Source organism: Collinsella sp. TF08-11AT (assembly GCF_003437035.1).
In the GTDB taxonomy this organism is placed as follows: domain Bacteria; phylum Actinomycetota; class Coriobacteriia; order Coriobacteriales; family Coriobacteriaceae; genus Collinsella.
Genome location: NZ_QSRL01000001.1, coordinates 57,672 through 173,014 on the forward strand (window position 1 = coordinate 57,672; position 115,343 = coordinate 173,014).

General features: G+C 60.5%; 99 protein-coding genes and 8 tRNA genes (2 of these 107 cut by a window edge). 15 read left to right on the top strand and 92 right to left on the bottom strand.

Translation table 11 applies throughout. The features are described 5' to 3' along the window. Positions 1-738 carry the 3' portion of a D-alanyl-D-alanine carboxypeptidase family protein gene (locus DXC79_RS00225; protein ID WP_158550929.1) on the top strand. The gene continues 603 nt to the left of window position 1, outside the view, so 738 of the gene's 1,341 nt are visible here — the last part of the coding sequence; its start codon lies beyond the left edge, outside the window; the stop codon is at positions 736-738. A gap of 131 nt (positions 739-869) precedes the next feature. On the opposite strand, the gene DXC79_RS00230 is transcribed toward DXC79_RS00225, so the two are convergent. The 7 genes from DXC79_RS00230 to serS all read right to left on the bottom strand — a co-directional run bounded on the left by DXC79_RS00230 (position 870) and on the right by serS (position 6,337). Next, positions 870-960, bottom strand: a tRNA-Ser gene (locus DXC79_RS00230). 94 nt (positions 961-1,054) lie between these two features. Next, on the bottom strand, positions 1,055-3,496 hold the full coding sequence (locus DXC79_RS00235; RefSeq protein WP_117634267.1) for a lipopolysaccharide assembly protein LapB: 2,442 nt from the start codon (positions 3,494-3,496) through the stop codon (positions 1,055-1,057). Between the two features lie 185 nt (positions 3,497-3,681). Beyond that, positions 3,682-3,758, bottom strand: a tRNA-Arg gene (locus tag DXC79_RS00240). A gap of 159 nt (positions 3,759-3,917) precedes the next feature. Then, positions 3,918-3,994: transfer RNA gene (locus DXC79_RS00245), tRNA-Arg, on the bottom strand. 354 nt (positions 3,995-4,348) lie between these two features. Next, positions 4,349-4,425, bottom strand: a tRNA-Arg gene (locus DXC79_RS00250). Between the two features lie 77 nt (positions 4,426-4,502). Next, positions 4,503-4,880 carry a hypothetical protein gene (locus DXC79_RS00255; RefSeq protein WP_117583806.1) on the bottom strand — a complete coding sequence of 126 codons (378 nt, stop codon included), beginning with the start codon at positions 4,878-4,880 and terminating at the stop codon, positions 4,503-4,505. Between the two features lie 173 nt (positions 4,881-5,053). Next, entirely contained in the window at positions 5,054-6,337 is a 1,284-nt protein-coding gene (serS, locus tag DXC79_RS00260) for a serine--tRNA ligase (RefSeq protein WP_117634269.1), read from the bottom strand. A gap of 111 nt (positions 6,338-6,448) precedes the next feature. Between serS and DXC79_RS10090 the strand changes: the two genes are divergently transcribed. Then, entirely contained in the window at positions 6,449-6,622 is a 174-nt protein-coding gene (locus tag DXC79_RS10090; RefSeq protein ID WP_171025133.1) for a DUF6724 family protein, read from the top strand. Positions 6,623-6,778: 156 nt separating this feature from the next. On the opposite strand, the gene proC is transcribed toward DXC79_RS10090, so the two are convergent. The 26 genes from proC to DXC79_RS00385 form a co-directional block, all read right to left on the bottom strand. After that, on the bottom strand, positions 6,779-7,549 hold the full coding sequence (gene proC / locus DXC79_RS00265; RefSeq protein ID WP_117634270.1) for a pyrroline-5-carboxylate reductase: 771 nt from the start codon (positions 7,547-7,549) through the stop codon (positions 6,779-6,781). 73 nt (positions 7,550-7,622) lie between these two features. Then, positions 7,623-8,093, bottom strand: a complete 471-nt coding sequence (gene rlmH / locus DXC79_RS00270) for a 23S rRNA (pseudouridine(1915)-N(3))-methyltransferase RlmH (RefSeq protein WP_117634272.1) — start codon at positions 8,091-8,093, stop codon at positions 7,623-7,625. A 6-nt stretch (positions 8,094-8,099) separates the two neighbouring features. Then, positions 8,100-9,038: an SPFH domain-containing protein gene (locus DXC79_RS00275; protein WP_117634274.1), complete on the bottom strand. Its 939-nt coding sequence runs from the start codon at positions 9,036-9,038 to the stop codon at positions 8,100-8,102. Positions 9,039-9,426: 388 nt separating this feature from the next. Beyond that, positions 9,427-9,513: transfer RNA gene (locus tag DXC79_RS00280), tRNA-Leu, on the bottom strand. A 43-nt stretch (positions 9,514-9,556) separates the two neighbouring features. Continuing rightward, entirely contained in the window at positions 9,557-10,474 is a 918-nt protein-coding gene (locus tag DXC79_RS00285; RefSeq protein ID WP_117634277.1) for a TatD family hydrolase, read from the bottom strand. After that, entirely contained in the window at positions 10,464-11,324 is an 861-nt protein-coding gene (gene rsmA / locus DXC79_RS00290; RefSeq protein ID WP_117634279.1) for a 16S rRNA (adenine(1518)-N(6)/adenine(1519)-N(6))-dimethyltransferase RsmA, read from the bottom strand. The genes DXC79_RS00285 and rsmA overlap by 11 nt, the downstream gene beginning before the upstream one ends. A gap of 107 nt (positions 11,325-11,431) precedes the next feature. After that, a complete protein-coding gene (gene metG, locus DXC79_RS00295; protein ID WP_117634281.1) occupies positions 11,432-13,033 on the bottom strand; it encodes a methionine--tRNA ligase in 1,602 nt (533 codons plus the stop codon). Between the two features lie 69 nt (positions 13,034-13,102). Beyond that, positions 13,103-13,981: a 16S rRNA (cytidine(1402)-2'-O)-methyltransferase gene (gene rsmI / locus DXC79_RS00300; RefSeq protein WP_117634283.1), complete on the bottom strand. Its 879-nt coding sequence runs from the start codon at positions 13,979-13,981 to the stop codon at positions 13,103-13,105. 6 nt (positions 13,982-13,987) lie between these two features. After that, complete coding sequence (locus DXC79_RS00305; protein WP_117634285.1) at positions 13,988-15,049, bottom strand: glycoside hydrolase family 5 protein; 1,062 nt, start codon at positions 15,047-15,049, stop codon at positions 13,988-13,990. A gap of 391 nt (positions 15,050-15,440) precedes the next feature. Then, positions 15,441-15,513 (bottom strand) — tRNA-Phe (locus DXC79_RS00310). A 123-nt stretch (positions 15,514-15,636) separates the two neighbouring features. Then, positions 15,637-15,921 (bottom strand): ribbon-helix-helix domain-containing protein, encoded by a 285-nt coding sequence (locus DXC79_RS00315; RefSeq protein WP_117634287.1) that lies wholly within the window; start codon positions 15,919-15,921, stop codon positions 15,637-15,639. Further along, positions 15,921-16,187 (bottom strand): hypothetical protein, encoded by a 267-nt coding sequence (locus DXC79_RS00320; RefSeq protein ID WP_117634289.1) that lies wholly within the window; start codon positions 16,185-16,187, stop codon positions 15,921-15,923. The genes DXC79_RS00315 and DXC79_RS00320 overlap by 1 nt, the downstream gene beginning before the upstream one ends. 58 nt (positions 16,188-16,245) lie before the next feature. Beyond that, a complete protein-coding gene (locus tag DXC79_RS00325) occupies positions 16,246-16,605 on the bottom strand; it encodes a DUF192 domain-containing protein (RefSeq protein WP_233502120.1) in 360 nt (119 codons plus the stop codon). Beyond that, complete coding sequence (locus DXC79_RS00330; RefSeq protein WP_117634293.1) at positions 16,602-17,078, bottom strand: TadE/TadG family type IV pilus assembly protein; 477 nt, start codon at positions 17,076-17,078, stop codon at positions 16,602-16,604. Before DXC79_RS00330 ends, DXC79_RS00325 begins: the two co-directional genes overlap by 4 nt. After that, a complete protein-coding gene (locus DXC79_RS00335) occupies positions 17,078-19,138 on the bottom strand; it encodes a hypothetical protein (protein ID WP_117634295.1) in 2,061 nt (686 codons plus the stop codon). Before DXC79_RS00335 ends, DXC79_RS00330 begins: the two co-directional genes overlap by 1 nt. A 64-nt stretch (positions 19,139-19,202) precedes the next feature. Further along, positions 19,203-19,739, bottom strand: a complete 537-nt coding sequence (locus tag DXC79_RS10120; RefSeq protein WP_118098040.1) for a TadE/TadG family type IV pilus assembly protein — start codon at positions 19,737-19,739, stop codon at positions 19,203-19,205. Beyond that, positions 19,675-19,893 (bottom strand): hypothetical protein, encoded by a 219-nt coding sequence (locus tag DXC79_RS10125; RefSeq protein ID WP_233502900.1) that lies wholly within the window; start codon positions 19,891-19,893, stop codon positions 19,675-19,677. Before DXC79_RS10125 ends, DXC79_RS10120 begins: the two co-directional genes overlap by 65 nt. Position 19,894: 1 nt before the next feature. Then, a complete protein-coding gene (locus DXC79_RS09970) occupies positions 19,895-20,458 on the bottom strand; it encodes a hypothetical protein (protein ID WP_147327459.1) in 564 nt (187 codons plus the stop codon). Next, a complete protein-coding gene (locus DXC79_RS00350; protein ID WP_117634299.1) occupies positions 20,422-20,655 on the bottom strand; it encodes a hypothetical protein in 234 nt (77 codons plus the stop codon). The genes DXC79_RS09970 and DXC79_RS00350 overlap by 37 nt, the downstream gene beginning before the upstream one ends. Positions 20,656-20,665: 10 nt before the next feature. Further along, a complete protein-coding gene (locus DXC79_RS00355) occupies positions 20,666-21,307 on the bottom strand; it encodes a type II secretion system F family protein (RefSeq protein ID WP_117634301.1) in 642 nt (213 codons plus the stop codon). After that, positions 21,304-22,230, bottom strand: coding sequence for a type II secretion system F family protein (locus DXC79_RS00360; RefSeq protein WP_117634303.1), 927 nt, complete (start codon positions 22,228-22,230; stop codon positions 21,304-21,306). The genes DXC79_RS00355 and DXC79_RS00360 overlap by 4 nt, the downstream gene beginning before the upstream one ends. Further along, positions 22,203-23,531, bottom strand: coding sequence for a CpaF family protein (locus DXC79_RS00365; protein ID WP_117634305.1), 1,329 nt, complete (start codon positions 23,529-23,531; stop codon positions 22,203-22,205). Before DXC79_RS00365 ends, DXC79_RS00360 begins: the two co-directional genes overlap by 28 nt. Continuing rightward, positions 23,528-25,177 (bottom strand): P-loop NTPase, encoded by a 1,650-nt coding sequence (locus DXC79_RS00370; protein WP_117628993.1) that lies wholly within the window; start codon positions 25,175-25,177, stop codon positions 23,528-23,530. Before DXC79_RS00370 ends, DXC79_RS00365 begins: the two co-directional genes overlap by 4 nt. Beyond that, positions 25,177-25,836: a Flp pilus assembly protein CpaB gene (gene cpaB / locus DXC79_RS00375; protein WP_233502901.1), complete on the bottom strand. Its 660-nt coding sequence runs from the start codon at positions 25,834-25,836 to the stop codon at positions 25,177-25,179. The genes DXC79_RS00370 and cpaB overlap by 1 nt, the downstream gene beginning before the upstream one ends. A gap of 252 nt (positions 25,837-26,088) precedes the next feature. Next, on the bottom strand, positions 26,089-27,042 hold the full coding sequence (gene rsgA, locus DXC79_RS00380) for a ribosome small subunit-dependent GTPase A (RefSeq protein ID WP_197032776.1): 954 nt from the start codon (positions 27,040-27,042) through the stop codon (positions 26,089-26,091). Positions 27,043-27,514: 472 nt separating this feature from the next. Further along, positions 27,515-30,196 (bottom strand): cation-translocating P-type ATPase, encoded by a 2,682-nt coding sequence (locus tag DXC79_RS00385; protein WP_117634309.1) that lies wholly within the window; start codon positions 30,194-30,196, stop codon positions 27,515-27,517. Positions 30,197-30,638: 442 nt separating this feature from the next. On the opposite strand from DXC79_RS00385, the gene pyk reads away from it, so the two are divergent. Together pyk and DXC79_RS00395 are read left to right on the top strand one after the other, a co-directional pair. After that, positions 30,639-32,099, top strand: a complete 1,461-nt coding sequence (gene pyk, locus DXC79_RS00390; RefSeq protein WP_117634311.1) for a pyruvate kinase — start codon at positions 30,639-30,641, stop codon at positions 32,097-32,099. A gap of 421 nt (positions 32,100-32,520) precedes the next feature. Then, positions 32,521-33,594, top strand: a complete 1,074-nt coding sequence (locus tag DXC79_RS00395) for a hypothetical protein (RefSeq protein ID WP_147325191.1) — start codon at positions 32,521-32,523, stop codon at positions 33,592-33,594. On the opposite strand, the gene DXC79_RS00400 is transcribed toward DXC79_RS00395, so the two are convergent. From DXC79_RS00400 to pheS, 6 genes are all read right to left on the bottom strand, one after another. Then, positions 33,591-34,439: a hypothetical protein gene (locus DXC79_RS00400; RefSeq protein ID WP_055250557.1), complete on the bottom strand. Its 849-nt coding sequence runs from the start codon at positions 34,437-34,439 to the stop codon at positions 33,591-33,593. The genes DXC79_RS00395 and DXC79_RS00400 overlap by 4 nt on opposite strands. Positions 34,440-34,519: 80 nt before the next feature. Beyond that, positions 34,520-35,290: an energy-coupling factor ABC transporter ATP-binding protein gene (locus tag DXC79_RS00405; protein ID WP_147327460.1), complete on the bottom strand. Its 771-nt coding sequence runs from the start codon at positions 35,288-35,290 to the stop codon at positions 34,520-34,522. 44 nt (positions 35,291-35,334) lie between these two features. Next, positions 35,335-36,171 (bottom strand): energy-coupling factor transporter transmembrane protein EcfT, encoded by an 837-nt coding sequence (locus DXC79_RS00410; RefSeq protein WP_117634317.1) that lies wholly within the window; start codon positions 36,169-36,171, stop codon positions 35,335-35,337. Continuing rightward, positions 36,149-37,234, bottom strand: coding sequence for a cobalt transporter CbiM (gene cbiM / locus DXC79_RS00415; protein WP_117634320.1), 1,086 nt, complete (start codon positions 37,232-37,234; stop codon positions 36,149-36,151). The genes DXC79_RS00410 and cbiM overlap by 23 nt, the downstream gene beginning before the upstream one ends. Before the next feature lie 326 nt (positions 37,235-37,560). Beyond that, positions 37,561-40,014 (bottom strand): phenylalanine--tRNA ligase subunit beta, encoded by a 2,454-nt coding sequence (gene pheT, locus DXC79_RS00420; protein ID WP_117634322.1) that lies wholly within the window; start codon positions 40,012-40,014, stop codon positions 37,561-37,563. A gap of 162 nt (positions 40,015-40,176) precedes the next feature. Then, positions 40,177-41,253, bottom strand: a complete 1,077-nt coding sequence (gene pheS / locus DXC79_RS00425) for a phenylalanine--tRNA ligase subunit alpha (protein WP_089572718.1) — start codon at positions 41,251-41,253, stop codon at positions 40,177-40,179. 506 nt (positions 41,254-41,759) lie between these two features. On the opposite strand from pheS, the gene DXC79_RS00430 reads away from it, so the two are divergent. Further along, positions 41,760-43,334, top strand: coding sequence for a carboxypeptidase M32 (locus tag DXC79_RS00430; protein WP_233502902.1), 1,575 nt, complete (start codon positions 41,760-41,762; stop codon positions 43,332-43,334). 213 nt (positions 43,335-43,547) lie between these two features. On the opposite strand, the gene glmM is transcribed toward DXC79_RS00430, so the two are convergent. The 11 genes from glmM to DXC79_RS00485 form a co-directional block, all read right to left on the bottom strand. Beyond that, entirely contained in the window at positions 43,548-44,879 is a 1,332-nt protein-coding gene (glmM, locus tag DXC79_RS00435; RefSeq protein WP_117634324.1) for a phosphoglucosamine mutase, read from the bottom strand. Positions 44,880-44,882: 3 nt separating this feature from the next. Continuing rightward, a complete protein-coding gene (locus tag DXC79_RS00440) occupies positions 44,883-47,213 on the bottom strand; it encodes a DUF4012 domain-containing protein (RefSeq protein WP_117634326.1) in 2,331 nt (776 codons plus the stop codon). A gap of 143 nt (positions 47,214-47,356) precedes the next feature. Then, on the bottom strand, positions 47,357-48,379 hold the full coding sequence (locus DXC79_RS00445; RefSeq protein ID WP_199408606.1) for a DMT family transporter: 1,023 nt from the start codon (positions 48,377-48,379) through the stop codon (positions 47,357-47,359). 125 nt (positions 48,380-48,504) lie between these two features. Next, positions 48,505-49,215 carry a signal peptidase I gene (locus DXC79_RS00450; RefSeq protein WP_117634330.1) on the bottom strand — a complete coding sequence of 237 codons (711 nt, stop codon included), beginning with the start codon at positions 49,213-49,215 and terminating at the stop codon, positions 48,505-48,507. After that, on the bottom strand, positions 49,215-51,461 hold the full coding sequence (locus DXC79_RS00455) for a DUF2357 domain-containing protein (protein WP_117634333.1): 2,247 nt from the start codon (positions 51,459-51,461) through the stop codon (positions 49,215-49,217). Before DXC79_RS00455 ends, DXC79_RS00450 begins: the two co-directional genes overlap by 1 nt. 69 nt (positions 51,462-51,530) lie before the next feature. Next, entirely contained in the window at positions 51,531-53,231 is a 1,701-nt protein-coding gene (locus DXC79_RS00460) for a hypothetical protein (protein WP_117634335.1), read from the bottom strand. Then, positions 53,224-53,973: a signal peptidase I gene (locus tag DXC79_RS00465; protein WP_117634337.1), complete on the bottom strand. Its 750-nt coding sequence runs from the start codon at positions 53,971-53,973 to the stop codon at positions 53,224-53,226. The genes DXC79_RS00460 and DXC79_RS00465 overlap by 8 nt, the downstream gene beginning before the upstream one ends. Before the next feature lie 60 nt (positions 53,974-54,033). Beyond that, entirely contained in the window at positions 54,034-54,840 is an 807-nt protein-coding gene (locus tag DXC79_RS00470; protein WP_117634339.1) for a hypothetical protein, read from the bottom strand. Between the two features lie 2 nt (positions 54,841-54,842). After that, on the bottom strand, positions 54,843-55,829 hold the full coding sequence (locus DXC79_RS00475; protein ID WP_117634341.1) for a hypothetical protein: 987 nt from the start codon (positions 55,827-55,829) through the stop codon (positions 54,843-54,845). Between the two features lie 14 nt (positions 55,830-55,843). Further along, positions 55,844-56,680, bottom strand: a complete 837-nt coding sequence (locus DXC79_RS00480) for a hypothetical protein (protein ID WP_117634343.1) — start codon at positions 56,678-56,680, stop codon at positions 55,844-55,846. Between the two features lie 11 nt (positions 56,681-56,691). After that, positions 56,692-57,576 carry a hypothetical protein gene (locus DXC79_RS00485; RefSeq protein WP_117629013.1) on the bottom strand — a complete coding sequence of 295 codons (885 nt, stop codon included), beginning with the start codon at positions 57,574-57,576 and terminating at the stop codon, positions 56,692-56,694. 231 nt (positions 57,577-57,807) lie between these two features. On the opposite strand from DXC79_RS00485, the gene DXC79_RS00490 reads away from it, so the two are divergent. Beyond that, a tRNA-Val gene (locus DXC79_RS00490) sits at positions 57,808-57,882 on the top strand. A 379-nt stretch (positions 57,883-58,261) separates the two neighbouring features. On the opposite strand, the gene DXC79_RS00495 is transcribed toward DXC79_RS00490, so the two are convergent. Beyond that, on the bottom strand, positions 58,262-59,275 hold the full coding sequence (locus DXC79_RS00495) for a hypothetical protein (RefSeq protein ID WP_117634345.1): 1,014 nt from the start codon (positions 59,273-59,275) through the stop codon (positions 58,262-58,264). A gap of 407 nt (positions 59,276-59,682) precedes the next feature. On the opposite strand from DXC79_RS00495, the gene DXC79_RS00500 reads away from it, so the two are divergent. Continuing rightward, positions 59,683-60,393, top strand: coding sequence for a DUF5710 domain-containing protein (locus DXC79_RS00500; protein WP_117634347.1), 711 nt, complete (start codon positions 59,683-59,685; stop codon positions 60,391-60,393). Positions 60,394-60,911: 518 nt separating this feature from the next. On the opposite strand, the gene DXC79_RS10095 is transcribed toward DXC79_RS00500, so the two are convergent. The 3 genes from DXC79_RS10095 to DXC79_RS00515 all read right to left on the bottom strand — a co-directional run bounded on the left by DXC79_RS10095 (position 60,912) and on the right by DXC79_RS00515 (position 63,930). Further along, positions 60,912-61,994: an HNH endonuclease gene (locus tag DXC79_RS10095; RefSeq protein WP_199408607.1), complete on the bottom strand. Its 1,083-nt coding sequence runs from the start codon at positions 61,992-61,994 to the stop codon at positions 60,912-60,914. Positions 61,995-62,138: 144 nt separating this feature from the next. Beyond that, positions 62,139-63,083 (bottom strand): hypothetical protein, encoded by a 945-nt coding sequence (locus DXC79_RS00510; protein ID WP_117634349.1) that lies wholly within the window; start codon positions 63,081-63,083, stop codon positions 62,139-62,141. Between the two features lie 70 nt (positions 63,084-63,153). Then, positions 63,154-63,930: a hypothetical protein gene (locus DXC79_RS00515; protein WP_117634351.1), complete on the bottom strand. Its 777-nt coding sequence runs from the start codon at positions 63,928-63,930 to the stop codon at positions 63,154-63,156. A gap of 399 nt (positions 63,931-64,329) precedes the next feature. On the opposite strand from DXC79_RS00515, the gene DXC79_RS00520 reads away from it, so the two are divergent. Then, positions 64,330-64,842 carry a hypothetical protein gene (locus DXC79_RS00520; protein ID WP_117634353.1) on the top strand — a complete coding sequence of 171 codons (513 nt, stop codon included), beginning with the start codon at positions 64,330-64,332 and terminating at the stop codon, positions 64,840-64,842. 48 nt (positions 64,843-64,890) lie between these two features. On the opposite strand, the gene DXC79_RS00525 is transcribed toward DXC79_RS00520, so the two are convergent. From DXC79_RS00525 to DXC79_RS00560, 8 genes are all read right to left on the bottom strand, one after another. Then, positions 64,891-66,096 carry a hypothetical protein gene (locus tag DXC79_RS00525; protein WP_117634355.1) on the bottom strand — a complete coding sequence of 402 codons (1,206 nt, stop codon included), beginning with the start codon at positions 66,094-66,096 and terminating at the stop codon, positions 64,891-64,893. Positions 66,097-66,101: 5 nt separating this feature from the next. After that, complete coding sequence (locus DXC79_RS00530; protein WP_158550930.1) at positions 66,102-66,767, bottom strand: PilZ domain-containing protein; 666 nt, start codon at positions 66,765-66,767, stop codon at positions 66,102-66,104. A 550-nt stretch (positions 66,768-67,317) separates the two neighbouring features. Next, entirely contained in the window at positions 67,318-68,166 is an 849-nt protein-coding gene (locus tag DXC79_RS00535) for a PTS system mannose/fructose/sorbose family transporter subunit IID (protein ID WP_192924133.1), read from the bottom strand. After that, complete coding sequence (locus DXC79_RS00540) at positions 68,166-68,939, bottom strand: PTS sugar transporter subunit IIC (RefSeq protein WP_117634359.1); 774 nt, start codon at positions 68,937-68,939, stop codon at positions 68,166-68,168. The genes DXC79_RS00535 and DXC79_RS00540 overlap by 1 nt, the downstream gene beginning before the upstream one ends. Positions 68,940-69,020: 81 nt before the next feature. Continuing rightward, positions 69,021-70,061, bottom strand: coding sequence for an SIS domain-containing protein (locus DXC79_RS00545; RefSeq protein ID WP_117634361.1), 1,041 nt, complete (start codon positions 70,059-70,061; stop codon positions 69,021-69,023). A gap of 36 nt (positions 70,062-70,097) precedes the next feature. Continuing rightward, on the bottom strand, positions 70,098-70,571 hold the full coding sequence (locus tag DXC79_RS00550) for a PTS sugar transporter subunit IIB (RefSeq protein ID WP_117634363.1): 474 nt from the start codon (positions 70,569-70,571) through the stop codon (positions 70,098-70,100). A 71-nt stretch (positions 70,572-70,642) separates the two neighbouring features. Next, positions 70,643-71,062, bottom strand: a complete 420-nt coding sequence (locus tag DXC79_RS00555; RefSeq protein WP_117634365.1) for a PTS sugar transporter subunit IIA — start codon at positions 71,060-71,062, stop codon at positions 70,643-70,645. A gap of 135 nt (positions 71,063-71,197) precedes the next feature. Continuing rightward, a complete protein-coding gene (locus tag DXC79_RS00560) occupies positions 71,198-71,902 on the bottom strand; it encodes a GntR family transcriptional regulator (RefSeq protein WP_117563729.1) in 705 nt (234 codons plus the stop codon). A 482-nt stretch (positions 71,903-72,384) separates the two neighbouring features. Between DXC79_RS00560 and DXC79_RS00565 the strand changes: the two genes are divergently transcribed. From DXC79_RS00565 to DXC79_RS00580, 4 genes are all read left to right on the top strand, one after another. Then, the gene (locus DXC79_RS00565) at positions 72,385-75,423 is read left to right on the top strand and encodes an insulinase family protein (RefSeq protein ID WP_117634367.1); all 3,039 of its coding nucleotides are present in this window, start codon (positions 72,385-72,387) and stop codon (positions 75,421-75,423) included. Between the two features lie 398 nt (positions 75,424-75,821). Then, positions 75,822-76,085: a type II toxin-antitoxin system HicA family toxin gene (locus DXC79_RS10295; RefSeq protein WP_117634369.1), complete on the top strand. Its 264-nt coding sequence runs from the start codon at positions 75,822-75,824 to the stop codon at positions 76,083-76,085. Further along, a complete protein-coding gene (locus DXC79_RS00575) occupies positions 76,078-76,407 on the top strand; it encodes a type II toxin-antitoxin system HicB family antitoxin (protein ID WP_117634371.1) in 330 nt (109 codons plus the stop codon). The genes DXC79_RS10295 and DXC79_RS00575 overlap by 8 nt, the downstream gene beginning before the upstream one ends. A gap of 134 nt (positions 76,408-76,541) precedes the next feature. Beyond that, the gene (locus tag DXC79_RS00580) at positions 76,542-77,138 is read left to right on the top strand and encodes a 5-formyltetrahydrofolate cyclo-ligase (RefSeq protein ID WP_117634373.1); all 597 of its coding nucleotides are present in this window, start codon (positions 76,542-76,544) and stop codon (positions 77,136-77,138) included. A 31-nt stretch (positions 77,139-77,169) separates the two neighbouring features. On the opposite strand, the gene metA is transcribed toward DXC79_RS00580, so the two are convergent. Further along, complete coding sequence (gene metA, locus DXC79_RS00585; RefSeq protein ID WP_117634375.1) at positions 77,170-78,096, bottom strand: homoserine O-succinyltransferase; 927 nt, start codon at positions 78,094-78,096, stop codon at positions 77,170-77,172. Between the two features lie 211 nt (positions 78,097-78,307). Between metA and DXC79_RS00590 the strand changes: the two genes are divergently transcribed. Next, positions 78,308-79,285 (top strand): L-lactate dehydrogenase, encoded by a 978-nt coding sequence (locus DXC79_RS00590; protein WP_117634377.1) that lies wholly within the window; start codon positions 78,308-78,310, stop codon positions 79,283-79,285. A gap of 380 nt (positions 79,286-79,665) precedes the next feature. On the opposite strand, the gene DXC79_RS00595 is transcribed toward DXC79_RS00590, so the two are convergent. The 12 genes from DXC79_RS00595 to DXC79_RS00650 form a co-directional block, all read right to left on the bottom strand. Further along, a complete protein-coding gene (locus tag DXC79_RS00595) occupies positions 79,666-80,634 on the bottom strand; it encodes an SIS domain-containing protein (RefSeq protein WP_117634380.1) in 969 nt (322 codons plus the stop codon). Positions 80,635-80,778: 144 nt separating this feature from the next. Then, positions 80,779-81,534 carry a GntR family transcriptional regulator gene (locus DXC79_RS00600; RefSeq protein WP_117634382.1) on the bottom strand — a complete coding sequence of 252 codons (756 nt, stop codon included), beginning with the start codon at positions 81,532-81,534 and terminating at the stop codon, positions 80,779-80,781. A gap of 2 nt (positions 81,535-81,536) precedes the next feature. Next, entirely contained in the window at positions 81,537-83,519 is a 1,983-nt protein-coding gene (locus DXC79_RS00605) for an ATP-dependent DNA helicase RecQ (protein WP_117634385.1), read from the bottom strand. A gap of 372 nt (positions 83,520-83,891) precedes the next feature. Beyond that, the gene (locus DXC79_RS00610) at positions 83,892-84,611 is read right to left on the bottom strand and encodes a GntR family transcriptional regulator (RefSeq protein ID WP_117634387.1); all 720 of its coding nucleotides are present in this window, start codon (positions 84,609-84,611) and stop codon (positions 83,892-83,894) included. 104 nt (positions 84,612-84,715) lie between these two features. Continuing rightward, a complete protein-coding gene (locus DXC79_RS00615) occupies positions 84,716-85,723 on the bottom strand; it encodes a YitT family protein (RefSeq protein ID WP_117634389.1) in 1,008 nt (335 codons plus the stop codon). A 353-nt stretch (positions 85,724-86,076) separates the two neighbouring features. Beyond that, on the bottom strand, positions 86,077-86,706 hold the full coding sequence (locus DXC79_RS00620; RefSeq protein WP_158550931.1) for an HAD family phosphatase: 630 nt from the start codon (positions 86,704-86,706) through the stop codon (positions 86,077-86,079). Positions 86,707-86,865: 159 nt separating this feature from the next. Further along, positions 86,866-87,849, bottom strand: a complete 984-nt coding sequence (locus DXC79_RS00625; RefSeq protein ID WP_233502903.1) for an SIS domain-containing protein — start codon at positions 87,847-87,849, stop codon at positions 86,866-86,868. A 199-nt stretch (positions 87,850-88,048) separates the two neighbouring features. Then, positions 88,049-88,882: a PTS system mannose/fructose/sorbose family transporter subunit IID gene (locus DXC79_RS00630; protein WP_117629034.1), complete on the bottom strand. Its 834-nt coding sequence runs from the start codon at positions 88,880-88,882 to the stop codon at positions 88,049-88,051. Positions 88,883-88,895: 13 nt separating this feature from the next. Continuing rightward, a complete protein-coding gene (locus tag DXC79_RS00635; protein WP_117634395.1) occupies positions 88,896-89,690 on the bottom strand; it encodes a PTS sugar transporter subunit IIC in 795 nt (264 codons plus the stop codon). Between the two features lie 36 nt (positions 89,691-89,726). Continuing rightward, positions 89,727-90,650 (bottom strand): PTS mannose/fructose/sorbose transporter subunit IIAB, encoded by a 924-nt coding sequence (locus tag DXC79_RS00640; protein WP_117634397.1) that lies wholly within the window; start codon positions 90,648-90,650, stop codon positions 89,727-89,729. A gap of 183 nt (positions 90,651-90,833) precedes the next feature. Further along, positions 90,834-91,916 carry a DMT family transporter gene (locus tag DXC79_RS00645; protein WP_117634399.1) on the bottom strand — a complete coding sequence of 361 codons (1,083 nt, stop codon included), beginning with the start codon at positions 91,914-91,916 and terminating at the stop codon, positions 90,834-90,836. 293 nt (positions 91,917-92,209) lie between these two features. Next, positions 92,210-93,202, bottom strand: a complete 993-nt coding sequence (locus DXC79_RS00650; RefSeq protein WP_117634401.1) for an SIS domain-containing protein — start codon at positions 93,200-93,202, stop codon at positions 92,210-92,212. Between the two features lie 205 nt (positions 93,203-93,407). On the opposite strand from DXC79_RS00650, the gene DXC79_RS00655 reads away from it, so the two are divergent. Further along, a complete protein-coding gene (locus tag DXC79_RS00655; RefSeq protein ID WP_117634403.1) occupies positions 93,408-94,130 on the top strand; it encodes a GntR family transcriptional regulator in 723 nt (240 codons plus the stop codon). A 543-nt stretch (positions 94,131-94,673) separates the two neighbouring features. Here the strand turns inward: DXC79_RS00655 and DXC79_RS00660 are convergent. From DXC79_RS00660 to mfd, 4 genes are all read right to left on the bottom strand, one after another. Continuing rightward, positions 94,674-95,264 carry a GNAT family N-acetyltransferase gene (locus tag DXC79_RS00660; protein WP_117634406.1) on the bottom strand — a complete coding sequence of 197 codons (591 nt, stop codon included), beginning with the start codon at positions 95,262-95,264 and terminating at the stop codon, positions 94,674-94,676. Between the two features lie 77 nt (positions 95,265-95,341). After that, complete coding sequence (locus tag DXC79_RS00665) at positions 95,342-96,367, bottom strand: low specificity L-threonine aldolase (RefSeq protein ID WP_117634408.1); 1,026 nt, start codon at positions 96,365-96,367, stop codon at positions 95,342-95,344. Between the two features lie 45 nt (positions 96,368-96,412). Then, positions 96,413-97,276 carry a phosphatase PAP2 family protein gene (locus DXC79_RS00670; protein WP_117634410.1) on the bottom strand — a complete coding sequence of 288 codons (864 nt, stop codon included), beginning with the start codon at positions 97,274-97,276 and terminating at the stop codon, positions 96,413-96,415. Between the two features lie 56 nt (positions 97,277-97,332). Beyond that, entirely contained in the window at positions 97,333-100,965 is a 3,633-nt protein-coding gene (mfd, locus tag DXC79_RS00675; protein WP_117634412.1) for a transcription-repair coupling factor, read from the bottom strand. Between the two features lie 416 nt (positions 100,966-101,381). Between mfd and DXC79_RS00680 the strand changes: the two genes are divergently transcribed. After that, on the top strand, positions 101,382-102,524 hold the full coding sequence (locus DXC79_RS00680; RefSeq protein WP_233502904.1) for an ATP-binding protein: 1,143 nt from the start codon (positions 101,382-101,384) through the stop codon (positions 102,522-102,524). 77 nt (positions 102,525-102,601) lie between these two features. Here DXC79_RS00680 and nth read toward each other — a convergent pair whose 3' ends face one another. The 13 genes from nth to DXC79_RS00745 all read right to left on the bottom strand — a co-directional run. Beyond that, on the bottom strand, positions 102,602-103,264 hold the full coding sequence (gene nth, locus DXC79_RS00685; RefSeq protein ID WP_117634416.1) for an endonuclease III: 663 nt from the start codon (positions 103,262-103,264) through the stop codon (positions 102,602-102,604). A gap of 63 nt (positions 103,265-103,327) precedes the next feature. Continuing rightward, positions 103,328-105,130 (bottom strand): ABC transporter ATP-binding protein, encoded by a 1,803-nt coding sequence (locus DXC79_RS00690; RefSeq protein ID WP_117634418.1) that lies wholly within the window; start codon positions 105,128-105,130, stop codon positions 103,328-103,330. A gap of 125 nt (positions 105,131-105,255) precedes the next feature. Next, positions 105,256-106,611 (bottom strand): DNA recombination protein RmuC, encoded by a 1,356-nt coding sequence (locus DXC79_RS00695; RefSeq protein ID WP_117634420.1) that lies wholly within the window; start codon positions 106,609-106,611, stop codon positions 105,256-105,258. A 123-nt stretch (positions 106,612-106,734) separates the two neighbouring features. After that, positions 106,735-107,169 (bottom strand): hypothetical protein, encoded by a 435-nt coding sequence (locus DXC79_RS00700; RefSeq protein ID WP_117634422.1) that lies wholly within the window; start codon positions 107,167-107,169, stop codon positions 106,735-106,737. Between the two features lie 451 nt (positions 107,170-107,620). Further along, a complete protein-coding gene (gene rbr / locus DXC79_RS00705; RefSeq protein ID WP_117634424.1) occupies positions 107,621-108,160 on the bottom strand; it encodes a rubrerythrin in 540 nt (179 codons plus the stop codon). 114 nt (positions 108,161-108,274) lie between these two features. Further along, positions 108,275-109,180: an adenine glycosylase gene (locus DXC79_RS00710; protein WP_117634426.1), complete on the bottom strand. Its 906-nt coding sequence runs from the start codon at positions 109,178-109,180 to the stop codon at positions 108,275-108,277. 21 nt (positions 109,181-109,201) lie between these two features. Continuing rightward, complete coding sequence (locus DXC79_RS00715; RefSeq protein WP_117564951.1) at positions 109,202-109,687, bottom strand: Rrf2 family transcriptional regulator; 486 nt, start codon at positions 109,685-109,687, stop codon at positions 109,202-109,204. Between the two features lie 359 nt (positions 109,688-110,046). Beyond that, positions 110,047-110,124, bottom strand: a tRNA-Asp gene (locus DXC79_RS00720). A gap of 409 nt (positions 110,125-110,533) precedes the next feature. After that, on the bottom strand, positions 110,534-111,001 hold the full coding sequence (locus DXC79_RS00725; protein WP_117629725.1) for a YfcE family phosphodiesterase: 468 nt from the start codon (positions 110,999-111,001) through the stop codon (positions 110,534-110,536). Positions 111,002-111,098: 97 nt separating this feature from the next. After that, positions 111,099-111,815, bottom strand: coding sequence for a LytTR family DNA-binding domain-containing protein (locus DXC79_RS00730; protein WP_006235156.1), 717 nt, complete (start codon positions 111,813-111,815; stop codon positions 111,099-111,101). A 72-nt stretch (positions 111,816-111,887) separates the two neighbouring features. Continuing rightward, the gene (locus tag DXC79_RS00735) at positions 111,888-113,231 is read right to left on the bottom strand and encodes a histidine kinase (RefSeq protein ID WP_117584171.1); all 1,344 of its coding nucleotides are present in this window, start codon (positions 113,229-113,231) and stop codon (positions 111,888-111,890) included. After that, positions 113,228-114,415, bottom strand: a complete 1,188-nt coding sequence (locus tag DXC79_RS00740) for a glycosyltransferase (RefSeq protein WP_117634428.1) — start codon at positions 114,413-114,415, stop codon at positions 113,228-113,230. The genes DXC79_RS00735 and DXC79_RS00740 overlap by 4 nt, the downstream gene beginning before the upstream one ends. A 171-nt stretch (positions 114,416-114,586) precedes the next feature. After that, positions 114,587-115,343, bottom strand: the 3' portion of a protein-coding gene (locus DXC79_RS00745) for an MFS transporter (RefSeq protein WP_055252086.1). 503 nt of this gene lie beyond the right edge of the window; the window shows 757 of its 1,260 coding nt (coding positions 504-1,260); its start codon lies beyond the right edge, outside the window; its stop codon occupies positions 114,587-114,589.

Below are 115,343 nucleotides of genomic sequence, written 5' to 3' on the forward strand. Positions count from 1 at the left end.
GATATGCACTCAACCGCACACGACGTAGCGCTGATGATGCAGGAGGCCATGAAAAACGACACGATCCGCGAGGTCGTAGCGAGCGAGGATTCCTGGATCGAGGTCACGGGCGCCGACGGCACCGACCATTCGCATTCCATGGACACGCATAACTATTTGCTGGGCCAAGATGGCAACATCGGTGGCAAGACCGGCACCACCGACGATGCAGGCTATTGCTTTACGGGTGCCTACAACCGCGATGGCGACGAGATCTACACCGTCGTTTTGAACTCCACCACCACCGACCAGCGCTTTACCGATACCGCAACCCTTGCCAATTGGTACTACGGTCACAAGGTGACGGTCGCAATCGCCAACACGCAGGAAAAGACCGCCAACGGCAACCCGCTTATGGCGCGCATTGGTCAAACCGACTGGACGGATAAGACGATCGACGCCACGCTCGCCGACCCCACGGCGCAAGCGACCGTGTTTTCCCTTGCCGGCGAGGTGACCGAAAAGGTTAGCTACGACGATCTTTCGGGCACGGTGCATGTGGGCGACAAGGTGGGCAGCATTACACTCAAGCAGGACGGCACCAAGATCGCCGTCATGGATTTGGTTGCCGACGAGGAAGGCTCGGGGCCGAATCCCATTGAGTGGCTACTCGTGAAACTCGATCGCTTGGGCCGTCGTATCGACAACCGCCCACTCACAGCCGAGAGCGAGACCGTCGCCAAGGCGCCCGAGGTGTAAGGTCGAAGAACAATACACTCGCTGAAAGGAGGCGTCCGAAAGGATGCCTCCTTTTTTGAGGGTTCGAATCCCCAGTTAACGTGGTTCAACTAAAAAAGGGCCCCTTTCGGAACCCTTCTTTCAAGTCATACTGGCGGAGAGCTGGGGATTCGAACCCCAGATGCCCTTTTGGGGCATACTCGCTTAGCAGGCGAGCACCTTCGGCCTCTCGGTCAGCTCTCCGTAACAGCCGTTCTATAGTAACCAAACAGTCGAAGTTGGGCAAGAGGGAATTTTCTAATTGCCCGGCGGCCTTTCCTCCTTGCAGTTTTCGCCCCTACCCCAGCGAGCGGTTGAGGGAGCCGAGCTCGTCGTTGCCCATGGTACGCCACATTTGGAAGATGCAACCGCGCGCCAGGAAAAAGAAGCCGTTATCGACCAGCTGCACGGCGGCATCCGCAAGCTGGTTGGCCACCGCGGGCACGGGCGGCAATTCGAGTCCAGCCCTGCGGATGGTCTCGACCGCTTCCTCGAACGTCGGAGGCTCGCTGACACCCATCTCGTTCATAAGGCCCTGCATTTCTTCCAGCGCGCTGCTGCCCGACTCCTCGCCGCGCGGCACCAGACGGTAACAAGCCAGCGCCAGGTCGAGCTGATCGCAATTCCAATAGGCAAACGCCAAGCGATAGAACAGGTAGCCGATTGCAGAACGATCGCTGGCAATACGTAGGCCGTGGCGCGCCACCTCGATAATCTCGTCAAAGCGCTCCAGACGCGCGAGCACGTTGATGAGCGCAAAGTGCGACTGCATGGACGAGCGCGCCAGATCGTAAAGATGGCGCACCTCGGGCAGTGCTCGTTCAAAGTCCTCTTGCTCGGCGTAAAAGCTGCAGATCTCGTGCTGGGCAAAGTACAGCGCATCGGGCGCACGAAGGATTCGCACAGAGCGGTCTTCTTCCAACACCGGTAGCACCATGCGCACCAGCTGGTTATCGCAAAACTGCGTTTGAACCGGACCTGTCGCCAAAAGCTCGGCGACGGCGCACTTGGCCTCCAACTCCTCGACAAGACGGGAAAAGCCTTCAAAAGCACCTGTACGGTCGACTTTTGCCTGCTCGCGCAATTCAACAACACGGGCCACGTATGGGTCGTCGTCCTCTTCCATGACCTCCAGCTCGTCAGCCGTATCGGCAAGCAGCAGATCGCGCAGCGCCGGCGGCAGCATGCGATGGTCATCACGCGGACGAGCATGAACCTCCGCAGGTTCAATCGTCTCCGGAGCGGTTGACTCATATGCCTCAAGCACACGCTTGCACGGCATATCGTCCATGTCTATGCTCTCAAGATCCTTGGCGACAGGCACGCAATCGGCCAGATAGGCCGCGCGCCCAAAGAAATACGTTGCGACAACGCACTCGCCCTGCTCACTGTCGGGAGCAGCAATCTGCACATAGCAGCGCGTGATGCAGGTGCCCGCGGCAAAACACGCTGCCGCAAGCGTAAGCGCCACGCGCGCATCGTGCTCCGCGGCCCAGATCGTGCGCGTGTCCTCGTCCAGCTCGTGCCAGGCGTCATCTTGAGCGTCGTATTCACGTTGCGGCATGGCATCAACGACAGACTGCCCAAACCGAACGAGCATAATCCCCTCGGCAACGTTTGCCCGATAGGTATAGTCGAGCCGCGTGACCACGTTAAGCGCCTCGACAATACGCGCGAAGCGGGTACGCACATCCCACTCACCGCCCGGCTGGCACGAAACCGTTCCCGGTTTGGACCACGGGTTGTCGCTCGAGGTTGTATCGAGCAGTCGGGGAACATCGTTGGTCGTCTTGGCGATATGCCACGCATCAAAGAGCGCGCAGCCCTCAAGGCTCGGCGAGGATGCCGCAGGGACCAATCCGGCCCCGATGTGCTCAAGGATGCCGGAGAGACGGTTAAGACGGCACTCGATGGCAAGCAGCATGTCAATCTCGTCCTGGTCCAGCAGGCTGCGATCAAAATTGAGATAGAAAAGCTTTGAGCGATCGATGCGAGCCAGGCTCATCTCGGACTTAGCGGCGATGGTGCGCAAGCGGGGCAAGTCAATTTCACTCATAAGGGCGGCGGCATAGCGCTCGATACCGCTCGGATTCTCGGCATGGTCAACGCGGTAAAGCAGCGTCTCGATAGCATCAGGGAGCGGTGCCGTGTTAAAGCCCAAAAACACCTCGACCGGCTCGGGCAACTTTACGAGCTTGATCTTGTCGATAACATTTTGCATACCCTCGTCGAGTCCGCCGGCGTCCGCCGTGCTCGCAATGGCATTTTCGGAGTCAGCGAATATCACGTAGCGCAGGAACATCGATGCCATGAACTCGCCGTAAGGAAGGGAGCGGGTCGAATTCCATGTCTCGTGGTCGGACTGCTCGCGCATGGGGCCTTCGGGAGAGCCGACGGTTCGCGCGCACGCGCGCATTGTGCCGTTGGCTCCCCGAACCACAATCTCACCAATACCGGAGTCCGACTCGTCAAGGACCAGTTCCATGTCGGGATCGTTGGGCAGCGGAGTCTCGCTAACGGGGCGGTCCACCTTGTACACCTCGCCCGAAACGCTTACGTAGCCCAAAAGCGACACATGGCTTTTGCCAACGAATTCGACGACATAGCAAGATTCATGCTGATCCTCGCCAAAGAGTTTCCAGACCACGCCATATGAACGCCCCGCAGGCTGCTCGGGCATCGCCGGAAAGCGCTTTTTGGGATCGAGAAACCTGAGCTTGTATGTCGGACGCTCTGCCACGAAGTATCACCCTGATCGGTCGCTTGAAGAAGGAGTGGTCGCGAATTAGTCGCGACATCTACTCGGAATCTTACACGAGTCGACAGGAAATCGTCCGCTTTACGCCCGCGCCTCGACCGAGGTTCGAATCCATGCGGTGTTTACGTAAAAGAAAAGCCCCCGTTGCCGGGAGCTTTAATCTCAAATGGTGCGGCGTATAGGATTCGAACCTATGACGTTCTGATTCGTAGTCAGACCCTCTATCCAGCTGAGGTAACGCCGCAACTTGTTGATTATTATGCACAGGGACTGAATAATGGTCAAGCATTTTTTCAAAAAAAGTTATCGAATTTGATTTTTAATCATTTGGAGGGCTTGGCGCGATCTTCGACGCATCGCGATATAAGAAAAGCCTCCGTTACCGGAGGCTTTAAAGTTCAGTTGGTGCGGCGTATAGGATTCGAACCTATGACGTTCTGATTCGTAGTCAGACCCTCTATCCAGCTGAGGTAACGCCGCAACGCACGGATTATTATGCACGCGAGCCCCCGATGGGTCAAGCGACAATTAGAAAAAATTTTACGGAGTGATAATTAAGTTGTTCGTGCCTCGACCGAGGTTCGAATCCCTGTCTGGTCTCCAAAAAAGAAAAGCCCCCGTTGCCGGAGGCTTCAAGTTCAATTGGTGCGGCGTATAGGATTCCGCGCATCCGCTTCGCGGATCCGCACCGGCTTCGCCCGCCTGCCGGCGGACTCGCCCGCGGGCTAAAAACGCTCCGCGTTTTCTTGACGCCCGCGCCTCGACCGAGGTTCGAATCCATGCGGCGTCCGCCTAAAAGAAAAGCCCCCGTTGCCGGAGGCTTTCAATTTCAATTGGTGCGGCGTATAGGATTCGAACCTATGACGTTCTGATTCGTAGTCAGACCCTCTATCCAGCTGAGGTAACGCCGCAGCGCAAAACATATAAAACCACTTTAGCTTATTGGAGTCAAGCACAATCTCAAACTTTTTTTTGGAACGCAGTTTTGTCATGCTGCTCCGCATATACCGTCGTTCCCCGTACGATCGATTGGCTTTTCGATCACGTCAAACTTAGCATCAAGTTCCCTCAGGAGCGATCTCACCCGCTGGGCACAATCATAATCGGCAAACGAGATACTCAACATGCGAGCAACCTGGTTAGATGTCCGGACCCCATAGAAATGCTCCAGGGCCACAAGCCCCTCGTGCGCCACAAACGTCTCAACCACATGCGGCGACTCCTCGTAGCACCATTGGGTCAACGGACCCTCGCTCGTCTGTCGAACCACCAGGCCACCCATGCCAGACGGCTCACACGTCACAAGCAGGTACTCCCCGCCCTCGTCGCTCTCAAACAAAACCACCCGATCATCAAACAGCTCCATCGCGTCCCCTTTCTCTCGCTCTTATTTGGCAAAAGCATAGCAGGTAGATGGCTGTATACAGAACAGTTGTTCGTGTGTTTTCTATTGAGCTGTCCGCACGGCATGGTATGGACCTGCGCACGAAATAGGGCGCCCCCGAAGGAGCGCCCTTGCATATCCCCTATGCAGCCAAGTTACGCGACCGGCTCGATCTTCTCGAGACCGCCCATGTAAGGACGCAGAACCTCGGGGATCGTAATGGTGCCGTCGGCGTTCTGGTAGTTCTCCAGAATGGCGGCCATGGTGCGGCCGGCCGGCAGGCCGGAACCGTTGAGAGTGTGCAGGTAGCGCGAACCCTTGAAGTTCTCGGGGTCACGATACTTGATGTTGGCGCGGCGAGCCTGGAAGTCACCGCAGTTGGAGCAGGAGCTGATCTCCTTGTAGGCGTTGTAGCTCGGCAGCCAGACCTCGACGTCGTAGGTCTGACGGGCAGAGAAGCCCAAGTCGCCGGTGCACAGGCCAATCACGCGATACGGAAGGCCCAGCTGCTGCAGCAGGTACTCGGCCTCGGCGGTCATGCTCTCGAGCTCCTCGTCGGACTCCTCCGGCTTAGCGAACTTGACCATCTCGACCTTGTCGAACTCGTGCTGACGGATGATGCCGCGGGTGTCGCGACCGGCGGAACCGGCCTCCTCGCGGAAGCAGGGGGTGAAGGCGGTGTAGCGGCGCGGCAGGGTGTCGGCGTCGAGAACCTCGCCGGCGTGCAGGTTGGTGAGCACAACCTCGGCGGTAGGGATCAGGAAGTTGTCGCCCGAGACGTGATAAGCGTCGTCCTCGAACTTGGGCAGCTGCCCCGTACCGAACATGGTCTGACGCTTGACGACGATGGGCGGCCACCACTCCTTGAAGCCACGACTCGTGTGCGTGTCCAAGAAGAAGTTGATGAGGGCGCGCTCAAGACGGGCGCCGGCGCCACCGAGAACGGTAAAACGGCTGCCGGAGAGCTTGTTGCCGCGCTCGAAGTCGAGGATGTCCAGATCGGTGCCCAGATCCCAGTGCGGCTTAAAGTCGAAGTCGAACTCGCGCGGGGTGCCCCAACGACGGCGCTCAATGTTCTCGTCCTCGTCCTTGCCGTACGGCGTGGCCTCGCAAGGGATGTTGGGCAGGTGAGCCATGAAGTCATACTGCTCCTGCTCGAGAGCGCCTCGGCGCTCGGCCAGACCGTCAATCTTCTCGTTGACGGCGCGCACGGCCTCCTTGGCGGCCTCTGCCTCGTCCTTCTTGCCCTCCTTCATCAGGGCGCCGATCTTCTTGGACTCGGCGTTGCGCGTAGCCTGGAGCTCCTCGACCTCGGTGATGACGGCACGGCGCTCGTCGTCGAGCTCAAAGAACTTCTCGCGATCCCAAGATGTCTGGCGGTTAGCCATGGCGACATCGATGGCATCGGGGTTTTCGCGAACAAACTTGATATCAAGCATTAGATCCTCCGGCGATATACATTCCATTTAGGTTGCAACCTTGTACATGTATGGGCAAGTATATACTTATGAGCGTTTACGACCCAACTCAACTACGCAAGAAGGCACCCAATGGACGCAGTTTTTTCCTTTTTGTTTGGCACCCGCACCGGTTTTGCCATCCTTTTCGCCGGCGGCATCCTGCTGTTTGCGATTCTTGCCTTTGTAATGGAGAAGCGCACCCATAAGATGTATGTCGACCGCGGCCCCAAATCCGAGGACGAAGAAGACGGCTTCTGGGACTAACCGACCAAAAAGGGACAGGTTTATTTTGGTCGGTTTTATCTGGACAAACGCAAGCGCCCCGCAACTGGAATTGAGCCAGTTGCGGGGCGCTTTTTCCACACAAGACAAAACCGCAGGAAAAACCTGCCAAAATAAACCTGTCCCTAAATGGCAGGTTTACTGGAGGGTGGCGTCGATGGCCTTGACCAGGGCGCTGCGCATGCCGGCGTCCTCGAGCGCGACGACGCCCTTGATGGTGGCGCCGCCGGGCGAGCATACGGCATCCTTCATCGCCGCAGGATGCTGGCCGCCTACAAGCTGCAGTTTTGCCGTACCCAGCACCATCTGGCTCACAATGCGATAGGCATCGGCGCGCGGGATACCGTGCTTGACGGCCGCGTCGCCCAAGGCCTCAATCGCCATGGCGACAAATGCCGGTGCGCAACCGCCCACGGTACCGCCCACAAACAGCAGGCTCGTGTCGAGCTCGACGACGGCGCCAAGCTTACCGAGCAGGTCGAGCACAACAGCACGTTGCTCGTCGTTGAGCGTAGAGGACTTCTCGCAGGCGATAACGCCCTCGCCCACTGAAACCGGCGTGTTGGGCACCGTCGAGATGTGCGCGACACCCGGCAGGACCTGTTCCCACTTGGCGCTGTCCCAAGTCCAGGCGACCGAAAGGACAACCTTGTCGGCAAGAATGTCCTTGAGCGGAGCGAAGACCTTCTCGATCATGTACGGCTTGACCGCAGCAACCACGATATCAGATGCGGCGACAACCTCCGCCGCATCATGGCAGGCGACCATCCCACGCGCCTCGCAGCGCTCAACCAAGGCGTCGTAGCGGCCCGCGCAGGCGCACATGTCGCTCGCAGTCACACCGGCGGCAATCCAGCCATCGGCCATGGCGCTCGCCATATTGCCAAAACCGACAAATCCGATCTTCATATCACATAGTCCTCTCAGACACATTCCTCAAAACGAAAGGTATTGTCCCACGTCACTGTTTCGTATTGCCGACCTATTTGTGATACGGCTCGCCACGGCTAATCTTGCAGGCACGGTAAATCTGCTCTAGCAGCACTACACGCGCCAGGTTATGCGGCAAGGTAATGCGTCCAAAGCTGAGCATCTCGTCGGCTCGTGCGCGCACGTCATCGCTCACGCCGTCCGAACCGCCGATTACAAAGGCAATGTCGCTGCTGCCTCGCAGCATAAGATCGTCGAGCCTCGCCGAGAGCTCCTCACTCGAACGCTCCTTGCCCTCGATAGCCAGCAGGATCATATGCGCTCGAGACGGCAAGGCGGCAAGAATCGCCGCCCCCTCCTTGTCATGCGCGGCATCCACGCCGCCCGCCTTGGCCGGGTCGATATCGGCCACCTCGCGGATGTCCACCTTGGCATAGGCGCCCAGGCGCTTGGTGTACTCGGCACACGCGTCCTTCCAAAAGCGCTCTTTGAGCTTGCCAACACAAACGACGGTGTATTTCACGCGTGCCTACTCCTTCGAACCGTTTTGAACTTTGCCGGCGGTCAGCATCTGCTCGAACATAGAGGCCGACTGCGAGAAGTCGCTCGGCAACACGACCGTCGAGTTTTTGCCCGTACGTGCGAACTCCGTCATCATCTCGGTCCACTGCGTAAACATGAACAGCTGGTTGGCCTCGTCGTTACCGACGCCCGTCTCCTGGATGATCTCGAGCGAATCCTTGATGCCCAGCGCGATGGCCTTGCGCTGGTTGGCGATGCCCTCGCCCGCCTTTTCCATCGCCTCGGCCTCGGCGGTCGCCTCGGTGACGCGCTTGATGCGGTCGGCCTCGGCGAGCTCCTGCGCCGCAGCGCGCTTGCGCTGGGCGGCGTTGATGTCGTTCATGGAGTTCTCAACCTCGGTCGGCAGAGCGATCTTGGTAATGAGCGTCGACACGAGGGTGAAGCCGTAGGCGGCCATCTGCTCGGAAACGGTAGCGTTGACATCCTTGGCGATGTCATCCTTCTTGGCAAAGACCTCATCGAGTGTGTAGACGGGAATCGAAGAGCGCAGGGCATCGGTGATGAAGTCACGCATCTGGTCGACGGGCTCCTGCAGCATATAGTAGCTCTTGTAGATGCCCGAATCCGCCGGGCCAGCACCCATGTCATAGCTCACGTGATATTGAGCGGAGATCTCAAGGCCGATGGTCACGTTGTCCTGGGTCTTAACGTCGATGCCAAATCCGTTTTTCATGGTGCGTAGACTCACCGTGGCGGCCTTGCGGTCGATCACGGGTATCTTCATGTGAAAGCCCGCGTTGACGATGCGGTTGAACTTGCCCAGGCGCTCGATGATCACAGCATGCTGCTGTTCAACGACATAGCAGGCGTTGGGAAGCAGGAGCAGCAAGATGATGATGGGAAGTAGAAGGCTCGTAAGGGCAGCGGTGATACCGGATAACAGCATGGTCTCTCCTCTGATAGGCACACGTTGGGACTAGGATACCCGCACGAAGCAGCTGTGTAACACCAACAAGAGGACCCGTGGTCAAAAAAGACCAAATATGAGTACTGTTACCAGTTTAGTAACAGCGTATTTGGGTCAAAATCGCCTCTTTGAACCCGAAGTCTATCGAAATTACTTCATTTCGTCTCATGATTGAGTCAAATTAGCGTACATCTGTTGCGTAAAATGAGCAAAAATGGCTTCGTGAAATGTCTCTATTTTCGTGCCAGTACTCATATTTGCCACTTTTTGACCGCAGGGGCATCTACCGCGCGAAATCGATAGGTCAAATCTGCCAAAAACGGCCCGTAACAAAAAAGCTCCCATTGCTGGGAGCTCTTTCATTCAATGGTGCGGGCGAAAGGACTTGAACCTTCATGGGGTTGCCCCCATACGGACCTGAACCGTACGCGTCTGCCAATTCCGCCACGCCCGCGTGCAGGAATTAGAATAACGGAGCGCCACCGTGAACGCAAGAACTATTTTTGAAAAAGTTTGCAAGCATTTTCCCAAGCGGCTTGCGCGATTGTTTCGGCGTCCTCACCAGTGCGATCGACACGGTCGTTGACCAGCGTGTTTGCCGTGATTGAAATCATTGCCGGCTCGCACTCAAGACCTCGAATGGGCTCCGGCGCCATATACGGGCAATCCGTCTCGAACAAAATGCGATCGAGCGGGGTCGCCGCAAATGCCTCGCGCACGTCATCGTTGCGCTTAAAGGTGGCCGCGCCGCCATAGGCGATATAGCAGCCCAAACCCACAAAGCGCTCCATCGTGGCGCGGTCCTCGCCAAAGCAGTGCAGCACACAACCGGCCTGGGGCACGCCCACCTCACGAAGCACGTTGTAGGCGTCCACGTGCGAGGTACGCTCCTGGTCCGTGTCCTCGTGACGCAGATGCAGCTCCACCGGCACGTTACGGCACACGGCAAGCTCGAGCTGGCGCGCCATGCAGTCAATCTGCACGTTATGGGGCGCCGGCGCGATATCGTCGTCATAGTCCATGTGGTAGTCCAGGCCGATTTCGCCAATACCTGCGCATAAGGGGTCATCGAGTGCGGCAACGACCTGTGCGTGAACATCGTCGGTATAGTCCGGCGCGCCATACGGATGCACGCCGGCAAGATATTTAATCTGCGGAATATTCTGCATTGGCAGAATCTCGTGCGTTAGCCAGTCGCTATAGTCCGCCACACTGCGCTTATCGGCAATGGGGTCGAAGATCGTCACCAACAGGTCGACGCCCGCGGCTTTAGCGCGCGCGAGCGTCTCGGGCACTTCCTTGCCCCAAAACGAAAGCAGGTGCGCATGAGTGTCAGCAAGCGGCGCCAGCGGCTCCGGACAGGCGACCGTTTTCTTTTTCTTGGTAAACGTCACACGTTCGGCATTAGGCATCATGGATGAGCTCCTGGGCCAGACGGACAAAGTCGGCAACATCGAGTGTCTCGGCTCGCGTGGTCGGCGCGATACCGCAAACCTCAAAGGCGGCATCGAGCACGTCCTTGGCAAAGCCGTTAGCACTCATGGAATTGCGGATAGTCTTGCGACGCTGAGCAAATGCGGCGTCAATCACACGGGCTACAAACTCGCGATCGAGTCCTTCGGGCACCACGCCTTCAACGCGGTCGATGCGCACGACGGCTGAGTCCACATGCGGCGCCGGCATAAAGCAGCGCGGCGGCACCTCAAAGCGACCCGTCACCTGCGTATACAGGCCGAGCTTTGCCGTATAGCCGCCATAGGTCTTGTTGCCCGGCGTCGCGGCAATGCGATCGGCAACCTCCTTTTGCACCATGACGACGGCACGCTTGAGCGCGGGCATCGTCTGGAAGAACTGCAGAATGATCGTCGCTGCCACGTTATAGGGCAAGTTCGCGACAAATACCGTGGGCTCGCCGCCAGCAGCCTGCTCAATCTGCTCCGGGTCCACCTTGAGCGCATCGCCCATAATAAAGCGGAAGTTGGCATAGTCGGCGGCATGGGCATCGAGCACCGGTTCGAGCTCAGGATCGGCCTCAATGGACGTAACGCACGCCGCTTCCTGCAGCAACGCAAGCGTGAGCGTGCCAACACCCGGGCCAACCTCGAGCACGCGCTCATCGCCCGCAAGCTCGGAAAGTTCGCAAATGCGCTCAATCACATGGTTGTCGATCAGGAAGTTCTGGCCCAGGCGATGCTTGGTCGCAAGGCCAAACTCCTCCAGCAGCTCCCTTGTTGCCGTGGGGTTTGCCAAAGGCGAAGTTGTCATAGTTGCCTCCTTAGCATGGTGGCGGCGTCTCGAAGCAAAAGGGCATGGACCGTTGCGGCCATGCCCTTACACCTAAACTGCGAATTGCCGATATGGCGCGCGGCGTCTTAACCCAGACGCGGGAACAGCGGCTCGCCCTTCTCGACGGGAGCGCCGCCGGCAAGCAGACCCCAAGCGCAAATGCCCTTGAGATCGTCGCTTGCGGCCTCGTCCTCGCAGGACAGACGGCGCAGGGCCTCGGCAGAAGTCTGAGGCATGAGCGGCATCAGCAGGTGGGCGGCGATGCGGATAGCTTCGAGCAGGTTGTAGATCACAAACGCGAGCTCGTCAGCCTTGGCCTCGTCCTTGGCAAGCGCCCAAGGCTCGGAGTCCTCGATGTAATGGTTGGCGGCGTGGATGAGCTCCATGACCTCGTCCTTGGCTCCACCGTAATCGAGCACGTCCATCTTGGCCATATAGCGCTCAACCAGGCCATCGGCAATCTTTGCCAGCGGGTTGTCGAACGCATCGAACGATGCGGGCTTGGCGGGCGCGCAGCCGTCAAAGTACTTGCCGCTCATGTTGAGCGAACGCGAGATAAGGTTGCCCCAGCTGTTGGCCAGGTCGGCGTTGTAGACCTGCTCCATGCGATCGAAGCTGATGGCGCCGTCGGTGCCGGGCACCACGTCGGTCATGAAGTAATAGCGATAGCCCTCGACACCCAGCATGTCGATGACGTCCTGCGGAGCGATGGCGTTGCCGCGGCTCTTGGACATCTTCTCGGCCTTGCCGGTCTCGGCGTTGCGCACGGTCAGGAAGCCGTGGGCAAAGACATGCTCGGGCAGGGCCTCGCCGATGGCCATGAGCATGGCGGGCCAAATGACGCAGTGGAAGCGGATGATGTCCTTGCCCACGATGTGGAACTGCGCGGGCCAGCGATAGGCCAGCTCGGCACGGGCCTCGTCGGTGTCGACACCGTAGCCGACAGCCGTCATATAGTTGAGCAGGGCGTCGAACCACACGTAGGTCACGTGGCCCTCATCAAACGGAACCTGAATGCCCCAGTCAAAGCTCGTGCGGCTCACGGAAAGATCGTTGAGGCCGCCCTCGACAAAGCTGCGCACCTCGTTCATGCGGAACGCAGGCTCAACAAAGTCGGGGTGCTCGTCATAGAGCTTGAGCAGCTTGTCCTGGAAGGCGGAAAGTTTAAAGAAGTAAGACTCCTCCTGCACGCGCTCAAGCGGACGGTGGCAATCGGGGCACAGGTGCTGACCGACGCTGCCGTACTCCTCGTCACCCTTCTGGACCTGCGTATCGGTGAAGTAGGTCTCGTCGGGCACGCAATACCAACCATCGTAGCTGCCCTTATACAGGTAGCCGGACTCCTTCATGCGCTCCCACAGGTACTGTACGGCATGATGCTGGCGCGGCTCGGTGGTGCGGATGAAGTCATCGTTGGAGATCTCGAGCTTGTTCCACAACTCCTTGAAGTGCGGAGCCTGGCTGTCGGTCCACTCCTGCGGCGTCATGTTGTGCTTGGCTGCAGCCTCGGCGACCTTCTCGCCATGCTCGTCCATACCGGTCAGGAACTTGACGTTGTAGCCGGCAGAGCGGCGATAACGAGCCTGGACGTCGGCGATGATGGTGGAATAAGCCGTGCCCAGGTGCGGATCGGCGTTGACGTAGTAGATGGGCGTCGTGATAAAGAACGAAGGCTTGCTTTGATCCATGGGGTTAGTCCTCCAGAAAAACGTTGCATACAGGGGATGATTCTAGCGCAAGGGCTGGATATCCTCCATCTATTGCATATCGAGCACCATGGCATAGACATCGCGCTTGCGGCGCGAATACTTCTGAGACAGGCGCTTGGCCACCGCAGAGGCGGGCTCCCCCTCCTCAAGCGCGGCGCGGATATCCTCGCGCAGGGCCTCGTCGGGATCTGCCGCCGCAGCGCCAGCCGGCACGATGCCGGCCTCCTCGTCCTCACTCGGCGGCGCGATGACCAGCGCAATCTCGCCCTTTACCTCGCCACGAGCACGCAACTCCTCGGCAAGCTGGGCGGCGGGCCCACGCAAGACCTCCTCGTGTAGCTTGGTGAGTTCGCGGCAGACGGCAACCTCACGCTGGGGAAAGACCTCGGCCACAGCCTCGAGCGTCGCCACGATGCGATGTGGAGACTCGTAGAAGATGAGCGCGCCGGGCACCACGGCAAGGCGCTGCAGACGGCGCACGCGGTCACCGTGCTTGCGGCCCAAAAAGCCCTCAAAGAAAAATTGCTCGCAGGGAATGCCGGACGAAACGAGCGCCGTGACGCAAGCAGAGGGCCCGGGGATAACTTCGACGGGTACATCGGCCTCACGCGCTGCCTCGACCAGCGCCTGGCCGGGATCGGACACGCTCGGCATGCCGGCGTCCGAGGCAAAGGCGAGGGTTTCCCCCGCCAGCAGACGGTCGACCAGGCCGGCGGCGCGGCTGGCGATCACATTCTCGTCGCAACGGACAAGCGGCTTGGAGATACCCAGGTGCATTAGCAGCTTTGACGTCACACGCGTGTCTTCGCAGCAGATGGCATCGGCGGCGGCAAACGCCTCGCCAACGCGCGGGGACAGGTCTCCCAAGTTGCCGATGGGTGTGCCGACCACATAGAGTTTGCCCGTATGGGCGCTGTTTTGCGTCATATCAACCTATTCAATCATGCCGCGCTCGAGCGTACCGAGCGCCGCGCGGGCATCCCATGCCGCAATACGCTTCTCGGTCTTCCACGTTTGGAAGAACCAACCAGCAGCCGGCGCAAACGATGCCAGCTGATTGGCGATGAACACGCGCTCGTAGGCATTGCGGCCCTCGGGCGTAACCGACGAGTTGGCAAAGATCGCCGCACCCGACCATTCGCCCACCAGCACGGGGAACCCCGTCGAAATCGCTTCTTTAAGCTCGCGCTTGTTACGCGAAATCGCCGTCGTCAGCCCGCGGGGGCTCGTGATGTCGAGTGCATACTCGTCACGGTAATGGTACAGGTGAAGGTCCATGTAGACGTTCTTGTACTTGGTGCCGCGCATAAAATGCTTCCACTCGCTGGGATACCCCGAAGACGAGAAGACGACGATTTTATCCTCGGGCATATACGAACGGACGAGCTCGTAAGCATCGCGATAGAAGTTGCGCAGGTAGTGAGCAGGAATGCCATCCGTCATGGTAAAGAGGCTCTTGCGGACGCTCATCTGCGGCGTGTCAAGCAGCTCAATGCCCAGCAGGCTCTCGGCCTCACCGTAGCGATCGGCCAAACGCTCGAGCACGTCGAGTGCGACATGGCGGCCGTTAGTGGACGAATGCCACTCGGCAACAGCCTCCGGCGTGGTGGGCGAATCGTTGGAATCGCCCTGACCACCGGGCACAGTTGCCAGGTCAAGCAGCACGCGAATGTTGTACTTGGCAGCCCACTCAATCGCGCGGTCGATGTAGTCGACAACCGAGATGTAGGAGGCATCGGACTCCTGTGAGCCAAAGGCATACCAAGGCACCGGCAGGCGCACGGCGTTGAGGCCGATCTGCGCCATACGGCGAAAATCGTCCTCGCTCACAAACGTCTCGTAATGACGGCGCATGCGCTCGTTATAGGCGGCGGTGCCCATGGCCTCCTGTAGCTCAGCCGCGTTGGATGCGCCGGTCGCCGCATACAGCGACGGGGTCACCCAAGGCTCGGGAATAAACCAGCCAGAGAGATTAACGCCGAGTATCCTCTCCATCACTGCCCCCTTCGGATCGTGCAGGTCGAGCCCGCATCGTATTGCATAGGAAAAGTATCGTTTTGAGTATACCCGCGCGTGCGGACAGGCGACCGAATGGTCTGAAAAGTGACGCAAAAGCGGGAGGAATGTCTGGGATGCGCTTTCCGCAGGGGACTACATAAAAGAAAAGGATCCCTTTGCAGAGGTCCTAGTCAATTCAAGGTGGCGGGGAAGGGAATCGCGTCCGCGCGCTGCGCGGACGGACCGCTGCGGCGCTTGCGCGCCTTGCGAGCTGCGCTGGCAAACGCTTACGCGTTTACTCAGCTCCGCGCCCTCACGGGGTTCGATTCCATGTGGGGTCTGCATAAAAGAAAAGGACCCCTTTGCAGAGGTCCTGGTCAATTCAAGGTGGCGGGGAAGGGAATCGAACCCCTGACACGAGGATTTTCAGTCCTCTGCTCTACCAACTGAGCTACCCAGCCATTTGAGGTGTGCCTTGTTTCAAGGCTTGATTAGTATAACCAAGGACGCGTTCCGGTCAACCGAGAATTTTAAAAAAGTTTTTGAGCACAGCCTCAGTTCTATAAATCGGCACGTCAGAGGCATCAGCCGGCAGCAAGAAGTTTTTCACTCAGAGCCGCACGGGCAAACTCACTTGGCGTCATCCCCTCGGCAGCCGCCCGTCGACGAATGGCCTCCTTCATTCCCAGAGGAATCTTGACCGACAGCGTTGCCGTCCCCTCACCTGAGAGTGGGGGCCGTCCATGCACAATCCCGCCAACGGTGTGTTCGCCATCCGGAAACTCTCCGCGCTCGTACGACTTGCACCACGCGTCAATCATTTCATCCGTTACAACCTGACCATTAGCGGCCGTATACGTCTTGCCCATCATCGACCCCTTTGCCGAGTCTGTTCAATCTCCTGCCAAAATTTCTTCTGGACTGGAGACAAGGCATGAATGATAAGCCACCCACGGACAAGCTCGACCGCGACAAGCTCCACGCTTCGTCCGTCTGGGAGCCATCCAATCGCAAGCCATCTCGGCGGCTCGTCCTTCGACTCGCGACGAATGCACTCAGTAACCGCAAGCCAGGCGCTAAGCACCTGCTTTTCCGTCAGGTGCTTTTCAGCGTTGGGATGGATCTCAACATCCATGCATCTTCTCCTCCATCTTACCCAATTTCGTATGACGAAAGTCCGCTGTCGCCAATTCTTACGCCGGCACTTGTTGGAGGGCAGGGAGCGAGGCGAGGATTGAGGGACGTTCCAGTACGGCCCAGGCGCACGGGTGAGAGCACATGCGCCACGGACGGACGTTTTCATAGCGTGCGAGGATGTTGCCGTTGCGGTCGATAAAGGCGATATCGATGGGATAGGCCATAAAACACGTGTGGACCGAGGAACAGTGCGGAAACGCCATGACGAGCGGCAGGCCGTTGGCGGCAACCGGACGCCGTCCCAGCATGCCGAGCAGGCGCACGACGAACGACTCCGCCACCGCAAACTCGGCCGGCGTCCAACCCAGCCTGTTGAGTGCCCGCGCGTAAGCGATGTAGGACGAGACCGCGGTCACATGACCACCCCCGGACGCCATGGATCGACCGTCACCGCGCGCTCGTGCGACAACGTTGTCGGCGCCCCCAGCGGAACGCCAGCGATGCTGAGAGAAGTCGGCCACGGCTCATAGTGCATGGTGCAGGTGTAGGTCCTAAACGTACCGGATAGGGAGAGCAGGCCACCATCCGATTCCTCCGCGCCTTGCTCGCTCGACACTTCGATCTGCAAGTCATAGCCTTCCATGGCATTCAGAATTTGTGTCTGAACCGTCGCCGAGGCATCGGCAGAGCTTTCGTCGCCCTCCCCCTCCGACGCCACGGCGTGCGCCAACACGATGTCGGGCACCACGCGGTCGAAGCGCGCGACAGCGCTGGCAAAGATCATGACGTTGTACACGATGAGTGCCAGCACCAGCAAAACGGGCGTAACCACTGCCATCTCCACCGTCGCTTGGGCGCGCTCCTCACGCAGACGCATGCGGATACTCATTACGACCCACCGCCCAGAGCACCAACCAGCGTGGCGACATCGACGGTGAGTGGGATGGAGCCGCCGCCGGGCAGAGGAATCTCCGCAAGCGTGAACACCGTACCGCTAATGGTGCGTTCGACTTGATATTCCAACGCCTCGCAAAGCGCCTTGGGATCGGTCACGCCCAACGGAATACCTCGCAGCTTGTCTTGCGCTTGAGAGAGACCAGCAATGTCAGACCCCGGACTCTTAATGACGTTGGCGGAATCGGTCAGCACCGGCTTTCGCAGGCGCAAGTCGCACGGTTCCAAACCCAGCGCCGCCACGGACGCCGAAACGGTATCGCCGAGCCACGATGCGATGGAGCCCAACGCGCCGCCGCCCCCTCCTAGGTCTTTAATCATCTCGTCCATAAGTTCGTCGGCCGAACCTTGGATATCACCGTATCCTACGAGCAGCCGTCCCCAAACATCCATGACGCCGTCGAGCACGCCGGCAACGCCGCCCGAGCGTTCCTTCAATGTCGAGAAAAATCGCGAAAGCACGTTGTTTTGCGCCGTCGCCTCATCGGGCGCCAGCACCGCGGCAGAGATGGCACCGCGACTGCCAAGCTCAACCGCCGTGTTAAACGAGGAGTTAAGTTGATCGGGGCTGGTCATATCGCCCGAAACCGCAAGGGCGACCACGCCGTTGCGACCGGGCGGCGCGATACGCGGACGCTCACCCGAAAGCGCTTGAATGGCCTGATCGAATGCGCTTCCCGCGCGATCGGCCTCGCCTTCGGTCTGTCGCTCGAGCTCAAGCTCTTTGTTGCGGCATTCGGCGTAGTCTTCCATGGCGTCTTTGAACTTGTCAAAGTGATACTCGAAGCCGTTTTCGATCGATGTAGAAGGAGCGGCGACGGCACCCAGTGTCTTGACTCCAAAATGGCAGCGGTCGCATGCTTCTCTCCCGTCAAAGTCAGCAACCGATGACAGTCCTCCCGGCGCTCCCTTTTTATAGTTTGGGCAGCCAGTTCCATAATGGATGTACGTCTTGCCGTCATTGCTGCTCGTCGGCCACGCGGCATCGGTATAAAGATCGCTCGCCCTGACCTCGTCCGCATTGCGCGGCAGCAGCGGCAGGTCCGCGACGACGCTCGTGCCGTCGTCCACGATGGAGGCACGCCCGAGCTCTTCACCGGCATACCGATAGAACGCCTTTCGAGCGGCAGACTCCGCCTGCATCTCAACACTGATGCCGAGCGGTTTCTCATTTGCCAGGCGCTGACGGTAATATGTTCTCGCTCGGTCAAGCGCCACCTGGGGCTCCCACGTGACGCTCGATGCGTAATGTGGGTTGAGCTCGCCCGGCAGCGACGCCAGCTTCTTCGCGCGCTCCCACATGCACGAACGGCTACCAATCGTGCCCTTGTCCGACCCGCCGCAGTCCGCAAGCCAGGCGCGCTCTTTTGCTTTCGCCGTATCTTCAGAAGCCTCCTTCAACTTTTTGGCTGCGAGCTCTAAATCATCTGACGTGTCTTTAATAGCATCGGTCGAGATCTCGGACCCCTCGAGCGCAACGAAATCGGACTCGGATGTCCTGGGCACGGCAAGCGCCGTACCGGTATAGCTCACGCTATCGGTATCCTGCGCCGACACCGCCTGTGTAGCTCGCGCGGCAACCAGATACGGCAGAGCCGTCTCGATTTTCTGTAAGCCTTCCGATGCGCTTTTGGCAAACTTGTTGCGCGTTTTAATGATCCCAATCCCGGTGTCGACCATATTGCCAGCAACCGGCTCGGCACCCGGGATGAGGATGGCGACCAGGCCCGTCCCGATCGTGGCAAACCCCGCCAGCCCCAGACTCAAGATACTCGCATCAACCACCGTGGCAGCCGTGTGATAGGACGACACTACGTTGGCACCCGCCAGCGCGCCGCTATCGGCCGCCATCTGGGTATCCCCGGCACGCGACATGCTCCATATCGCCGCGGTTGACGAAAACAACAACGTGAGCACCACTAGGATGACCACGGCAGAGGAAAGCGTGGTGTAGGCACCGTCTTCGATAAACAGGTCGACACCGGCTCGACCCATAAAGCCGCCTCGTTTGCGATGGCAGCTCGGACGGCGCGTCAAAACGCGTCTAGACCAGAAACGCTTAATCCCATGCAGCAATCCACGAATCATAATCTCCCTCCAGCCATTCGGGACGCGATTGATACGAGACATTGACCTTGAGCTCAACGTAGCCGCCCTCGGCTGTACCACCCATAGCCTGCGCAAACGCACCGATCACAGGCAACGGCTTGACCTCGCCGGAAACGGACACGGACGAGACGCCACCCGCACCGGCCCGGCCAAGCTCGATATCCCACGACAACGGCCCGCCGGCATGAAAGATCGAAACGTTGGGCACTGCGGCAAGCCGGCGGCGGGTGAACTCCTTAAGATCATCGTCCTCCGCCGTCGTCGTGGTCATGAGCCGCGCGGTCTCGGCGGCGGCAGACTCCATGACCGCGCGCGTATAGAGCAGGCACACCGGTTGCAGCGCGAGAAGGATGAGCGTCAGAAACGTCGGCAGCAAAAAAGCGGCCTCGACCGTAGACTGCGCCCGGTCCTCACGCGCGATATCAATACAACGCGATGTCCTTAGCGCCCGCAGCGGCGTCGATAACCGACGTCGAGGCAACGCCACGGGATGCCGCCCGCTCGACCAGCGCCGCCAAGCGCCCTTCGGTGCCAGCACGCCAAAGTCCCGCGATCGCCAGCACGATGGAAAGCAGCGCCACCGTGACGATAGCGTATTCGACCGTCGCCTGGGCAGATTCCTCGCGCAGGACGTCATGCATTTCACGACCCCTCCTTTGAGTTCGATGCCTGCGGGCTCAGGCGGATCACGCGCAGGCGGCACGAGGCATCGCCGACATCCGCAGCAACCGTCACCATATCGACCCAGCCGCGTCCATCGCGCACGATGGCGCCCCATACGTTGCCCTTAATATCGAGATAGCCGCTCAGGGTGAGCTGGGCCGTTGGCACCTCGCGGTAGGCGCGTAACATATCCGCCGCTGCCTCGGTCATCGGTCGGTCCTCGGACCATGCAAGCCGGACCGCAATCGCGTTGCCCTCAGGCGAATCCGTCGCAGTGGCAGACCGCTTGTCGAGCGTCCGCAGAAAGGTTTGCGCCGTGACAGCGACATCCGAATCGTCCGCATCTCGCGTCTCATCTTTTTGAGACGCCACCGCCGAATCTGAGCCCGAGTCGAAGGCGGCCCCAGGACGCTGCTGCCGCGCGGCGTTAAGCCCCCAAAGCACCGCCGCTATTGCCACGATCAGGCAAGCAAACACCAGCAGCACCCCGACGGGGCGCTCGCCCTCTACAGGCTGTTGATGCCCTCGCTGATCGCATCCCATAGCTCTTTAACCTTGCCTTTAAATGCAACGATGGCAATAATCGCGATCACCACAAGCACGCCCACCAAAATGGCGTACTCGGTGGTACCCTGCGCGCTCTCCTCCTGCAACAGTTCCCTGGCATGCTGGCGAGCGCGGATCGCCCGGCAAAAAGCCCAGTTCCAAGCCTTGTCAGCAACTTCGACCATCGTGTTCATGTATTCCTCCCTACATCATCCCGCCTGCTCCCAGCAGCGGGCCCAATATGGACAGAAGCAACGCCGGCAAGATGAGCGTGCCGGTGGGAATCAGCAGCTTGACGGGCGCACGCTCGATCTCGCGCTCAACCGCGGCGCGATGAGCTGCACGGATCTCGCGACTTTGAGCGGCCAGCGTCTCGGCAAGTGGGGCACCCAGGGCGAGCGCCTGCCCCACCGTGATGGCAAAGGTCTCGAGCGCTCGCACGTCCAGGTCGCGCGCGGCGGCCAACAACTCGTCCTCACGCGTGCCCACGCCCACCTGCCACGCCATGCGGGCCCGCTCAAGGCGAAGAGCCAGCACTGACCGGCAGTTGGCGCAGAAAATCTCAAGCGCCGCATCAAACGAAAGACCGGCCGAAAGACCCAAGCGAACAACATCGATCATCTCGGACACTTCGCCGAGCGACACTCGCGCCGGGCCGCCCGCCCCAACCGCGCCCTTCACTCGCGCGGTCAGGGCATCGGCCACCGAGCGACCCGCAGCAGCGACCAGCACTGCCTCGCGCTTGCAGGTACCTGCGATCTTGCGTGCATCCGCCCGATCCAAACCCGTCGCGACAAATACACTCAGGGCGCACAGGCAAGCCGCAACTGCAACCGGGGCGCTCATAGCTCCACCCGCATAATGCGCCGGATAACCACCAGGGCAACGGCGTTGAGGGCAAGACCCAGCACCACAGCGCCCGCGCCGGCAGGCGTCGCAAGACCGCGACGAAAATCTGCCGAAAGCAGCGCCAACACCGCGCACATGCCCGCCGGCATCGCCGCGACCATATGCGCAGACATGCGAGCCTGCGACGTCTTAACATCCAGGCGGCGCTTGAGCTCAATGCGCTCCCCCACCATGCTCGACGCCTCGGACAGTAAGTCGGCAAGCGGAGCGCCGGTGCGCTGAGACACCTTAAGCGCCAAGGTCACAAGCGAAAGACCGGGGGCGTCGATACGCACGAGCAAGTCATCGAGCGCGTCGGTCGCCGAGATGCCGCAATCGATCGCCGCCGCCACCCGCAAAAACTCGGTATGCACTGGCTCTTGCGCATGAGCGCCCACAAAGCGCATGCCCTGGGCCAGCGAATGTCCCGAGGCAAGCGACATGGAAAGTGCGGTAAACGCCTCGGGCATTGCCTCTTCTGCATCGTGTTGCTCGCGCCGGCTCTCAAAGCCATCCCAAGCGGCACCAACGGCAAACGGAGCAACAAGTCCCGAGGCAAATCCGAGGGGCGATAACGACACCATCGTTAGTAAAACGCAGCAGACACCGCTCGATAGCAGCAGAAACGCCAAACGTCCCGAAGCATCTTCGATCACGAGGCCAAGGCGATGCGCCGGAGCCAGCGATGCCCACGAACGGGCGATCTTTTTCAGCAGATCGTTTTCCACCAGCTCACGCGGCAGCTTCTCTGCCACCGTCTCGAGCGCCTGACGTGCCAGCTCCGCCGGCGGTACCTGCGGCACACGAGGTTCCACTCCGCACGCCGTCGCGACAGAAAGCCCTGCCAAGCCCCCTACGACGAGGGGCACAGTGATCTCCATTCGTCCACCTCCTCTTGTGTGAGCGTCCCCGACCGCAGGCCTTCTGCGATAAACGGCGGCTCGCGGTCAAGCGTCCAGGTGCGCTCGGCGGCATCGAACGTCACATAGCGCTCGAGCTCTACGCCACCCGATGCGGCGCGTCGCACCCCCGAATACGAGGAGACGAAACGCCTGCCATCGGCGTGGCGCTCGGACATCACGATGCCGTCGAGCGCCATGGCAATCTGCTCCTCGATGAGCTCGCTCGGCAGATCGATGCCATAACGTGCAAGCAACGTCAGACGCACCACGGTCTCCTGTTCTGAACCCGCATGAAGTGTGGTGAGCGACCCGTCGTGGCCCGTGTTCATGGCCTGCAACATGTCGCAGCACTCGGCACCGCGCACCTCGCCCACCACGATGCGGTCGGGGCGCATGCGTAGGGCATTAGTTACCAGGTCGCGGATCGTCACCGCGCCCTCGCCCTCAATTGAAGCCTCGCGCGCCTCTAGGCGCACCACGTGCGGATGATGCGCAAACTTGAGCTCGGCAGAGTCCTCGATCGTCACGATGCGCTCGCCGGTGGAAATCTCACATGACAACGCGTTGAGCAGGGTGGTCTTACCAGATCCCGTGCCTCCCGCAACCGCCAGGTCCTGTCGCAGCGACACCGCACACGACAGCAGCTGCGCATACCAAAGCGGCAGCGATCCCAACCCCACGAGCTCGTCCAGCGAGCAGATACGGTCCGAGAACTTTCGGATGGTGAGAATCGGTCCGTCAATCGCCACAGGCGGAATCACCGCGTTGACGCGATAGCCCGTTTTGAGGCGGGCGTTGACGATGGGGCTGCGCTCGTCGATACGGCGGCCAAGTGGCGAGATAATGCGGTCGATAAGCACACGGATCTGCTCATCATCCTCAAACGCATGCTCGATGGGGTACAAGACGCCGCCGCGTTCAAAGAAAGCCGAGCGGCAGCCGTTGATCATGATCTCGGTAACGGTGTCGTCCTCGATGAGCGGCTGCAACGGCCCCAAGCCCACCACGTCATCCAAAATCTCGTCGATGATGGTCTCGCGCTCGGGCGTCGCGAGATCGGTCGGCTCCTCAACATTGAGCGCCGCCTCCACCGCAGGACGCAATTCCGAGCGGGCAAGTGCCGGGTCGATATAGGCGCTGATACGCGCCACTTCGTCGTAACCCATGCGGTCCATCACGGCGCGCTTGGTGCGTCGTTTCACGGCGCGGCGACGCCCCACATCTACAGGCGCTGCCGCCGCCGCAGCGCCGGCAGCCTTAATCCTCGTTTGCAGGCTCATCGCTGATCACCCTCGCGCGACCAGGGAAGGCGGATACGTGGGCGTTCGGTGCGCGTTGCACGGTCGGCGACCATATCGCTCCAAGGGCCGACGGCGCACCCCAGTTCCACGAGCATCTCGCGCGTGGCCTCGCGCACGCTAGTCGCAAAAGCGCTGGTCTGCCCCACTGCCTCGTCAGCGCGCCCAAACGCCATGAGCGCGGCGAGATCCTGCCCGCCATCGGCGATACGAATCTTGGAGCTTAACGCACAGGCAATCTCAAAGCGCATGGCGACGTCCTCGTCTGCCCCGCGCGCACCGAACCGGTTGAACACGGCGCTCATGCGCGTGCGCGGCACACCTACTCGACCTGCCAGTTCAATGACGCGCGATGCCGATGCCGCGGACGACACCGCCGCATCGCCAACGACCAGGCAACGGTCGCTCGCCGCCACCGCAGCCGCCACGGCGTCGCCCCAAAAGACCGAGGTATCGATAAAGACCACGTCGGATTCGCGACGCAGAACATCAAGCAGTAGCTCCACCGGACGTGCCATGAGCTCGGCTTGCTCGGGCGCCGCGACGGGACCCCAGAGCGTAACGCCCGGCGCCACGCGCATCGAAGCGGCTACGATATCCGGCTCGGTGAGCATGCCCGCCGCCGACGGCTCGATAAGTGCCGCCATATCGCGCGGAGCATCGACGCCTAACAAGTCGTAAAGGTTTCCAAACATCAGGTCCAGGTCGAGCACGGCGGCACGCAAGCCCAACAGCGACGATGTGTGTGCCATGGTGGCAACGATCGTCGACTTGCCGCAACCGCCCGAACCCGAAATAGCGCAGATGACTGGAGCTCGATGCGGCGGAGCGGTAGCGTCTGCCGGAGGCATCGGAGGCGGCGGGGCGGGCGTCGGTGACAGCGTCCCCGTCTCCCCCGCCGCAACCACGTGCTGCGTCCAAGCCGGCATGGCTGCTTGTTCGGTCTGCGAGGCAGGCTCGTTCTGCGCAATCTGCTCATGCTGCATCAGCGACAACTCGCCGCACCCGGCAAGGCCCTCAACTTCGTCGAGTTCATCCGCCAGATTCACGCCGTGCACGTATCCCATATCTACTGCCGGGGAGTCGCCAGCATGCTGCGCCGGCCCTCCAGCGTCATCGTATACAAGGGGGTTCCGGGGGCGCCGACCATGCTCGGCTTCCGCTTTTCCATAATCATCAACACGCGGGCCTCTTGTAGCGCGAGGCGCCCCGGGTTCCCTATCAACAAAAGCATCGGGCTCAATCGTCATGCGCCGATCGGAATCAACCGCTCCCTCGCCCGCGCGCCCGTTGCCGCATATACTGTGTGCAGCGATGACCTCGGTCGCCCCCGCGCGAAACAGCCCCTCGATATCCGACGGATCGAGCGCTTCTATCAACACGACCACGCGACTCACGCGGCCTTCGGCCGTCAGGCGCGCAACAGTCTTGCGCACATCTTCGGTATCAAACAGAGACGCCGCGATGATGGCAGCCCCGCGGCGCGACGGAAACGCCCGCGCCATGGAAACCAGCCCGTCCAGGTCACCCACGCGAAGCACCTGTGCACCCGCATCACGGCCCTCGACTTCCCGCTGCAACAGCCCGTAATCGCCGCACGCGCAGCACGCAAGCCAGATCGCCTTCATCACTCGTCGCCTCCGCTCTTTTTGCCGCGCGCCGTGGCGGGAATCGTCAAGCTGACCGTTCCCTTGCCCGAGGCTCCCAGCAGTTCCTTGACGTCTTCGGGGTCAGCCGCCAGCGTCACCCATTCGATCTTGCCCTCGCGCGTGGCACCGGAATCCTCACTGGTATCGATCACGTACGCGCCGCACAGCCGATCGGTCACGCTGTCTTTTTGCACATACACATCCACGTAGCTGCCCACGCCCGTAGCACCGCCGACCGAGTGCTCGGCATCGACCGCCACCGAAACGGCGACCTTGCCCTTAGGCACCTCGAGCTTGCGGCTCTCGGCCTTGGTGTAGACATTGCAGATCACGGCGTTTTTGGGAATACGCGAAGTCGTCACGTCGCCGCGCACCTGGCGCAGCTCGGTCGCCGCGTCACGCGGCAGCAGGCTCGTCAGCCATTCCTGGGTTATGACATTGGTCTCATCGAGGGTCTCGCCCACATCGATATCGCGCGCCGCGACGCATACCTCGACGTGATCGCCACCGTACTTGGCCAAGGTCTCAGCCTGGACCTGTTCGGCTTGCGAGCGGATCGACGAGCCGTAAACCATGCAGAGCAGAGCAGCGAGCACGCCCGCGACCAGACTGATGGCGATGCGCTTGCTCTTGTTCACGGCCGCTCCTCTCATGGCAGTGCCGGGCGAATGCCCGTACCACCATTGTCTGAGCGGTCAGAGTGCAAAGCGGCGCAATCGCAATCTTGGTTTTCGATGTCAAACCAATCGCTGACCAAAAGCTGACCAGCCCGTCAAGCTCGTGGCAAGGTTTTGGTCAGCACGTCAGCAAACTGCATGTTTCGAGGCTTTTCCGCAGCAAAAAAGCCGTCTCCCGAACAGTTGGGAGACGGCTGTCATAGGAAAAATCAATTACAGATGGACATCGGGATCGAGCATTTGAGCGCTCACGCGCATGGATGACGCCAGGTTTTGGAACGTTTCCAGACGCAGGCTATCGATCTGCCCGGCGTCCTCGGCCTCGCGAACGGCGCAGCCCGGCTCATGGACATGCGTGCAATCGCCAAACCGGCACGCGCGCGATGCCTCGACAATCTCGGGGAAAGCGCGCGCCAGACCCCGCTCGTGACCCACGAGCGGCAGGCTGCGCAGGCCCGGGGCATCGGCGATCACGCCGGCGTCGCCCGGCAGTGCCACCATCACGCGCGCGACGGTAGTGTGACGGCCCTGATCGTCGCGTTCGCGCACACCGCCGGTCGCCAACGTATCGTGGCCCAGCAGCGCATTGAGCAGCGTCGACTTGCCGGCACCCGACTCGCCCAGAATCATGGCGCAGCTCCCGGCGGGCACGCAGGCACGGACCTCGTCCAGGCCGCGGCCCTCGGCAGAGGACGTCACGATCACGCGCACGTCCGGACCCACCAGGCGGCGCACGCGGTCCAGATCGCGCTCGAGTTCCTCGGCATCGCAGCGGTCAGCTTTGGTGAGTACCACCACCGGTTCGGCATCGCAGTCGAGCGCCAACACCAGCGAGCGCGCCACGCGGTCGAGCAGCACCTCGCCGGCACCGAGCGCCTGCACGATTAGCACGCTATCCACGTTGGAGCAGAGCACCTGACGCTCCCCGCGGGCACGGCCGCGCCAACGCTCAAAGCTCGTACGGCGCGGCAGTACGCATTCAATCACGCCCATATCGTGCCCGGGAGCGCGGCGCACCGCCACACGGTCGCCCACGGCAGGCAGCAGGACCTCGTCCTCGCCGCGCGACTTGGCAAACCCCACGGCATGCTCGGCGCGGAAGGTATCGTCGGCAGTCGCCACCAGCGGAAACCCGCGATCCAAGCGCACCACGGCGCCAAGCTGCATCTGCTCGGGCTCCTCGGCATGTGCACAAAAATCATCAAAGGCAGTCTGCTGGGCTTCATCGACCGGCAGGTCATCAAACGCCGGAACGTCCTGCAGCGCGTCGAGTCCCGGCACGCTCGCCAGCAGCTCCTCGGCAGACGCGGGAGCCTCGGTCGCGAGCTTCCGACGACGATCGCGCTTAGCCCGCGCTCCCGTCGTCTTTTTCTTCGCCTTAGCCTTCGCCTTGCCCACAGATGCCTCCCAGCACAAAACCACACAACTGAGCAGGTATTTTACCCACAAAAAAGAGTCGGTCGAGCAAGTGCTCGACCGACTCACATACTTTCCCTCAGCTAATGGTCCCGAGAGGTTATCCGAAGGCCCGCCCGCCGGGAGGGGTTTCTTCCGAGCGATCCCACAGCGCGAAGCGCGAGGACCAGCGAAGAAGAAACCCCGCAGGCGGTCGGGCCGGTGGGAAGGACGGCCTTTCGACCTACTCCTTTTCGACCGCGCGCATGATCGCCTTGTAGATCTCCATCAGCGGGATGATCAGGAAGGCCAGGCCCAGGGCAGCGACAACGCCCTTGAGCTCAAGCGTCACGGGGCCAAAGAACATCTCGGCAAGCGTCGGCTGCACGGTCACGATCACCGTCAGCACCAGTGCCAGCGCGGCGGAAGCCCACAGCCACTTGTTCTGCTTCTTCATGGTGAACAGCGACGCACGACGGCTGCGCATATTGAAGCAGTGGAAAATCTCGACCATGTTGAGCGTGATGAACGCCATCATCACGCCTTCCTCGTCGGCATTGCCGGCGATCATATCGGCGATGTGGATGTAGCCCATGTCAAAGTACACGCCCACAAAGAAGCTCGCCAGCACCAGCGCGGTGATGATTAGGCCCTGGACCACGCAGTCCAGACCCATATGTCCGGCAAAGACACCGTCCTTGGCGTTGCGCGGCTTGCGCTTCATGATGTCGCCCTCGGCATCCTCCATGCCCAGCGCAAGCGCGGGGAAGCAGTCGGTGACCAGGTTCACCCACAGCAGCTGCACCGGCTGGAAGATGGTAAAGCCGATGAGCGTGGCGATAAACACCGAGAACACCTCGGCAAGGTTGGCCGAAAGCAGGAACTGGATGACCTTGCGGATGTTGTCGTAGATGCGACGACCCTCTTCGCAGGCGCCGATGATGGTAGCGAAGTTGTCATCGGCAAGTACCATGTCGGCGACGTTCTTGGTGACGTCGGTACCGGTGATGCCCATACCAACGCCAATGTCGGCGCGCTTGATGGACGGGGCGTCGTTGACGCCATCGCCCGTCATGGCCACGATCTGGTCGCGCGACTTCCAAGCCTCGACGATGCGTGTCTTGTGCTCGGGCTGGACGCGGGCGTACACGCCGTAGTCCTCGATGTGCGCGTCGAGTTCCTCGTCGCTCATGCGATCGAGGTCGGCACCGGTGATGGCCTGGCTGCGATCGGCGACGATGCCCAGCTGCTTGGCGATGGCCACGGCGGTGTCGATGTGGTCGCCCGTGATCATGACGGTGCGGATACCGGCGTCGTGCGCCTCGTGGATAGCGTCGGCCACCTCGGGACGGACCGGGTCGATCATGCCGGACAGGCCACAGAAGACCAGGTCATGCTCGAGCGCAGCGGGGCTGCAGTCGTCGGGAACCTCGGTGTAGGTGCGGCTTGCCAGCGCCAGTACGCGCAGGGCCTCGTCGGCCATGGCCTTGTTGGCCGCCACGAGCTCGGCGCGGCGCTCCTCGGTCAGGGGGACGACCTTATCGCCCTCGTAGATATGGGTGCACAGGCCGATCACCACGTCGGGCGCACCCTTGGTGTACTGCTCGTACTCGCCATCCAGGGTCTCGACGACCACGGACATCATCTTGCGGCCCGAGTCAAACGGGGCCTCGCCCACGCGCGGATGCTCGGCAGTCAGGCCAGTGAGGCCCGCCTTGCCGGCGTCGTTGACGAGCGCGCACTCAGTCGGCTCGCCCACGGCCTCGCCCAGCTCCTCGTCCCACTGAGCATCGGAGCACAGCGCCATGCCGGCCAGGAACTTCTCCTTGGGCGCAGCGAGCTCGTGCTTGACGACGGTCATCTTGTTCTGGGTAAGGGTACCGGTCTTGTCGGAGCAGATGGTCTGCGTGCAGCCAAGGGTCTCGACGGCAGAGAGCTTGCGGATAATCGCCTGGCGCTTGGCCATCTTGGTCACGCCGAGCGAAAGGACGATGGTCACGACGGCGACCAGGCCCTCGGGAATGGCGGCGACGGCAAGCGAGACGGCAACCATAAAGGTGTCGAGCAGGGCAGTCGGGTCGGTGAGGACATTGCCCACGCCGTGGCGGAGGATGTCAACGCCAAAGATCACGACGCAGATGACGATCACCATAATGGTAAGGATGCGGCTGAGCTCGGCGAGCTTCACCTGCAACGGCGTGAGCTCCTCCTTGGCCTCGGCCAGGGCGCCGGCGATCTTACCCATCTCGGTGTTCATGCCGGTGCCGACCACGACGGCGCGGCCACGGCCGTATACCACGGTGGAACCCATGTAGCACATGTTCTTGCGGTCGCCGAGCGGCACGTCATCGGTGCCCGCGGCAAGCTCGATCACGTTGGCGTGCTTCTCTACGGGCACGGACTCGCCGGTGAGCGCGGCCTCTTCGATCTTCATCGTGGCGCTCTCGAGCACGCGGCAGTCGGCCGGGACGGAGTCGCCCGCCTCGAGCATGATCACGTCGCCGGGCACGAGCTCGGCGCTCGGCAGGTGCACGAGCTTGCCGTCGCGCAGCACCTTGGACTGCGCCGCACTCATCTCCTGCAGGGCCTCGAGGGCCTCCTCGCTCTTGGCTTCCTGGACCACGCCCAGCACCGAGTTGACGATAACGACGAACATGATGATGGCAACATCGGCAAAGTCGGGCTCGCCCTTGACCATGCCCGTGAGCGCACTGATGACGGCGGCAACGATCAGCATGATGACCATGGGGTCGGCCATCTGCTCAAAGAAACGCTTCCACAGCGGCGTCTTCTCGGCTTCCTCGAGCTTGTTAGGGCCTGTCTTGGCAAGGCGCGAAGACGCCTCGTCGTTGCTCAGGCCGAGGTTCTCATCGACACCTTGGTCGCTGAGCACCTCCGCCGCGGCGGACAGGTATTCCTTTTGCATATAGAGTCCCCTCCTGGGATTCGGGCCACTCAGCAGATTGATGCCCGATCATAATTCCCAGGAGAAGGGCAAGGGCTCATCAAGGCTGCCGTGCTGAGCGGCAGTTGATAGTGGAGCTATGGTACCCCAAAGCGACGCGTCTAGCCAAAACAATCGGTTTGGAAATATGGTCCGCACGCAACGGTGCAGACCGTGTGATGCTCAACATTGGTAAAACGTTTTTTCTTCGGCACATCGCCAAACTGACATATCGCCCAGATAGCAGCGGTTGGAGTGGTTGGTAAAGATTTTCCATATACCGTTTTTCCCGCAAAAAATGAACTTCCATTTCGGCATACGGTCGATTTTTTGGGGTATTCGGTCGGCATTTCGTTATAATCATCTCGGTTTTATTTCTTATGGTTTATCTATCAGCGCAAGACGATGTCAGATGGAGGTCTGAATGTACAAGCGCACTAAGATTGTATGCACCATGGGTCCCGCCTGCGATAGCGACGAGACCATCCGCGAGATGATCAAGGCGGGCATGAACGTCGCCCGTTTTAACTTCTCGCACGGCTCCTACGACGAGCACCACGGTCGCATCGAGCGCGTCCGCCGTATTTCCAAGGAGCTCGGTCTGCCTGTCGGCATCCTGCTCGACACCAAGGGCCCCGAGGTCCGCACCGGCCTTCTGGTCGACGGCAAGAAGGTTGCCGTCAAGACCGGCGATAAGATCGTCGTCACCGCTCAGCCCACGTCCGAGGATTTCCACGGCACCGCTGAGCACATCTCCCTCGACTACCTGGCTCTGCCCTCCGAGGTCGAGAAGGGCTCCCTCATCCTGATCGATGACGGCCTGGTTGCCCTCGAGGTCGAGTCCGTCAGTGGCCAGGACATGACCTGCGTCGTTAAGAACGACGGCCTGATCGGCGAGCGCAAGGGCGTCAACATGCCCAACGTCAACATCTCGCTGCCCGCCATCACCGAGCGCGATCGTCAGGACATCCTCTTTGGCCTGACCGAGAACATCGACTACATCGCCGCTTCCTTCATCCGTGACGGCGAGTCCGTCCGCGGCATCCGCGAGCTTTGCCGCGAGAACGGCGGCGAGCACGTGACGATCTTCCCGAAGATCGAGTGCGCCTTGGGCGTCGAGAACTTCGACGAGATTCTCGAGGCTTCTGACGGCATCATGGTCGCCCGTGGCGACCTGGGCATCGAGATCAAGCCCGAGCTCGTTCCGCACATCCAGAAGGAGATCATCGCCAAGTGCAACGCGGCCTACAAGCCCGTCATCACCGCTACGCAGATGCTCGACTCCATGCAGCAGAACCCGCGCCCGACGCGCGCCGAGGTTGCCGACGTTGCTAACGCCATTTATGACGGCACCGACGCCGTCATGCTGTCCGGCGAGTCCGCTGCCGGTAAGTACCCGGTCGAGGCCGTCAAGATGCAGGCCAGCATTGCTCTCGAGACCGAGAAGTACCTCCCGGCCCACGCTCCGCTCGAGGTTCCGGCCGATGCTCACGGCACCCGCGTCGTCAACAACGTTGTGGGTATGTCCGCTGTGAACATGGCCACCACCGTTGGCGCCAAGTGCATCACCGTGCCGACGACCACCGGTCGTACCGCTCGCCTGATCTCGCACTTCCGCCCCAACATGCCGATCTGCGCGTTCTCCCGCCACGAGTGGGCCGTCCAGCAGATGATCATGTACTGGGGCGTTATCCCGCACCAGGCCGAGATTACCCAGGGCACCGTCAACGGCACGATCGTCAAGGCGATCGAGACCGCTAAGGAGCTCGGCTACGTCGAGGCTGGCGATTTGACCGTCGCTACCGCCGGCGATCCCCGCATGAGCGTCCAGCTCGAGGACAAGGTCTCCTCGACCAACGTCGCTTACGTCGCTCAGGTGCGTTAAGTCGTACTTGCAAGCATGTTTGCATTGCAAAGGGCCCGGAAGGCTTCGCCTTCCGGGCCCTTTTTCTGTGTCAATGCCGGCACACGGCAAAACACGCACCCATTTCTTTACCAAAAGCGCGAAATCCACCTTTCGAGGCCCAAAAATAAAGTCCCAAGCGCTAAAAGTGTTCGCCCGATGGCGAAACCACACCTTACCCGACGCTGCTAAATCGTTTTAGCAAGAGCCAGATCGACCGCGTTTTCGGAAGTATGCGGCAAATTCTGAGACCTCCGAGCACACCCCGTTTTTTCGCAACAAAATGCCTGATAAACTGGCCTCAAAAGCCAGGTCTGCTCACAGGGTTCAGATTTTGCCGCATACTTCCGAATTGACGCTGGCATCGCACGGTCCAAAAGCACATTTCGACCAGGAGGATATCATGGACCTGACGCTATGCGGTCAATCCGCTTTTTACTATCACTGTATCCCGCCGCAGGTATTAGGGCTTTACCCCGCCATTAGCCTTGGCAATATGGATCGCAGATGTTGCGGCCTCGGAAGTCATGCAGTTGTAAAAGACCTACTTCACGCACCGCTTCACAGGTTTGTATTCACTCGAGCACAATCCGGGTCGCGAAGCCTGTTTAAATCGCACCTCCTGACCCAAGAGCCGCCTCCCGGATCGTTTAGGCAAACTGAACATGGATTTGATGTCACGTCGCCCGAGTTTACGCTGCTCAGCCTTGCTACGCAGGTCTCACGCAACCAGCTACTCATGGCTTGCTACGAGATGTGCGGCTCCTTTGCAGTGTTTAAGCCCTGCGAGCGAACGCAACAACATCTTGATGAAGCTATTTCGCTTAAGCTCATTCCACCCAACTGCTGCTGGGAGCGTGTTGTCGACACCAAGGGCAATGACACCAATTTGTGGAAGCGCCCGCCGCTCCTCAGCGCGGCGGATATCGCCGCGTTCGCCAAGCAGGCTGCAGGCCTGCGCGGCGTTAAACAACTGCGCTGGGCGGCCGAGCACATGACGGGGCAGACCGCCTCGCCCTTCGAAGTACAGGCCTCTATGCTTGTCTCGCTCCCCCGCAACGAGGGCGGCATGGGCATCAACATCGCAAACAACGTGCGCATCCCACTCAGCGACGCCGCGCGCTCACTGTATGACAAAACCTGCTGCTACGCCGATATCCTCATAGAGAGCAACACCGACAGCATGGGCGTCATCTTGGAATGCCAAGGCCGCTCCGCCCACGATGGCGAAGCCGCAAGTCTCTCCGATGCCGAGCGCACCACCGCCCTCACAAGCATGGGCTATGACGTTATCCAGATAACCTATGAGCAAATCAAAGACACGAAGAGCTTTAACAACATCGCCGAACTCATCCATAAAAAGGCAGGGCTCCCCTACATCCCAAAGACCGATCAGAAACGCACCACCGAAGATGCCCTGCGGCGGGAGCTATTGGTCGATTGGGATGAGCTGTTCGCCGTCAAGCCGGCCGGCTAGCAGCTAGCGATCAGGGGGACTGCGGGAACGTCAGAAGCAGCAACGCGAGCCGCAAATCCCGCCTCGGTCAGCTCGATGACCTCGGTAAACGTTGCATCGAAAAACTCCTCGGTTAGCAGGCGATACGGCGGATGATCGGGCTCGCCGGGGTTTTCGCGTACAATCTCGTGCATGACGCCGATAGTCTTGAGCACATATTCTTTATGGATGGGATACTGCCCAAAACGCGTCGCAGCGGTATAGAGGCGATCGGTCGCACGCGGAATGGAAACGATGCCCAGCGTCTTGCCAAACCAGTCAAAATCGCCCTGCTTTTTAATGCGGAATTCCTCGCACGGCTTGCCGCCGTGTGCTTCCAGATACTGGTTCACACGCGTGTTCCATACCGTGTCGGCCACCAGATGCGACCAGACGCCCAGCGTTAAATCGAGCAGCGACTGCGCCACATCTTCGGACGCAAGCGAGAACTCACAGGCGCCGGGACCGACAACCGGCTCGGCATCCCTGTAGCGCTGAGGATAGTGCACGCGGTTCAGTCGCTCGCGCTCCTCGACAATCGAGGTAGCCTCAGCAGGTTCGCCCGCGGGTGCGCCTTTAAGCAGCGGCGTCACATAGGTATCCCAGAACTCGTGCTCGCGTGGTTTGGGGATAGGCTCGGGCTTAGCAAAGTGCGTGATGCGGTACGGGATGGGATCGGCAATGCCGGGAACCATGTAGCCCACAAAGATGTCCGGAACCACGCAGCCAAACAAAAAGGCATTGCGGTCGCGCACGCTATCGGCAAGCACGCTAGCACGTGTCAGCAAGCGCTCCGTTTGAGCGATATGAATGTTCCAGCTTGGCATAGCAACCCCCATAAAAAACCTGGATAACTATACCATCACGGCAAAGCCGCGCGGGCGGCTACGCATCCTCTACGCAGCAACTATTCCGCAGCACCGCTCTCGGTTCCATACGACGGCGAAGGCGCCTCGACCACATGGTGATATCGATCGATATAGATGGCACGGGCCCCCAAGCGGCGCACCAAATCTTGATGGTGCGTACTCATCAAAACCGTCTTACCGGCAGCAACGTAGGCCAGCAAAAAGTTGACTACGATGTCGCACGAGTCCTCATCGAGCCCGTTGGTGGGCTCATCGAGCACTAGGATATCGGGGTTCATCGATACGACTGCCGCCAGCGCAACGCGCTTCTTTTGCCCGCCCGAAAGCTGATAGGGCGAGGCATCGACCAGATCGGCAACCTGGAACAGCTCCATGGCATCGCGGACGCGGCGCTCGAGCTCGTCTGTCGGCAGCCCCATCTGCGCGGGGCCAAAAGCAACTTCCTCGCCCACCGTAGCGCAGAACAGCTGGGCGTCGGCATTCTGGAACACAAAGCCCACGCGCTGATGGAACCGCTGAGCGGCTGCGGAATCCTTGAGATATGCCGCATCGATCACGTGCCCGTCAAACAGGCACGCACCCGCGTCCGCTAGTTCAAGACCGTTGATAAGGCGCATAATCGTCGTCTTACCGCAGCCGTTAGGACCAAGCAGAGCAACGAGCTCCCCACGGTTCACCCGCAATGAAACGCCGTCGACCACCGTATGGCCCGCATAGGAGAACATCACGTCGCGAAACTCGATGAGCGGCGTGACCTCGGCGCCGGCAGCACCGCTCGCACCCATCGCGTTATTCGTATCGTTTGCCAAAACGCCGCCCTTCCCTACTCACATCGACAGTTCGACCGTCCGCGCTACAACACCGCGCACAACACGACGAGCAACGCCACAACGGCCGCGTAAACGGCATCGCGCCAGCCAAACCCGGCGCTCGCGGGCGCCGGATACACGCCGGCAAAGCCGCGGCACAGCATAGCCTCGTCCATCGCGCGGCTGCATTCCATCGCCTTGATAAACGTCATGCCCATGATACCCGCCAGCGAGTCGGTGCGCGAAAAACCCGCAGGCGCACGACCCACGCTGCGCAGCATGACCGATTCGCACAGATCGTGCGCCGTGCGTCCCAGCACCTCGATGTGTTTGAGCGCCATATCAAACGTAAAGATAACTTCGTCGGGTAGATGCAGCATCTTGAGCGCCGCCGACATGCGGCTCCAGGTGAGCGTCCATGAAACGCCCAGCACCAGCGACACGTTTATGAACGTCTTGAGCGCGATCTTGAGCATGGCGCCCGTGGCAGACGCGCCCAGCAGCAGGGCGGGCAGTGCCAGAACCACGGCAAGCCCCGCGGCTGCAAGTGCCGGCACAAAGGTCGCACGCAGTCCGCGCGCGGGGCGCACCGCGACCAGTACCAACGAAATCGCCGCCATCAGCATCAGGTACAGTGGGCTTTGCGTCAGGCACACGCACAGAACGCAGACGAACATCCCCACCAGGCGCACCGGAGCCGAAACGAAAGAAAGGGCGCGGTCGACCATCGACCCGCCCTCGTGCGCGCCTCCACCCAGGCGAACCCGCTCAAGCAGGCTCGCCAGGTGCAGGACGTTCTTTTGCATCCCGCGATGACGAGCCCCCGTAGGCTCGTAACGCTCCTCGACCGCAAGCCAACTAGGCAGCTCGGCTATTGCCATGAGCACCGCTTTCCTTGACCGTCAGCGAGACCAGGCGGAATGCGATGGTGAGCACCGCCACGCCAATCACGCCCGAAAGAATATACATCGCGGCCTGGCCGGCAAAGCCAAGGCCCTGCTCCTCGGAATAGGCCTGCAGATAATCGCCCGTGGGCAGAGCGTCGGCAAAGGTCGGGGTATCGAGACCGACCGAAGCCTGCAGGCTGTCGTCGCCAGCCTCCTGAACGGCGGTCGCGGCGCCCTCGGCGTCCCACTCGCCCCAGGCGTCACCCGTGGCCAGCAGACCCAGCGGCGTGGCCACAACAAGCACGGCGACCAGGATGAGCGTGGGAATCAGGGAAGTCTTCTTGGCAGCAGCGCCCTCGGCAGCAAGCTGGCCATCGACGGCCTCGGGCCCGACGATAATGCTCGGCGCCGTCTTCTTAATGAAACCGTAGATGGCGGCCGTCGCCACGCCCTCAACCACACCGGCAACCAGCATGTGCGGAATCAGCATAGCGGGAATGGAAACCGACAGCGGGAAGGGGCAGTACAGCGGCGCGCCCGAAGCGTTGGTGAAGAGCATCGGCTGAATACCAAACTCGATTGCCGCGCACAGGGCCGCCAGGCACAGGCCGACCCAGCCGCTCACGATGGCAGAAACCGAGGTGCCCCAGCTCTTGTCGTGCAGACGGCTGTTGAGCGCACGGAACACGATAGCAGCGACAAACGGCAGCACAAAGGCCATGTTAAAGCAGTTGGCGCCAAACGACAGAACGCCGCCGTCGCCAAACAGCAGCGCCTGCAGCGCCAGCGCGACCGAGACAGCGATAGCCGCGGCCTCGGGGCCCAGCAGCAGCGCGATGAGTGCGCCGCCGACGGCGTGGCCTGTGGTGCCGCCGGGCAGCGGAACGTTAAACATCATGAGCAAGAAGGAGAATGCGGCGCAGATGCCCAGGAACGCCATATGCTCGCGATCGAGCGTGGCGCGCACCTTTTTGATGCAGTGAACCCATACGGGCACCATCGCCACCGCCATAACGGCATCGGTCTGCGGGGACAGATAATTATCGGGAATATGCATGAGCCCTCTCAATCAGAACGTTGTGTGTTACGTTTCCAACAATCCGTAACACCGACTCTGCATACTAACAAAAAGGCGCACCGCCCACAACGCAGCACGCCCTTGCAATACGTACGTTATTAGCCCAGGTCCACGCACCGCCCAATAAAGGGCCCATGCACTCCCAACTTTCCGGTCACCCGGAAGAAGGTGCGATCCGCTCGCAACAAGGTTAACGCAGGAACCCGCCCCCGAGAGGGGTTTTCTAAGGCAACATCCCGCAGCCGCGAAGTGGCGAGGACGTTGCCGTGAAAACCCCGCAGGGGGCGGGTTCCGAACAGCAAAGATTACGAGCGGACTTCGCCGTTTACGCCCTTGCACACCTTGGTGACGATCTTCTGGTGCGCCTTCTCGACCTCTTCGCTGGTAAGCGTGTGATCGTCCGAGCGATACGTAAGCGCAAAGGCCATGGACTTCTTGCCCGCTCCGATGCGGATGGGATCGCGGTAGACGTCGAACAGACGCACGCCCTCGAGCAGCTTGCCACCGGCGCTGGTAATACGGCGCTCAAGATCCTCGCAGGTCACAGCGTTGTCGACCACGATAGCAAGGTCGTGCTCAACGGCAGGGTACTGCGAGAACTCACGGTAGTTCTCCTGTTTGCGAGCGCCCTTGATCAGCTTGTCCAGATCGAGCTCAAAGGCGACGACGACCTCGTCGATGCCCATCGCCTCGCGCGCCTCGGGGTGGATCTCGCCGACCCAGCCCAGCACGGTGCCGCCGGACAGAACCTCGGCGGCACGGCCCGGCTGCAAGAAAGCGTAGCCCTCGCCCTCGACGGGACGGAAGCGAACCTTCTCGATGCGCAGCTGGGCGAGCAGCTCCTCGACAATGCCCTTGCCAAAGAAGAAGCGTAGCTTGCGGTACTTCATGTTCCAGGACTGCTCGCTCCACTGGCCCGAGAGCACACCCGCCACGGACTTGGTCTCCTTGGGCAGGCTGGCGTTCTCGCGACCGTGGAACAGGCTGCCGACCTCGTACAGGTGCACGTTGGGCGTGCCGTGGGCCTCGTTATAGGCAACGGACTGCAGCAGGCCTGGCAACAGCGAGCGGCGCATCTCGGTCTGCTCGGCTACCAGCGGGTTCATGAGCACCACGGGGCAACCGCGGCCTTCGGTGGACATGCCGATCTTCTCCAGGTCGCCCGGGGCGGCAAAGCCAAAGGTCGTGGTCTCGTTGAGGCCGCAGGCGCGCAGGATCTCGCCGACCTTGCGGGTGAGCTTCTGCTCGCGGGTCAGGCCGCCGATGTGGTTCTTGGCAGCCGGGATGGTCGCCGTCACACGGCCCATGCCCCATAGGCGCAGGACCTCCTCGATCAGGTCAATCTCGCGCGGCAGGTCGGGACGGAAGCTCGGCGGGGTAACCATAAAGTCCTCGCCGTCGCGCTCGACGGTGCAGCCCAGACGGGTAAGCGAACGCTCGATAAAGTCGGGCTCGATGTCGGCACCGCAGATGGCATGCACGCGGGCCAGGCGCAGCTTAATGCTGTCGATGGTCTTGGGCGCGGGGAAAACATCGACATAGCCGGGAGCAACCTCGCCGCCGGCGATCTCCTCGATGAGCGCGCAGGTAACGTTGGCGACATCCACGCAGCCGGTCTCGTCAACCTGGCGCTCAAAGCGAATGGAGGCGTCGGAGATCAGCGACAGGTCACGGCTGGTGTGCGAGGTGCGGCCGGCGTTGAAGCAAGCACTCTCGACCATCACGTCAACGGTGTCGTCCTCGATCTCGGAATCCATGCCGCCCATAACGCCGGCCAGCGCCACGGGGCGCTCGCCGCCGGTGATGAGGCCCATGCCGGCGTCGAGCACGCGCTCCTCGCCATCGAGCGTCGTAAACTTCTCGTCCTGCTGGGCGGCGCGAACCACCACGCGGCGGTGGCCGTCGCGCTCGGCAAAGGTAGACAGGTCAAAGGCATGCAGCGGCTGACCGGTGAGCATCATCACGTAGTTGGTGATGTCGACGATGTTGTTGTGCGGACGCACGCCCAGGGCGTTGAGGCGCTTGACCATCCAGTCGGGCGACGGGCCGACCTTCACGTTGCGCACGATGCGGGCGACATAGCGGTCGCACAGGCCCTCGTCGGCAATCTCGACGGAAAGCTCGTCGTCGGTCGCGCGGCCGGTCTCGGCCTTGATGGCGGGCAGCTCAACGTGGAAATCGCGATCGAAGATGGCGCCGGTCTCGCGGGCCATGCCGATCATGGACAGGCAGTCGGGGCGGTTGGGCGTGATCTCGCAGTCGAGCACAGTATCACTCGAGCCCACATACTCGGCAAACGGCATGCCGCAGGGCGTATCCTCGGGCAGGATCATAATGCCAGAGTGGTCGCCGCCCAGGCCGAGCTCGCGTGCGGAGCAGTTCATGCCCATGGACACGACGCCGCGAAGCTTGCTCTTCTTGATCTTGACGTCGCCGGGCAGAACTGCGCCGATCATGGCCGTGACGATGTGATCGCCGGCCTCGAAGTTCTGCGCGCCGCAGACGATCTGCAGCGGAGCGGGATTGCCGTCGGCGTCGAGGTTCTTGTCACCCACGTCGACCGAGCACACATACATATGGTCGCTATCGGGGTGCGGGGTCTTGGTGAGCACCTTGGCAGTCACCACGTGGTCGAAGGACTCGCCCACGGTGTCGATCGCCTCGACCTCGGTGCCGGTACGGATATATTCGTCCGAAAGGGTCTTGGGATCCTCCGGAATATCGATCATGGTCTTGAGCCAGTCGTAAGAAACGCGCATGTAGCTCTCCTAGTTCTTAATCTCCGCAAAGGGAGGAATATCAAATGAAGACGTTCGCCTTAGGGTTGTCCAGGTGCCCCAGGTTGGCGTGAAAGAGGAGCGACGCGTACTAAAGGTACGCGAGCGACGGTTTGAACGCCAAGATGGGGTGCCTGGGCAAGCCTAAAATTGGTTCAGGAAGCGCATATCGCCCGTCATGAGCGTTCTGAGGTCCGGCAGGTCGTAGCGCAGGGCCGCGACGCGCTCGGCGCCAATGCCAAAGGCGAAGCCGGTGTACTTCTCGGGGTCGATGCCGCAGTTGATGAGGACGTTGGGGTCGACCATGCCGCAGCCCAGGATCTCGATCCAACCGCTGTGCTTGCAGAAGTTGCAGCCCTTGCCGCCGCACACGTGGCAGCTCACGTCCACCTCGCAGCTGGGCTCGGTGAAGGGGAAGAAATGCGGGCGGTAACGCGTCTTGCGGTCCTCGCCAAACATGCACTTAACAAAGTAGTCGAGCGTGCCCTTCAGATCGCCAAAGGTAATGCCCTCGTCGACGACCAGGCCCTCGATCTGGTTGAACTGCGGCAGGTGGCAGGCGTCGGCCGTGTCGGGACGGTAGACGGTGCCCGGGCAGATCATGTAGATGGGCGGCTTTTGCGACTCCATGGTGTGGATCTGCACGCCCGAGGTCTGGGTGCGCAGCAGCACGTCGGACTCGCCGTGGGCGTGAGCCTCGGGGTGCGCGACGCTGCCGGGGTTGTTGTCGACCACGTAGAAGGTATCGCGGGCCGAGCGGCTCGGGTGATCCATGGGGGCGTTGAGCGCAGTGAAGTTGTAGTAGGAGGTGTCGACCATGGGGCCGGACTCGACGGTGTAGCCGATGCCGCAGAAGATGTCCTCGGCCTCCTCGATGATCTGCTTGATCAGGTGCTGGTGACCGATCTGCGGACGGATGCCCGGCAGCGTGATGTCGACGGCCTCGTGCTCGAGTGCGTGCTTGAGGGCGGCGGCCTTCATCTCGGTGGTGCGCTCGTCGAGCATGCCCTCGATCAGCTGGCGCATCTCGTTGGCGCGCTTGCCCATGACGGGACGATCCTCGGGGGCGAGCTTGCCCATCATGCGCATCAGGCCGGTGATACGACCCTTGCGGCCGAGCAGCGCGACTCGCGCGGCCTCAAGCTTCTCGGCGTCGTCGGCGCCTGCGACGAGCTCCTTGGCCTCTTCCTCGAGTTTGACCAGATCATCAATCAGACTCATGTCTTCCCTTTCGTCTCTCGCGCATCCGCTTGCCGGGGCGGCTGGCACCGCCCGATGCTTACGAATGTGCGGCCCGGTTCGGTAACAAAAAAACCGTCCTCGGGCACGTGCATTGCCCAAGGACGGTTGAATTCCGCGGTACCACCTTGTTTGACCCGGCGGATGTCTGGCCCGCCGCGCCCACTCTTTGCCCCTTTTCGCGAGGCTCACGGCTTCCCTACTGGGGCTTTGCCGCCGCATGGCCGCGCGCCCGTTGAGGTTGCTGCTCGGGAGTGAACGCTTGGCCCTTGCCACCGCAGAAAGGCTTGCAGCCCATGACCTTCCCTCTCTTGCCGGCGACGCGGCGGGCAAAACCCTCTCCGTCAACGCATTGGGCTATAGGATACCACATCCTGCGTGCACATCGCCGCGTTCCGTTTTGTTCGCGCTGGGTACAAGGCAAGTAGCTGTGCAAACTGGCCGCGCCGCCGCATGCGACGGGCGACCTGCGAGATCAAGGATACGGTATGGAAAAGAACAAGGATAAGATGGCCAAGCCCGCAGCGGACAAGACGCCCAAAGGCATGAAGGTCGATAAGGCCGTCAAAAAATTCCGCAAGCTGGAGGGCAAGCTGTGGACTCGCGAGTACCTGCTCAAGATTGCCGAGTTCGATGGCGCGACCATTGCCCCCGCCAACGGCGCCGCGGCCCGCGCCGACGCCATGGGCACCCTTGCCGGCGAGCATCACAAGCTCCTGACCAGCAAAAAGTCTGTCGAGCTCGTGCGCTCGCTGGCACGCGAGACCGTCGCCGGCGGCAAGATCGACGACCCGCAGCTGCTCGACGAGATCCGCGTGCTCGGCCGCGACCAGCGCGAGGCAAGCGTCATCCCCACCGAGGAGGCCGAGGCCTGGACCAGGCTCACCTGCGAGGCCGACGCCGTGTGGCACAAGGCCAAGACGGCCAACGACTGGGCGAGCTTTGAGCCCTATGTGGATAGAATCGTCGGCCAGCTTAAGCATCAGGCCGAGCTCATGGACCCCAAGCGCGACCCATACGATGTTTGGCTCGACCAGTATGAGCGCGGCCTTTCCACCAAGAGCTTCGATGCGTTTTGCGACGAGGTCAAGGCCACGGTCGTGCCGCTCGTGCACGCCATCGGCAAGCGCGGCCAGCAGCCGGCTGCCGACTTTTTGCATGCCCGCGTGCCCGAGGCCGCCCAGCGTGCCATGAGCTTCGACCTTATGAAGCTCGTCGGCCTGAACTTGGACGACACCACGCTCGCCTTTACCGAGCACCCGTTTAGCGAGGGCTTCTCGGTGGGTGACGCGCGCATTGCCACGCACATCTACGAAAACGACTGCATCTCCAACGTCTACAGCATCATCCACGAGGCGGGACACGCCATGTACGAGCTGAGCGTGAACCCCGCTTACGCGCGCACCTGTCTTGAGGGCGGAACCTCCATGGGCATCCACGAGAGCCAGAGCCGCTTTTTCGAGAACACCGTGGGCCGCAGCCGCGCCTTTATGGGACCGCTGCTGCAGGTGCTGCGCCGTCACGCGCCCGAGGTCTATGGCAGCGTGGACGAGGATACGCTCTACCATGCTGTGAACATCGCACAGCCTTCGCTGATCCGCACCGAGGCGGACGAGCTCACCTATCCGCTGCACATTATGGTGCGCTACGAGATTGAGCGCATGCTGTTTGCCGGCGAGGCCACGGCCAAGGACATCCCCGCGCTTTGGAACCGCTTTATGGACGAGTACCTGGGCATTCCGGTTCCCGACGACACGCGTGGCTGCCTGCAGGATACGCACTGGAGCGGCGGCTCGTTTGGCTACTTCCCCACCTATGCGCTGGGCAGTGCCTACGACGCCATGTTTGTGCCGGCCATGTGCCGCGACGGCGTCGACCTTACCGGTGCCTGCGCGAGCGGCGATCTGGCGCCCGTCCGTGCCTGGCTGGGCGAGCACATTTGGCAGTGGGGCCGCGCCAAGGACGCGCCGGAGCTCATCAAGGGCGCCTGCGGCATGGCGTTCGATGCCCGCTACTACTGCAGCTACCTGCAGGACAAGTTCACCACGCTGTATCAGCTGTAAAGCTTAGGCGACACGCCAACGCAAAGGGGGCGCCGCGGGTTGGTTCCGCGGCGCCCCTTTTTCATCTAAGCCAGAGACCCGGAACTTGGGGACGTTCCTTTCATGCCGGCACAATAGGAACGTCCCCAAGTGCCGGGTGAAATTGAACGTCAGATTGCCGCTTGGGGCCGTTTGCAGCGTCGAGCAGTTACGCGGTTTGGTAAAACAGCGTAACTAAAGAGCTTCCAAAGCACTTGCGATGCGCTTCATGGCGGCATCGGCGGATGCTTGGTCGGGCGCCTCGGCCAGCACGCGGATAACCGACTCGGTTCCGCTCTTGCGCACGAGCACGCGGCCCTCGCCTGCCAGCGCAGTCTCGGCCTCGGCGATGGCGTTCTGCACGCCCATGTTCTCGAGCGCGGCGTCCTTATCCGCTACGCGCACGGCAACCTGCGCCTGCGGCAGCAGCTTGCACGGAGCCGTGAGCTGCGAGAGCGTCTCGCGCTCGGCACGAATCACTTCCATCACGCGCAGCGAGGTCATAATGCCGTCGCCCGTGCGCTCGATATCGCCAAAGATCGTATGGCCCGTCTGCTCGCCGCCCAGGCTGTAGCCGCCCTCGCGCATCTTGGCATACACGTGACGGTCGCCCACGCCGCTGGTCACGGCGCTCAGTCCGGCAAGCTCCAGCGACTTGACCAGACCAAAGTTGCTGGCGATCGTCGGCACCACGGTACCGCCCGAAAGGCGACCGTGCTTGTTCAGATACACGCCACACACGTACAGGATCTGGTCGCCGTCTACCACGCGACCGCGCTCGTCAACGGCCAAGCAGCGATCGGCATCGCCGTCATAGGCAAAGCCCACGTCCAGGCCCTGCTCCACCACGTGGCGCTGCAGGCGCTCCATATGCGTGGAGCCGCAGTCGACGTTGATGTTAAAGCCATCGGGCGCGGCGTTGATCACGCGCACGTCGGCACCGAGCGCGTCAAACACCGGCTTGGCCACCGAGGAAGCCGAGCCGTTGGCGCAGTCGATACCGATCTTGACGCCCTGCAACGAAAAGTTCGCGCTGGCGATGAGCGAAGCGATGTAGCGGTTGCGGCCCTGCATATAGTCCACCGTGGCGCCGATGTGGTTGCCCGTGGCCAGCGGTACCTCGCTCTTGCCATCGATGTAGTCTTCGATGAGCTCCAGTACGTCCTCGTCCATCTTAAAACCGTCGCTATTGACGAGCTTAATGCCGTTATCGCAAAACGGGTTGTGGCTCGCGCTGATCATGATGCCGCAATCGAAGCAGCCTTCCACGGTCTGATGCGCTACGCCCGGCGTGGGGATCACGTGCAGCATATAGGCGTCCGCACCGCTCGCGACCAGGCCACTCACCAGCGCCGCCTCGAACATATAGCTCGAGCGACGGGTGTCCTTGCCCACGATGACGCGCGCCTTGCGCTCGCGGTTGGCGCCGTAATACCAGCCCACAAAACGGCCAATCTTATAAGCGTGCTCTACCGTCAGCCCAACGTTGGCCTCACCGCGAAAGCCGTCGGTGCCAAAGTACTTCATATCTTACTTATCCTGTTCGAACGTTTGAGCGGTCGGCGTGGTACGAACCTTAAGCTCCTTGTGCCCAGAGTCCTTCGAAGTCGTGACCGTGTACTCAACCTTTATGTCTTGTCCAAGAAGCATGTGGACACCGCCCCATGCAACCTTCAAGCCATCGTGCGTCGCTTCGTTCATCTCGATAGAACCGGAGCCCGAAGTCTTAATGTCCGAAATGCTGCCTCCCGCAGGAGCATAGAGATAAAGCCTCAGTACCTCATCATCAATATCCTGGCTAATGCCGTTATGGCCCTGGAAATAACCAGGCATCTCGGCCTTCTCCTGGGGGGTCATCGTGTTCTTGAGCGAGGTGGTCACTCGATACGTCGTCGAGCCATCGGCATTTTCAACCGAAGAATCGATGGTGACTCGCTTATCGAGGAACCAATCCATCTTTGAATAACTGTAGTTGTTCACATAGACGCCCAAGATCGGAGCCTCCGACGTATCGGCTTGGAGGGCGCCCGATATTCCAAGGGCCTTCGCGGCCTTTTCCTCGTCATCGTTTCTCGAATACATGAGGATGCGACCCTCGGAAGCACCCTTTTCGATGGCTCCAGCAATCTTAGCAATATCGCTGGAGCCCAGTTCGTCCACGATCTTGTTAAAAGCCGATCCGGCAACCGCCGCAAAAATGGCGTCCTGTTCCTCTACCGGGTAATTCCAATAAATATCGTGCAGCAGCACCTTTGCAGCGTTGCTTCCATCAACGACGGTACCGTCAGGAAGCTGTGTGCCGCCTACAATGCCGAGCATATACTGCAAAAATACCGGATCGACTGCAAATACGCCGTCGATGTCATCTCCGACAATGGCCTTCTGCATATCGCTGGCAAGCTGAGCCGCACGCGGATAATCGGGCGTCATCGTAACGTCACCCATCGTGTATCCGAGCGTGTTGAATCCGGTCAGGCCCCATCCGGTCGTGAACAAGTTTGCTTCTTCATCGGTGATGGGAAGCGGGCTCAAAGGCTCTTTCATCATGTCGACTTTGACAAAATCGCCCAGTTCGAGCTTACCATCAGTCACCGACATCACGCCGCGAGAACCGGGAAAACCGCCACAGGCGCGGATCTCGACATTGCTCATCGCGAGCACAAGATAATGACGCGTCTGGCCGTTGGCACCGAGCATCTGGGGAAGGACGGGGGCGACCTTCTCCGCCGCGTCAACCGCGCCGTTGAGGGTGGCAAAGCCGTCCTTGGCCTTATCGACCAGCTCGGTCACTTGGGAAATATGAGTATCGCCAATACCCTGGATCTTCTCGTTGGCGCTCTTGAATACCTTCGAGCTGCTGGAAAGCGAATCGGCGACCGCCTGCAGCGCGGACACGTTAATCATGCCGTCCTGGAACAGCTTGCCGGGCGTGGCCTGCGAAAGGTTGTCGGCCATGGGAACCAGCGCGTTGCTCGAGACATCGGACAGGGCATCAATCATGGTGCGGGCCGCACTGATGTCGCTGCCATACACCGGGATAAACGAAGCCACCGTCCACAGCGGGCTCGAGGTCTCCGCCTTCATGCTATCGCAGAGCCCATCGATCTTCTTCGCGTCGTCAGGCAGCGTCGAAAAATCGCCCGACGTGACCTTGTCCTTAAGGCCACCGACGATCTCGACAGCCTCCTTCGCTTCGCTCTTTACGGTCTTTGCCGAGTTAAGCAGCATAAAGCCACTTGCGCCAAGCGCAACGAGAAGCACCGCGACTACAGCGGCAATAATGGCGCCAGTGTGACGCTTTTTGCGCTCGCCCTTGCGATGGCGATGACGGACCAGACCGTCAGAGGTCGAACTCGACGAAGCGTCGCTACCGTAGTTCAAGCCAAAATCGTAATAATCTTCCTTGGAACCCGAGCCCGCAAACTGGGCACCGCTATCATCCAGGCGGGCGAACGTGCCAGTCTCGGAGGCGCCGGTGTAAATCGTGCCAAGGTTACCCGTAAGCCCCGCGCCACCGGCAGAGGGAGTATTGTTGGCGGCCTTGCCGGCATTAACGTTGCCGGCGGTATTCGCGGCGTTGGCAGCACCTGCGTTGTTCGCAGGTATCGAAGGGGCCCCGCTCGGCTGCGACGTGGAGGTTGCACCGCCCGCAAAGACATTCCCTCTTGCACGGCCGGTCTTTTTTGCCTTTTGAGACTGCTCGTACAGAGCGGTAAACATCGCCGTCTCGCCCGGGGACACGCGCTTACCGGAACCGCCCTGCCCAGCGCCGCCCGGCGTGCCGGCCTTACCAGCCCCGTTCGGACGCGGCGGAACTGCAGGACGGCCGCTATCGCTGCCCTTAAAGTGATTACCAGCCATAAAGAAATCCTCGCAATTGAGTCGCAATGAAAAAGTCCATAACGTTACTAGTTTATGGCATTTTGAGCATCGACAGCTAAACTCCAGACACGGACATCAATTGGCGAAAATGTGGCACAACGCCTTTTCCGTCTTGGCGCCAGCTACACCGTCAAAAACACCATCGCGATAATCATGGCAAAGCCCGCCAGGTCGGTGGGCAAAAACACCGTTCCCAGCATAAGGGCGCTGGTGATGGTGGCCGAAACCGGCTCCATGGTTCCAAGGAGGCTCGCGCGCACCGAGCCAATCTCCTTAACGCCCTGCATGTAGAACATATAGGCGAAGAACGACCCCACCACAATAAATATCGCGAGCGCGCCGACACCCGAGGGGCCGAGCGCCGGCATATGCGCCCACGGCTGGGTAAAGATACTCATCACGATTCCCGCCGAAAGCATGGCCGAGCCCGTGACGACCGGGCTACCGTATTTGTTGAGGATTCCGGCAGGGATGATTGCTATGCAGGCACCGCCCACTGCGCACAAAAGGCCCGAGAGCAGGCCCATCGGCGAGATGTTGAGCGTACTGGGGTCGCCGCCCGTGGCGATCAAAAACGTTCCGCCCAATGCGAGCAAAATGCCAAGAGCCTCGCGCGTGCGCGGCAGTCGATGCGCGGTGACGCAGGCATACCCCATGACGACCACCAGCTGCAGGCACTGGAAGACGGTCGCGGTGCCCGCGTTGGTCAGGCGCACGGCTGACAGATAGCAAAGCTGGTTGAACAGCAGGCCAAAGATCGTAAACAGAATAAGCTGCTTGCGATCGGCGGGGGTAGTCCACAGCTCGATCAAGCGGTCGCGGTCTTTTCTGAGCACAACGAACATAAAGAGCAGGCCAGCGATAACTTGGCGCACGCTCATCAGCCAAAACGTCTCGATATGGCACACGTCAAAGAGGTAGCTGGCGCTGGTGCCAGAAAAACCCCAAAACGTACCGCCGGCAAACGCGGCGAGCGTACCCAGGGCCATCTTGCGCGTCTGGGCGTCGTTGAGGCGGTCGCGCCATGCGCGGCGGGTGCTGCGGCTCAGCTCGTCAGTCCCCTCGGGCACGATAAAATCAGATGCCGCCGTCATCGGTACCGAAGCCCTTTCACGTGCACACTGCGCCGAGCGCTTCTGTTCCATCCCACTCCCCCGAAATCAATTGGCAATAAAGCGTCCAAACTGTAGCACGAATATTGGTATGAAATAGCAGATGATGCGGAGCATCTGCGAGCGTCCAAATTGCAGGGACGAAAGGCACCGATGAGCTATGCCGAGCGGTTGGAATCGCCTGGGGCGCCGGGATCGGCTTCCGCACTTTCATCGGTATGGCCACCGTCGGCATCGCCCTCGTCACCGGCGTCGCCCTGCTCCTCCTGCTCGCGACGGCGCTTTTCGCGAATCTGCTCAACGGCGGCTCGCAAGGCGGCCTCGTCCTCGGCGCGTGCCACCTCTTGCGTTGTCTTGACCATATGGCGAATCTCGAGCACCAGCAGCACGATCAGCGGCACCACGATAAGCGGAAAGAACAGCAGCGGATTGGTGAGCAACGAGACCACCACGCCCAGCCCCGCCGAGACAAAGACCACGCGCCCCACCACGTCGGCGGCGGGCACGGGCGCAGCATCCTCGACCGGATTGGCATCGCCCTTGGTGCGGTAAACCGGCGTGCCGTCGGCCGCATCCTCCACGGCAACGATGCGATGCGTGTTGAGCGAACCCTCCAGCGCGTCATCGGACGAATGGAAGGTGATGATGTCGCCGACCTGGTAGGCCTGGCTGTTGTCGGTATCGACGACGATAAACGAATGCACGGGAATCGCCGGCTCCATCGAGCCGGTCAGCGTACGCATAAAGCCGTAGCCCATGATGGTGGGAATCTCGCCGGCGGGCGTGAACACCGTGCGCAGCAGCACCACAAAGGCGACCAGGATCACCACGGTCGCCAACACGTTGATCACGCGGAGCACGTGCTTCATCACTTGTCGGCGTCCTTTGCGGAAGGCTCGGGGTCGGCAGCGACCTCGCCCTCGGTGGCATCCGCCGCAGAAGCGCCATCCTCGTCAGGCGCGGCGACCACGCCCTCGCCAGCCTCTCCGCGCAAGCGAGCCAGCAGATAGCGCGACAGGCTGTTGCCCTCGGCACGGCGCTCGGCGCGGGCGCGATCGCGCTCGGCCTGTTCCAGCTCGTGCGCCAACGAGGCCAAGCGCTGCTGCATCTCCGCGCGGGCGGCCTCGAGCTCGCGCTCGTGCGCGGCCTTTGCGGCGGCGAGCTCCTGCTCAATACGCTCCCCCGCCTCGAGCTCAGCTGCAGCGATACGCGCGTCGGCGTCGGCACGAGCCTCCTCGGCGGCACGCGCGGCGGCATCGCGCTCGGCAGCGGCAGCGGCGACCTTCTCGCTGGCATCCACCGTAGCCTGCTCAACGGCAGAATCGGCGGCAGCACGGGCGGCGTCGATCGCAGCATCGGCGGCCTGCTGGGCGGCAGCAACCTTCTCCTCGGCCGCGGCAACGGTGTCGGCGAGCTTCTGCTCCGCCTCGGCCGCGGCGACGTCGGCAGTCTCCTGCGCGGCACGGGCATCGCGCTCGGCCGCCAGCCGCACTTCCTCGATCTGCAACTTGGCGGCATCCAGCTTGGCATGCACCTCGGCGAGCTCCTTGGCAGACGCCTCGCGCACGCCGGCAAGCTCGGCTGCGGCGGCGTCCTTGGCGGCCTGCAGCTCGGCAGCGTCGGCAGCCGTCTTGGCAGCCAAGGCTGCGGCAGACTCACTCTTGACCCGCGCGACTTGCTCGGCAGCAGTCTGCTCGGCAGCCGCGACCCTAGCACCTGCGTCGGCGCGGGCGACTGAGACCTCGGCATCGGCCTCGGCGCGCATCCGCTCAAGCTGAGCCGCCGCGGTCTCACGTGCTTCTGCAGCGGCATCCTCGGCAGCCTTTTTACCGGCCTCGACATCCTCCAGCGAGGCGCGCAGCTCCTCAACATCAGCCTCGGCCACCTGAGCGCGCTGCGTCAACGCCAGCTCGCGTGTCTTGGCCTCGTCCAGTTCATCTACCAGATCGTCGCGCTCATCGGTCAGCGCGTGCGCCTGCACTTTCCAGGACTTCAGCTGCCCCTGCAGCTCCTCGATCTGCTCGCGCGCCTCGGCCAGCGCCTGCTCGGCATCGAGCTGGGCCTGCGTGACCTCCTCCACAAACACGCGACGGACCTCGACGTCGGGCAGGTCGGGACTATCGACCTGCACCTCCTTAATCTCCTTAATAAACTTGGGCGCCACCGGCGCGTGTTGCACGCTCTCGAGCTCCTGCAGGTTGCGCTCATCGTCGGTCAGGCTCTTAAAGACGGCGTAATTGTTGATGAGGTTGGTGTACATCTGCACCATGTACTCTTCATCGAACGCCAGCGCCTGCTGCTGCACGTCGATGTTGTAGCCCACCTTGTCGTAACGCTCCATAAACTGCCACAGCTGGTAGCACTTGCGGTAGTTGGGGTCCTTCATGATGAGGTTGGTGCGCTGGATGGGGCTGCGAACCGCACTGCAGCCGTTCATGATCTGGCAGAACGACGCGCCGCGCAGCGCCATGACCAGACGGCGCACGCGGTCGATGCGCATAAAGACGTCCATGTTGTCGGCGTCGTTCTCGGCAAAGCTCTGACGGTTTTTGACCGTCATCTCGACGTTGTACTCGATCTCCTCGTACGCATCGTCGATCTTGCTGTGCATCTTAAAGCGGTTGCGGATCTCGTTGCCCGTCGACCAAAAGATCACGTCGGTACGCTTATCCACAAACGTCAGCAAGCGCTGAATCAGATGGTAGATAAAGCGGTTCTCGTACAGGTCGTACGTCTCGACGGTATTGACGTTGAGGATGCGCGTGGGGTGGACGCTGCCATCGTCGCTCGGCGCCAGGAACTGCGTGTTCTGGCTCAGATGACGGACACTGTCGGCGCTGATCTTTTTGGCGAGCGAAACCGGCACTACCTCTTCCTCGGTGGTGATGAAGCGGCGCGGCTTTTCGATAATGGTGTTGATGGCGTCGAGCGAGTCCTCGATCATGCTGATCCATTCCTCGTCCACCACCTTGACGAGCTCCTCGCGCTGCTGCTCGATCGTGGTGCCCGAGGCCTGCGCCATCTCAAACAGATAGCGAAAGTAGCGGCTGTCCTCCTGGATGGGCTCCATCTGCTCGGAGAAGCTGGTATAGAGGTCCTGAATGGTCTCGGACATGGGTTACTCCATAGGTTGGATCGATCGGAAAGGGACGGGGCGACATCACGCCGCCCCGCACTTACGCCATTAGTAGAAGTTCTGGATCCGCTGCAGGTACATGACGGAATCGGGCAGGCCGCCCTCGCCAAAGGTCTTCTCGATGTACTCGATCAGGCCCTTCATCTCATCGCGCACAAAGCTCACGTTCATGGACTCAAACTTCTTGAGCACCTTGCGGGCGATGATGTAGTCCATGCCGCCCAGCTCGGTGCCGCCGCACGCCACGTACACGGGGATAAAGTCGTACATCTGCTTGATGATACGGTTGCCAAAGGCCAGCTTAAAGCGGGTCTGCAGGTACTGGTCCAGCTTGTGCATCTTCTGGAGCAGCTCGTCGTCGATCACGTACTCGACCTTGGCCTTTTGGAACAGATACTGCAGGTGGTCGGCCGTCACGTGCACGCGCTCGTGCGGCTCGCACTCAAACGCGTCGGCACGCTCGTTGAGCTCGATGGGGATCGCGCGGTCGTACACCTTGTCCGTGATGGTAAAGGTGGAGTCGTCGTTGTTGGCGGTGCCGATAAACCATAGGCTATCGGGGATGGTGAGCTTGCCGTCGTGCAGGCCCTTGGGGTCGGCGGCCCACTGGGTGGGCACCAGATCGAGCACCCACTCGTCGTGGCTGGGCATCTCGAGCACCGACAGGATCTCGGCAAAGTAGTACTCCACGCGGGCGAGGTTCATCTCGTCGAGCACGATCATGGACGGGTCCTGGCGAAGGCCCGCCTCGTACACGGCGCGGAGGAACTCGGTCTCGTTAAAGCGCTTGGAAAACTCGTTAAAGTAGCCCAGTACCTCGGTGCGATCGCGAAAACTCGGCTGCACCGACACGATGGTCGCGGGGTTATCCAGATAGCGGCTAAAGCTGTAGGGCAGCGACGTCTTACCGGTACCCGAGATGCCCTCCAGGATCAGCAGCTTGGAGGCGGCCATGCCGGCCACAAAGCGGCGGATGACCTCAGGCGTGTAGTAGAGCTTCATCTGGCTGCAGGCGAACGCGCGGAAGCTGTCGACAAAGTCCTCCAGCGAGATAGCATCGTCGTAGACCGGCGATTCCCAGTCGCGGTACTTAAGGTCCACGAGGGAAAGCTTGGGGAAGCGGTTGGCCTGGGCAATTTCTTTTTCCTCGGCAAGGGTCTTGGCCTCGACGGTGGCCTTGGCCATGGCGGCCGCGGCGTCCTTGACACCCTCGCCATCGAGCGCGAGCGACGCGTTGCCCGACATGACGGCCGTCGCCGCAGCGCCCTCGCCCGCAGGCGCACCGGCGCCCGCAGCGGCGCCCACCACGTTGCCCACCGTGGGCAGGTGGTCGTCGGCCAGGGCCGAGGCGCCCACGTACGGAATCTGCTTGGTACCACCCATGGCATTGACCTTGAGCGCCAGCAGCTTGTTCTTCTCGTCCATGAGATCGAGCACCTGCTTGTTCAGGCGACCGATCTCGCGATAGAGCGCCTTGTTGGACGTGTCGTCGCGATGCAGGCGACGGTTGATGCGGTAGCGGTGGACCAGAATGGCCACGATCAGCACGGGAACCGCGATGAGCATGGCAAACAGAATGACCGCACCGATCTTGCCCACCAGGTCAAACGTGGTGAAGTAGGTCATAAAGATGTTGAAGTACTCAACCCAGCCAAACACCAGCAGGTTAAGGATAGAGCTCACGACGGCAACGACGTTATAGACGACCTTTGCCAGCAGCTCCCAGGCAAATCCCAGAAACTCACTCACCGTCGGTATCCTCCTGCTTGGTCGCGTTCATCGCCGCCTCGGCCTCGGCCTTTAAACGACGGGCTTCCTCGAGCTTGGCCTCGGCCTGGGCGAGCTGCTCGGCGGCGTTATCGGCGGCAACGGTGGCGGTGTCACCCTTGCCCTCGGCGTCCACGATGGCAGCCGCGGCGGCCAGGCGGTCCTCCTCGGCCATAGCGCGCTTAAGGTTCATGCCCACCACGATAAGGTGATACACCTGGTAGATAAAGAACAGCAGCATGGGCAGGACAATCACGATGAGGAAGCCCATGGAGCTGGACAGGAAGTCCATGACCTTGCCCATCTGCGGCAACGCGAACAGGTACTTACCAACGATGTCTCCGTCGCTGATGATGTGCGTATCGGCCACGTCGTTGTTGTCGCCCTTGGTGGTAAAGCTGCGCATGCCGTTGACCTCGTCGATCGCGGCGATGCGGTGCGTGTTGAGCGCGTACTCGTTGTCGATGATGGTGTGGAACGTCACGATGTCGCCCACCTCGAGCTTGGAGGTGTCGCACTTTTGGATGACGATGAGGTCGCCCTTGTTAAACGTGGGCGCCATGGAGTCGGACTGCACGGCGAGCGGGGTGAAGCCGGCGATGTCCGAGACGCTGCCGTCCTCGCGCGTGGCGAGCGTGGTGAACGCGTACAGGGCCGCTACCAGGATGATGATCCACATGACGACGCTCAGTGCGATGGGTGCGGCTTTTTTAACAGATTGCATGATGTCCCTTACTACCGTGTCTGACTAGGTCGTGCGCGGCCCGGTGGCCGCCGTGCATATCTACTGTTCTTCGATGCCCTCAAAGCGCATCGAAACCGAATAGTTAGCTCCCTTTAGCATATTAGTGCAATTTGGGTCCGTTCCCTCGAGCCATATGCGAACGGTTACCGGCTTGTCCGTATCTTTTATTAGGTCGAACATGTCGCTGGCAGCGTTCGCTGCTCCCGAGTCGAGCCCAAAGACGGTGGCCGCACCAGACGAGCCCCCGCCTCCGTTGGGGTTGTAGACCCAGGTGTGGCCATCGGCGGTAAAGCTCATGCGCATGGCGCTGGCCATGCCCTGCGTGTCGGAGCTAAACCGCGTGCCGGACACGCCGCCGTCGCCGTCCTGCCCGGTCAGGCGAACGCGCAAGTCCGTGCTGCTCATAAAGTGCAGCGTGAACTCCAGGTAGGCGCCGGTGGCGGGGTCGGCGGTAGAGCCGTCTTCGAAGGTGAAGGTCTGGTAGTCGCTCGTGGTGACGGGCTTGAGCTTGGACGCGTCGATGTCCACGCCCTTTTCGCTGGCGATGCGCGCCGAGATCTGGTCGAAGCCCAGGCTGTGGACGTATTCGTCGAACGTGGCATGCTCGTCCAGGTCAAAGCGCAGCGAACCGTCGGCGTTGGCGTCGATCATGAGCATGCGGGTTTTGGCGCTATCGGCGATGGAAAACCAGGCAAAGGTTGCCATGGCTATTGCCACCAGGGCAAACAGCACCAGCACCACAGTGGTGGTGAGCTTGCGGCGCAGGTCGGTTTCGGCGGGCGCGGCGGCGCCGGCGGGCTTGCCGGTGGCGGGCGTGCAGCTGGCGGCGGGTTGCTTACGCGTCATGGCTACTCACCGTCCAGGGTCGCAAAGAGCGCCAGGTGCAGGGTGCCCGGGTCTTGATGCAGGTAGTCGGCGCTATCGGGGTCGGTTCCTTCGATGTAGTAATAGATGTCCAGGCGATAGATCTGGCCCAGCGCCAGCGTGGCGAGCGAGTTTTGCGGGCGCTCGGCCGTCTCGCTCGTGTCCAGCGTATAAGCGGCCGGGTCCTGCGTCACGTTGGCACCGCAAGCGAGCTGGCCGTTTTGCCAGCCCAGGAGCATGCCATCGGCGTAGCCGGCAAGGCCAGCCGGGGCGGTCGTGGGATGCTCGCCGCGATGGCCGCTGTCGGAACTGTCGAGCTCAAAGATGTTGGTGGCGAGCACCTGGTTGCCGCTGGAGATCTTAATGCCCACGCGGGCCGCGCGCAGCAGCTCGGCGTTGGCGCCCTGCGGGACCAGCGATTCGGCCAGATACAAGTTGACCCTGCCCTTTACTTTGCTGGCACCCGTTCCGGTAATGGTGGGACGCAGATCGATCCAACCATGGTAGAACGCGGAGCCGTTGTCTTTTGCCTGTTCAAACACCGTGGCATCGCCGGCTGAGTTGTTTTGTGCGCAGGCGGCAAAGCCGTTGAGGTCAAAGGTCGAGACCGGGTAGAGTGTCACGGCACCGCTCGCGTTAGAAGTCAAGGAAACGTCGCCCTGCTGCGACCAGCTACCACGATCGGCATCGCCCTGCTCCAGCACCAGCTTGGACGTGTCGCTGTGCACGCTCACCGAGTTGGTGTTGACCTTCATGTTGTTGGTAAACCAGGCGTAGGTCGCGGCGCCCAAGGTGGCGGCGAGCGCCACCATGACGAGCGCGATGTAGGCACGCGCGCGGCGGGCGTGACGGCGGGCGGCGGCGGGCTCGAGGCGTTCGCGCTCGGCGGCTGCGTTGGAGGGGACCGCGGGGGTCGCGCTCTCGGCGTTGGCCTTGCAGCTATCTGCTGGCATGTGCTTCTTGTCTTCCATGTCGCTTCGCCCCCTTACGCCTTGGCCGCAGCAAAGGCAAGCTGCAGCACCACATCGCGGGCCTGAGCCTCGTCGATGCAGTTGGCGTCGCAGCCTTCCATGTACACAACGTAGCGAACGCTTGCCACTTCGTTGGCGGCCAGCGTGCAGATGGGCGTGGCGCCTGCGCGCGCCGCGGGCGTGTCGCCGGTGCCATCCATGCTGTAAGCGCTTATGGCACGCGCGGGGTCGGCGGTGTAGGTCCAGCCCGAGACACCGGGCGCCACGACCACGCCGTCTTGCGCGGTGGTACGCCTACTGGTGGCGCCCGAGGTGTTGCCCAGATCGTCGCAGGTAAAGATATGCGTTTGCGTGCCCGACTGAGTTGTAATGACCAGGCCCAGACGCAGCGCGGCCAGCAGCTGCGGGTCGTTCGTCACGCTCATCTGGCCCTGATACAGGTACACGTTGAGCGCGCTATCGCTGCCCTTAAGGTACAGCGTGCCCGAAAGGGCGTAGTCGTCCAGCCGCGCGGTGCAGTCGGCGTAGTCGGTCGTGATGCCGGCGGCGTTTTGGAACGTGCCGCGCCAAAAGCGGGAAAGGTCTGCCGTCGAGATGGGATAGAGCGTCTTGTCGGCGGCGGCAAGCGTTGCCGTTGTGTCCCAGGGCCCGTTGGCCGAAAGACCAATCTGCAGGTCGGCGCCCTCGTCGCTTACCGTGTGCGCCACGGGCGTCACGTTGGTGTAGCGCGAGTTGCTAAACCAGGCGTAGGTGGCCGCGCTCAAGGCGGCTACCAGCACCAACATCCATGCGGCCGCAGCAACCATGCGACGGCGCGAGCTTAGGATATCTTTGATGTTCGATACACTCATACCCAGCCCCCTTACGAACGCTTACCGGCAAAGCGCAACGCCAGCGATTGCAAGCTGGTGGCGGCCAGGTTGTTGGTGCAGTCGGGGTCGCAGCCTTCCAGCCACACGTACACATCCACGCGCACGGGCGTGCTGCGGTTGGTGCCCTTGGCAGCGGCGGGCAGGCTGCAGATCTTGGTCGTAGCCTCCTTGAGGCTCACGATGCCAGTGTCTTCGTTGTAGTCACAGAAGTTTGCACTGGTCAGCTGGTCAAAATGAACCGTTGTTCCATCGGAGCGGGTGCTGTCGAGCACCAGGTGATTCTGCTCGTTCTCGCCGGCATCCTTGCCGTCGAGCGTGTTGTAGCGCGCCTGGGGATTGCGCTCGCCCGAGACCTCAAAGATGTACTGGCCCGTAACGGTATCGCCCTGCCCCGGCGCATAGGTAACCAGGCCCACCCGCAGAGCGGTAGAGATGGGGTTTGCCGGGTCCTGCTCGGTAAAGTCGATGCCCGACAGGTACACGTCGGTCGCGGCAGAGTTGGTGGCCAGGTACAGGGAGGTCTTGTAGTAGTCGGAATGCTCTGCGGCACCAAACATGCTGGCAAACAGCGAGTCCTGGGTGGTTCCGCCGGTAAAGCCCGTTACCTTTTGAAAGCCGTTGAGCACGTTGTCGGTCGAGACGGGATCGAGCAGACCCGTAAAGCTCAGGCCGGCGTTGGTTTTGTATTCGCCGTCGTACTCGTTGGAGATAAGGAAGGTCACGCCCGTGCCCGCGGCCATCTTGACGTCGGTGATGTGGCGGTTGGCGTTGTAGATGTACCAAGCATACGTTACGGCTCCGGCAGCAGCAAGCGCCACCAGCAACGTGGCGAGCATGCGATTGAACTGTTTTCGCAGCGAGCGCGCGTCCGACATGTCCCTCCCCCAGATGCCGCATCGTAAACTACCTGGACACCATTTGCCCATAATGGGAACATTTTACGCGAACGTGCAGTTCATCGGGGGTACAAACGCGACTTTTCACGTGCTGCTCGTGCCGGATCGGGGGCCGATAGGGTCGCAAGTTGCCACTTTTTAAAAAATAGTTCTTGCCAGTGGGCGGGAGCTCCGTTATATTATTCCCTGCGCACTCGCGCACCCTTGATCGGGCGTTTAGCTCAGGGGGAGAGCGCTTCCCTGACACGGAAGAGGTCAGAAGTTCAAATCTTCTAACGCCCACCAAATGTTCGCAGCTCAGAGGCTTCGCCTCTGAGCTGTTTTGTTTTACGCCGCCAAGACAAAAGGACGCCGCTGCAGCCAAACCGCCCAAACAGCCCCGGTGATTGCCCCGATCAGGCGCGGTTGGGTCTCGCAGCCATATATAAATAACCCCCTATAAAGTGAGGTTTAATACTTTTCCCAGAAGTGAACGAGCTTATTTGGACCCCCGGAGCATCCACACTTTTTGACGTTAAAACCGCAGGATTCCAGCAGCAAAACCGCAGGAAACAAGCCCCTAAAAGTGTCGATGTTTCGGGGGTCCATTCTGACTCGTTCACTTCTCGGGAAAAGTATTAAACCTGGATATATGGCCGCTAATTCTAACCCCCTGTTACCGCCCCTACCAATACTGATGCGCATCGATAACGGCTTGCCAGAGCCAAAATCGCTTCGTTTCGGCACGCGCATGGGCAAAAAATCGCTGCTCTGCACTCATCGCCTTGTTAAAGATGGGGCGCTTATTCCGATGCAGCTTCCGTCGGATGCGTTCGCACAGCCGAACGAGCTTGTCGTAGTCAATTGCTTGGTCGGTTGTCACCGTAAAATACGCTACTCCCTCAAGCAGTTCCAACTCGTTGCGGCGCTCGGCATCCTTGTGGATCTTCTCGCGGCCGTCATGAATGGCATCGCTGTCGTAGTCGACCATCGCGGTCAGCACCTCTGGCAGCAGCCCGGCCTTTACTTTATCCCTGCCCACCTCGACTTTAGCCGTAAGCGTAATGTCGGGCGTGCGCTCCAACACGCGCAGTTTGCGCTCGCGCCCATCGTTGAGTCCATCGCGAATGAAAGCCTTCTTGTTGAGCTCGGCCTTGCCCAATGCATACCCGCCGTAGCGCGCAGGCAGCGACATAAACATGCACAGCCCCGACTCCCTCGGAGAGCGCGATCCCTCGATCACATACGCAAGCAGCGCCTTTGCCTTCGCGAGACCCCTTACCTTTGGGGACGCCTCGATATACGCCGCAATGAGCTCCTTCGTCGTGAGCTTGCTATCGCGCATGCCCGCATCCCTACTGGTCACCCCGCCGCGGACAAGGTTATCCAACCGGTAGTTCGATGTCATGGCATAGCCGGCATAGATGGCCTCGGCTGCAGAGCCGTCGTGCGCAGCCTGCACAAACGCCAGCTCGGGAGCGCACACGTACGCATCCAGGTCGCCCATCCAGTGGCCCAGCGAGATAAACGAACCCGCCGGGAGCTCGTTGGTGCAGAGATGCGTCTTAACATGTTTGCTCCGCCGACGGTCGGCGCGCGACGGCACCAGCAAATCCAGCGTTTCGACCCCTAAATCATAGCGATCGATAAACTCCTGCGCCTCTTGGTCCAAGAGCGCGCAGGCGCCCGCAATCGACACGACCTCTGGTTCCGAATCCCCAAATCGAGGGTTCGGAATGTGCGCCAAAAGCGCCAACGCAGCGTTATGTGAAACGATAAAGTAGCTCATGGCGCGAAGATAACACGCGCGTCGGCGGCCGCCGGCGGTCCTGGTAAGTTTTCGGCAAACGACCGGCGGTTTTTTGCCGCAGCGCGTCCAAAGTGTTCATTCGTCGACGTCTAGCTGCAAATCCGTCAAGCTTTTGGCAAGGTTGCCGCTCAACTGACCAAAAGCTGACCATTTGCTTGCCCATTTACTTGACGGCACGACCTCGCCAAAATGCTCCGCGACTTCTCGGACGGTCGAAATGCTCGTTTAGCGACCACACACCCAGCGCTGGGGTATCCTTGGAGCACATGCACCGCAAGTCGCACAAAGGAGCCGCCATGCGCACCGAGCTCGATGTTCCCTTTTCGCACAAAGACCAGGCCAAGGCCCTGGGCGCCAAGTGGGACCGGGTCAAGAAGATCTGGTACGTGCCCGACGGCATCAACCCCGAGCCCTTTGCCGCGTGGCTGCCCGGCGTTGATCGCTCCGACCCCAGCGCGCCCTACATCTACCTGGTGCTGGGCAAGCGCGAATGTTGGAAGTGTCACGAGCAGACGACGGTCGCAGCCTTTGGCATTCCGTATCGGGTGGCCGAGGACTCGGGCAGCAAGGCTGCGCCCGGCGCAATACCCGCTGTGGACGACGCGGGCCACATCGCGATCGACACCGCCCGCGCCAACGCCATAGCCATCGTCCCCGCGCTGGGCTGCGTGCCGGCCGAAATTCGCGACTACCTGCGCGAGCGCTGCGGCTACAAGCCCGTAACGTCGCGCACCACCAAGACCGTATCGCTCGCTAGCACCTGCACCGCCTGCGGCGCGCTGCAAGGCAGCCATTACCTGTTCGAGGAGCCCACGTCGCCGTTTGCACTCACGGCCATCAACAAGCTGCCCGCGCTGGAGTTCGTGCGCGTGGAAGTCGCCGGCGTCTACGGCATCCCCGACAGTCAGGACAACTTTGACCAGGCGCTCTTCACCTGGGCACGTGACCACCACACCCAGTTCCACAAAACCCTGTGCGAGGGGATTTACCTGTGGGGCATCTTATAAGGCAGAAACGCCCGAGCGTGGAAAATCTCCCGTTTTTGACAGCTTTTCAGCCCAAAATCGTCCGATAATCCACGCTCAATTTTCAATCGTCCAACAATCCTCGCTCATCAGCAGGCAACTAGACATCCGCCTCGTCATAGGTAATGGTGCATCCGCAGGTTGGGCATTGCTGAGGATAGACCGGAAGACGTAGGCCCGTCCGAGCCCGCGGGTCGGCAGCGTGCTTGTCGCGGGTGTCGATGAAGCTGATGTCTAGGCATGGGAGGTCTGCACCGCAGCGGGAACAGGGCAAACAGATTTGGCTGCAACTAGCCTCGACGAGCGGAAACAAGCTCCGGTCCATTAACGCTCGCGGTAGGTTTCCGTACACGCCTCGCGCGATATCGCTTCGCCATCCCATGGTCTCCCCTTTCCCGTTTTAACCGTTGAGGAGAGGATGGCAGGATCGTGCAGCTCTCGATGCGGCGCAGCGCGATCCGATCAATCGACATGATTGGGTTGCGACGGGCCGCACCTAACTAATACGGAGCAACGGCTTCCGCCCGACGTCGCGATTCCGAGAAATCGAACTCGGCTCGATGCGCCTCGAGGAATCGAGCGTTGGGTCGCAAGCGATGCTCGTCCGGCTCGCGCAGCACCGAGCCTGCAAACGTCGCATATTCCGTATGTCGCAGAAGGTACGACCCGCAAAGTTGATAGTCGCCGCGTACCAGCTCAAACGAAATCAGATGAGCGTCGAACAGCGAGTGCAGGTCGCGGCGCAGCAGGATACCGTTGCTGACAACCTGCGACTTGGGACCCGAGTAGTTCTCGATATGCGCAGCTTCGAGCGCTTCGTCGACATTGCAACCCGAGACGGCGCATCGACCGGTATAGGCCTCAAAGAGCTGCGTGCGGAGACGCTGCTGGCCGATTCGCTCGCGACGCAGCGCATAGCGAACCTTTCCATCGTCGCTCGCCGGAGCGCCGGAAAACTCCGCCGCAATCGGAGCGTCCTTCATGTAGCTCATATCGGGGAAGAAACGCGCGTCGGGTCCACCCTTGTGAACGGGGCCATGCAGCACAAACCAGCTGTTCTCCGGCTCGTAACGCTCAACGAACGCTAGGCCCAGCACCTTGTAGCCAGCGCTCGTTGCAAAGAACACGCCAACGGGAACGCCGCACTCCATGCAGTTGATCATCTTTTGGTTGTAGTCCTGGTCGCGCCAGTTTTCGACCGAAGCACTTTGCGACGAGTACTTGAGCACCCAGGTGCCATCCTCAAGATAGAGCGGCGGAACATCGGGGTAGGCGCCGCGCTTTGAGTTGTGCACCGAAAGGGCGAAGGTCTTCTCACGCGGATGCTTAACGCGCCGGCGACCAGGCCAAAAGATGCCCGAGTCGCGCGACACCGGAAAGAGTTCGGAATCAATCGTCAGACGAAAGGGATATTGAGGGCTATCGGCATTGGTGCGATGCGGAAGCTTGTCCCACAAGCCGCCACGCTGCTCCTCGCGCAAGAACCACTCCCAAGCCTGGACATATTCGGACGGCACAAAGCTGCAAGCGCGGTCGAAACTCGGCCGAGCAATCAGCGGAACACTAGAAGCGATGCCGTCCATAAGGAACCTCCAGGAAGAACAGTTCCTCACATTATCGCCGACCCCGAGCGATATGCGACAAAGTGCTTCCAGCGGACAGCCACAAAAAAAGGGGCCGCTTCAATCGAAGCGGCCCCTTTAGGCAGTTTAATTGTTGTCTTGCCTCTACTTAGAGTCAGGCACGATGCCGACCAGGCTAACCGTTACATCGAAGGTCGGACTTCCTTCACCAACATCGAGGCCGGACATGTTCTGACAATCGCTGTCAGTGCCTTCCATCCAAATGACAACCTTGAAGTTTGTCCCGCTGTAACCAACATGAGCGAGCATCTGAGCGTCGCCCGTCGGCTTTACGTAGGAGTCACCGCTTCCAGTTGCTCCCCAGTTTTTACTGTTCTGGTCAATCATATTGCCACCGCACACATGGGCATAGGACGGCGCCATGGTCACCGAGAGGCTGTCGGGATTCACGCAACTCCAGCCTTCGGTAGCAGAAACATCGTTTCCCTTGCCTGTCGGAAGGACCGGAGCATAAACAACCTTGAGCTCGTCATTAATCAGCAGACCAACACGAAGGCTGCCTTTGATTTTGTCAAACCAATCTTTCGAAGCGCCTTCCGACGCAGTCACAACAACGGGACCGTTCGAGCTGCTGTTGTCGAGATAGACGTCAGCCTCGCCAGTCTGGTTAATCGTGTAGAGCGTATATTCCGCCATCGTATAGGCGTAATAAGTCTCGGTATCTCCCTTGAGCGTATAGGAACCCTCAAGCTGCTTAGAAATCGTTGCCTTCTGGTAACCACTCACATCTGTACCATTCCATGATTTTGGTACAAACCAGCTATGGGCATCGTCCGTGGAAGACGGACTGATCTCATGGCCAGTGCTTGCGGCGGTCGTCTGATGATCGCTACCGTCATGAATGGCATTTGGGCCGGACGCAATTTGGAGGACCATGCCGTTTGCCTGGGCGCTAACGGTACTGGTGGTGCCGTCAACCTTTGTGTTTGAAACGAACCAGGCATACGTTGCAGAGCCAAGCGCAACCGCTGCCATAACGACTGACAAGGCTGCGATCGCAAGCTGCTTTTTCATCTGCTTAACGCTCAACGGAAATCCTCCTCTCTAAAGAAAAAGGCGGGGGACACCTCTCCCCCGCCTTGTTTAGCTGCTTATCCCGCTAGTTCTTATCGGTCTGAGTAGAGGTAGCAGTGAAGACAACGTTAATGCGCTTGGAAGCCGTCTTCAGATTCTCAAGATTGTTCGTAAAGACCTGAGCATCGTCACCATCGTAGAAGACATACATTTCAACGGTTGTCTCATCCTCGCCAATCTTATCGGCAAGCTTATGCGTGGTGTCAGAAGAGGAGACAATGCCGTCCTTATTGCAAAGCACCCAGTTCGTCCCGCTCATGACCAGCACGCGAAGCGCAGAATCAAATTTATCATTATCGCCTGTGGCACCCGTAATTTTGGCCGAATCAACTACAAGATTGGTGAGCTCAGCGCCCTTTGAGCCAACATAAAAGGTGTTCTTTACGGCATACTTTCCAGTAACCGCGGCGGCAGGCGTGCCGGCAGCGTCGGCGCCCTGAGCAGGAACAAGCTTGACGGTATTGTCGACCTTCAAGCCATCAGTCGCACTGGTACCGAATGCCGTATAGAAGTTAGCCAGCGTATCGTACGGAGTCGTGTCGGCGCCATTTGCCCAATGAGCCGGATAAAGCGGCGTGTTCGCAACAGAAGAATCATCCGTGCGAAGATCCTTAGACGGTTCATTCTCATCACGAATATACATGAACGCAGAGTTCGACTGAGCAGAAATCTTACTGGTCGTTGCGTCGACCTTGTTGTTGCTCACAAACCATGCGAACGTGGCAGAGCCCAGTGCTACGGCTGCTACCAGCACCATGGCGATGGCGGCGCCCATCTGCTTCTTTAATGCCTTGGTATCCATACGGACCCCTTTCTTTCCCCATTCATCCCAGATGACCCTCGAGAAGCCCGGAAGGGGAGCCCGCGCTTTCGTGTTGGATGTTGCTTGCCCATCCTTTAGACATGGAATTGAGAATACCATAATTCTTACGATTTCCTTATGAGTTTTCGGCAGCCTACATTCCGGCAGATTCATAGGTCTACCTCTGGTTATATGCGGTGCTACATGAACATCGTTTACCTTATTTGATCTCTCTCCCGCGCAGTCATAAGCCCCTCTTAAGCCTTGCGACCGCAGCGCCATGCCAACGCACACATTCGCCCTCCGCCGAGCTTCGCCCTAGCCCTTCCCCACCCGCTATACTGATGTGGCACGTATAATTTCTGCCTGCTTATGCGGGCTATTTGCCGGGAGGACTCTATGGCTGCCGCCAATCAACCCAAGGGAAGCGTTTCTACCGGATCGATCAAGCCGGTGACGCGCAAAGCCGTTCGTTGTCAGCGCGAAGTTGCCTGGCTGGTCACGCAAGCGGCCGGTAAGCTCGTCGCCACCACCGACGACGTCAACGCGCCCACACCCAGCTTTGTGCTGGCGGCGGCGTTGTCATATGCCCGCGAGCAGGAGCAGACCGCCCGGGACCGTGGCGCCGCGATCGACTACAAGGCCGTCATGGGCTCCGACCTCGCGAGCTTTTGTGCGGCCGCGGGGCTGCCCGCAGCGCCCAACGCGCTTTCGGACGCGGGCTACATGTTCACCCTCTCGGGCGCGGACCTCATCCGCGACGTTTACGCCTACTGTGGCGACCTGGGCGAACGCATGGGAGACGCAGCACAGGTCAAACCGGGCTACGTGATCAAGCTGGCGCTACGACTGTTCTTGCTGGATACCGCCACTGGCAACGACGCTACCTCTAAAGACAACACCTCGGCATAGCAAAAGCGCCGGGCCGGAACATCAATCCCGGCCCGGCGCTTTTTCGTTCTACTTATCCCCGTCCCCCGCGGGCGAGTTCTTTTGGTTGCGGCGGTTACTCCACGTCACGTTGTGCTCCTTGTAGTAATCGGGCGCCTCGTTGCCGCTCGCGCTAATGGGGTCGTTGCCGGTCAGGGTGTCGGCAATATCCTGCACGAACTTAATGAACAAGCTCGAGTCGTCGGTCTCGGACGAATCAAAGTCAAAGCCAAACTCCACCGCGCCGCCGATGATCTTGTCCACGCACTCCGGGTCGTCGCCGTCCAGCCAAATGACCACGGTGTACTTGTCCACATCGCCCACGCGGAAGTTAGTGTGGCTAATGGTCGTCACCACGTCTTTGGACGCAAACGGCTCGGTGTTGGGCTCGGGATTGCCGTCGGCCGCGGCGGCCGCGTAGGTGGTGGGCTCGCCGTTGCGATACACCCGCACGCGCGCCGCCTTCTCCACGCCCTTGCTGGCGCTGACCACCTTGAGCTTGGCGCTGTAGCCCAGATCGGTCTTGCCGGCGTTGCGGATATAGAAGGTGTACGCCACGTAGTTTTTTCCGTTGTGGCTGCCGTCGACGTCGTCCAAGTTGTCGGGCAGGTCGTCGGCAGCGATATTGGTGCCGTTGTCCACGGCGTCGGCCGCCAAGCGTGCGGTGGCGTTGTTAAAGTCGCCGTTGTCGGCAATTGCCACGCCGCGGCGGAACAGCTCCAGGCGGTTGAGGTTGATGGTGAAGTTACCCATGTTTTCCTGCATAAACGACAGGGCAAACAGCACGCCAAAGGCAAGTGCCAGCACCACGAGGGCCTTTTGCAGCTTGTCCATGCGCAGCAACGCCGTGCCGATGCGCTCCATGCGGCGCTTGGGCATATACATAGATACGACCGCGTCGGGGTCGATGTCGTCGAGGTCCTGGTCGGCCAGCGCCTGCTCCAGCTCCTCGATGCGTACGACGCCGCGCAGATCGCGCTTGGGCTTGCGCTTGGGTTTGGACTTGGGCTTGCCGAAGCGCTTGCGGGAGGCGGGGGGCTGCTCGGGCGCGGAGTCCTCGCCGGACGCGCCCTCGGCATTGGCGCCGGGCGCGTCTGCCGGCGTGTCCCCGGTCTGGCGCTCGGCCAGGTCCTCGGCCAAATTATCAGCCACGTCGTCGGATTGGTTCTGTGCCAAATCCTCGGCCACGTCCTCGGCAGCTTGATCTTTGTTGTTGTTACGCTTGAACAGAGCCATGGCGATCAGAGCTTATATTTGGCGCGGATGTAGCCGACGTATTCTTTGACGAGCTCGCGCTCCATGTCGTCGGCGTAGCGGAACTGCAGGCCGCAGACATTGCGGTACAGGCTGCCCTTGGGCGCGCGGCGCACCCAGCACACGATGCCCAGCTGCTCGGGCAGCTCGTGGCGCTCTCCCTGCAGACGGATCGTGGGCATTTGTACGGCCAGGGCCTCGCCCACATCGGGGTAGTCGTTGAGGTAGATAGCCAGACCGCCGGCCGAGACGTCGATGGTCATGGCGTCCTCGGGCTCGGAGGTCGGCGCGTTATCGCGCTGGTAAGTCAGGCGCATGGCGACCTTAAAACGCTCGTCGCGGCGCTTGACAAAGCTGCGCTGCTCGGCGACTTTGCGCATTTTCCAGTAGGTGCGGATGCCCTTTTTCTCGACTGCCTCGGGATAGCCGGCGAGCACGAACGTCTCCTCGCCTACTTTGTACTGCAACAGTAGCTTTTGGTTTTCGTCCATGATGAGCGGCTTGCCGGCGAGCATGGGCGCGCTCATAAGAAAGTACGCGTCGTCCAGGTTCTCTTTGTACGTGGCGAGCATGTTGAAGTCGGTTTTTTGGCCCATGGGCACGTCGAATGCCACCTGAAGCTTGGTCCCCGGCGTTATCTGTTGCTCTGCCATGTTGTCTCCCCCAGTCGCGGGCGCCGATATCATCGTCGTGCGCGATGCACATTGGGCTATTGTACCTGCTTTGCCGCAGGTTTCGATGTGCAGCGCGTGAAATGGCGGGATGCAGGGCGCGGGTGAACGCGCAGCTGCTCCGCGCGCGGCATTAATCTGACAGCGATGCATGCCCCCGACAGTCCGTCTGTCTATCTCTCAGCCATCTCTCATTTATCTCTCAGCTTAGAGATGAGTGAGAGATGAGAGACAAAAATGCCGTTATCGGTTCAAGCAAATCACGTTCGCGCAGGTAAACTCATGTATACGGGAACTTTGACTCGATCCCTAGCCACCTTGCAGCATTGTTATCTCTCATATTTATCTCTCGTCTTTCAGCTATCTCTCGTGTTAGTGACGAATGAGAGATGAGAGATGCGTGAGTGATGGACGAGTGTGATTTTTTGGACGGTCGGAAAATCCCTCAAATAAAAAACGGGGCCGGCCTTACGCCGAGCCCCGTTTTCAAACGGTCAGTTAGTTATCCAACGCGCGAGCATAGCAGTCAACATTACGCCGCCGCGAACACTCCCAAGCCCGTTCCGATGATGCAGATTGCGAAGATGCCCAAGATGATCCAAATGGTCTTGACGCCCTTTTTATAGAGGGCAACGCAAGCGAACGTTGCCAGCAAGGGCAGCAGACCGGGGAAGATCGAATCGAACAGATCCTGCAGGACAATCTCCGAACCACCCACGTCAAAGGTCAAAGCCGTGGACAGCGAGACCTGTGCCGCAATCATGGCGCCGATAACGGTCATTCCGAGAACACCGGCAGCATGCGTCATGCGAGACATAAGGTTGCTCTCTTCGGACTGCTGCAAAAACTTGGTTCCCAAGTCGTAACCCAGATGGGCGGCGACGATACGCGTTGCAAAGTTAATCACGGAGTAGATAAGCGCGTACACGATGGGGCCGAGCGGGTTGCCCGTCGAAGCGATGCCAATACCAATGCCGGCGGCAACCACGCGGAACGTACCCCAGTAGAACGAATCGCCGATGCCGGAAAGCGGTCCCATAAGGCCGACCTTCATGGCGTTAATCGAGGACGTGTCGAAGTTCTTATCGGCAGCCGCCTGCTCTTCCATCGAAACCGTTAGGCCGGCTACAAACGGAAGCACATGAGGCGTGATGTTAAAGAACTCGGTATGGCGATCGAGCGCCGCATAGTAATCGTCGTCGTTGGGATAGATCTTTCGCAGGGGCTTCTGAATGGTGTACATGAAGCCCATTGCCATCATCTTGTCGTACGACTGCGAGCACTGGCTCGTAAACTGGCGAAGGAACATGCTCCGATACATATCGGGAGTCATAATCGCGTCCTTCTTGGCCTCTTTGAGGTCGGTGTTCTGGATAGCCATTAGAAGTCCTCCTCTTCATCTGCAGCAACCGTCTGCGAACCGGACGAGCCCTCGCGGAAGGCCAGGAGCAGCGCGACGCAAATGGCAGCTGCGGCGACGCCGACCACGTCCATCTTGAGGTAGATGACCATAATGAAGCCCAGGAACAGCCAGGGAAGGAGCTTGCTATCGCCCATGGTCCTGATAAGAAGAGCGAAGCCGATGCAGACCATGACGCCGGACGCAACGTTGAGGCCGTCCATCACAAACTGCGGAATCGCGCTGAGCGCATTGTTGATAAGGTCGGCACCAAAGAACAGCGAGCCAAACACCAGCAGTGCAGACGGAATGCCAATCGACAGCGGCACGATGGTCAGATGGTACAGATTCGCCTTGGCAAGATCGCGATTTGCCAGAGCGGTCTCAATCTTCTTGCAGGCAAAGGCACCCGGAACGGCGTAGCAGAAGTTGCGCCACACCTGAAGGAAGACGGAGACGGGAAGGGCGAGCGCGACGGCAGTTGCCGTGCCCGTACCCGTAATGACGGCAAACGCGCAGCCAAGCACGCCGGAGGCATAGACCTCGGGAGGAACCGCCGCGCCGACCATGATGGCGCCCATGAACATGGACTCCAAAGCAGCGCCGACGATAACGCCCTGCTGGACATCGCCAAGAATCAAGCCGACAAACAGGCTCGTAAACAGCGGACGACCAAGCATCGTAATGCCAAATAATTGCTCGTCCATGGATGCAATAAATGCGACCAGTGCAACTAGAAGATACTGGACAACCATTTCGATCAACCCCAGAAACAGGTCTGCAGGCGAGGCATTCTGCGCAGCTCGCCTGCAGACAACCGCAGCAATTTGAGAGGATTAGTAGTTCATCTGGTGATAGTAACGACGCGTGGTGAGCGGGTGGTTACGGACGTGCTCGAGATGGCAGCTCAGACGCTCGGTGATGGTGTAGGTGACCATCGGGGAAACGATCTTGCGGAACTCGGGGTCGCTGAACGGCAGCTCGACCTCGGCGGTGTCAAACTTGTTCACGCGGACGTTGACGCCCTTCTCGTCGGCGAGCATGTGAGTGAAGTTGTCCACGCGGTCCATGAGCTTACGGGTGTCATCCTCGCCGTAGAGCATGATGAGGCTCGTGCCTTCCTCGCACAGCTCGATGGTGCCGTGGAAGAACTCGGCGGCGTGGATGGACTTGGTCTTGATCCACTGCATCTCCTCGAGGATGCACATGGCGTAGTCGTAGGCCTCACCCCAGAGCATGCCGGAGCCAATCACCATGTGGTAATCGGTGTCCTTGAAGTCCTCGGCCATGGCGGCGCAGCGCTCGTCCTGAGCGTCCTTGGCCTTGATGAGGTACGGAGCGATGTTGCCGAACTCTTCCATGAAGGTGTTGTACTTGGGGAAGGCGCCGGCGTTCTTGAGGAAGCGGGCGACCAGCGTGATCTGGTAGGTGTAGATGGCCTCGCACAGAACGTCGTCCTCGGCGAAGCTGAAGAACTTGTAATCGGCGTACTCGGTGGCCGGGGTGTTGTCGTTGGAGACATACATCAGCGTGCGGGCGCCCTGCTCCTGGCAGAACTTGGCAGCCTCAATGATCTCGGGGGTGGTGCCGGTACGGGTGGAGAAGACGCAGACAGAATCCTTGTTGAAGGTCTTGGGCGGGCAGGCGAGGAACTCTGCGGCGATCTCGCAGTGGACATCGACGTCGGCCGTGGTGGTCTCGACCCAATACTTCATCGGGAGCGTGTGGGCCCAGGTGCCGCCGCAGCCGATGAAGAAGATGTTGGAATAACCCTGCTCGCAGACCTCGTCCACGGCAGCCTCAATCTGAGGACGGAGAGCGAGGGCATCGCTCACAACCTTCTCGTAACGAGGCTCATCGAAATTGACATAGAGCATTGGTTCAATAAATGCCGAGCATCAACGTGTTTCCGGCTAGAAAACGTCCTTGGCAAACACCTTAGCGTCATTGGGGACCTGACGGATTTCGATGGCCACGCCATCGCCCAGGAGCTCTTGGATATGCTCGGCATCTTTCTCGGTCGCAAAGATCGCAGGGGTCGGATGAAGCGTGGTCTCAGGGGTCTTTCGGGTTCCGCCCAGATTGATCTCTTTGATGTCTTTGCAACCCTTAGCGAGACGATAGACATCTTCAATCGTCTCAGTGATGATAAACAGCGAATACTTGTCGGTAACGCCGCTGTTGAGCGCCTCGATAGCAGCGTCAACATCCTTGATGACGAGTTTAACGCCGTTGGGGCGGGCGAGCCTCAAGGCCGCCTTCCTCATGTCGTCTTTTGCCACAGCATCGCTGGCAAGCAAGATGCAATCTACATCCAAAGCGTGAGTCCAGGACATGGCAACTTGGCCGTGAATCAGTCGGTAATCAACTCTCGTAAGCTTAATCATCGTTATCATCTCCGCACGTGATAAAGGGAATGACAGGTGTGGCCCCTAGCTAGGGCTCGAACCAGAACTAACTAGAACTCTTCTTCCTCGGCGCCGGCAAGCATGTCCGCCGCCTCGCAAAGCTGAATAAACGAACGCGATCCCTCGACCGCGGCTTTGGCCTTGTCCGCATCCAGGGAGTCCATCTGTGTAACCATTTCCACCAGCAGCGGCAAGTTCATTCCAGCGATTAACGTAAACGATCCGTCGGTCTGCCTCTGAATGAATTCGTTGTTTACAGAGCCGCCAAAGATGTCAGTCACGACAAACCAAGAGTCGGCAGGGTCCCTCGTCTCCATCCATGCATCAATCAACGCCGCGACGTCCCTTGAATCGTCATCGACATAGGCGCACAGGCACTCGATTCGGTCGTTGGTGCCCATCAGAATCTCCAGAGAGCTTTTCATGCCTTGGGCGAGATAACCATGACTCGCTAGCAATATCTTATTCATAGTTCTCCAATACCAATAGGACGTACTATATTGTCATAACAAAGTATATTAGCAATCTACCCTACGTGGTGTGTCTATTTTCCAAATCCGCGAACGGTAACAATTGGTCGGTAAATCGACCAATCTATCGCTAATTTACAAATAGAACTTCAGTCGCTCGGTGCAGTACACCTGACGGGAGATGAAAAGCGGCTCGCCACTTGGGGCATAACGTCTATCGACAAACAGAAGCAGCGAAGAGTCCAGCTCCACGTTAAGGTATGCCGCCTCGAGCTCGCTCGCATAGCAGACCTCGAGCGTACGCGTGTTGGGACCCATCTTGATCCCCTGGCGATCGAGTACCGCCATCAGCGAATCATCGAGGGACTCATGCTCCAAAAAAGAAAGCGCAGCGGAATAGCTATTGGTTTCCAGCATCGTGGGCTTGCCATCCACAAGGCGCAGACGACGGCTACGCAATACCTTTTGGGTATCGTCTACGCCCAGGAACTTCGCGTCTCGCAGACTTGGGAAGTCCCAGCCCATTTCGAGAACCCTGGTAGACGCCTGTTTGCCCGCAAGCTGGCACGAATGGGTAAAGCTCTCACGGTCGTCCGCGGCATACATCTGCGTGTCCGACGAAACGAACGTGCCCTTGCCGCGGGCCCTCTCAACAAGCCCAGCATCTTCCATTTCTTTAATTGCGGAGCGAACCGTTATTCGGCTCACGCCAAATTGCTCGATAAGCTCCGCCTCGGTCGGAAGCTTATCTCCCGGGCGGTACGTGCCGTTGGCGATTGAATCAGAAAGCGCACGAACAATCTGTTTGTACAGGGGGATAACGCTATTTGCCTCAACCATATCAACCATACTTTTACAAGGAATCAGCAGCCTATAGATAAATGACTTATATTGTATTAGAACTTTTTAGCACTCCACGCCATTTCCTATAATGTTTTAGCAAACGAGGGGTTATTTTGCGTAAGCGGTGTAGAGTCCATCCATTTCCGCATACAGCTTCAATCTGATGGCGGTATATGCATCCGATAAGCCGATTGATTTTTATCTTATACCTGTCTCACATTCATCCCTCGTCGTAGAGATGAATGTGAGGTGAGAGATACGTACTTGACGCGCGAGCGTGGATATTTGGACGGTTTTTGGGCTTTTGGCGGCCGATTTCGTCCGAAAATCCACGCTCGTGCGGCAGACGTCCGAATTTCCACGCTCGTGTGCCAGAAAAACCCACGCTCATCCGGCAGATTGGTCGAAGGCCCCATATGGGTATACTCTCGGAGATTCGACTCGATTCGCCCCCGTTGGGGCGTCAAAGGAGACTGCATATGTCCACTACCTCAACCGACCCGCGCGCCGCTGCCGCCGCGCTGCTGGTGCCCGGAACCACCTGCCACGGCTTTACCGTCGAACGCCGCGAGACCGTGCCCGAGCTCGACGCAGACGCTTACGTGCTGCGCCACACCGCCTCGGGCGCTCGCCTGCTGCACCTAGCGTGCGACGACGAAAACAAGGCCTTTGCCATTGGCTTTAAGACGCCGCCGGCCGATTCCACCGGCGTGTTCCACATTCTTGAGCACTCGGTGCTGTGCGGATCGGCCAAGTTTCCCGTCAAGGAGCCGTTTGTCGACCTGATCAAGAGCTCCATGCAGACGTTCCTCAACGCCATGACCTACCCCGACAAGACCATCTACCCCGTTGCCACCACCAACGAGCAGGATCTGTACAACCTGATGGACGTGTACTTGGACGCGGTGTTCAACCCGGCGATCTACACCAAGCCCACCATTTTTGAGCAGGAAGGCTGGCACTACGAGCTGGACCTGCCGGAGAGCGTCGAGGGCGAGGGCGAGGGCGGCTCCGCGAGCCTGCGCGAGGGCACGCTGCGCTATAACGGCGTGGTGTTCAACGAGATGAAGGGTGCGCTGTCCGACCCCATGAGCGTGCTGGACGACGCCGTCAACGCCGCGCTCTATCCCGACACTGCCTATGCGCACGAGAGCGGCGGCGACCCGCGCGCAATTCCCGCGCTCACCTACGAGCAGTTCCTGGACACGCACTCGCGCCACTACAACCCTTCCAACTCCTACATCACGCTCTATGGCGACCTGGACGTGGACCGCGCGCTGGCCTTTTTGGACGAGCGCTATCTGTCGCAGCCGAGCGCCGCGAGCCGCCGCATGGACGCTGCCGTCGCCGCCGGCGACGACCCGTCCACGCTGGCGCCCAATCCGCTGGACGTGCAGGCGCCTGTGACCTGCGAGTATAAGCGCGTCGAGATGGCCACCACGCCCGAGAACGCCCTGGTGGGCCTGGGCCTTGTGCTGGGTAGCGCGCTCGACCGCAAGCGCACAATCGCCGCGGACATCTTGTTCGAAGCGTTGCTGGGCTCCAACGAAGCGCCGGTTAAGAAGGCCATTCTGGCCGCCGGCCTGGGCGGCAACGTGGTGAGCTACACCGCGGCCGAGAGCCTGCAGCCCTACGAGCTCATCATGCTGCAAAACGCGCAGCCCGGCGTGGCGCGCGAGCTGCGCCGCGTGTTCCAGGACGCCTGCCGCGACCTGTGCGAGCACGGCGTTCCGCGCGAGCGCCTGGAGGCCATCATCAGCAGCAACGAATACGACCTGCGCCAGCGCGACTACGGTATCGCCGACGGCGTGGCCATTGCGTGCGACGCGCTGAGCACCTGGCTCTACGATGACGACGCCGCGACGCTGGCGCTCAAGTACGGCCCAGTGTACGAGGAGCTTCGTGGCGAGCTGGACGGCAGCTACTTTGAGGACCTGCTGCGCGAGCTGGTGCTGCAGAACGACCATATGGCTCTGGTCGAGCTGGCGCCGGTGGACGCCGCCGAGGGCGCAGAGGGTGCCGAGGCCGCCGAGCTGGCAGCCAAGCGCGATGCCATGACCGATGCCGAGCTGGCCGATGTGGTCGAGCGCACGGCCGCGCTGCGCACCGCGCAGGAGGCCGAGGACACGCCCGAGGCCAAGGCCACGTTGCCGCGCCTGCGCGTGTCCGACATTGGCGAGGCGCGCCCCGAGCCGCCGCTGGTCGTGGACACGACCGCGCCCATCCCCTGTCTGCGCCACGGCATCCCCACCAACCGCCTGGCCTACGCCATGCAGTACTTCGACCTGAGCTGCGTCGCGTTTGAGGACCTGCCCTATGTGACGCTGCTCTGCCGCCTGCTCAAGCAGCTGCCCACGCGCGAGCATTCGGCCGAGGAACTCGACAACCTGATCGCCGGCAAGCTGGGCTTTTTGAGCTTTACGACCGAAGTTATGACGCAGCCCGACGTGGACGGCGCGCGCCCCTACCTGCTGGTGAGCGCCAGCGCCCTGTCCGAGAAGATCGACGCGCTGGCGAGCCTGCCGCGCGAGGTGTGGTCGAGCACGCTGCTGGCGGACGCCGACGCCGACCGCGTGCGCGACGTGCTCACACAGATTCGCATTGGTCTTGAGCAGGGATTTATCAACAACGGACACTCGGCGGCGCTCGGTCGCGCGATGAGCTACAGCTCGCCTTCGGCCGTGGTGCGCGAGCAACTTTCGGGCGTGGATTTCTACCTGTTCCTGCGCGATCTGCTCGACCACTTTGACGAGCGCCTGGACGACCTGCGCGCCAAGCTTGCCGAGCTGGCGGAGCGTATCTTTGTGGCTGATGGCTGCATGGCGAGCTTTACCGGCAGCGATGAGGACTTTGACGCGTACTGGGCCGCCGCGGGCGACCTGGGGCTGGGCGCGGGCGACGGTGCCGGCCGCGACGCGCTCGCGGTGTCGGCGCCGTGCGACCGCCACGAGGCTTTCGTGATCCCCAGCGACATCTGCTTTGCCGCGCGTGCGTGCGATCCGCGTCGCCTGGGCATTGACGTGACAGGCGCTTGGGCCGTGGCTGCCAACGCGCTCTCCTACGATTACCTGTGGAACGAGATTCGCGTGAAGGGCGGTGCATACGGCTGCGGATTCCGCGCAGCCGGCGAGCGCCAGACGGCGTTCTACACCTACCGCGACCCGGCAATCGACCCTTCGATTGAGCGCGTGGAGCGTGCAGGCGCATGGCTTGGCCGCTTTGAGCCCGACGAGGCCGCCTTTGAGGGCTTTATCGTGAGCTGCGTGAGCGGCATGGACGCGCCCGTGAAGCCGTACGCGCTCACCAAACGCCGCAACACGACCTACCTGGCCGGACTCGATCCGCATGCACGCGAGGAGCGCCGCGCCCAGATGCTTGCCGCCACGCCCGGTGAGCTGCGCTCGCTCGGCGCCGACGTGACGCGCATCGCAGCCGAGTCGCCCACCTGCGTCTTTGGCGGCCGCGAAGTCATCGCCAAGAGCAACGCCGACTTCAACGTAGTCGACCTGCTGGGCTAACGCACAAAGGTAGATTTTTGGGACATGCCTGAAAATCTACCTTTTCTTTTGCCTCTGCTTGGGCGGGGCAGCTCACCCCGTCCCACCAGTTTGTCTAAATCTGTAACATCTAGGCGGCAATACTGGACCCAGTTGTTACAAATCGAGACGTTCCCGAACGGCACCAGCTCTTTGTCTCAATCTGTAACAACTGGGTCCAGTATTGCCGCCTAGATGTTACAGATCGAGACGAACTGCCGCAGACGCCCACTCCACAGCACAGACCACCACAAAGGTGCCTGTCCCCTTTCTCAGTGGTGATTCGAACACTTGTTCTATACGTACACATGTTCTATATTATGAGTGTTTGCATCGGACTTAAATTGCAACTAGAATATAGTTGCAGAATGTGAGGCGGGATGACTCGAGCCGATAAACTCATCGCCCAACTGTTTAGCTGCCCCTCGACGTATCGGTATGCCGATTTTTTAAAAGTCATGGCCTCATATGGCTTTGAAATGGACAGCAAGGGCAAGACATCCGGATCGCGCGTTCGCTTTTACAGGCCATCAGATGGCAGGATGTTCGTGATGCACGCGCCTCATCCATCTGACGAATTGACAGCGGGGACCATTCGAAACATCGTTCGATTTCTGCAGGATGTCGGAGGCAGTCATGAGTAACGTTTTGGCATACAAGGGCTATTTCGCCCCAGTCGAGTTCGATGCCGAGCAGCGTGTACTAACAGGTATGGTCGCCGGCATTAGAGACGCAATCGTATTTGAAGGCTCCACGGCTGAAGAAGTGGAGCAATGCTTCCACGACGCCGTCGACGATTACCTTGAGTTTTGCGCCGAGAAGGGCAAAGAGCCCGAGCGGGCTTTTAAGGGCTCGTTCAACGTAAGAACGGGCTCTGAGCTCCACAAACAGGCGGCGCTGGCAGCGGCAAAGAAGGGCGAGTCACTCAATAAGTTTGTGACCGAAGCAATCGCCGCAGCGTTGTAGCGTTATCGCATAGGCACAAACCACCACGAAGGAGGCAGTGAACTGCACCCTCGTGGTGGTTTCGACATTTGCCCAGATAAAACCTGCCAAAATAAACCTGTCCCTTTTTGGTAGGTTTGGGAGAGGAAGCCGGGATGGACAAGGCTGAGTTGCGGCGGGCGGTGATTGCTCGGCGCGATGCTCTTGATTTGGACTTGTGGGCGGCGAAGTCTGCTGTCATTTGCGCGCGGCTTGTTGAGCTGCTGGGCCGCTTGGATGCCGCGGCGCCGCACACCGTTGCCGTCTATGCCGCGATGGGTTCCGAAGTCGACCCAGCCGCGTTTGCCGCTGCGGCCGCCAAACGCGGCTGGCGCGTAGCCTATCCGTGCATGCTCTCGGCAGCCGAAGCCGCAGCTTGTGGCCAACGCATGTGCATGCGGGCAGTTGCCGCCGACGATGCGTCCGCGGCTCCGTTTATCGCCCACCCCGCGCAGGCCTTCGCGGCCACGGACATCGACAGCGGCCGTTTCCCCATCGTGCCTGACGAAACTCTCGACATGATCGTCGTGCCGCTCGTGGCCTTCGACCGCGCCGGCGCGCGCCTGGGCTACGGCGGCGGTTGCTACGACCGTTACCTGCCCACGCTTCGTCCCGACTGCCAAATCGTCGGCATCGCCTTTGAAGAGCAGCGCGTCGACCACGTCCCCACCGATGTCCACGACCTACCGCTACCCAACATCATCAGCGCCTAACCGCTGGCAGGCCTCATTACACGAGCGCAGTCTAGTGCTCCTCGCCGGCGCGGGCTAGGTCGTAGGGCGTGGTCTGGTAGACGTAGTAGTTGAGCCAGTTGGTGTAGAGCAGCTGAGCCTGGCTGCGCCAGACGTTGAGCGGCTCGGCCGAGGGGTCGTCGTTTGGGAAGTAATGCGCCGGCACCTGAGGGTTGAGCCCGCGCTTCACGTCGCGCTCGTACTCCAGGCGCAACGTGTCGGTATCGTACTCGGGGTGGCCAAAGACAAAGAAGCGGCGGCTGTCGGTCGACTTGACAATATACAGGCCCACCTCGTCGGACACGGCCACGACCTCAAGCTGCGGCTCGGCCTCCACGTCCTCGCGGCGCACATCGGTGTTGCGTGAATGCACGGCATAGAAACGGTCGTCGAAGCCGCGGACCAGCGGGCTTTGCGGCTTCACTAGATAATGCTCGAACACGCCGCTCGCCTTTGCCGGCAGGTCGTACTTCTGGATACCGTAATGATGGTAGAGCCCCGCCTGTGCGCCCCAACAAATATGCAACGTAGAGTGCACGTGCGTGGTGGACCAATCCATGATCTGGCAGAGCTCGGGCCAGTAGTCGACCTCCTCGAACGGCATCTGCTCCACCGGCGCGCCCGTGATGATCAGGCCGTCGTAGTGGATGTCGCGGATGTCGTCGAACGTGCGGTAAAACGTCTCCAGGTGGCCGGCGCTCACGTGCGTGGCCTCGTGCGTTTTGGTGCGCAGCAGGTCCACCTCCACCTGCAGCGGCGTGTTGGAGAGCTTGCGCATGATCTGCGTCTCGGTGGCGATCTTGGTGGGCATGAGGTTGAGGATGAGCACGCGCAGCGGACGGATGTCCTGGTGCAGCGCGCGGTACTCGGTCATGACAAAGATGTTCTCGCTCTCGAGCTGCGCGGCGGCAGGGAGGGCGTCGGGAATGCGAATGGGCATGGATGCTCCTTACGAGTCAGTTGCAGCTATGGTACAACGAGCGGCCCCATCCGCGCGAGCACATCGCCCAGCGATGCCGTCAGCGGCCCAAATCACTCCAAAAGTAGAGATTAAGGCATGTCCCAAAAATCTACGGCGCTTTAGTCTAGCAAAGTGGCAGCAGGACGCTACAATGGTTCGACGCGAGAAACTCGGCCGAAAGGATACATATATGTACCAGACGCGTAAGATCGGTGTGGTCGGCCAGGGCCACGTAGGAGCACATGTCGCCAACAGCCTGCTCATGCAGGGCATTGCCGATGAGCTGTACCTGTGCGATATCAACGAGGCCAAGGTGACGTCCGAGGTCCAGGACCTGCGCGACTCCCTTTCGTTTGTCCCGTACAACACCAAGATCGTCAACTGCTACGACCACTACGAGGAGCTGGCCTGCTGCGACGTCATCGTCAACGCCGCCGGCAAGGTTGCGCTGGCCGCCGGCAGCCGCGACGGCGAGCTGTTCTTTACCACCGACGCCGCGCGCACCTTTGCCAAGCGCATCGTCGACGCCGGCTTCGACGGCATCTTTGTCTCCATCTCCAACCCCTGCGACGTCATGTGCACCGAGCTGTGGCACCTGACCGGCTACGATCCCAAGAAGATCATCGGCTCGGGCTGCGGCCTGGATTCGGCCCGCCTGCGCACCGAGATCTCCAAGAAAGTTGGCGTGAGTCCCAAGTCCGTCGACGCCTACATGATCGGCGAGCACGGCTTTAGCCAGCTGGCCGCCTTTAAGGCCGCAACCATCGCCGGTAAGAGCTTGACCGAGCTTCAGGCCGAAAACCCCGACAAGTACGCCTTTGACCACATGGAGGTCGAGGAGCTCGCGCGTAAGGGCGGCTATGTGACCTACCAGGGCAAGCAGTGCACCGAGTACGCCGTCGCCAACTCCGCCGCGCGCGTCTGCGCTGCCGTTCTGCATAACGAGCACGCCGTGCTTTCCGCCTCCACGCTCATGACCGGCCAGTATGGCGAGGAGGGCATCTTTACCTCCCTGCCGTGCGTGATCGGTGCCGAGGGCGTCGAGGAGGTCTACACGCTCGACCTGTCCGAGTACGAGCTCGAGGGCTTCCACAAGAGCTGCCGGCACATCCGCGACAACATCGCCCAGCTCGACTGGTGGGACGCCGAGGCGTACGACGCAAAGTAGGCCGCCGCTTGACGCGACACCTCGCCCATACGGACGCCATGTAAAGCGGGCCGCGCCGGAAACCCATCGGCGCGGCCCGCTTTTTGGCTCACACGACACGCTTACAAATTTAGGTCTAATACTTTTCCGCGAAGTGAACGAGCAAAAATGAGCCCCCGAAGCATCGACACTTTATGGGAACCATTTCCTGCGGTTTCATTAAGATTTTCCTGCGGTTTTGGCGCCAAAAAATGTCGATGCTTCGGGGGTCCAAAATAGGTCGTTCACTTCGCGGAAAAGTATTAGACTTCGTTTTCGCGCAGACACGAATCCGGCCGCCACAACGCAAAAAGGGGCCCGCGCGCAGCGCAGACCCCGTCAAAAAAGATAATTCCCGTTACCTAGTACTGCTCGATGCCCATGTAGCGACGAACCTCGGGGCTGTGGTCGAACACCTTGCCGCGGGCGGCGCGCAGCTCGCAGCTCATGTTGTAGAAGAAGATCGGCTCCAGGTACGAACGCACGCTGGCAGGCACGTCGCCCACGCCGTACTCGAGTGCGTCGAGCACCATGACCGTATCGGTGTGCGTGTTGAGGAACGCCAGCGCGCGCTCCTCCATGGGGCGGCACTCGCCCGATCCGAGCTGCACAAAGTAGAACACGCCGGGCTCGGTGGCTTCGAACGGGCCGTGGAAGTACTCGCCGGAGTGGATGTAGCAGCAGTGCTGCCACTGCATCTCCATGAGCGAGCAGATGGCCATGGCGTAGGTCTGGCTAAAGTTGGGGCCGGATCCCAGGATGTAGAAGAACTCGTGCTGCTGGCAGAGCTCGGCAAAGCGATCGCCCAGCTCGGCGTTGACCTTCTCGCGGGCGGCGGGCAGCAGCGCGTCCATCTGCTTAAGGCCGGCATACATGTCGGCGAGCGCCTCGTAGCCCTCCTGCTGGTCGAGCAGCTCGGCAGCCATTAGCACGCCAATGCCCTGCGGGACCTCGGCCTGCGACTCGCCCTTGCCCCACGGATAGACCCAGGTGGTCCACTTGCCGTTGTCGATCTTGGAGCCCGCGTAGTCGGTCATAGTCACGACCTCGGCGCCGGCGGCGAGCGCCATCTCGCAGGCATCGACAACCTCCTGCGTATTGCCGCTGTGGCTGCAGGCGACGACGAGCGACTTCGGCCCCAGGCTCTTGGGCGCCATCAGGCAAAACTCCCGTGCCGTGTAGACCGTCGAGGCAAACGTGGTGGCCTCGCGCTTGAGCAGCTCGTTAGCCGGCATCAGGTCGATCATCGAACCGCCGCAGGCGATCCAAAAGACGTTCTCGATCTTACCCTTGCGCTCGATAATTTCCTGAATCAGATCGTGTGCGTTCACGGTGACGCTCCTCCTTGTGTGGCGGCTTTGAGCGACGGCAGCTCGTACCTGCGGTCGTTCTATGTTGTCCTATTTATAACACGTGTAATAACGCCCGTGAAGTCATCCCGGCAAATTTGTTCTATGTTGTTCTATCTGTGGACGTTAGATGTCGAACACGTAGCGCGAGCCCACGATCTTTTGACGACCGAGCAGTAGAGGGCGTCCGCCGGCGTCGGTAAAGTAGGCCTCCATATAGAAGAGCGGCTCGCCGACCGGCACCTCCAGCAGCGGGGCCGCATGAGCATCCGCCAGCGCAATCTCCACGGTGCAGGGGTCGGACTTGAGCGGCGCGCGACCCGAATGCTCGGCAACGAGCGAGAAGATCGAGTTGTCGGCGAGGTCCTTATCGGCAAGCGTCTGCAGGTAGGGATGGTCGGCGAGCACAAAGGCGTTGTTCTCGAGCATGACGGGCACGCCGTCTGCCGTGCGCACGCGCTCGACCACAATGAGCTCGCAGCCGGGTTCCACGCCAAAAAACGCCGCGTCCTCGTGCGTCGCCGCAACCACCGTGCGCGACACCAAGCGCGCTCCGGCCACCATGTCGTTGGCGGCGCAACCCTCGGAAAAGCTCTGGACGTCGCCTTTCTGGACAATCTTGCGCTTGAGCTTGGGGGCGCACACGAAGGTGCCCCTCCCCTGCTGGCGGTTGAGGTACCCCGCGCGCGACAGCTCCTCGATGGCGCGGCGCACGGTAATGCGCCCCACGCCGTAGGACTTCGCGAGCTCTATCTCGGAAGGAATGCGCGAGCCGGGCGCGTACACGCCGCGTGCGATCTCGCCCTTCAGGTCGTCCATGACCTGCTGGTACAGCGGCACGGCGGACACGTCAGTGCGGTCAGTTTTATCGTCGAAAGCCATCGTTACGCTCCATCCCGTGCATGCTCGGACTCAAACTCTTCAATCGCCGCCATAAACTGCTCGCCAAAGGCGTCGGCCTTTTTCTCGCCAATGCCGTTGACCTGGACAAGCTCGTCGCGCGTCTGCGGGCGTAGACGGCACAGACCGCGCAGGGCCTTGTCGGAAAAGACCATGTACGGCGCCATCTCCAGCTCGGTCGAGATCTCCTTGCGCAGGGCGCGTAGGCGCTCGAACAGCTCGGCATCGTCGCCCACGCGCGGGCGCTGATCCAGCTCGGCCTCCTCGCGCAGCAGATCCACCGCACGGCGGGCGCGGGCCGAGGCCTTGTGCTTGGACGCGCGACGCTTAACGGTAAAGGCAAACGCCTCGTCCTCGACCTCGCCGGCACGCGGGCCCAGGCCCACGACCGGGCACTGCCCCTGCGAGGTGACCAAATAACCGCGGCCGCACAGCTGGCCAATGATGTCCTTGATGCGCCCGACCGATTCGCTCGACAGCTTACCGTAGCCGCGGTCCTCGTCCAGATGCATCTGGCGAATGCGCTCGGTGTTGCCGCCGTGAAGCACATCGGCGATGAGCGACTTGCCAAAGCGCATGGGGCGCGTGGCCACATAGCGCACGGCGGCGCGAGCCATACCGGTGACGTCCTCGACCTCGAACTGCGTGAGGCAGTTGCTGCAGTTGCCACAGCCCTCGGCGTCGTCTGTGGCGGTGGCGCCCGCACCAGCCGCAGCAGCATGCTCGGCCGCGGCCTCGTCGCCAAAGTAGCGCAGCATATATTCGCGCAGGCAGCCGGTAGTATTGCAGTAGCCCTCCATCTGGCTGAGCAGACGATATCGATTCTGGAGCGCCCATGCGCGCTGCTCGTCGTCGAGCGCCTCGTCGGCCGCATCGCCGCGGTCGATCAAAAAGCGGCGCATGCGAAAATCGTTGCCGCTCCACAGCAGGTGGCAGCTGGCCGGATCGCCATCGCGACCGGCGCGGCCCGCCTCCTGGTAGTAGGCCTCGATGCTCTCGGGCACGTTGTTGTGGATGACATAGCGCACGTTGGGCTTGTCGATACCCATGCCAAAGGCGTTGGTGGCGACCATCACCTGAATGTCGTCGTCGATAAAGGCGCGCTGGCTTTGACGACGGGCGTCGTTGCCCATGCCGGCATGATAGCGGCCAACGCGAATGCCGCTGGGGCCCAGCGCCTCGGCAAGCTCGCCTGCCAGCGCATCGACTGTCTTGCGGGTCGAGCAATACACGATGCCGCTCTCGCTCGAATGCGCGATCACATAGTCGCGCACCCACGCGGTCTTAGCCTTGTCGCCCATCTCCTCGCAGCCAAAGTAGAGGTTCTTGCGATCGAAGCCCGTCACCACCGTCGCCGGGTTTTGGAGGCCGAGCATCTGCTGAATGTCCGCACGCACGCGCTCAGTCGCTGTAGCGGTAAAGGCCGCCACGATGGGGCGCTGCGGCAGGGAATCGATAAACTCGCGAATCTGCAGGTAGGCGGGGCGGAAATCCTGACCCCATTGGCTCACGCAGTGGGCCTCGTCAATGGCCACGAGCGGAACGCCGATGCCGCCTTCGGCCGCAGCTTCCTGCGCAAAGGCCAGAAAACGCGGCTCGAGCAGGCGCTCAGGTGCCACATACATAAGCTGGTAGCGACCCTCGCGCGCCCGCTTGAGCACGGTATTTTGCTGAGCCGGCGTAAGGCTGGAGTTGAGATAACTGGGTCGCGCACCCGCCGCGAGCAACGCACGGGTCTGGTCCTCCATAAGCGACAGCAGCGGACTCACCACAAAGGTGATGCCGGGCAGCATGAGCGCAGGCACCTGGTAGCAAATGGACTTGCCGGCACCTGTGGGCATAACGCCGAGTGCATCGCGGCCGGCAAGGATCGCATCGACCATGCGGTCCTGCCCCGGGCGAAACGAGGTGTAGCCAAAATAGGCGCCGAGCGTGTCGAGCGCCATCTGCTGCATGCTATCGGTCATGGTTTCCTAACGTCAGAATCATCTGCCGCCGATTATACGCCGCCACGCGGACCAGTGCCGCACGGCTACCGGCCACGGGCAATACGATCCAAGGCGGATGAGCGTGGAAACGTCGCTGGTTGAGCATGAGTCAGCGAAAACGCCCCTAAGCGAGCAAGGTGACGTGAAAGAGGAGGGAAGCGTACTTCGGTACGCGACCGACGATTGAACGTCAGATTGCCGCCTAGGGGCGTTTGCAGCGTCGACCGGTCCGTCGTTCGTTAGAACGACGGACCAAAACTTCTGATCATGCCGCCGAAGTTGAAAGGCAGATTGCCGCTCTGGCGGGCTTGCAGCGTCGAGCCGTTACGCGATTTGGTAAAACCGCGTAACCTACATGACCATGACGTAGCGGCTGCCCACGTAGTACTGCTTACCCATCAGGACCGGCTCGCCATTGGGGCCGATAAAGCCGGCACGCAGGTTGAGCAGCGGATCGTGCGGGGCAATGCCCAGCTCGGTGGCCTGCTCGGCGTTGGCACGAACGGCCTCGACCGTACGGTAGCCAACCGAGACGATCGGTGTTCCGCCAACACGCTCGACCTCGGCAAAAATCGACTTGTCCTCAAGATCGGCCGTCAACAGCTCGCGGTATGCATCAAACGGCACAAAGATGTTTTCCTCAAAGATGGGCTCGCCGTCGGCCGTGCGCACGCGCTTAATATGCAGCAGCAGCGCATCCTTCTGCAGACCAAAGAATTCCATCTCGTTTTGGCGCGCTGGCACAATCTGGCAATCGATCACATGCGCGCCCGCCTTCATGCCGTTATCGGCGCAAAGCTCGGTGAACGTCTGCAGCGTCGAGGCGTGGAACTGGCGGTTGATGTGCGGCGTGGAGACAAAGGTGCCGCGGCCCTGCTGCTTAACCAGATAGCCGTCGGAACACAGTTCCTCGACGGCGCGGCGCACCGTAATGCGGCTCACCTCGTACTGTTCGGCAAGCTCAAGCTCAGATGGAATGCGCTCCTTTGGTGCATAAACACCTTTCTCAATCGCGTCCTTGATCTCGTCGTAAATCTGCTGGTAAAGCGGTGCATTTTTGGGCGCTGGCATATCTGATCACTCTTATCAAAATAGCGAAATAACTAATACGTATATAACGTCTTGTTATATGTTACCTCAGTTTGATAAAACGATACACCACATACAACAAATCCTTACTTGCCGTCGTCCTGCTGCAAGCTTTCCTGATCGTGCAGACGGGCCTGCCTGCTGGCCATGCGCGCGGGCTTGTCGGGATCGGGAACGGCTGTGGGCATGGGCTCGTCGACATGACCGCCCCACCAGCCGCCCACAAAGTTGAGCGTGTGGAACACATTGATTACCGCGCCGGGATCCACGTCGCACACCAGCTTGATAATATCCTGGCTCTCGTAGGTCGAGACAACGGCGTGCAGCAGGTACATCTTTTCGCGGCTGTATCCGCCAACGACCTCGGCGCAGCTGATGCCGTGCTGAAAATGGTCGATATAGGCGTTCATGACCTCGTCGGCCTTGCGCGTCGTGATCTGCAGCGTTACGCGGTCATAGCGGCGGTAGAAGCTGTCGATGGTCTTGGTCGAAATAAACTGGAACACGATAGAATACGCCGCATTGTCCCAGCCAAACATAAAGCCGAAGATCGCCAGGATAAAACAGTTAAAGCCAAAGATGACGCCCCAGATGGTCTTGCCCGTGTGGTTGGAAACCCACAGCGCGATAAAGTCGGTACCGCCGGTGGATGCGCCGGACTTAAGCGCAATGGCAGCGCCCAGGCCCGAGACCACGCCGCCAAAAATGATAAGCATGATCTTGTCGCCCAAAAACGGTGCGAAGTGAAAGATGTTGAGGAACAGCGACGAAAGCACGACCTGCATCATCGAGAAGATGACGAAGCGCCTGCTGATGCCGCTCCAGCACAGAAGCGCCACGGGGATGTTGAGCGCGAGCATGCCGAGCGAGATGTCGATATGAACGCCGCCGAGCGAGGTAACGCGATCGAGCAGGACCGCGACGCCGGTGAGGCCGCTCGGAAGCAGGTCGGCGGGGCGAATGAACGCCTGGATCAAAAATGTCTGAAGAACGGCGGAAATCGTGACCGCCACGGCAGTAATGGCGCGACGAACGATGGTGAGGCGGCCGAGCACGAGCACGCGGTCCGTGAGCTGATCGATGGCGTTCGCCACGTAGGCTCCTTTCGAGGGCAGATGTAGTTGTGGGGCATGTCGGCGATTGTAGCATGGAGCGCGAAAGGGCGCTTCAATTCACCCGCTCTCGACAACCAAAACGAGCCAGCATCTCCCCAACCAAAGAGCCCAAAATCTAAGTGAGTAGACTATTCGCGACCTGTCGAGCACACCCAAAACAGCCACCTCTGTGACCTGCAGTTTTACTAAGGCAGATTCGCTTTGTGCTCTGCCTGAGCCGAAAAGTCTACTCACTTAGTCTGAGTCGGAGCCAAACGGATCAAATCGAAGCCAAAATGAGCCGATCTGCCGCAATAGACGCGTGAATCGGTACTTCTCGTAGCGAATTGACGCTATAAAGCGGTCAGAATGTCGGCGAGGCTATCGATGATGGCATCAGCGGCGGACTGATCCAGGTTGACGCCCTCGTGCGGACGCAGTGCCAGGACGCGGGCGCCGGAGCGCTTGCCGGCCTCGATGCCCAACGGCGAGTCCTCGATAACCAGACACTCGGACGGCTCAACATCCAGCGCCTCCATGGCACGCAGGTAGATCTCGGGGTCGGGCTTAAACGCACTGCACTCGTGACCGCTGATGGTGTAGTCCAGCACGTCGCCGATACCGGCAATCTCCACCAGCTCGTCGATCAACTCGCGATAGGACGAGCTCGCGATGGCACACTTCACGCCACGCTCATGCAGCTCACGCATCACCGGCTCCGTCTGCTCGTTGAGCAGCTCGGCATACGGAACGGGGTGGTCCGGGCTGTAGACCTGCTTGTACTCCACACGCAGGCGCTCGCGCAGCTCAATATCGTCGGGCACCAGCGACTTCCAAATGGCAGGCTCGTTAGACCCCGAAAGATCGGGGATCTCGTCAAAGTGGAACCCCTTCTCCTCCATAAACGCCACGCGGCGACGGTTATAGAACCACTCGGTATCGACCAGCACGCCGTCCATATCAAACAGCACTGCCTTGATCATACGCATCTCCTCCCACCTGCCAAAAAGGGACAGGTTTATTTTGGTAGGTTTTATCTGGGGTTTTGCGGCGCGAGGGCGCGCCCTCCCCAGAGCAAAAAAGGGGACGGGGCGCAAACCCCATCCCCTCTCAATCAACCCGTAAGGTCTACTTACTTGTGATTAGTAGGAAAGCTTCCACATGTAGCGACGCATGGTCAGCGGGTGCTGACGGGCCTCGGCGATCTGGTTGCCGTACTCGCGCATAACGGCGAGGTGCAGCAGCGGGTTGAAGTAGGTGACGACGCTTGCCGGCACGGCGTCGGCCAGACCGTAGTCCTTGGAGTCGATCAGAGCGACCTTGGCGCCCATGCGCTTAAGGAAGGTGAGGGCGCGGGCGTCCATCGGACGGGTGGCACCATCGGACATGAAGAAGACGTAGGGCTTACCCTCGGTGGAAACCTCGAACGGGCCGTGGAAGTACTCGCCGGTGTTGTAGGCGGCGGCGTCGATCCACTGCATCTCGGTGAACAGGAAGGCGGCGTGAGAATAAGCCATCTTCTCGGAGGCACCGGAGGCCATGAAGTAGATCATCTCGTCGTCCTTGAAGTCCTGGGCGAACTGCTTGGCGAGGCCCTTGGCGGACTGAGCGGCGTTCTCGCAGAGCTCGAAGACGTTGGTGAGGCCGGTGATCATGTCCTCGTAGTGGTCATAGCCCTCGGTCTGCTGAAGGATCTCGACAGCAAGAGCGATGGCGTAGCCGGGCTTCTCGCACTTGGCAGCGTAGTTGGCGTGGAAGCCGTGGACGATGACGTGGTCGGCGTCGACGGTCAGAGCGGAGCCAGCCTTGTTGGTGAGGGAGACGACCGGGCAGTTGTGCTTCTTGGCGGTCTTGTTGGCCTCGACGGTCTCGGGCGTGGAGCCACCGAGGGAGCAGGTGATCACGAAGGTGTGCTCGTTGACCCAGGAAGGCGTGTCGTAGTTGAACTCGTTAGCGGTGAAGATCTGAACGTTCAGCTTGTCCGTGTTGTTGGCCAGGAAGTACTTGGCAGGGTAAAGGTCGGACATGGAAGCACCGCAGCCGACGAAGGCGACGCTGTGGATCTCGTGGTTGGACAGGACGTCAGCGACGATCTGCTTAGGGAGGTTAAGGTCGATCTCGTACATCTGACACATTCCTTTCGATTTTTTGCGGCGCCACATTGCCGGGCGCTCGCAGGGTTACCGTGGTTTGGACCGAGTCGCCGGCCCGTTGAGGATGTGTCAAAGGAACTGCCCCTTTGACACATCTAGGGATGGAAGCCTGCCTGGGGTATGGGATGCCAGGCAGGCCCCCGGGGGAAAGCGGTTAGGCGCTTGGTCGCGACTAGGCCAGGATGCCGGCCGCGGAGAGGGCGATGCCGCCCACGATGGCGATCACGAGAAGCCAACCGGTGTTGACGTTCTTCTTGATGAGCCAGTACATAAGGCCGGTGAGGCCGAGGGAGATCATCTGGGGCATCATGCCGTCCAGGATGTCCTGGATCACGACGGTGCCGTCAGCGAACTGCAGCGGGGTGGTGGCGCCGATCAGCGTGGCGATCATGCCGCCCACGGACATAAGACCTACGATGCCGCAGACATACATGAGCTTTTCCATGAGGTCGCCGCCCTGAAGCTTGCTCAGGTACTCGTGGCCGCCCTGATAGCCCATCTTGGCTGCGAACCAAGTGATCAGCACAGAGGGGACGATGGAGATGAGCATGGCCAGGATCGGGCCCATGATGGAGCCCTGCTGAGCCAGCTGAACGCCCAGGCCAAAGGCGATAACGCGGATGGTGCCCTGGAAGAGGGAGTCACCGATGCCGGAAAGCGGACCCATGAGGGAGGTCTTGACCGCGTTGATCGAATCGGGATCGAAGTTCTCGGGATCCTTGGCGTACTCCTCCTCCATGGAGGCGGCGAGACCTAGGACAAAAGCGCTCGTCTGCGGGGTGCAGTTGTAGAACGCCATGTGACGGTGGTAAGCCTCTTTCTTAGCAGCGAGCTGCTTGGGGTCGGACTCGTCCGGATAGAGGCGGTCGAGCGTGGGAACCATGCCGTAGAGGAAGCCCATGTTCATCTGACGCTCGTAGTTCCAAGAGGCCTGGATGGCCCAGGAGCGCCAGAAGAACTGGCTGACCTTCTTGTTCAGGGACACGTCCTTGGTTGCGGTTGCCATAGTGTGTTCCTCCTTAGTCTTCGTCGTCTTCGAGCGGATCGTAGTCGGAATCGACACCGGCGGTTGCATGGGAGCCATTGAACTTGAAGCCCATGAAGACGATAGCCAGGCACACACCGATCAGGGCGACCGCGATGACGGACAGGTTGAGGTAGGCGGCGAGCAGGAAACCGATGAACAGGAACGGGGTCATACCCTTCTTGATCATCATGGTGAGCAGCAGAGCCAGACCGTAGGCGGTCATGATCTTGGTCGAAACGTTCAGACCAACGGACAGCCACTCGGGAACCATGTTGACGATGGCCTGAACCAGGTCGGTGCCAACAAAGACGGCCAGGAAGATCGGCAGGAAGTACATGATGGCGTACAGACCGGAGCCGGCGCAGATGTGCATACGGTAGGCGGTCTTGAAGTTACCGTTATCGATCGCGCTATCGGCCACATGGGTGAGGGCGGCGATGATGGAACGGAACACGATGCCGAGGAGCTGACCCAAGACGGCGACCGGGATGGCGATCGTCATGGCGGTCTCGGCGGAAGCATCGGTCAGGCACGCAAAGGCAGCGGCCACGATGCCGCCCAGGACCATATCGGGCGGAACGGCGGCGCCGACCTGCACCAGGCCCATGGACACGAGCTCGACGGCGGCACCGACGGCAAGGCCGGTGGGCACATCACCCAGCAGCAGACCGACGAGCGTAGCGCCAACGAGGGGCTGCTCGAAGTTAAGACGACCGAGCAGGCGGGAGTCCCACATGCAGAACACGCCGACGAGGCCGACGAGCACCGCACTGATGAACGTATTCATACCCTTCTCCTTTCAGTCAGGCAAAAGCCTGGTTGATTACAGCTTGGCGTCGATGTCGACGCTCTGATACGTAGGGGTCTGCTGGACATAGAGCTTGATACCCATGTCGAGCAGCTGGTTGACGTCGGCCTTCTGGGTGGCGTCGAGGAAGACGGAGCTGTCCTTGCCGCCGATCTGATCGGCACCGTCGTGGTTGGCGGTGGCGCCCAGGTTGATGGCGTCGAGCTTGTAGCCCTGGCAGAACTGCAGCATCTCGGCAGTGTTGCCAAAGACGAACATGACGCGCTCGCCGAGGGTGTTGAGCTTGTCCATCTTGGCGAGGGCACGCTCGACGGTGAAGACGTTCAGGCGCACGCCCTGGGGCTTGGCCAGCTTAAGAGCGCCCTTCTTGATGTCATCGTTGGCGGCAGCGTTGTCGACGACGATGATGCGCTCGGCCTGAACCTTGGTGGTCCAGGTAAAGACGACCTGGCCGTGCAGCAGACGGTAGTCAAGACGTGCGAGGACGATCTTGGCGGGACCGGAGCTGTGACGGGACGCCTTGGCCTTCTTGGCGGGAGCCGCGGCGGCCTCGACCGGTGCGTTGGGGTTGGTCAGACCGGTGCGGGCCTCGTTGATGAGGGCCGCGAGCTCGGCGCCCTTGACGGGGACGGGGCTCATAGCGAGCGTGAGCGCCAGCGGGATGTTGAAACCGCTGACAACCGTGAACTTCGTGCCGTTCTTGGAAAGCTCGACCATGTTGTTGTTGACCGAGCTGCCGAGCATATCGGTCAGCACATAGACGGTGTCGTCCGCGTTGAACGTGGCGATCATAGCCTCAACCTTATTGGTGATGGGCTCCTTGTCGTCACGAGCAAGCGACACGACGTGGACGTTCGACACGTCGCCGAGAACCATCTCGAGCGTGTCTTTGGCGCCTGCGGCCAGGCCGCCATGAGATGCGAGAATGATCTGATTCATCTTGCCTCCTCCTTTTCGTTATGGTCATTATAACGTCTTATACGTTGCTTATATTGCTAATTAGTATAAAGACCGTTCGCGGGTGAAAATCGACCGTTGACGGGTTTAACGTACTCGAAACGTTGGGGCTGGGCAGGCCGGCACTGGCGGGATAACCCCAGGTCAGACCCTGCGCGCAATCCCCTATCGCACGAAGTACCAGGGGCTTTCCTGTACGGTGGGTTCCAGCGCAATGCCGGTGCGTTCCTTAAACAGATCCATGTCCTGAGATTTTTCGGTCCACCACGCGTTGGGCTTAAAGGTCATGCTCTCAATGACATGACCGACAAACACACTGTTGCGCAGCTTGGAGAAGTCGGTGTTCATAATCAGGATGGACGCGAGCACCAACACGATGCCCAGGACTTTAATCGCGCCGGCGGGCTCGGCGTAGACACCAATGCCCACCAGTACGGTGACGACCGTCTCGAAAGACATTACGACGGGAACTTTCGATGTCTCGAGCCCCATGGACAGACCCTGCATATATAAGATGTAAGCAACGGCTGTGGGGATGAGTCCAAAGCCAAGGAACAGCAGCAGCAGCTGTGGCGACATTGCCGCGGCGACATCCGGCCACGGAGCCGCGATAGCTGCCATAACCGCACCGCCAAAAACAAAGCCCCAAAACGTGACAGCCAGCGGGTGGACCGTCTTGGTTGCTATTCGGCTAAACACCGCGAGCGACGCACCACAAAGGCCTGCAATCACGCCCGACGTGACGCCCCAAACCGAAAAATGAAAACCGGAAAGGTCGCCATTGGTCACTGCAAGCACGCAGCCTACGATGTTAAAGACAATGGCAACGAGCTTGTTGGGAGTCACATCCTCGCGATAAAGCACGCGGCCGAGCATGACGCCAAACACCGGCGAGGTGTAGAGCAGCACCGAGGCCGTGGACATGCCCACCTCGCCCATGCACTCGTAATAGCAGGTGTTGGCGGCGGCCAAACCGACGATACCGACAAGCGCGCAGGGAACAAGCTCTTTAGGGCTTGCCTTGAACAGTGCCAGGGGACCCGATGCCTTTCCCTCACGAGCACCTCCCTGGCAACCCATGAATGCCAAGACCGGAGCCATTAAGACGGCACCCGACAACAAGCGAAAGGCAGCCATACTCTGGGACGTAACGCCCATGGCCGAGATGCCGTTTACAAAGATTCCGATGCTGCCCCACATAAGCGCGGCGATCAGCACCAGCACATAGCCCAGATTGCTTTTCTTCAACGCAGCCTCCTCGGTATTGTTTCCAATATGTTTCACACTACGTTATAGTCGTTATATACATTTTTCAAGGCACAAATCGGCAAACGGGAAATCTCTAGACAAAGGGAGTGTCCCGCCAGCCACGGTATCGTCGATGTTTTGGCAATGTCAGCGAAAACCCGCCAGAGCGAGCAAGGTGCCTTGAAGTGAGGCGGCATTGACCTTCTGGTCATGCCGCCGAAGCTGAAAGGCAGATTGCCGCTCTGGCGGGTTTGCAGCGTCGGCCGGTTACGGCGTTTGGTAAAACGCCGTAACTAATAATCAAGCTTCCACATGTAGCGGCGCGTCATGTAGTCCTTGTGGGTAACGGCAGAGAGTGCACGCATGTACACGTTGTTGAGGATCGGGGCAAAGATCAGGTGGTTGAAGTACTCGCTCACGCTGTCCTTGATGTCGTTGAGGCCGAGCTCCTTGGCGTCGAGCTGATAGACGCGCTCGCCACCGTACTGGTTGACAAAGCGGATGCCGCGCTCGTCGTTGCAGCGGCTGCGGCCGACGCTGATGAGCTGGAACAGCGAGGTGCGCTTGTCCAGGATCTCGAAGGGGCCGTGAAAGAAGTCGCAGGTGTTGATGGTGCAGGAGTCGATCTGCAGCATCTCCTGCACGTTGCAGATGCTAAAGACATAGGCGGCGCCAAAGAGCGGACCCTGAGCCATGACGTTGATGCAGGGCTTGTCGGCGTTCTGCTCGGCCCACTTGGCAGCGAGCGGACGGGTGTACTCGACGGCCTTGCGATAGATGGGATCGACCAGGCCGAAGGCGGCCATAGCGGTCTCGTACTCGGCATAGCCCTCGGTCTGCTGCGTAAGCTCCATGGCGATCATGGTCACGACGGCGGAGTTGGTGCGGCCCATGCAGGACTCATCGACGGCCAGGCTGTCATACTGGATCTTGTAGTCGCAGACTTCGGTGAGGCCGGACTCGTCGACATAGATGGCGATGGTGCTGGCGCCGTGATCCTTGGCGACCTGGGCGGCGACGATGGTCTCTTTGGTGCCGCGCATGGACACGACGACGGCCAGGGTGTTCTCGTTGACGTAGGCCGGGGTGGCGTGCACGAACTCGTTGCTGGTGTAGCTGGAGCTCACGACCTGCGTGGCCTCGTGCTCCATAAAGTACTGGGCAGGATAGTTGCCGCCGTTGGATCCGCCAGCGCCGATCCACACGACGCGCTTGATGCCGCCCTTGTCCGCCTTGTCAGCCAAAACCTGGGAGACGACGTCCTTAACCTGTTCCTGAGTAGTCATCGTGCATCAGCCTTTCTTCTCGTTTGATGCTCTCGATGGCATACAAGTTACATACATGTTTTGGTTATGTCGACTAGTTGTATGCTATATTTGTCTTAGAAATTTTGCTGGTAAAGTTTTCGGCAATCCATTACCAGCGGTTTTGTTGTCATGTTGGATACATGCTTGGTTCAGTAAGCATATAAGTTAGATACAGGTTATTCGCATGAGCACTTCGTCAAAAAAGAACTTGGCCCAATACGAGCGTCTGGCGGGTACGCTGCGTGACCGCATCGCCGCCGGCACCTACGCACGCGAAGACAAGCTGCCGTCCGAGATGGAACTCATGGACGAATCGGGTCTGTCGCGCAGCACCGTGCGCCACGCCCTTAAGGTGCTCGTTGATGAGGGCCTGGTGCGCACCGAGCGCGGGCGTGGCGCCTTTGTGGCCGACACGCCCGCGCTCCACGAGAACAACCTGATGTTTTCGAGCTATACCAAGCAGGTCGAAGGCCAGGGCATGAAGCCCACCACGCGCACCGTGGACTCGGGCTTTGCCAAGGCGGCCGGCAGCATAGCTAAGTTCTTTGACGCCGCCGTGGGCAGCAAGCTCGTCAAACTTGTCCGTCTGCGTTATCTGGACGATGCGCCGCTGTGCCTGGAGACCACCTATCTGCCGCCAAGCTTCGAGGCACTCATCGACCGCGATATCAACGGTTCGCTCTACGCCACGCTGCGCCAAGAATTCCATCGCGCGCCGGCACAGGGGCACAAGACCTTTGAGGTGTGCTATGCCTCGCAAAACGAGGCGTTTTTGCTCAACGTCGAGCGCGGGCAGGCGCTGATCCTGATCACCGACTACGTCTACGACACCGACGGCCGCCCGCTGCACATCTCCAAGCGCATCCAACGCACCGACCGCGCCAAATACACCGAGCCCATCGGCTAGCGCGCCAAACCAGGCAAAATGCACCTAATATACGTTTTACCTGCGGTTTTTATAAAATCTCAAACCAGCATGGCGCAAATGCCAGCATCGCCTGGCAACGCACGCCGTCCAAGCTCAACTGTTCCTGTCCAGAATATCCAGCACCGTAAACCTAAGTGAGTAGACTTTTCGCGATCTGCCGAGCACACCCAAAACAGCCATCTCTGTGACCTGCGGTTTTAGTAAGGCAGATGCGCTTTGTGCTCGCCCTGCGCCAAAAAGTCTACTCACTTAGCTCGCAAGGCGTCCCGAGGGGACGATTCAGGTCAAAATAGCATACGAACGCCGTGCTTCTTGCGGCGATTTGATGCCACAAGACAGCCAAAAACCTGCCAAAAAGGGACAGGTCTAGTTTGGTCGGTTTTATCTGGAGCTTTGCTGCATCCGCAGGTCAATCGCCTTGGTCATACACACCCAAAACAAAAGCCGCCGCGAAGGTATCCGCATCCTTCGCAGCGGCTTGCAACGTTTGCCCAGATAAAACCTGCCGAAATAAACCTGTCCCTAAATGGTAGGTTTGGGGAGGTCGGGAAACCAGGTTGGTTTGGGCTGGTTGGGGACGCGCTCGGCTAGAACCAGCTCCATCCAGCACATGTCGTACCAGCGACCGAACTTTTGGGCGCAGCGGTCGAAGGCGCCCACCAGGCGATACCCCATATGGGCATGGAAATCCTGACTGTTGTGCGTCAGGTATTCGTCGTCCTTGTCGTGCGGCACTGCGATGAGGGCGCACATGTTGGTGATGCCCATCGCGATCAGGCACTGCTTGAGCGCATCATGCAGCTTGCGGCCCAGCCCGCCGTGGCGCACGTCGCGCGCCAGATAGATCGACGTCTCGACCGACCAGTCGTATGCCTCGCGGCTGTTAAGCGGGCTCACATAGGCATAGCCCACTGGGCGCCCATCCAGCTCCATCACCAGATACGGATAGCGCTTGAGTGTACGCTCGATACGCCCGGTGAACTCCTCAACGCTCGGCACCTCGTATTCGCAGGTAATCGCCGTCTGGCGCACATACGGCTCATAGATGGCAAGCAGCGCCGGCGCATCATCGGGCGTCGCCAGGCGAATCGTCGGCTCGGACATCTCGGGCATACAACCCCTCTCCCTCAAAAGTAAAGGCCGCCCTGCGCCAAACCCAGCGCAAGGCGGCCTCTCGTCATTACATCAGGCTACAGGACAGCCGCCAACGCGTCGATATCCTCCTGCGTCGTGGCCCAGCTGGTGCAAAAGCGCACCACCGTGTGGGTCTCGTCGTACTTTTCCCAGTATTCGATCGCCGCATGCTCGCGAATGCGGGCCATGTCCTCGTTGGGCAGAATCACGAACTGCTGGTTTGTGGGCGTCTCCAAAAAGAACTGGTAGCCGCGCTCGTGCAGCACGCGACGCAGCGCCTGAGCGGTCTCAATCGCCTGGCGACCAATCTCAAAATACAGGCCGTCGGTAAAGAGTGCCTCAAACTGCACGCCCGTCAGGCGACCCTTGGCCAGCAACGCACCGTGCTGCTTAATGCGCGGAATGGGATGCGCCGGAGCGTGCATGCCGCAAAACACCACGGCCTCGCCGCACAGGGCGCCGCACTTGGTGCCGCCGATGTAGAACACGTCGCACAGCTGCGCCAGCTCGGGCAGGGTAATGTCGCACTCATCGGCTGCCAGCGCATAGGCCAGGCGGGCGCCATCCACAAACAGCGGAATCTCGCGCTTCTGGCACACCGCATAAATCTCGGCCAGCTCGGCCTTGGAGTACAGCGTGCCGTACTCGGTCGACAGGCTCACGTACACGGCGCCCGGAAACACCATGTGCTCGCAGCTCTCGTTTTCGTAGAACACCTGGATATAGTTTTCGAGATCCTCGGCGTGCATCTTGCCCTCGTAGCCGGGAATGGTGAGCACCTTGTGGCCGCCAAACTCGATGGCGCCCGCCTCGTGGCAGGCAACGTGGCCGGTCTCGGCGGCAACCACGCCCTCGTACGGCGCGAGCAGCATGTCAATCACCGTCGCGTTGGTCTGCGTGCCGCCCACCAGCAAAAATACGTCGGCATCGGGAGCCTGACAGGCCTCGCGGATCAGCTGCTTGGCGCGCTCGGTATGCGCATCGGTGCCGTAGCCGGGCTGCGGCTCCATGTTGGTGTCGACGAGCGCCTGCAGTACCGCCGGGTGTGCGCCGTGGGAATAGTCGTTGTTGAACGCGAGCATGGCAATCCTCTCTTACCAGGTATCGTCCAGATGATTCAAACGGGGCTATTGTACGCCGTGAGGATAGGCAACGCGCGCGGCAAGGCACTCAAGTGCCAACACCAGGGCAAAGCCGCAGCTCACGTCAGTCAAAAAGTGTGCACCGATCACGATACGGCCAAAGGCGACGAGCGCCGCGACGGCCGCCGCCACCCAAAAGACCACGCGACGACGCGAAGGCTTTTCCGTAAAGGCCGCCGCGGGAAGCCCCGCAAGCATAAGGCCGATTGCCGCATGCGCGGTGTGCCCGCTCGCGAACGACTTAAAGCCGTCCTTGATTACGCCGGCGGCGATATAGGCCCACTTGTCGGGGTTGCCGATTACCCACCACGGCTGAAAATTGAGCCCCGGCGTGACCTCGATCACGCGCATGCGCGGGCGCGACCACAGCGGCTTGACAACCACGTTGAGGATGATGGCCTGAGCGACCCACACGGCAAGCACCATCAGCGCCCAGCGCGCGAGCTCGTCGGAGTCGGTGTCGCGCGTGAGGCGATAGACGACAAGGTTGGCAGCGATGACCAGCACAAACGTCAGCACCAACTGGACAGCGATGAGTTTGCCGCCAACCTTCAGGGACGAGACGATCTCGTAGCCGGTCAGGCCCACGTTGACGAGGATGCCGAGCACGGCGAGCCATTTGCTCCCCCTGGAGTCGGGACGCACCGCGCGCACGAGCATAACGCCCGCGACGCTCGCCGTCAGCTCAAACGGCAGCTCGCCGGCGGCCTCGATAAAGCGGCCGTACATGCTGCCGATGTTGAACAGCGCGCTCGAAATCTGATAATCGAAGAAGCTGCCCACGCCCAGACAAAAGGCCAAGATGACCGCGATAGCAGCGGCATCTTTCTTATAGATGTACCCGAACATGCTTTCCTTTCGATGGAGTCAGATTGCCCAAATGGAGCGTTTGCAGCGTCGACCCATCAGTCGTCGTCGCTTGCACCCAATTGCTGCAGCAGCATGAGGGCGGCTGCCACGGGGCCGGTGCCGTCGTTGGCGTCGAGGCCGCGACCCAGGCCGCTGCCCGCGCCGGCGCCCGCCTTGTAGGGCACCGACAGCTTGCGGCTCTTGGGGAAGTTCACCGCGCCGTAGCGGGTCTTAAGCTCAAAGGCCACCTTCTTGGGCACGTCGACACCCAAAAACATGATGCGTCCGCCGCTGAGCGTGACGCTCTCGAGCCCCAAGCGCTCGCCGCGGATACGGATGCGCGCGCGGTTGAACAGGTTGAGTCCCGCCAACGGCAGCTGACCGTGCGCGGCCTCGGTCTCCTCCTGCACCTCGTCGACACTCTCCAGGTCCTCAGCCGCCGCGAGTTTGCGGTACACGAGCACGCGCTGATCCACCGCCGGCATGTACTCCTCGGACAAGAAGTAGTCGGCCGGCAGGTTGATGCCCACGCTCGCCGCCTCCACGCCGGCATCGTCATCGCCGCGCGCCTCGGCCACGGCCTGACCTAGCATCTGCGTAAACAGGTCGAAGCCCACGCTCGACAGGTTGCCGTGCTGCTCGGCGCCCATGAGCGAACCGGCACCACGGATCTCCAGGTCGCGCATGGCGATGCGCATACCGCTGCCCAGGTCTTGGAACTCGGAAAGCGCGGTCAGGCGTGCCGTGGCCCCCTCGGTAAGCGGCAGCTCGCCGGGGAACATAAAGTACGCGTATGCCTGCGTGGCTGAGCGGCCCACACGGCCCTTAAGCTGGTAGAGCTGTGCCAGGCCCAGGCGCTGCGAATCCTCGATGATCAACGTGTTGGCGGTCGCGTTGTCGATGCCGCTCTCCACGATGGTCGTGGCGATGAGCACGTCGATCTTTTTGGTCGCGAACTCGATCATCACGTCCTCGACCTCGCGCGGGCTCATCTTGCCGTGTGCCACGCCCACGCGCGCCTCGGGCGCGGCCTCGTGCACGCGCGCCACGGCGTCGTCGATGGTCTTGACGCGGTTGGACACGTAGTACACCTGACCGCCGCGGCCCACCTCCAGGCGAATCGCCGCGCTCACCACGTCGGGGTCGTACTCCCCCACGTGCACGATCACGGGACGACGCCCGGTCGGCGGCGTGGTGATCAGGCTCATATCGCGCACGCCGCTCGTGGCCATCTGCATGGTACGCGGGATGGGCGTTGCCGAAAGCGTGAGCACGTCAATCTGCTCGCGCAGGTTCTTGAGCTGCTCCTTGTGCTGCACGCCAAAGCGTTGTTCCTCGTCAATGATCACCAGGCCCAGGTTTTTGGGGTTCACATCGGCCGAAAGCAGGCGGTGCGTGCCGATCAGCACATCAATCGTGCCCTCGGCAAACGCCTTGAGCGCGCGCTTTTGCTGCGCCGGCGTGCGGAAGCGGCTGAGCACCTCGACCTCCAGGCCAAACGGGGCAAAGCGCTCAAAGAATGTCTCGTAGTGCTGTTGGGCCAGAATGGTCGTGGGGCAGAGCACCATGACCTGGCGACCGGAGTCCACGCACTTAAACGCTGCGCGCAGGGCGACCTCGGTCTTGCCAAAGCCCACGTCGCCGCACAGCAGGCGGTCCATGGGCTTGGGCGCCTCCATGTCCGCCTTAATGTCGGCGATGGCCTCCAGCTGGTCGCGCGTCTCGTCGTAAGGGAAGCTCTCCTCCATCTCAATCTGCTCGGGCGTGTCGGGTGGGCAGGCGATACCGGTAATCGAAGAGCGGCGCGTATACAGATCGACCAGGTCAAACGCCAGCTTTTTGGCATTCTTGCGCGCCTTGTTGGTGGCACGCGTCCAGTCGGCGGTGTTGAGCCTGGTCAGGCGCGGCTTATCGCCGTCGGGACCAACGTAGCGCGTAATGCGGTCAACCTGTTCCAGCGGCACGTAGAGCTTGTCGCCGTCGGCATATTCCAGCAAAAAGTAGTCGCGCTCCTTGCCGCCCACTTCCTGGCGCGCGATCTCGCTAAAGAGCGCGATGCCATGCGTTGCATGCACTACGTAGTCGCCTGGCTTAAAGGGGAAGGTGATCTGCGTAATATCGACCTTGCGGCGGCTGCGGGCGCGGTTGGCGTCCATGCGAGCGTTGAGGTCGGCAATCGAGAACACGGCCAGGTTGGCATCGGGCACCACCACGCCCTGCGGCAAGGCGGCATCGACAAAGGTCACGCGTCCGCGCGAGATGGTGGGCACGGCGGCACCGGCGGCAGCCTGGGCGGCACCTGCCTCGAGCGAGCGGGCGTTGAGCGCGTCGGCCTTGCGTTCGCGAATTGCAGCATGAGCATCCTGGCGGACAGCACGATCGGCAGAATCTGCCGCTGCCACGCGCACACGGTCGCCAATAGCGCCCGCGTTTTCGGGCGCGGCCGTCAGCGACTCCTCAAAGGTAATACCCTCATCGCCAAAGGTGAGCTCCATCGACTCGCGCGCACCGCGGTCGGGGATGGCAAATACGCAGGCATAGCGCTTGCCCACGACCTCCTGGATGCGCGTCATAAAGCGATTGTCCGAGCCCGCGATGGCCGGCTGCTCAATCTTGAGCTCTGCCGTCACCGCACCGCCGGCACGGATCAAGCTCACGTAGTTAAGGCGCTGCTGGGCACCAAAGTCGAGTTGCTGGGCACGCACGTACAGGCCGTCCAGACGGTCGACCCCCGCCTCGCCGGCACGTGCCTCGATATCCTCGTAGGCGCGCAGGCAATCGTCGAACAGCGAGCGCGGCTCGGACAGCACCACGAGCGCCTTGCCGCTCACATGCGACAGCGGGCTCACGGTCTGGCCGTACATCACCGGCAAAAAGCGGTCGAGCTCGGGCGTGACGATGCGCGCATCCACCATCTCGAGCAGCGCCGCCAGTTTGCTGTCGTCCTGGCTGGCACGATAGAGCGCCACATGCATGTTGTGGACGGCGTCGTCGGTGAGTGCGAGCTCGCGACAGGGGAAGATCTCGATGCTGTCCTCGTTGCCGATGGTCTGGCCCGTGGAACTCACCATGCGGCGGATACGGTCGATCTCGTCGCCGAAAAACTCGATGCGCACGGGCGCCTTTTCCTGTGCGGGAAACACCTCGACGGTGTCACCGTGCACGCGGAACAGGCCGGGTGCATCGGCGGCGCCGGCATTGGTGTAGCCCATGCCCACCAGGCGCTGCGGCACCTCGTCAAAAGGGATCTCCTCGCCCACCGCAAAGGTCGTGGACTCCCAGTAGCGGCTCTCGACCGGCGGCACGCAGCGCAGCAGTGCGCGGGCCGAGGCGACCATAATGCAGTTGTCGCCGCGCACGATGCGCCCCAGAGCCTCGCAGCGCTGCGCCACCACGGCGTCGTCGGGCGCCTGTTCGCGCCACGGATAGTCCTTGCGCTCGGGAAAGCGGCACACGTGTGCCAGGCCCACGTAGGCGGCAAGGCTACGCGCGGCGCGATCAGCCGCATCCTCGCCACTCACGATATAGACCGTCGGGCGCGGACGACGCGCAAACTGGGCGGCCGCCATAAGCGTGCGGCCCGACTGCGACACAGCCAGCGTCACGTCCTCGCCAGCATCGAGTCCGGCCTCGACGGTCTGCAGTGCCTCGGCAGTGTAGAGCTGCGCGGCTATACGGTGAATGAGCATGCTGTTCCTCCGGCATTGCAACGCCAAAAGCCCGCCGGGGCAAGCTCGGCGGGTATGCGGCGGATTTCATTGCCTGTCATGGTAGCGCATGAGATGGACACGCCAGCGCACGCCAAACAGCTACCCCAAAACGCGCATGCCTGAACGCCCTCGGCACAAAACAGCCTGATCGGACAGCACCAATTACCAGCTTCTACCTGTATTACTTTGCAATTATGGCAATTCCTACTTTACAGTTGTGGTAACTTCTAGTTAGTAATTATGGTTTTTTTGCCTTGCCGATGTGGCAAATCCCAAAGACCTGCCACGCAACCCGGCAAATACCGACAAACTCGGTACGAGACTTTCGAACCAAAAGCATGCCTACGAGCATGCGATGCTAGACACGAAGGGCGTTAAAAATGATTGAGCGAACCATGGCCCAGAAGCTACGCGACATGTCAGAATGGTTTCCCGTCGTCTCGCTTACGGGGCCACGCCAAAGCGGCAAGTCAACTCTCATCAAGGCCGTTTTTCCTGAATATGAATATCTCAACCTCGAGAACCCGGAAGTCCGTCGCGCCGCACTCGATGACCCCGTCGGCTTTATCAGCAGGCGCCCCGATCATCTGATCATCGACGAGGCCCAATATGCACCGGAGCTGTTCAGCATGATTCAGGTCGCCTCCGACGAACGCGGAAAGACCGGCCAGTATGTATTGTCCGGCTCGCAAAACTTTTTGCTCATGCACAACATCCAGCAATCGCTTGCCGGGCGCGTCGGCATGCTCAAACTCCTGCCTCTCTCCTACCAGGAGCTCAGCGACACGCAAATCTCGCTTGACACCTACCTGATTCGCGGGGGATACCCGCGCATATACGATGCGGGCATCCCCACCGATATGTTCTACCAAAATTACCTTATGACCTATGTGGAACGCGACGCGGGCGGCCTTCTCGACGTGCGCAACCTGAGCTCCTTTAGAAAAATGATCGGGCTGTGCGCGGCTTGCGTGGGAGGGCTGCTCAACCTATCAAGACTCGCCGCTGATGTGGGAGTCGCCACGGCGACGATCAGCTCGTGGCTTTCGATCCTGCAATCAAGCTATTTGGTGTTCCTGCTTCAACCATATGCTGGAAACATGCGCAAGCGGCTTACCAAAGCGCCAAAATTGTACTTCTACGACACGGGACTACTTTGCCATCTGCTTGGCATTCAAGACGAGCGCAGTCTCATGAACCACCCCCTAAGCGGGGAAATATTCGAAAACCTCGTTGTCTCGGAACGCCAGAAGGCATACCTCAACAGAGGCCTCGAGCCCACGCTTGCCTTTTATCGCGACGACAGCAAACGAGAGATCGACCTTATCGATCTAACAGAGCCGGCTCGCCCACAGGCGTTCGAAATCAAATCGGGCGCTACCTACCGCGACACATTCGCTCGACACCTACGCTCTGTTGGTTCCGAACTTGGCATTCCCGCAAAGGACCGAGCCGTCGTATATCACGGCTCCGAGCGCTACGATACCGAGGGGGCATCGGTTGTGCCGGCAGAAGAGTTCTTGCTTCGGGAGTCATAGCGAGCGCCGTGGTCACCGGCCGCGTCCCGATTTGTACCGCCCGGAGATACGCAAGAGTGGCGGCCTGCCCTTGTAACCTAGCTCACCCGTACGCTGGGGCAAAGGTCTGCCAGCGGGCACTCGTCGCACTTAGGTTTGCGAGCGTCGCAGATCTCGCGGCCAAAGGTGATCCACTGGTGGTTGACCGACTCCCAATACTCGTGCGGCAAAATCTTGAGCAGATCTTGCTCGGTCTTGAGCGGCTCTTTGGCATGCGTCTTGGGGCTCAGCATCAGGCGGTGCGCGATGCGGTTGACGTGCGTATCGACCGCGATGCCCTCGACAATGCCAAACCCCACGTTGAGCACGATGTTCGCCGTTTTGCGCCCCACACCCGGTAGCTTGACGAGCTCCTTCATGTCGGCCGGCACCTCGCCGCCGTAATCGGCAACGATCATCTGCGCGGCCTCCACGGCGTGCTTGGCCTTGCTCTTATAAAAGCCGAGTGACTTAATGGTGTCGGCCACATCGGCCACGATCGCCCCCGCCATGGCCTCGGGCGTGGGCCACTGGGCAAACAGCCGCGGCGTCACCTTGTTGACCTGTGCATCGGTCGTCTGCGCCGAGAGCAGCACCGCGATGAGCAGCCTAAAGGGATTCTCGTGGTCCAAAAAGCACTCAACCGGGCCATAGCGACGGTTGAGGCGCTCGCACACCTCAACGGCGCGCTCGCGTTTGGCGGCATTGGTCTCGCGTGGCATAACGACTCCTCGGCTCGGCAGAAACATAACTTCACGGAAACGATTGTCCCACGTACGGGGGCCTTAAGCCTCCAAAAATGCGCCGGTCTGGCGGCCCCACAGGCTCGCATACTCGCCGCCTGCCTCGACAAGCTGCGCATGCGTACCGTCCTCGACAATCTCGCCGTCCGCCAGCACCACGATGCGATCGAGCGCCGCCACGGTGGACAGGCGATGCGCCACCACAATGGAGGTGCGACCGCGCATCAGGTTCTCGAGCGCCTCCTGCACCAGCGCCTCGGACTCGCTGTCGAGGGCAGACGTCGCCTCGTCGAGCACCAGGATCGGCGCGTCGGTCAGGATAGCGCGGGCGATGGCCACGCGCTGACGTTGGCCGCCCGAAAGCTTGACGCCGCGCTCGCCCACCATGGTGTCAAAGCCGTTGGGCAGGCGGTCGATAAACTCGGTCGCATTGGCCAGGCGCGCGGCCTCGCGAATCTGCTCGTCGGTTACGTCGGGGCGGCCGTAGGCGATATTCTCGCGAATGGAGCGATGGAACAGCAGCGCCTCCTGCGGCACGTAGGCAACCTGGCGGCGCAGGCTCTGCTGCGTGCAGCGCGAGACGTCTTGGCCGTCCACGAGCACGCGGCCGCCCTGCACATCGTCCAAGCGCAACAGCAGCTTGGTGAGCGTCGTCTTGCCCGAGCCCGATTTACCCACCAGGCCCACGCGCTGGCCCGCCGCCACGTGAAGCGTCAGGTCGTCGAACACGTTCTCGCCCGCCGCGGCGTCACGGTATGCAAAGCTCAGGTGCTCAAAATCAATCGCACCTTCGGTCACTTTAAGCTCGGGAGCGTTCTCGTCGTCTGCCACCAGACGCGGCTCGTCCAGCACGCGCGTCATCTCGGCCGCATCGCCCAGCGCGCGGTTGATGCGCTGCATCATGGAGCTTACGTAGTTCAGACGCATGGTGAGGTTGTACGTATAGGTAAAGATCATGACGAGCGCGCCGGCCGAAATGCCAAACCACGCGTTGCCACCCGCGACGAACACACTCACCACGGCCATGGTGATGACGATAAGGCCCGAGGTCGTAAAGTTGCGCTGCATCATGGCGTGCATCGAAACCGTTTCGGCGTCGCGCGCGGCGCGGTCGGCGGCATCGAACAGGTCGCGCTCAAAGTCCTCGCGCCCACAGGTCTTGACGGCCAGGATATTCGTGACCGCGTCGGACAGCACGCCCGACAGCTTGTTCTGCGCGGCGGACGTCGCGGCCGAAAGCGGCATGATGCGCTTGTACATAAGCCAGACAAACGCAATGTAGACGACCATGATGCCCACCAGGATCACGGTAAACGTCGGCACCACCAGAGCGAGCGCCGCCACCGTGCAGACAACCGAGGTGATGGTGGGAATGAGCGAATACACCGTCACGTCTACCAGCCCCGTATAGCCGCTCATAAAACGACTCGTCTGGCTCACGAGCGATCCGCCAAAGCGGCTGGTGTGAAATGTCATGGATTGATTGGAGAGCGTGTCGAAGCACAGGCGCGCCAAGTGATAGTTACCCGCAATCTCGAGCTTGTAGACGGTGTAGTCCTGCAGCTTGGAGAGGATCTGGCCCACTAGGTTAACGAGCACGAGCGCCAGAATGTAGGGACCAAAGACCTCGAATACTTGATCGCCCGCCACGGAACCCGCTTGGACGCGGTCGACGATGAGGGCCATCACGTAGGTGTTGGCAAACGTGAGCAAAAAGATGTAGCCCGCCGACGAGAACACCGAGAGAAAGACGATCAGCGGCTGCGTGCGCGTGACGTCCCAAAAACGCCGCAGCGTGCGGCGCACGGTGGAGCGTTTGAGCGGACTGGTGTTTCTCTGAGACATGGGCTTCCTTTCGCGTCTGATAGGGCGAAACGCCATTGTTGCACACTAAAGCGCACTTCAGGCAAGTGCAACGCGAAAAGCGCCCGCGTCCCGCGCTTGCGCAGGCGCCCCGCCGTCAGATGCAGCTAGTCCTCGTCTTTTTGGTCTGCGAGCAGCTCCGCAGACGTGAGTCCCAAGATCTCGTCGGCCTCCCGCGCGTCTTCCAGCGCGTCGATATCCTTGAGCTTGCGCTCCATAACGTTGGTACGCGTGGTGATGATGCCCTCGACCGTCTTTCCTGCGGTCTCAATCTGCTGCTGGGCGCGGCGCAGCGCCGCCTGATAGCGCGGCAGCTCGGCCTTGACGGCAGAGAGCACGCGCAGCACGTCATCGGTGCGTTTTTGCAATTTAAACGTCTGGTAGCTCATCTGCAGGCTGTTGAGGATGGCCGCCATGGTGCTGGGGCCGGCAACGTTGACGTGATAGTCGCGGCCCAGGGTCTCGATAAGCCCGGGGCGGCTGACGACCTCGGCGTACAGGCCCTCAAACGGCACGAACATAATGCCAAAATTGGTGGTCGCGGGCACGCTCAGGTACTTTTCGCAGATGTCCTTTGCCTCGCGTTTCACCATAGCGTCGAGTGTCTTGCGCGCGGTGGCCACAGCTTCGGCATCACCCGACTCTTGCGCGTCGAGCAGATGCTCGTACGCGTCGCCCGGGAATTTGGAGTCGATCGGCAGCAGCACGGGATCGCCCTCGTCCACCGGCAGCTTGACGGCAAACTCAACGCGCTCCGAGGCGCCGGGCTTGGTGGCGACGTTTTCCAGATACTGGTCGGGCGTAAGGATGTCCGCCAGGATTGCACCCAGCTGTACCTCGCCCAAAATGCCGCGCGCTTTTACATTGCCCAGCACGCGCTTGAGGTCGCCCACGCCGGTGGCAATGGACTGCATATCGCCCAAACCCTTGTACACAGCCTCGAGCTGGTCGCTCACCTGCTTAAACGATGCAGACAGGCGATCGTTGAGCGTACGGGAGAGCTTCTCGTCCACCGTCGCGCGCATCTGGTCGAGCTGCACGTTGTTGTCCTTGCGGATGGCGCCCAGCTGGGCATCGACCGTCTCGCGCACCTTGTCCAGGCGGTGCTCGATACCCTCGCGGTTGGCGCCGAGCTGTTGGGCCGTCTCGCGGCGCAGGTCATCCATACGGTCGCCGGCCTGCGAGAACTCGCGCGCAATGGTCAGGTAACGCTGTTGCCCTACGGCCGCATCGGTCGTCTGCTGCTGCGCGATGGCATTTGCTGTGCGGCGGGTTTCTGCCAACGCGACGTTCAGGGTGCCGAGCGCGTTATTGGCCTGCTCGAGCGCAGCCAGCATCTCTGTTCCGCTATCGCCACGCTCCCGCAGCTCGGCGCGAAGGCCCTTGAGCTGCAGGGCACAAGCCACAGCAACCCCCACCGCCACCAAGGCGATCACAACAAGCACGATATCAATAGCAGACATAGTCTCCGCCCAACAAACTCAATCGACCATCAATCAAAACCGCGATCAATCTTACCCCGCCACACGCACCGGGCGTCACATGGCAATCGGACAAATGGATTTTGGGCCACAGGTACTAAAACGCTAACTCTCCCAGCCGGCGCGGATAGTTGTTACGACATCGCTTAGGCGCTGGCCGAGAGCTGCCAAGTGCTGAAGTACCTCGTTGGGCGATGCGCCGTTGAGGATGCACGTGAGGGCATATGACGCCAGAAAGATGGCCGCAAGCCCCAACGGGATGAGCACGATCATCGCCAACGTACGCAGGCGCTGGGCCCAGCGACGGCGACGCGCACGATGCTTGTCGAACGCGAGCTCCTGCGCATATGAATCTTGCTGTACGGAATAGGCCTCTGGCGCCGATTCACACCCGGGCACAGCTGCAGGTACAGCAGCGGGCACGACATTTTGCGCAAAGGGCTGGACTGCCGCCCCTTGCATTTGTATCTCCATGAGTCGTTGCTGCTGACGCAGCATGCGCTCAGCTTGTTGCTGCGGAGTCTCAAGAAACAGATCCATGCTGGCCTCCAAAATCGGAGCATTCGACGCTTACGACCAGCATCCCGCACCGCCATGACCGCGACAACGCAATCGCCGGCAATAGCCACAAAGTTTCTTTTGCTCAAAAGCTGTCGAAAAGCTCAACAACTCCCCTACCAGCACTTTCTCTGAGCTTTTTTCGCCAACAATCTTTTGGCCTTCCGCCCTTACGCCAACTGACCAAAATCTAACCAATAGCTTGACGAAAATTGTGGAGACCGGGACCCCACAAAAACGTGCCGTCCCAAAAAGGGGCGGCACACAACCTTTAATATCAGCTTTTCTGTAGCGAGCGCGCAACGACCCGAAGCCGGAGCGCAGGGCGGGAGGCCGGATCGTCTTCCCTCAACGCGACCCTGCGGAGCCGTGAGCGGGGAGGGAAGGCGATCCGGCCTCCCGCCCTGCGCTCCGCAGCAGCCAGCGCCAAGCGCTAGTAGTTCACCACCTGCTCCTCAAAGTACGCCTTCGGGTGGTTGCACACCGGGCACACCTCGGGCGCCTCGGCACCAACGTGCAGGTGCCCGCAGTTCAGGCACTTCCACACCTTTACGCCCTCACGCTCAAACACCTCGCCCGACTCAATGCGCTCGACGAGCTTGTTGTAGCGCTCCTCGTGGGCCTTCTCGACGGCGGCGACACCACGGAACTTCTCGGCGATCTCGGCAAAACCCTCCTCCTCGGCGGTCTTGGCAAACTCGTCATACATCGTGGTCCACTCGTAGTTCTCACCCGCGGCGGCATCGCGCAGATTGTCCAGGGTATCGGGGACGGCGCCATCGTGCAGATACTTAAACCACAGTTTGGCGTGCTCGGACTCGTTGCCAGCCGTCTCGGCAAAGATGTTCGAGATCTGAACGTAGCCGTCCTTCTTTGCCTTGGAGGCATAGTAGCGATACTTGGTGTGTGCCTGGGACTCACCGGCAAAAGCGGTCTCGAGGTTCTTCTTGGTTTGGGAATTCTCAAAATCCATAGGTGTACTTCCCTTCAACGCATGCCGCCCGTAGGCTTCGAGCGGCCTCGTCTTTAGGATGCCCTCATGTCGGAAATCTAAACCTTACAATCCTGTTCTTCAGATTTGCACGGGCTAGATGCTCAGCCAGCGATCGCCCTCGGCTCGGCAAAAGCCCTCACGCTCCAGGTCGGCCAGAATGCCCGCGACAAGCTCGCGCTCGACCGGCCCGCGCCCAGCCGCCGCTTCCATATCGTTAACGCCCACCACGGCATCAGCAAGCGTAATCCCCGCCGGTTGGCCATCGCGCGCTGCCAGCAACATGCGCACGATATGCGCGCGCTTTTGGCGACGTGAGCCCTCAAACTTTGATTGACGGCTATAGCCCGCCGAGCGCCTGGACGGATTGGGCAACGTCTTTTTTAGATATGCGCCGTAATCCAGCAACGCGTAATACCACGCGCGCGGCGTGTCGGCATCATCGAGCGGCACGGCAAAGGGAGCGATCTCGTCGGTCGCCGCACCGGGGGCCGCCGGACAGGCCGCCTGAATCAGCGGCACCAGCTCGCGGTCGGGAACAGCCGGTACATCGGGAAAGAAGTGATGCAGAAAGACCGTGCGCACGTTGGTCTCCAGATACACGCCTGGAAGGTCAAACGCAAACGACCGGATACCTTGCGCCGTTGCCGGGCCAATACCAGGCAGAGCGACCAAGTCACGCGTCTCACGCGGAAACTCACCGTCCCAGTCCTCCACAACGCGCTGAGCGGCCTTGTGGAGCGCCAGAGCGCGTCGGTTGTAGCCCATGCCCTGCCAAGCGTCCAAAACATCGGAAGGCGCGGCTTGGGCAAGCGCCTGCACGGTCGGAAAGCGATCGAGCCACGCCGGCATACGCGTCTCCACGCGTGGCACCTGTGTTTGCTGCAACATGACCTCAGAAAGCCAAATGATGTACGGATCGCGCGTGCGGCGCCACGGAAGGTCGCGATAACGCAGGACCCCTTCCGAACGAATCATCGAACGAAAGGGGTCCTGAATCATATCTATGCTCCTTATGCGGCGCTATTCCTCCCGGCATGTATACGCACAGGTGGCGTACTCGGGAAACGCTTCGCGGTCGGCGAACTTGGGATCGACGGCCGGGAACTGGCGGTGAGCGACGATGTCGCCGAGCGAAACGGAATCGAGGTAGTCGCGCATCAACGCTTGAGCTCCGGCCCACAGGGGATGATAGCAGCACGTGCCCATGCGCGCACAGTCGCCATCGGGTGCGGTGCAATCATTCATAACCATAGGGCCCTGAACGGCCTCGACGACCTGACGAATGGTGACGTCGTCCGGACTGACCTTGAGACGCATGCCACCGTGGACGCCACGCAGGCTCTCCACAATACCGGCCTGGACCAAACCGTGCTGAATCGAGCGGGCAAACGAATACGGAACATTGACCTCTTCGGCAGCGGTGCGAACAGAAAGCAAACGCTCCGGATCCTCGGCAAGCATCGCCAGCATACGAAGGGCGTAATCAGTCTTCCTCGATATGTCCATTTTTCCCCTTTCAAGGAATACGAACAGCTCGAACGAGCTCCGGGGCCGAGCTTGTGTCGAGACGCTAAATGACCGCTAGGACATCCAAATGGTAAATCGGATATCCACTGAATGCCGCGCTTGGAGCGAAATGCATCAGATGCGGCCCACAGTGCAATTTAGTATAACCTAACCCCCTGCTTCGTTGAACAGGTGTTGCGCAACAAAGCTGTTGTTTAGACAGATATGCTTATTAGATTTTACTTGCGTTCCCGAAGGGGCGGGGATTCTGGGCGAAGATGCGCCAGGGCGATCGTTCTATCGAAACAAAGTGCATCAAACGCAAAAAGCCACGTCCGAAGACGTGGCTTTAATTGCGTTGGCGGGAAGTACGGGGCTCGAACCCGCGACCTCCGACGTGACAGGCCGGCGCTCTAACCAAACTGAGCTAACTCCCCAGGCAGACGTTCGCGTTTGTTTCCGCTCGCGTGCGCTGCGGGGATTAGTATACACAGAAGTCTGTCCGGCGCGCAACAACTTTTTTGAAAAAATTTTTCGGTCCCTCCGGGAGGGTCTCCGGGGCTGGGGGCGGGGGTTAAGTTTGCTGCTCTACAGTCCTGCGCAAGACGGAAAGCACATTAAGTGCTTTCCTTTGCGTGCGGAACTCGCGACAAACTTAACCCCCGCCCCCAGCCCCGGAGACCCTCCCTGCCGTCACTTTCTTCAACCAGTTTTGCGGGCGTGCGCCGCTGCGCGGCTAGCCCGCGTGTTCCTCGGCGGGGGTGGTCTGATTGTTCTGGTTGGACTTCTTACTTTGGCTCAAAGAAAAACGGGAGATGCCTTGTGCATCCCCCGTTTTTGTTGCGGTTAGTCTAGGTCAATAAACTTGGTACTTATGACATGGCCGTCTTTTACTAGCATTCTGGCCATAGTGGGGCCTCGGCTGCCTCTGGGGTAGCTGGCGCTGCCCGGGTTGAGGACTAGGCAGCGGCCCACCTGGGCTTCTTTGGTTACGTGGGTGTGGCCGTTGATGGCTACGTCTACGGATCCCACCGGAAGGTCTTCGCGGTAATGGGCTACGGCGAATTTGAGGCCTTCGTAGGTAAAGAGCGCAAGACGGTCTACATCGGGACCGTAGTCGCGGTAGTAATCGTTGTTGCCCAAGACGGCCCGCACGGGGGCGATGGTGCATAGGTGCTCGTAGTCCATCTCTGACGTGAGGTCGCCGGCGTGGATGATCAGATCTGCGCCCTCAAGCTCATCCAAGAGCGCAGGCGATAAATAGCCGTGGGTGTCCGAGATGATGTCGATACGCTTGGCGCTTGCACTGTTCATGGGATCCCTTCCGCAAAAAAACGATTCGGCAGATACATACAAAAAAGGCCCCACGGCCCCGCAGACGATGGGTCTACAGGGCTGCGGGGCCAGTGTGCTAGAGACTCAGAGCCTTCTTGAGCGGCACGACGCGGCGGCGAGAAACCGGCACGCGTTCGTCGACGCCCGTAATGCCCAGCTGGATGGCGCCCGAGGGCACCGTCTCAACGTCCGTGACGCACGCTAGGTTGACGATATAGCGGCGGTGAACACGGAAGAAGCCAAAGTCGCAGAGCTTGGCCTCAAACTGCGCCAGCGAGGTCGTCGACAAAAAGCGATCATCGACGGTATAGATGCAGGAGTAATCGTCCTTGGCCATGATAAAGCGAATGTCGTCCACGGGAATGAGCACCTTGCGGCCGCCCTTTTCCACCGGGATACGCTCGATGGTCACCTTGCTGTCCGTAACCGGCTTGGCGCGTTGCATGACCTTCTCGATCGCGCGATCCAAGCGAGCTTCCTCGACCGGCTTCATCAGATAATCGACGGCATCCACGTCGAATGCCTCGACCGCATGGTCGCTATACGCAGTCACAAACACGATCGCCGGCGGATTTTTGAGCTTATGCAGCGCCTCGGCAAGTTGCAGGCCCGAGGCACCGGGCATCGAGATATCGAGAAACACGACATCCACGCGACTTTCCATAAGCATCTCGATGGCGGAGCGGACGCTCGACGCCTCCGTGATCGTGCCGATCTTGCCCGTTTGCTCGAGCAGGAAGCGAAGCTCCGAGCGAGCCGGCGCCTCATCATCCACAATCATCGCACGCAGCATAGGGATAAAACCTTTCGTCAACTAACTACGCCGGGCATCCGTCGCATGACGTTGAGCCCGTAGCCTTTTATTTTACTCTTGAATGTCAAAGATGCTCTCTGACAAATCAAGATGAAGGAGCACTTTGGTGCCCTTGCCCGGCGCCGATTCGACACGCGTATAGGAGTGCGGCCCATAAAAGCGATGGATGCGCTCCGAAATATTGTGCATGGCCACACCGGCGCCGCCACCCTGGGGAGAGCTGGCGTCGGGGCGGGCAGAGCGCTCGTCAAACAGTCTGGCGGCGGTACCCTCATCCATGCCCACGCCATTATCGGCCACGGCAATCAAGATTGCATCCTCGCCGTCTTGGTGAACGGTCACGTCGATCCTCAGGGCGTCGTCATCGCCCATACCATGACGTACGGCGTTCTCGACAATCGGCTGGATCACGAACGCCGGCACCAGCGTATCTTCCACGTCCTCGGACACATCGAACGTCGCAAGCACGCGGTCCTCGCCAAAGCGGGCCTTCTCAAAGGTAAGGTAGCGCTTGGTCTGTGCGACCTCGCGCGAGACCGGAATAAGCGATCCCGAGTTGTCGAGTGTGGCACGATAGAACGATGAGAACTCACGAAGCAGTTCGCGGGCCCGCAGCGGGTCGGTGCGCGTAAACGATGCAATGGTGTTCAGCGTGTTGAACAGGAAGTGCGGGTTAATCTGCGCCTGCAGCGCACGCACCTCGGCGCGCGCCGTGAGCTCCTTTTGCACCTCGAGCTCGTGGATGGCGAGCTGCGTGGACAAGATCTCGGCAAAGCCCGAGGCAAGCGCGTACTGGGTACGGTCGACGGCGCGCGGGGTCTTGTAGTAGAACTTGAGCGTGCCGACGGTACGATCGCCCACCTTGATGGGGGCGATAATGCCGGCGGGAACTTGGTTGTGCGAGCCGTCCGAGCCCACGACATCCACCATACGGTTGAACGACTGCACGATGCCATGTTCGATAACGTAGCGTGTGGCAAGCGTGTGGATGGGAGTATCGGGCAGCAGTTTTTCCTCAAACTCTCCCGCGCAGGCAAGCACGTTGCCCTCGTCGGTGATGGCCACCGTCATGGCGCGCGTCTCGGGCAAAATGCGCCGGCACACCAAACGCGCCGACTCCTGCGTCAGACCGCCCTTAATGTCCTCGAGCATGGCCGAGGCCACCGAGAGCGTCTCCTCGGTGTACTGGGAGCGCACCGAATCGGGATTGAGCGTCAAAAAGATAAAGATGCACAGAAAGATGCACAGCAGCGCGCAGGCAATCACCGTGGCGATCGGCTCGATACCGGTCACCAAGGCAAAAATAAAGTACACCAGCACGCAAATGGCGCAGGCAACGGCAATGATGCGAAAGATTGATATTGAACTATCGCGCTGGGCGCGGCGGTCGATCATTCGGCCCCCTCCAGGATACTGATCAGTTGTGCGTCACGCCAAAGCCCGTCCATGATCTTGGGCCAAAAGCTCTGGAAACGCAGGTAGCTTGCAGCGTTTTGGCGCGCATAGGCCTTTGCCTCGTCGATGCCATGGCGCCAAATGCGCAGGTAGCCCTCATGCTCGCGGGTAAACACGCTGCGGACCATAGCGGTCTTGCGCACGCGGTCGTCGAGCTCGCGCGAAATCCACGGGCCCGGGTAGGGCATGAGTGATGCCGCCGTAACGGGAATGAGCTCCTTTTGATGCGCGGCGAATGTCAACTTGGCCCGTTCGTAGTACCAACGGTATACATCCTGCATAAAGCGCGGTGAGCGCTTTTCGGACTCCGGAGGCAGATGGCGCACGGTCCACTCGTTATCGAACCACACGTCGTAGCCAAACATGCGCATGTTAAAGAGGTAATCCAAGTCCTCGCCGCGGGTGATAAACGGGTCAAAGGCCACACGCGTAAAGGCGCGGGCGTGCAGGGCCATCAGGCCGCCGCACACGTAGTTGGAGCGCGAGATGCGGGTGCCCGAGAGCGCCTTTTTCATCCAACGGTTGAACTCGATGCGCTTGGTCCACCAACGATGGCAGATGCCCGCCTTGTCCGTGGGAGCCAGCGGCGAGCCGTCGCGATCGTAGAAATAGCCGCTCTTGACCAAGATCGGCAAGCCCTGACGCGTCTGCTGCCCCAACGCATAGGTCGCGCGCTTCATAAAGTCGGCGTAGATGACAGTCTCATCGTCATCCAAAAAGATAACCGCGTCATGCCCCAGCACAGCGGCACAGGCTAGCCCCATGTTGCGGATGGCACCGTAGCCTCGCAGGCTCACGCACTCGCCCGAACCCTTGGGCGCGATCTGAGCAACCCGGTCTGCGATGCGCGAGGCCTGGGTGTTGGTGACAACGGTGACCTTGAGCGTGGGATGCGCGTCGACAATCTCGTGCACGCGCAGCGACACATCGGCTGTGGCAGAAACAGGACAGACCACCAAAAGGATGATGCGCGGGATGTCGCACACCTGCTCAAGCGAGGCCAGGCAGCGGTCGAGTTCGGGATTGTCTGCGTTGAGTCGCGTCGAATGGTCATAGGTGCCAGGGGCGTTTGCGCAAGCGTCATCGCCCGCCCAATACGTTGGAATCACGACCGTGGCGTTCATGCCTTACCCTCCCTGCAACACAAAAACGGGACGCCGCCAAACACAGGCGACGCCCCGCGACCTAGCTGATTCCATCATACCCACTTGGGCAAATCATTGCTCGCAAGTCGCAATGTTTATTGCGGATAACCCCAAAAGAGTACCGTGGACAGGCACAATAGCCGCTCGCTCCTATGCGGCATGCTCTGCCGCCCGAGTCATGCGGGACAGGCGGACCAGTAGCATAAAGCCAACGACCAGCAGCACGCCAATGGAAAGGACGCCCAGCGACGGGTTGCCGGTCAGCGAGGTGACGACCGACACCAGGAAGGTGCCCATAACGCTTGCATAACGACCAAAGATGTCAAAGAAGCCGTAGTACTCGTTGGACTTTTCCTTGGGGATAATGCGGCCAAAGTAGCTACGGCTGAGCGCCTGCACACCGCCCTGGAACAGGCCGACCATAATGGCAAGCACCCAGAATTCAAAGGCGGTCTTTAGGAAGAACGCGGCGAACAGCACAATCCCCATGTAGGCGGCGACCGCCACCAGGATCATGTTGAGCGTGCCCACGCGTCCGGCGAGCTTGCCGTAGATGATGGCGGACGGAAAGGCCACGAACTGCGTAACGAGCAGCGCCAGCACCAGCTGCGTCGAATCGATGCCCAAGGCCGATCCGTAACTGGTGGCCATGGAAATGACCGTGTGCACACCGTCGATATAGAAGAAGAACGCGATCATGTAGACCAGCACGGTCTTATTGTGGGCAATCTCGCGCATGGTGTGTCCGACCTCGGAGAACACACCGCCCACGATGTGGCCGATGGTGTCCTCGGGACCGCGCTCGCGACCGTACTTTTGCTTATAGGTGCGAATGAGCGGCAGGGTAAAGATGAGCCACCAGGCACCAGTGATGATAAACGACAGACGCGTTGCCAGCATGGTGGGG

Bases quoted from the DNA above. Each gene is read 5' to 3' on its own strand.
- metA (WP_117634375.1), bottom strand. From the start codon at position 78,096: ATGCCCATTCGCATTCCCGACGCCCTCCCTGCCGCCGCGCAGCTCGAG.
- DXC79_RS00285 (WP_117634277.1), bottom strand. From the start codon at position 10,474: ATGATGCCTAATGCCGAACGTGTGACGTTTACCAAGAAAAAGAAAACG.
- DXC79_RS00440 (WP_117634326.1), bottom strand. From the start codon at position 47,213: ATGGCTGGTAATCACTTTAAGGGCAGCGATAGCGGCCGTCCTGCAGTT.
- DXC79_RS10095 (WP_199408607.1), bottom strand. From the start codon at position 61,994: ATGGACGGCATCGCTTCTAGTGTTCCGCTGATTGCTCGGCCGAGTTTC.
- DXC79_RS00255 (WP_117583806.1), bottom strand. From the start codon at position 4,880: ATGGAGCTGTTTGATGATCGGGTGGTTTTGTTTGAGAGCGACGAGGGC.
- DXC79_RS00535 (WP_192924133.1), bottom strand. From the start codon at position 68,166: ATGGCTATCCAGAACACCGACCTCAAAGAGGCCAAGAAGGACGCGATT.
- mfd (WP_117634412.1), bottom strand. From the start codon at position 100,965: ATGCTCATTCACCGTATAGCCGCGCAGCTCTACACTGCCGAGGCACTG.
- DXC79_RS00330 (WP_117634293.1), bottom strand. From the start codon at position 17,078: ATGAGTATCCGCATGCGTCTGCGTGAGGAGCGCGCCCAAGCGACGGTG.
- proC (WP_117634270.1), bottom strand. From the start codon at position 7,549: ATGAAGATCGGATTTGTCGGTTTTGGCAATATGGCGAGCGCCATGGCC.
- DXC79_RS00590 (WP_117634377.1), top strand. From the start codon at position 78,308: ATGTACCAGACGCGTAAGATCGGTGTGGTCGGCCAGGGCCACGTAGGA.
- DXC79_RS00470 (WP_117634339.1), bottom strand. From the start codon at position 54,840: ATGACGCGTAAGCAACCCGCCGCCAGCTGCACGCCCGCCACCGGCAAG.
- DXC79_RS00670 (WP_117634410.1), bottom strand. From the start codon at position 97,276: ATGTTCGGGTACATCTATAAGAAAGATGCCGCTGCTATCGCGGTCATC.
- DXC79_RS00445 (WP_199408606.1), bottom strand. From the start codon at position 48,379: ATGGAACAGAAGCGCTCGGCGCAGTGTGCACGTGAAAGGGCTTCGGTA.
- DXC79_RS00400 (WP_055250557.1), bottom strand. From the start codon at position 34,439: ATGCCAAGCTGGAACATTCATATCGCTCAAACGGAGCGCTTGCTGACA.
- DXC79_RS00640 (WP_117634397.1), bottom strand. From the start codon at position 90,650: ATGAATCAGATCATTCTCGCATCTCATGGCGGCCTGGCCGCAGGCGCC.
- DXC79_RS00320 (WP_117634289.1), bottom strand. From the start codon at position 16,187: ATGGATGTTGAGATCCATCCCAACGCTGAAAAGCACCTGACGGAAAAG.
- DXC79_RS10125 (WP_233502900.1), bottom strand. From the start codon at position 19,893: ATGCATGACGTCCTGCGCGAGGAATCTGCCCAGGCGACGGTCGAATAC.
- DXC79_RS00730 (WP_006235156.1), bottom strand. From the start codon at position 111,815: ATGCTGCGTGCGATGATTGTGGATGATGAGGCGCCGGCTCGCTCGGAG.
- DXC79_RS00665 (WP_117634408.1), bottom strand. From the start codon at position 96,367: ATGCTCGCGTTCAACAACGACTATTCCCACGGCGCACACCCGGCGGTA.
- DXC79_RS00430 (WP_233502902.1), top strand. From the start codon at position 41,760: ATGGAAAAGAACAAGGATAAGATGGCCAAGCCCGCAGCGGACAAGACG.
- DXC79_RS00695 (WP_117634420.1), bottom strand. From the start codon at position 106,611: ATGTCTGCTATTGATATCGTGCTTGTTGTGATCGCCTTGGTGGCGGTG.
- DXC79_RS00575 (WP_117634371.1), top strand. From the start codon at position 76,078: ATGAGTAACGTTTTGGCATACAAGGGCTATTTCGCCCCAGTCGAGTTC.
- DXC79_RS00550 (WP_117634363.1), bottom strand. From the start codon at position 70,571: ATGATTAAGCTTACGAGAGTTGATTACCGACTGATTCACGGCCAAGTT.
- DXC79_RS00360 (WP_117634303.1), bottom strand. From the start codon at position 22,230: ATGGAGATCACTGTGCCCCTCGTCGTAGGGGGCTTGGCAGGGCTTTCT.
- DXC79_RS00530 (WP_158550930.1), bottom strand. From the start codon at position 66,767: ATGGCAGAGCAACAGATAACGCCGGGGACCAAGCTTCAGGTGGCATTC.
- rbr (WP_117634424.1), bottom strand. From the start codon at position 108,160: ATGGATTTTGAGAATTCCCAAACCAAGAAGAACCTCGAGACCGCTTTT.
- DXC79_RS00620 (WP_158550931.1), bottom strand. From the start codon at position 86,706: ATGATCAAGGCAGTGCTGTTTGATATGGACGGCGTGCTGGTCGATACC.
- DXC79_RS00735 (WP_117584171.1), bottom strand. From the start codon at position 113,231: ATGATCGACCGCCGCGCCCAGCGCGATAGTTCAATATCAATCTTTCGC.
- cbiM (WP_117634320.1), bottom strand. From the start codon at position 37,234: ATGCATATTCCCGATAATTATCTGTCCCCGCAGACCGATGCCGTTATG.
- DXC79_RS00700 (WP_117634422.1), bottom strand. From the start codon at position 107,169: ATGGATCTGTTTCTTGAGACTCCGCAGCAACAAGCTGAGCGCATGCTG.
- DXC79_RS00635 (WP_117634395.1), bottom strand. From the start codon at position 89,690: ATGAATACGTTCATCAGTGCGGTGCTCGTCGGCCTCGTCGGCGTGTTC.
- DXC79_RS00600 (WP_117634382.1), bottom strand. From the start codon at position 81,534: ATGGCTTTCGACGATAAAACTGACCGCACTGACGTGTCCGCCGTGCCG.
- pheT (WP_117634322.1), bottom strand. From the start codon at position 40,014: ATGCGCGTTTCTTACGACTGGCTCAAGACCATGATCGATATTCCGGAG.
- DXC79_RS00610 (WP_117634387.1), bottom strand. From the start codon at position 84,611: ATGCCAGCGCCCAAAAATGCACCGCTTTACCAGCAGATTTACGACGAG.
- DXC79_RS00465 (WP_117634337.1), bottom strand. From the start codon at position 53,973: ATGCAATCTGTTAAAAAAGCCGCACCCATCGCACTGAGCGTCGTCATG.
- DXC79_RS00605 (WP_117634385.1), bottom strand. From the start codon at position 83,519: ATGACCGATAGCATGCAGCAGATGGCGCTCGACACGCTCGGCGCCTAT.
- DXC79_RS00515 (WP_117634351.1), bottom strand. From the start codon at position 63,930: ATGGATACCAAGGCATTAAAGAAGCAGATGGGCGCCGCCATCGCCATG.
- DXC79_RS00625 (WP_233502903.1), bottom strand. From the start codon at position 87,849: ATGTACGAGATCGACCTTAACCTCCCTAAGCAGATCGTCGCTGACGTC.
- DXC79_RS09970 (WP_147327459.1), bottom strand. From the start codon at position 20,458: ATGGGATGCGATCAGCGAGGGCATCAACAGCCTGTAGAGGGCGAGCGC.
- DXC79_RS00455 (WP_117634333.1), bottom strand. From the start codon at position 51,461: ATGTCCGAGACCATTCAGGACCTCTATACCAGCTTCTCCGAGCAGATG.
- DXC79_RS00650 (WP_117634401.1), bottom strand. From the start codon at position 93,202: ATGACTACTCAGGAACAGGTTAAGGACGTCGTCTCCCAGGTTTTGGCT.
- DXC79_RS00315 (WP_117634287.1), bottom strand. From the start codon at position 15,921: ATGGGCAAGACGTATACGGCCGCTAATGGTCAGGTTGTAACGGATGAA.
- DXC79_RS00520 (WP_117634353.1), top strand. From the start codon at position 64,330: ATGGCTGCCGCCAATCAACCCAAGGGAAGCGTTTCTACCGGATCGATC.
- DXC79_RS00335 (WP_117634295.1), bottom strand. From the start codon at position 19,138: ATGGGTCGAGCCGGTGTCGACCTGTTTATCGAAGACGGTGCCTACACC.
- DXC79_RS00410 (WP_117634317.1), bottom strand. From the start codon at position 36,171: ATGGCAATAGCCGAGCTGCCTAGTTGGCTTGCGGTCGAGGAGCGTTAC.
- rsgA (WP_197032776.1), bottom strand. From the start codon at position 27,042: ATGCAGCTTGGCGCCGTGGTGCGCTTGGATCGCGGGTTTCCGCTGGTG.
- DXC79_RS00715 (WP_117564951.1), bottom strand. From the start codon at position 109,687: ATGGACATATCGAGGAAGACTGATTACGCCCTTCGTATGCTGGCGATG.
- pheS (WP_089572718.1), bottom strand. From the start codon at position 41,253: ATGAGTCTGATTGATGATCTGGTCAAACTCGAGGAAGAGGCCAAGGAG.
- pyk (WP_117634311.1), top strand. From the start codon at position 30,639: ATGTACAAGCGCACTAAGATTGTATGCACCATGGGTCCCGCCTGCGAT.
- DXC79_RS00450 (WP_117634330.1), bottom strand. From the start codon at position 49,215: ATGAAGCACGTGCTCCGCGTGATCAACGTGTTGGCGACCGTGGTGATC.
- DXC79_RS00725 (WP_117629725.1), bottom strand. From the start codon at position 111,001: ATGAACAGTGCAAGCGCCAAGCGTATCGACATCATCTCGGACACCCAC.
- DXC79_RS00565 (WP_117634367.1), top strand. From the start codon at position 72,385: ATGTCCACTACCTCAACCGACCCGCGCGCCGCTGCCGCCGCGCTGCTG.
- DXC79_RS00365 (WP_117634305.1), bottom strand. From the start codon at position 23,531: ATGAGCCTGCAAACGAGGATTAAGGCTGCCGGCGCTGCGGCGGCGGCA.
- DXC79_RS00540 (WP_117634359.1), bottom strand. From the start codon at position 68,939: ATGGTTGTCCAGTATCTTCTAGTTGCACTGGTCGCATTTATTGCATCC.
- DXC79_RS00350 (WP_117634299.1), bottom strand. From the start codon at position 20,655: ATGAACACGATGGTCGAAGTTGCTGACAAGGCTTGGAACTGGGCTTTT.
- serS (WP_117634269.1), bottom strand. From the start codon at position 6,337: ATGCTTGATATCAAGTTTGTTCGCGAAAACCCCGATGCCATCGATGTC.
- DXC79_RS00355 (WP_117634301.1), bottom strand. From the start codon at position 21,307: ATGAGCGCCCCGGTTGCAGTTGCGGCTTGCCTGTGCGCCCTGAGTGTA.
- DXC79_RS00370 (WP_117628993.1), bottom strand. From the start codon at position 25,177: ATGAAGGCGATCTGGCTTGCGTGCTGCGCGTGCGGCGATTACGGGCTG.
- metG (WP_117634281.1), bottom strand. From the start codon at position 13,033: ATGGATCAAAGCAAGCCTTCGTTCTTTATCACGACGCCCATCTACTAC.
- DXC79_RS00580 (WP_117634373.1), top strand. From the start codon at position 76,542: ATGGACAAGGCTGAGTTGCGGCGGGCGGTGATTGCTCGGCGCGATGCT.
- DXC79_RS00655 (WP_117634403.1), top strand. From the start codon at position 93,408: ATGAGCACTTCGTCAAAAAAGAACTTGGCCCAATACGAGCGTCTGGCG.
- DXC79_RS00660 (WP_117634406.1), bottom strand. From the start codon at position 95,264: ATGCCCGAGATGTCCGAGCCGACGATTCGCCTGGCGACGCCCGATGAT.
- DXC79_RS00545 (WP_117634361.1), bottom strand. From the start codon at position 70,061: ATGCTCTATGTCAATTTCGATGAGCCTCGTTACGAGAAGGTTGTGAGC.
- DXC79_RS00385 (WP_117634309.1), bottom strand. From the start codon at position 30,196: ATGCAAAAGGAATACCTGTCCGCCGCGGCGGAGGTGCTCAGCGACCAA.
- DXC79_RS00630 (WP_117629034.1), bottom strand. From the start codon at position 88,882: ATGGCAACCGCAACCAAGGACGTGTCCCTGAACAAGAAGGTCAGCCAG.
- DXC79_RS00480 (WP_117634343.1), bottom strand. From the start codon at position 56,680: ATGAGTGTATCGAACATCAAAGATATCCTAAGCTCGCGCCGTCGCATG.
- DXC79_RS00710 (WP_117634426.1), bottom strand. From the start codon at position 109,180: ATGATTCAGGACCCCTTTCGTTCGATGATTCGTTCGGAAGGGGTCCTG.
- rsmI (WP_117634283.1), bottom strand. From the start codon at position 13,981: ATGACGCAAAACAGCGCCCATACGGGCAAACTCTATGTGGTCGGCACA.
- DXC79_RS10295 (WP_117634369.1), top strand. From the start codon at position 75,822: ATGACTCGAGCCGATAAACTCATCGCCCAACTGTTTAGCTGCCCCTCG.
- nth (WP_117634416.1), bottom strand. From the start codon at position 103,264: ATGCCACGCGAGACCAATGCCGCCAAACGCGAGCGCGCCGTTGAGGTG.
- DXC79_RS00555 (WP_117634365.1), bottom strand. From the start codon at position 71,062: ATGAATAAGATATTGCTAGCGAGTCATGGTTATCTCGCCCAAGGCATG.
- DXC79_RS00680 (WP_233502904.1), top strand. From the start codon at position 101,382: ATGGCCCAGAAGCTACGCGACATGTCAGAATGGTTTCCCGTCGTCTCG.
- DXC79_RS00560 (WP_117563729.1), bottom strand. From the start codon at position 71,902: ATGGTTGAGGCAAATAGCGTTATCCCCCTGTACAAACAGATTGTTCGT.
- rsmA (WP_117634279.1), bottom strand. From the start codon at position 11,324: ATGACAACTTCGCCTTTGGCAAACCCCACGGCAACAAGGGAGCTGCTG.
- DXC79_RS00475 (WP_117634341.1), bottom strand. From the start codon at position 55,829: ATGGAAGACAAGAAGCACATGCCAGCAGATAGCTGCAAGGCCAACGCC.
- DXC79_RS00275 (WP_117634274.1), bottom strand. From the start codon at position 9,038: ATGCTGTTATCCGGTATCACCGCTGCCCTTACGAGCCTTCTACTTCCC.
- DXC79_RS00525 (WP_117634355.1), bottom strand. From the start codon at position 66,096: ATGGCTCTGTTCAAGCGTAACAACAACAAAGATCAAGCTGCCGAGGAC.
- DXC79_RS00485 (WP_117629013.1), bottom strand. From the start codon at position 57,576: ATGTCGGACGCGCGCTCGCTGCGAAAACAGTTCAATCGCATGCTCGCC.
- DXC79_RS10090 (WP_171025133.1), top strand. From the start codon at position 6,449: ATGGACGCAGTTTTTTCCTTTTTGTTTGGCACCCGCACCGGTTTTGCC.
- DXC79_RS00395 (WP_147325191.1), top strand. From the start codon at position 32,521: ATGGACCTGACGCTATGCGGTCAATCCGCTTTTTACTATCACTGTATC.
- DXC79_RS00305 (WP_117634285.1), bottom strand. From the start codon at position 15,049: ATGGAGAGGATACTCGGCGTTAATCTCTCTGGCTGGTTTATTCCCGAG.
- DXC79_RS00500 (WP_117634347.1), top strand. From the start codon at position 59,683: ATGCGCACCGAGCTCGATGTTCCCTTTTCGCACAAAGACCAGGCCAAG.
- glmM (WP_117634324.1), bottom strand. From the start codon at position 44,879: ATGAAGTACTTTGGCACCGACGGCTTTCGCGGTGAGGCCAACGTTGGG.
- DXC79_RS00740 (WP_117634428.1), bottom strand. From the start codon at position 114,415: ATGAACGCCACGGTCGTGATTCCAACGTATTGGGCGGGCGATGACGCT.
- DXC79_RS00690 (WP_117634418.1), bottom strand. From the start codon at position 105,130: ATGTCTCAGAGAAACACCAGTCCGCTCAAACGCTCCACCGTGCGCCGC.